The 115,343-nt window shown below is 41.0% G+C and carries 112 protein-coding genes, 2 tRNA genes, 4 pseudogenes and 1 riboswitch (2 of these 119 running past the window's edge); of the genes and pseudogenes, 24 read left to right on the top strand and 94 right to left on the bottom strand.

Annotated features, from left to right (window positions below; all coding sequences use genetic code 11):
• Both SSAL8618_RS07650 and SSAL8618_RS07655 read right to left on the bottom strand, forming a co-directional pair.
• Window positions 1-507, bottom strand: partial view of a hypothetical protein gene (locus SSAL8618_RS07650; RefSeq protein WP_038676561.1) — the 5' portion only. The gene continues 114 nt to the left of window position 1, outside the view; only the first 507 of its 621 coding nucleotides appear in the window; its start codon is at window positions 505-507; the stop codon falls past the left edge of the window.
• Window positions 508-577: 70 nt separating this feature from the next.
• Entirely contained in the window at window positions 578-1,513 is a 936-nt protein-coding gene (locus SSAL8618_RS07655; protein ID WP_038676562.1) for a CPBP family intramembrane glutamic endopeptidase, read from the bottom strand.
• Window positions 1,514-1,712: 199 nt separating this feature from the next.
• Here SSAL8618_RS07655 and SSAL8618_RS07660 point away from each other — a divergent pair, with 199 nt between their 5' ends.
• Together SSAL8618_RS07660 and SSAL8618_RS07665 are read left to right on the top strand one after the other, a co-directional pair.
• Entirely contained in the window at window positions 1,713-3,911 is a 2,199-nt protein-coding gene (locus SSAL8618_RS07660) for an ABC transporter substrate-binding protein/permease (protein ID WP_038676564.1), read from the top strand.
• Window positions 3,911-4,651: an amino acid ABC transporter ATP-binding protein gene (locus SSAL8618_RS07665; RefSeq protein ID WP_022496326.1), complete on the top strand. Its 741-nt coding sequence runs from the start codon at window positions 3,911-3,913 to the stop codon at window positions 4,649-4,651. The genes SSAL8618_RS07660 and SSAL8618_RS07665 overlap by 1 nt, the downstream gene beginning before the upstream one ends.
• Window positions 4,652-4,724: 73 nt before the next feature.
• Here SSAL8618_RS07665 and SSAL8618_RS07670 read toward each other — a convergent pair whose 3' ends face one another.
• The 7 genes from SSAL8618_RS07670 to SSAL8618_RS07695 all read right to left on the bottom strand — a co-directional run bounded on the left by SSAL8618_RS07670 (window position 4,725) and on the right by SSAL8618_RS07695 (window position 9,231).
• Window positions 4,725-4,922: a hypothetical protein gene (locus SSAL8618_RS07670; protein WP_002884415.1), complete on the bottom strand. Its 198-nt coding sequence runs from the start codon at window positions 4,920-4,922 to the stop codon at window positions 4,725-4,727.
• 128 nt (window positions 4,923-5,050) lie between these two features.
• Window positions 5,051-6,364, bottom strand: coding sequence for a GTPase ObgE (gene obgE / locus SSAL8618_RS07675; protein ID WP_038676566.1), 1,314 nt, complete (start codon window positions 6,362-6,364; stop codon window positions 5,051-5,053).
• Window positions 6,365-6,458: 94 nt separating this feature from the next.
• Window positions 6,459-6,587 (bottom strand): DUF4044 domain-containing protein, encoded by a 129-nt coding sequence (locus SSAL8618_RS10425; protein ID WP_002884629.1) that lies wholly within the window; start codon window positions 6,585-6,587, stop codon window positions 6,459-6,461.
• Window positions 6,588-6,668: 81 nt separating this feature from the next.
• On the bottom strand, window positions 6,669-7,400 hold the full coding sequence (locus SSAL8618_RS07680) for a pseudouridine synthase (RefSeq protein WP_022496324.1): 732 nt from the start codon (window positions 7,398-7,400) through the stop codon (window positions 6,669-6,671).
• Complete coding sequence (locus SSAL8618_RS07685) at window positions 7,401-8,375, bottom strand: GyrI-like domain-containing protein (protein WP_038676569.1); 975 nt, start codon at window positions 8,373-8,375, stop codon at window positions 7,401-7,403. It lies immediately after the preceding gene.
• A 13-nt stretch (window positions 8,376-8,388) separates the two neighbouring features.
• Complete coding sequence (locus SSAL8618_RS07690; RefSeq protein WP_021143776.1) at window positions 8,389-8,772, bottom strand: PaaI family thioesterase; 384 nt, start codon at window positions 8,770-8,772, stop codon at window positions 8,389-8,391.
• Window positions 8,773-8,865: 93 nt separating this feature from the next.
• Complete coding sequence (locus SSAL8618_RS07695) at window positions 8,866-9,231, bottom strand: OsmC family protein (protein WP_038676572.1); 366 nt, start codon at window positions 9,229-9,231, stop codon at window positions 8,866-8,868.
• Between the two features lie 247 nt (window positions 9,232-9,478).
• Here SSAL8618_RS07695 and SSAL8618_RS07700 point away from each other — a divergent pair, with 247 nt between their 5' ends.
• Window positions 9,479-9,844 (top strand): hypothetical protein, encoded by a 366-nt coding sequence (locus tag SSAL8618_RS07700; RefSeq protein ID WP_038676574.1) that lies wholly within the window; start codon window positions 9,479-9,481, stop codon window positions 9,842-9,844.
• A gap of 114 nt (window positions 9,845-9,958) precedes the next feature.
• Window positions 9,959-10,849 (top strand): DMT family transporter, encoded by an 891-nt coding sequence (locus SSAL8618_RS07705; RefSeq protein WP_038676576.1) that lies wholly within the window; start codon window positions 9,959-9,961, stop codon window positions 10,847-10,849.
• 37 nt (window positions 10,850-10,886) lie between these two features.
• On the opposite strand, the gene SSAL8618_RS07710 is transcribed toward SSAL8618_RS07705, so the two are convergent.
• The 14 genes and pseudogenes from SSAL8618_RS07710 to SSAL8618_RS07775 form a co-directional block, all read right to left on the bottom strand.
• Window positions 10,887-11,126: a hypothetical protein gene (locus SSAL8618_RS07710; protein WP_037602882.1), complete on the bottom strand. Its 240-nt coding sequence runs from the start codon at window positions 11,124-11,126 to the stop codon at window positions 10,887-10,889.
• A 223-nt stretch (window positions 11,127-11,349) separates the two neighbouring features.
• Window positions 11,350-11,997 (bottom strand): phosphoserine phosphatase SerB, encoded by a 648-nt coding sequence (serB, locus tag SSAL8618_RS07715; protein ID WP_038676578.1) that lies wholly within the window; start codon window positions 11,995-11,997, stop codon window positions 11,350-11,352.
• 111 nt (window positions 11,998-12,108) lie between these two features.
• Window positions 12,109-13,833 carry a septation ring formation regulator EzrA gene (gene ezrA, locus SSAL8618_RS07720; RefSeq protein ID WP_038676580.1) on the bottom strand — a complete coding sequence of 575 codons (1,725 nt, stop codon included), beginning with the start codon at window positions 13,831-13,833 and terminating at the stop codon, window positions 12,109-12,111.
• A gap of 96 nt (window positions 13,834-13,929) precedes the next feature.
• Window positions 13,930-15,882 carry a DNA topoisomerase (ATP-hydrolyzing) subunit B gene (gene gyrB / locus SSAL8618_RS07725; protein ID WP_037601635.1) on the bottom strand — a complete coding sequence of 651 codons (1,953 nt, stop codon included), beginning with the start codon at window positions 15,880-15,882 and terminating at the stop codon, window positions 13,930-13,932.
• Window positions 15,883-16,443: an HAD-IA family hydrolase gene (locus SSAL8618_RS07730; RefSeq protein WP_037611867.1), complete on the bottom strand. Its 561-nt coding sequence runs from the start codon at window positions 16,441-16,443 to the stop codon at window positions 15,883-15,885.
• 85 nt (window positions 16,444-16,528) lie between these two features.
• Window positions 16,529-17,224 carry an LrgB family protein gene (locus SSAL8618_RS07735; protein ID WP_002884772.1) on the bottom strand — a complete coding sequence of 232 codons (696 nt, stop codon included), beginning with the start codon at window positions 17,222-17,224 and terminating at the stop codon, window positions 16,529-16,531.
• Window positions 17,217-17,591, bottom strand: a complete 375-nt coding sequence (locus SSAL8618_RS07740) for a CidA/LrgA family protein (RefSeq protein WP_002884266.1) — start codon at window positions 17,589-17,591, stop codon at window positions 17,217-17,219. Before SSAL8618_RS07740 ends, SSAL8618_RS07735 begins: the two co-directional genes overlap by 8 nt.
• 152 nt (window positions 17,592-17,743) lie before the next feature.
• Window positions 17,744-17,814 (bottom strand) — tRNA-Thr (locus SSAL8618_RS07745).
• 57 nt (window positions 17,815-17,871) lie between these two features.
• Window positions 17,872-18,225, bottom strand: a complete 354-nt coding sequence (locus SSAL8618_RS10575; RefSeq protein WP_037611955.1) for an arsenate reductase family protein — start codon at window positions 18,223-18,225, stop codon at window positions 17,872-17,874.
• Window positions 18,226-18,267: 42 nt separating this feature from the next.
• Window positions 18,268-18,753 (bottom strand): annotated as a pseudogene (locus tag SSAL8618_RS10580) (methylated-DNA--[protein]-cysteine S-methyltransferase); the annotation flags it as partial.
• Between the two features lie 53 nt (window positions 18,754-18,806).
• Entirely contained in the window at window positions 18,807-19,988 is a 1,182-nt protein-coding gene (locus SSAL8618_RS07760) for a 3-phosphoglycerate dehydrogenase family protein (protein WP_037602873.1), read from the bottom strand.
• 18 nt (window positions 19,989-20,006) lie between these two features.
• On the bottom strand, window positions 20,007-20,564 hold the full coding sequence (locus SSAL8618_RS07765; protein ID WP_037602870.1) for a GNAT family N-acetyltransferase: 558 nt from the start codon (window positions 20,562-20,564) through the stop codon (window positions 20,007-20,009).
• Between the two features lie 12 nt (window positions 20,565-20,576).
• Window positions 20,577-21,671, bottom strand: a complete 1,095-nt coding sequence (gene serC, locus SSAL8618_RS07770; RefSeq protein ID WP_002884688.1) for a 3-phosphoserine/phosphohydroxythreonine transaminase — start codon at window positions 21,669-21,671, stop codon at window positions 20,577-20,579.
• Window positions 21,672-21,825: 154 nt separating this feature from the next.
• The gene (locus tag SSAL8618_RS07775) at window positions 21,826-22,719 is read right to left on the bottom strand and encodes an ROK family protein (protein WP_038676584.1); all 894 of its coding nucleotides are present in this window, start codon (window positions 22,717-22,719) and stop codon (window positions 21,826-21,828) included.
• 116 nt (window positions 22,720-22,835) lie between these two features.
• On the opposite strand from SSAL8618_RS07775, the gene gloA reads away from it, so the two are divergent.
• Window positions 22,836-23,231 carry a lactoylglutathione lyase gene (gene gloA, locus SSAL8618_RS07780; protein ID WP_002884456.1) on the top strand — a complete coding sequence of 132 codons (396 nt, stop codon included), beginning with the start codon at window positions 22,836-22,838 and terminating at the stop codon, window positions 23,229-23,231.
• Between the two features lie 43 nt (window positions 23,232-23,274).
• On the opposite strand, the gene SSAL8618_RS07785 is transcribed toward gloA, so the two are convergent.
• The 8 genes from SSAL8618_RS07785 to folB all read right to left on the bottom strand — a co-directional run bounded on the left by SSAL8618_RS07785 (window position 23,275) and on the right by folB (window position 30,237).
• Window positions 23,275-24,174, bottom strand: coding sequence for an SPFH domain-containing protein (locus tag SSAL8618_RS07785; RefSeq protein ID WP_004183097.1), 900 nt, complete (start codon window positions 24,172-24,174; stop codon window positions 23,275-23,277).
• 311 nt (window positions 24,175-24,485) lie between these two features.
• Complete coding sequence (locus tag SSAL8618_RS07790) at window positions 24,486-25,553, bottom strand: ABC transporter substrate-binding protein (protein WP_038676587.1); 1,068 nt, start codon at window positions 25,551-25,553, stop codon at window positions 24,486-24,488.
• On the bottom strand, window positions 25,546-26,322 hold the full coding sequence (locus SSAL8618_RS07795; protein WP_038676589.1) for an ABC transporter permease: 777 nt from the start codon (window positions 26,320-26,322) through the stop codon (window positions 25,546-25,548). Before SSAL8618_RS07795 ends, SSAL8618_RS07790 begins: the two co-directional genes overlap by 8 nt.
• Window positions 26,319-27,113 carry an ABC transporter permease gene (locus SSAL8618_RS07800; protein WP_002884253.1) on the bottom strand — a complete coding sequence of 265 codons (795 nt, stop codon included), beginning with the start codon at window positions 27,111-27,113 and terminating at the stop codon, window positions 26,319-26,321. The genes SSAL8618_RS07795 and SSAL8618_RS07800 overlap by 4 nt, the downstream gene beginning before the upstream one ends.
• Window positions 27,097-28,251 (bottom strand): ABC transporter ATP-binding protein, encoded by a 1,155-nt coding sequence (locus SSAL8618_RS07805; protein WP_038676592.1) that lies wholly within the window; start codon window positions 28,249-28,251, stop codon window positions 27,097-27,099. Before SSAL8618_RS07805 ends, SSAL8618_RS07800 begins: the two co-directional genes overlap by 17 nt.
• Window positions 28,252-28,297: 46 nt before the next feature.
• Complete coding sequence (gene murB, locus SSAL8618_RS07810; RefSeq protein ID WP_022496810.1) at window positions 28,298-29,200, bottom strand: UDP-N-acetylmuramate dehydrogenase; 903 nt, start codon at window positions 29,198-29,200, stop codon at window positions 28,298-28,300.
• Between the two features lie 189 nt (window positions 29,201-29,389).
• Window positions 29,390-29,881, bottom strand: a complete 492-nt coding sequence (folK, locus tag SSAL8618_RS07815) for a 2-amino-4-hydroxy-6-hydroxymethyldihydropteridine diphosphokinase (RefSeq protein WP_002884240.1) — start codon at window positions 29,879-29,881, stop codon at window positions 29,390-29,392.
• Window positions 29,878-30,237, bottom strand: coding sequence for a dihydroneopterin aldolase (gene folB / locus SSAL8618_RS07820; RefSeq protein ID WP_002884716.1), 360 nt, complete (start codon window positions 30,235-30,237; stop codon window positions 29,878-29,880). The genes folK and folB overlap by 4 nt, the downstream gene beginning before the upstream one ends.
• Window positions 30,238-30,456: 219 nt before the next feature.
• Between folB and SSAL8618_RS07825 the strand changes: the two genes are divergently transcribed.
• Window positions 30,457-31,908 (top strand): alpha-amylase, encoded by a 1,452-nt coding sequence (locus SSAL8618_RS07825; RefSeq protein ID WP_038676594.1) that lies wholly within the window; start codon window positions 30,457-30,459, stop codon window positions 31,906-31,908.
• Between the two features lie 32 nt (window positions 31,909-31,940).
• On the opposite strand, the gene folP is transcribed toward SSAL8618_RS07825, so the two are convergent.
• The 9 genes from folP to SSAL8618_RS07870 form a co-directional block, all read right to left on the bottom strand.
• A complete protein-coding gene (gene folP, locus SSAL8618_RS07830; protein WP_002884425.1) occupies window positions 31,941-32,741 on the bottom strand; it encodes a dihydropteroate synthase in 801 nt (266 codons plus the stop codon).
• An 8-nt stretch (window positions 32,742-32,749) separates the two neighbouring features.
• Window positions 32,750-33,313, bottom strand: coding sequence for a GTP cyclohydrolase I FolE (gene folE / locus SSAL8618_RS07835; RefSeq protein WP_002884345.1), 564 nt, complete (start codon window positions 33,311-33,313; stop codon window positions 32,750-32,752).
• 145 nt (window positions 33,314-33,458) lie between these two features.
• Complete coding sequence (gene kimA, locus SSAL8618_RS07840; RefSeq protein ID WP_038676596.1) at window positions 33,459-35,303, bottom strand: potassium transporter KimA; 1,845 nt, start codon at window positions 35,301-35,303, stop codon at window positions 33,459-33,461.
• 66 nt (window positions 35,304-35,369) lie between these two features.
• A complete protein-coding gene (locus tag SSAL8618_RS07845) occupies window positions 35,370-36,632 on the bottom strand; it encodes a bifunctional folylpolyglutamate synthase/dihydrofolate synthase (RefSeq protein WP_022496806.1) in 1,263 nt (420 codons plus the stop codon).
• Between the two features lie 161 nt (window positions 36,633-36,793).
• On the bottom strand, window positions 36,794-37,042 hold the full coding sequence (locus tag SSAL8618_RS07850; protein ID WP_002884680.1) for a KH domain-containing protein: 249 nt from the start codon (window positions 37,040-37,042) through the stop codon (window positions 36,794-36,796).
• Window positions 37,043-37,053: 11 nt separating this feature from the next.
• Window positions 37,054-37,326: a 30S ribosomal protein S16 gene (gene rpsP, locus SSAL8618_RS07855; protein WP_002884675.1), complete on the bottom strand. Its 273-nt coding sequence runs from the start codon at window positions 37,324-37,326 to the stop codon at window positions 37,054-37,056.
• A 162-nt stretch (window positions 37,327-37,488) separates the two neighbouring features.
• A complete protein-coding gene (locus SSAL8618_RS07860; RefSeq protein ID WP_022496805.1) occupies window positions 37,489-38,868 on the bottom strand; it encodes a hypothetical protein in 1,380 nt (459 codons plus the stop codon).
• A gap of 111 nt (window positions 38,869-38,979) precedes the next feature.
• Window positions 38,980-40,158 carry a sensor histidine kinase gene (locus tag SSAL8618_RS07865; protein ID WP_002884300.1) on the bottom strand — a complete coding sequence of 393 codons (1,179 nt, stop codon included), beginning with the start codon at window positions 40,156-40,158 and terminating at the stop codon, window positions 38,980-38,982.
• 310 nt (window positions 40,159-40,468) lie between these two features.
• Window positions 40,469-41,206 (bottom strand): LytR/AlgR family response regulator transcription factor, encoded by a 738-nt coding sequence (locus SSAL8618_RS07870; protein ID WP_022496803.1) that lies wholly within the window; start codon window positions 41,204-41,206, stop codon window positions 40,469-40,471.
• 213 nt (window positions 41,207-41,419) lie between these two features.
• Here SSAL8618_RS07870 and SSAL8618_RS07875 point away from each other — a divergent pair, with 213 nt between their 5' ends.
• Window positions 41,420-42,691 carry a matrixin family metalloprotease gene (locus tag SSAL8618_RS07875; protein ID WP_038676599.1) on the top strand — a complete coding sequence of 424 codons (1,272 nt, stop codon included), beginning with the start codon at window positions 41,420-41,422 and terminating at the stop codon, window positions 42,689-42,691.
• Window positions 42,692-43,471: 780 nt separating this feature from the next.
• Window positions 43,472-44,350 carry an SAM-dependent methyltransferase TehB gene (gene tehB / locus SSAL8618_RS07880; protein WP_022496801.1) on the top strand — a complete coding sequence of 293 codons (879 nt, stop codon included), beginning with the start codon at window positions 43,472-43,474 and terminating at the stop codon, window positions 44,348-44,350.
• An 83-nt stretch (window positions 44,351-44,433) separates the two neighbouring features.
• Here tehB and SSAL8618_RS07885 read toward each other — a convergent pair whose 3' ends face one another.
• A complete protein-coding gene (locus SSAL8618_RS07885; protein ID WP_022496800.1) occupies window positions 44,434-45,186 on the bottom strand; it encodes a DUF4767 domain-containing protein in 753 nt (250 codons plus the stop codon).
• A 95-nt stretch (window positions 45,187-45,281) separates the two neighbouring features.
• Entirely contained in the window at window positions 45,282-46,331 is a 1,050-nt protein-coding gene (locus SSAL8618_RS07890; RefSeq protein WP_022496799.1) for an LLM class flavin-dependent oxidoreductase, read from the bottom strand.
• Between the two features lie 548 nt (window positions 46,332-46,879).
• Between SSAL8618_RS07890 and SSAL8618_RS07900 the strand changes: the two genes are divergently transcribed.
• Both SSAL8618_RS07900 and SSAL8618_RS07905 read left to right on the top strand, forming a co-directional pair.
• Window positions 46,880-47,707 (top strand): exodeoxyribonuclease III, encoded by an 828-nt coding sequence (locus SSAL8618_RS07900; RefSeq protein WP_002884246.1) that lies wholly within the window; start codon window positions 46,880-46,882, stop codon window positions 47,705-47,707.
• Window positions 47,708-47,779: 72 nt separating this feature from the next.
• Complete coding sequence (locus SSAL8618_RS07905; protein ID WP_013991025.1) at window positions 47,780-48,259, top strand: QueT transporter family protein; 480 nt, start codon at window positions 47,780-47,782, stop codon at window positions 48,257-48,259.
• A 37-nt stretch (window positions 48,260-48,296) separates the two neighbouring features.
• Here the strand turns inward: SSAL8618_RS07905 and SSAL8618_RS07910 are convergent, their stop codons facing one another.
• The 14 genes and pseudogenes from SSAL8618_RS07910 to SSAL8618_RS07975 all read right to left on the bottom strand — a co-directional run bounded on the left by SSAL8618_RS07910 (window position 48,297) and on the right by SSAL8618_RS07975 (window position 64,770).
• On the bottom strand, window positions 48,297-49,925 hold the full coding sequence (locus tag SSAL8618_RS07910) for a hypothetical protein (protein ID WP_038676601.1): 1,629 nt from the start codon (window positions 49,923-49,925) through the stop codon (window positions 48,297-48,299).
• Window positions 49,926-50,031: 106 nt separating this feature from the next.
• On the bottom strand, window positions 50,032-51,021 hold the full coding sequence (locus SSAL8618_RS07915) for a helix-turn-helix transcriptional regulator (RefSeq protein WP_022496795.1): 990 nt from the start codon (window positions 51,019-51,021) through the stop codon (window positions 50,032-50,034).
• 78 nt (window positions 51,022-51,099) lie between these two features.
• Complete coding sequence (locus SSAL8618_RS07920; RefSeq protein ID WP_038676603.1) at window positions 51,100-52,125, bottom strand: energy-coupling factor transporter transmembrane component T family protein; 1,026 nt, start codon at window positions 52,123-52,125, stop codon at window positions 51,100-51,102.
• A 122-nt stretch (window positions 52,126-52,247) separates the two neighbouring features.
• Window positions 52,248-53,261 carry a diacylglycerol kinase gene (locus SSAL8618_RS07925; RefSeq protein WP_004183144.1) on the bottom strand — a complete coding sequence of 338 codons (1,014 nt, stop codon included), beginning with the start codon at window positions 53,259-53,261 and terminating at the stop codon, window positions 52,248-52,250.
• 9 nt (window positions 53,262-53,270) lie between these two features.
• Window positions 53,271-55,229, bottom strand: coding sequence for an NAD-dependent DNA ligase LigA (ligA, locus tag SSAL8618_RS07930; RefSeq protein ID WP_038676605.1), 1,959 nt, complete (start codon window positions 55,227-55,229; stop codon window positions 53,271-53,273).
• Between the two features lie 51 nt (window positions 55,230-55,280).
• Window positions 55,281-55,790 carry a QueT transporter family protein gene (locus SSAL8618_RS07935; protein ID WP_002891556.1) on the bottom strand — a complete coding sequence of 170 codons (510 nt, stop codon included), beginning with the start codon at window positions 55,788-55,790 and terminating at the stop codon, window positions 55,281-55,283.
• A 90-nt stretch (window positions 55,791-55,880) separates the two neighbouring features.
• Window positions 55,881-56,840 carry a YihY/virulence factor BrkB family protein gene (locus tag SSAL8618_RS07940; RefSeq protein ID WP_037611879.1) on the bottom strand — a complete coding sequence of 320 codons (960 nt, stop codon included), beginning with the start codon at window positions 56,838-56,840 and terminating at the stop codon, window positions 55,881-55,883.
• A gap of 1 nt (window position 56,841) precedes the next feature.
• A complete protein-coding gene (locus SSAL8618_RS07945) occupies window positions 56,842-57,702 on the bottom strand; it encodes a methionyl aminopeptidase (RefSeq protein ID WP_002884335.1) in 861 nt (286 codons plus the stop codon).
• 44 nt (window positions 57,703-57,746) lie between these two features.
• The gene (spxR, locus tag SSAL8618_RS07950) at window positions 57,747-59,027 is read right to left on the bottom strand and encodes a CBS-HotDog domain-containing transcription factor SpxR (RefSeq protein ID WP_002884454.1); all 1,281 of its coding nucleotides are present in this window, start codon (window positions 59,025-59,027) and stop codon (window positions 57,747-57,749) included.
• Window positions 59,020-59,565, bottom strand: coding sequence for a GNAT family N-acetyltransferase (locus tag SSAL8618_RS07955; RefSeq protein ID WP_013991031.1), 546 nt, complete (start codon window positions 59,563-59,565; stop codon window positions 59,020-59,022). Before SSAL8618_RS07955 ends, spxR begins: the two co-directional genes overlap by 8 nt.
• A 65-nt stretch (window positions 59,566-59,630) precedes the next feature.
• Window positions 59,631-60,893, bottom strand: coding sequence for a UDP-N-acetylglucosamine 1-carboxyvinyltransferase (gene murA, locus SSAL8618_RS07960; RefSeq protein WP_002884638.1), 1,263 nt, complete (start codon window positions 60,891-60,893; stop codon window positions 59,631-59,633).
• Window positions 60,894-60,978: 85 nt separating this feature from the next.
• Entirely contained in the window at window positions 60,979-63,219 is a 2,241-nt protein-coding gene (locus SSAL8618_RS07965; RefSeq protein ID WP_038676610.1) for a DNA internalization-related competence protein ComEC/Rec2, read from the bottom strand.
• The gene (locus SSAL8618_RS07970; protein ID WP_022496133.1) at window positions 63,209-63,904 is read right to left on the bottom strand and encodes a helix-hairpin-helix domain-containing protein; all 696 of its coding nucleotides are present in this window, start codon (window positions 63,902-63,904) and stop codon (window positions 63,209-63,211) included. Before SSAL8618_RS07970 ends, SSAL8618_RS07965 begins: the two co-directional genes overlap by 11 nt.
• A 108-nt stretch (window positions 63,905-64,012) precedes the next feature.
• A pseudogene (locus SSAL8618_RS07975) lies at window positions 64,013-64,770 on the bottom strand (lysophospholipid acyltransferase family protein).
• Window positions 64,771-64,899: 129 nt separating this feature from the next.
• On the opposite strand from SSAL8618_RS07975, the gene SSAL8618_RS07980 reads away from it, so the two are divergent.
• The 3 genes and pseudogenes from SSAL8618_RS07980 to SSAL8618_RS07990 all read left to right on the top strand — a co-directional run bounded on the left by SSAL8618_RS07980 (window position 64,900) and on the right by SSAL8618_RS07990 (window position 66,923).
• Window positions 64,900-65,835, top strand: coding sequence for a polysaccharide deacetylase family protein (locus SSAL8618_RS07980; RefSeq protein WP_052124418.1), 936 nt, complete (start codon window positions 64,900-64,902; stop codon window positions 65,833-65,835).
• 49 nt (window positions 65,836-65,884) lie between these two features.
• On the top strand, window positions 65,885-66,649 hold the full coding sequence (locus tag SSAL8618_RS07985) for a tRNA1(Val) (adenine(37)-N6)-methyltransferase (RefSeq protein ID WP_038676615.1): 765 nt from the start codon (window positions 65,885-65,887) through the stop codon (window positions 66,647-66,649).
• Between the two features lie 3 nt (window positions 66,650-66,652).
• A pseudogene (locus tag SSAL8618_RS07990) lies at window positions 66,653-66,923 on the top strand (GIY-YIG nuclease family protein).
• 127 nt (window positions 66,924-67,050) lie between these two features.
• Here the strand turns inward: SSAL8618_RS07990 and cshA are convergent.
• The 3 genes from cshA to SSAL8618_RS08005 all read right to left on the bottom strand — a co-directional run bounded on the left by cshA (window position 67,051) and on the right by SSAL8618_RS08005 (window position 70,130).
• Window positions 67,051-68,637, bottom strand: coding sequence for a degradosome RNA helicase CshA (gene cshA / locus SSAL8618_RS07995; RefSeq protein ID WP_004183188.1), 1,587 nt, complete (start codon window positions 68,635-68,637; stop codon window positions 67,051-67,053).
• 194 nt (window positions 68,638-68,831) lie between these two features.
• A complete protein-coding gene (locus tag SSAL8618_RS08000) occupies window positions 68,832-69,737 on the bottom strand; it encodes a magnesium transporter CorA family protein (protein WP_022496128.1) in 906 nt (301 codons plus the stop codon).
• Window positions 69,738-69,749: 12 nt separating this feature from the next.
• Complete coding sequence (locus SSAL8618_RS08005) at window positions 69,750-70,130, bottom strand: PH domain-containing protein (RefSeq protein WP_013991039.1); 381 nt, start codon at window positions 70,128-70,130, stop codon at window positions 69,750-69,752.
• Window positions 70,131-70,233: 103 nt separating this feature from the next.
• Window positions 70,234-70,353: riboswitch (TPP riboswitch) on the top strand.
• An 81-nt stretch (window positions 70,354-70,434) separates the two neighbouring features.
• Here SSAL8618_RS08005 and thiT point away from each other — a divergent pair.
• Window positions 70,435-71,010, top strand: coding sequence for an energy-coupled thiamine transporter ThiT (gene thiT, locus SSAL8618_RS08010; protein WP_002884661.1), 576 nt, complete (start codon window positions 70,435-70,437; stop codon window positions 71,008-71,010).
• A gap of 374 nt (window positions 71,011-71,384) precedes the next feature.
• On the opposite strand, the gene SSAL8618_RS08015 is transcribed toward thiT, so the two are convergent.
• The 3 genes from SSAL8618_RS08015 to SSAL8618_RS08025 all read right to left on the bottom strand — a co-directional run bounded on the left by SSAL8618_RS08015 (window position 71,385) and on the right by SSAL8618_RS08025 (window position 75,405).
• On the bottom strand, window positions 71,385-72,929 hold the full coding sequence (locus tag SSAL8618_RS08015) for a peptide chain release factor 3 (protein ID WP_002884210.1): 1,545 nt from the start codon (window positions 72,927-72,929) through the stop codon (window positions 71,385-71,387).
• A gap of 348 nt (window positions 72,930-73,277) precedes the next feature.
• Window positions 73,278-73,943 (bottom strand): YwaF family protein, encoded by a 666-nt coding sequence (locus tag SSAL8618_RS08020; RefSeq protein ID WP_014634906.1) that lies wholly within the window; start codon window positions 73,941-73,943, stop codon window positions 73,278-73,280.
• An 88-nt stretch (window positions 73,944-74,031) separates the two neighbouring features.
• A complete protein-coding gene (locus tag SSAL8618_RS08025; protein WP_022496127.1) occupies window positions 74,032-75,405 on the bottom strand; it encodes a UDP-N-acetylmuramoyl-tripeptide--D-alanyl-D-alanine ligase in 1,374 nt (457 codons plus the stop codon).
• 142 nt (window positions 75,406-75,547) lie between these two features.
• Between SSAL8618_RS08025 and SSAL8618_RS08030 the strand changes: the two genes are divergently transcribed.
• From SSAL8618_RS08030 to SSAL8618_RS08040, 3 genes are all read left to right on the top strand, one after another.
• Complete coding sequence (locus SSAL8618_RS08030; protein ID WP_014634908.1) at window positions 75,548-76,243, top strand: hypothetical protein; 696 nt, start codon at window positions 75,548-75,550, stop codon at window positions 76,241-76,243.
• Window positions 76,212-76,904, top strand: a complete 693-nt coding sequence (locus SSAL8618_RS08035) for a hypothetical protein (RefSeq protein ID WP_014634909.1) — start codon at window positions 76,212-76,214, stop codon at window positions 76,902-76,904. The genes SSAL8618_RS08030 and SSAL8618_RS08035 overlap by 32 nt, the downstream gene beginning before the upstream one ends.
• A 173-nt stretch (window positions 76,905-77,077) precedes the next feature.
• Window positions 77,078-77,593, top strand: coding sequence for a hypothetical protein (locus tag SSAL8618_RS08040; protein ID WP_371212473.1), 516 nt, complete (start codon window positions 77,078-77,080; stop codon window positions 77,591-77,593).
• A gap of 117 nt (window positions 77,594-77,710) precedes the next feature.
• On the opposite strand, the gene SSAL8618_RS08045 is transcribed toward SSAL8618_RS08040, so the two are convergent.
• The 20 genes from SSAL8618_RS08045 to SSAL8618_RS08140 form a co-directional block, all read right to left on the bottom strand.
• Entirely contained in the window at window positions 77,711-78,565 is an 855-nt protein-coding gene (locus tag SSAL8618_RS08045; protein ID WP_002884332.1) for a cysteine ABC transporter substrate-binding protein, read from the bottom strand.
• Window positions 78,566-78,607: 42 nt separating this feature from the next.
• Window positions 78,608-79,366, bottom strand: a complete 759-nt coding sequence (locus SSAL8618_RS08050; RefSeq protein ID WP_022496122.1) for an amino acid ABC transporter ATP-binding protein — start codon at window positions 79,364-79,366, stop codon at window positions 78,608-78,610.
• Between the two features lies 1 nt (window position 79,367).
• Window positions 79,368-80,045, bottom strand: coding sequence for an amino acid ABC transporter permease (locus tag SSAL8618_RS08055; RefSeq protein WP_022496121.1), 678 nt, complete (start codon window positions 80,043-80,045; stop codon window positions 79,368-79,370).
• Window positions 80,005-80,685, bottom strand: a complete 681-nt coding sequence (locus tag SSAL8618_RS08060) for an amino acid ABC transporter permease (protein WP_022496120.1) — start codon at window positions 80,683-80,685, stop codon at window positions 80,005-80,007. Before SSAL8618_RS08060 ends, SSAL8618_RS08055 begins: the two co-directional genes overlap by 41 nt.
• Window positions 80,686-81,125: 440 nt before the next feature.
• Entirely contained in the window at window positions 81,126-82,172 is a 1,047-nt protein-coding gene (locus tag SSAL8618_RS08065) for a D-alanine--D-alanine ligase (RefSeq protein WP_022496119.1), read from the bottom strand.
• 137 nt (window positions 82,173-82,309) lie between these two features.
• Complete coding sequence (copZ, locus tag SSAL8618_RS08070; protein ID WP_004183213.1) at window positions 82,310-82,513, bottom strand: copper chaperone CopZ; 204 nt, start codon at window positions 82,511-82,513, stop codon at window positions 82,310-82,312.
• Window positions 82,514-82,586: 73 nt separating this feature from the next.
• Complete coding sequence (locus SSAL8618_RS08075) at window positions 82,587-84,815, bottom strand: heavy metal translocating P-type ATPase (protein WP_038676618.1); 2,229 nt, start codon at window positions 84,813-84,815, stop codon at window positions 82,587-82,589.
• A 3-nt stretch (window positions 84,816-84,818) separates the two neighbouring features.
• Entirely contained in the window at window positions 84,819-85,250 is a 432-nt protein-coding gene (locus tag SSAL8618_RS08080; protein ID WP_038676620.1) for a CopY/TcrY family copper transport repressor, read from the bottom strand.
• Between the two features lie 167 nt (window positions 85,251-85,417).
• Window positions 85,418-86,590 carry an MFS transporter gene (locus tag SSAL8618_RS08085; protein WP_022496117.1) on the bottom strand — a complete coding sequence of 391 codons (1,173 nt, stop codon included), beginning with the start codon at window positions 86,588-86,590 and terminating at the stop codon, window positions 85,418-85,420.
• Window positions 86,591-87,305: 715 nt separating this feature from the next.
• A complete protein-coding gene (gene trpA, locus SSAL8618_RS08090; RefSeq protein WP_022496115.1) occupies window positions 87,306-88,088 on the bottom strand; it encodes a tryptophan synthase subunit alpha in 783 nt (260 codons plus the stop codon).
• 3 nt (window positions 88,089-88,091) lie between these two features.
• Complete coding sequence (gene trpB, locus SSAL8618_RS08095) at window positions 88,092-89,300, bottom strand: tryptophan synthase subunit beta (protein ID WP_022496114.1); 1,209 nt, start codon at window positions 89,298-89,300, stop codon at window positions 88,092-88,094.
• Window positions 89,297-89,878 (bottom strand): phosphoribosylanthranilate isomerase, encoded by a 582-nt coding sequence (locus SSAL8618_RS08100; RefSeq protein ID WP_037611884.1) that lies wholly within the window; start codon window positions 89,876-89,878, stop codon window positions 89,297-89,299. Before SSAL8618_RS08100 ends, trpB begins: the two co-directional genes overlap by 4 nt.
• Window positions 89,865-90,632: an indole-3-glycerol phosphate synthase TrpC gene (gene trpC, locus SSAL8618_RS08105; protein WP_022496113.1), complete on the bottom strand. Its 768-nt coding sequence runs from the start codon at window positions 90,630-90,632 to the stop codon at window positions 89,865-89,867. The genes SSAL8618_RS08100 and trpC overlap by 14 nt, the downstream gene beginning before the upstream one ends.
• On the bottom strand, window positions 90,629-91,633 hold the full coding sequence (gene trpD, locus SSAL8618_RS08110) for an anthranilate phosphoribosyltransferase (RefSeq protein WP_014634922.1): 1,005 nt from the start codon (window positions 91,631-91,633) through the stop codon (window positions 90,629-90,631). Before trpD ends, trpC begins: the two co-directional genes overlap by 4 nt.
• 90 nt (window positions 91,634-91,723) lie before the next feature.
• On the bottom strand, window positions 91,724-92,290 hold the full coding sequence (locus tag SSAL8618_RS08115; RefSeq protein ID WP_022496112.1) for an aminodeoxychorismate/anthranilate synthase component II: 567 nt from the start codon (window positions 92,288-92,290) through the stop codon (window positions 91,724-91,726).
• The gene (gene trpE / locus SSAL8618_RS08120; protein WP_038676622.1) at window positions 92,287-93,642 is read right to left on the bottom strand and encodes an anthranilate synthase component I; all 1,356 of its coding nucleotides are present in this window, start codon (window positions 93,640-93,642) and stop codon (window positions 92,287-92,289) included. Before trpE ends, SSAL8618_RS08115 begins: the two co-directional genes overlap by 4 nt.
• 78 nt (window positions 93,643-93,720) lie before the next feature.
• Window positions 93,721-93,999 (bottom strand): chorismate mutase, encoded by a 279-nt coding sequence (locus SSAL8618_RS08125; protein WP_038676624.1) that lies wholly within the window; start codon window positions 93,997-93,999, stop codon window positions 93,721-93,723.
• Window positions 94,000-94,593: 594 nt separating this feature from the next.
• Entirely contained in the window at window positions 94,594-94,944 is a 351-nt protein-coding gene (locus SSAL8618_RS08130) for a PBECR3 domain-containing polyvalent protein (protein ID WP_014634923.1), read from the bottom strand.
• Window positions 94,945-95,037: 93 nt separating this feature from the next.
• Window positions 95,038-97,386: a cation-translocating P-type ATPase gene (locus tag SSAL8618_RS08135; protein WP_038676626.1), complete on the bottom strand. Its 2,349-nt coding sequence runs from the start codon at window positions 97,384-97,386 to the stop codon at window positions 95,038-95,040.
• A 163-nt stretch (window positions 97,387-97,549) separates the two neighbouring features.
• Window positions 97,550-98,059 (bottom strand): hypothetical protein, encoded by a 510-nt coding sequence (locus SSAL8618_RS08140; RefSeq protein WP_037611888.1) that lies wholly within the window; start codon window positions 98,057-98,059, stop codon window positions 97,550-97,552.
• A 302-nt stretch (window positions 98,060-98,361) separates the two neighbouring features.
• Between SSAL8618_RS08140 and SSAL8618_RS08145 the strand changes: the two genes are divergently transcribed.
• Window positions 98,362-98,661: a YbaB/EbfC family nucleoid-associated protein gene (locus SSAL8618_RS08145; RefSeq protein ID WP_038676628.1), complete on the top strand. Its 300-nt coding sequence runs from the start codon at window positions 98,362-98,364 to the stop codon at window positions 98,659-98,661.
• A 119-nt stretch (window positions 98,662-98,780) separates the two neighbouring features.
• Here the strand turns inward: SSAL8618_RS08145 and SSAL8618_RS08150 are convergent, their stop codons facing one another.
• Window positions 98,781-99,398 carry a hypothetical protein gene (locus tag SSAL8618_RS08150; protein ID WP_038676630.1) on the bottom strand — a complete coding sequence of 206 codons (618 nt, stop codon included), beginning with the start codon at window positions 99,396-99,398 and terminating at the stop codon, window positions 98,781-98,783.
• 1,103 nt (window positions 99,399-100,501) lie between these two features.
• On the opposite strand from SSAL8618_RS08150, the gene SSAL8618_RS08155 reads away from it, so the two are divergent.
• Window positions 100,502-101,203 (top strand): ABC transporter ATP-binding protein, encoded by a 702-nt coding sequence (locus SSAL8618_RS08155; protein ID WP_038676632.1) that lies wholly within the window; start codon window positions 100,502-100,504, stop codon window positions 101,201-101,203.
• A gap of 14 nt (window positions 101,204-101,217) precedes the next feature.
• Window positions 101,218-103,836, top strand: a complete 2,619-nt coding sequence (locus SSAL8618_RS08160) for an FtsX-like permease family protein (protein ID WP_038676634.1) — start codon at window positions 101,218-101,220, stop codon at window positions 103,834-103,836.
• Between the two features lie 51 nt (window positions 103,837-103,887).
• Here SSAL8618_RS08160 and SSAL8618_RS08165 read toward each other — a convergent pair whose 3' ends face one another.
• The 3 genes from SSAL8618_RS08165 to SSAL8618_RS08175 form a co-directional block, all read right to left on the bottom strand.
• Complete coding sequence (locus SSAL8618_RS08165; RefSeq protein WP_038676637.1) at window positions 103,888-104,616, bottom strand: MerR family transcriptional regulator; 729 nt, start codon at window positions 104,614-104,616, stop codon at window positions 103,888-103,890.
• 174 nt (window positions 104,617-104,790) lie between these two features.
• The gene (locus SSAL8618_RS08170) at window positions 104,791-105,381 is read right to left on the bottom strand and encodes a 3'-5' exonuclease (RefSeq protein ID WP_002884242.1); all 591 of its coding nucleotides are present in this window, start codon (window positions 105,379-105,381) and stop codon (window positions 104,791-104,793) included.
• A 48-nt stretch (window positions 105,382-105,429) separates the two neighbouring features.
• Window positions 105,430-105,966, bottom strand: coding sequence for a DUF536 domain-containing protein (locus SSAL8618_RS08175; RefSeq protein ID WP_002884601.1), 537 nt, complete (start codon window positions 105,964-105,966; stop codon window positions 105,430-105,432).
• 513 nt (window positions 105,967-106,479) lie between these two features.
• On the opposite strand from SSAL8618_RS08175, the gene SSAL8618_RS08180 reads away from it, so the two are divergent.
• Window positions 106,480-106,839: a metal-sulfur cluster assembly factor gene (locus SSAL8618_RS08180; RefSeq protein WP_038676639.1), complete on the top strand. Its 360-nt coding sequence runs from the start codon at window positions 106,480-106,482 to the stop codon at window positions 106,837-106,839.
• A 158-nt stretch (window positions 106,840-106,997) separates the two neighbouring features.
• On the opposite strand, the gene ilvD is transcribed toward SSAL8618_RS08180, so the two are convergent.
• Complete coding sequence (ilvD, locus tag SSAL8618_RS08185; RefSeq protein WP_014632703.1) at window positions 106,998-108,716, bottom strand: dihydroxy-acid dehydratase; 1,719 nt, start codon at window positions 108,714-108,716, stop codon at window positions 106,998-107,000.
• 112 nt (window positions 108,717-108,828) lie between these two features.
• Here ilvD and aao point away from each other — a divergent pair, with 112 nt between their 5' ends.
• Window positions 108,829-110,010, top strand: coding sequence for an aminoacetone oxidase (gene aao / locus SSAL8618_RS08190; RefSeq protein ID WP_004183260.1), 1,182 nt, complete (start codon window positions 108,829-108,831; stop codon window positions 110,008-110,010).
• Window positions 110,011-110,174: 164 nt separating this feature from the next.
• On the opposite strand, the pseudogene tnpA reads toward aao, so the two are convergent.
• From tnpA to SSAL8618_RS08220, 6 genes and pseudogenes are all read right to left on the bottom strand, one after another.
• A pseudogene (gene tnpA, locus SSAL8618_RS08195) lies at window positions 110,175-110,648 on the bottom strand (IS200/IS605 family transposase).
• A gap of 179 nt (window positions 110,649-110,827) precedes the next feature.
• Window positions 110,828-110,914: transfer RNA gene (locus SSAL8618_RS08200), tRNA-Ser, on the bottom strand.
• A gap of 57 nt (window positions 110,915-110,971) precedes the next feature.
• The gene (trmB, locus tag SSAL8618_RS08205) at window positions 110,972-111,613 is read right to left on the bottom strand and encodes a tRNA (guanosine(46)-N7)-methyltransferase TrmB (RefSeq protein ID WP_038676644.1); all 642 of its coding nucleotides are present in this window, start codon (window positions 111,611-111,613) and stop codon (window positions 110,972-110,974) included.
• 9 nt (window positions 111,614-111,622) lie between these two features.
• The gene (ccrZ, locus tag SSAL8618_RS08210; RefSeq protein WP_002884270.1) at window positions 111,623-112,414 is read right to left on the bottom strand and encodes a cell cycle regulator CcrZ; all 792 of its coding nucleotides are present in this window, start codon (window positions 112,412-112,414) and stop codon (window positions 111,623-111,625) included.
• A gap of 57 nt (window positions 112,415-112,471) precedes the next feature.
• Window positions 112,472-113,506 carry an ABC transporter permease gene (locus SSAL8618_RS08215; RefSeq protein ID WP_371212501.1) on the bottom strand — a complete coding sequence of 345 codons (1,035 nt, stop codon included), beginning with the start codon at window positions 113,504-113,506 and terminating at the stop codon, window positions 112,472-112,474.
• Window positions 113,506-114,237, bottom strand: coding sequence for an ABC transporter ATP-binding protein (locus SSAL8618_RS08220; protein ID WP_038676648.1), 732 nt, complete (start codon window positions 114,235-114,237; stop codon window positions 113,506-113,508). Before SSAL8618_RS08220 ends, SSAL8618_RS08215 begins: the two co-directional genes overlap by 1 nt.
• Window positions 114,238-114,301: 64 nt before the next feature.
• On the opposite strand from SSAL8618_RS08220, the gene SSAL8618_RS08225 reads away from it, so the two are divergent.
• Both SSAL8618_RS08225 and SSAL8618_RS08230 read left to right on the top strand, forming a co-directional pair.
• Window positions 114,302-114,721: an HIT family protein gene (locus tag SSAL8618_RS08225; RefSeq protein ID WP_002891660.1), complete on the top strand. Its 420-nt coding sequence runs from the start codon at window positions 114,302-114,304 to the stop codon at window positions 114,719-114,721.
• Window positions 114,718-115,017 carry a hypothetical protein gene (locus tag SSAL8618_RS08230; RefSeq protein ID WP_002884229.1) on the top strand — a complete coding sequence of 100 codons (300 nt, stop codon included), beginning with the start codon at window positions 114,718-114,720 and terminating at the stop codon, window positions 115,015-115,017. The genes SSAL8618_RS08225 and SSAL8618_RS08230 overlap by 4 nt, the downstream gene beginning before the upstream one ends.
• Before the next feature lie 179 nt (window positions 115,018-115,196).
• Here the strand turns inward: SSAL8618_RS08230 and SSAL8618_RS10640 are convergent, their stop codons facing one another.
• Window positions 115,197-115,343 carry the 3' portion of a hypothetical protein gene (locus SSAL8618_RS10640; RefSeq protein WP_002884708.1) on the bottom strand. 21 nt of this gene lie beyond the right edge of the window, so only the last 147 of its 168 coding nucleotides appear in the window; the start codon falls outside the window, past its right edge; its stop codon occupies window positions 115,197-115,199.

A 115,343-nucleotide genomic window follows, 5' to 3' on the forward strand; every position in this document is an offset into this window, starting at 1 on the left:
CTTTTTTCGTGTCTGAAAACCAAGTTTTTTATCATATTTCAAAGCCGTTTTACTATCATTGAAAAAAATGTATAAAACTCTATATCTCTGCCTTTCCCAAGACCTTATATTTCCGAAATCATCGATACGTTTTAGAATATAGTATATAGTCGACGAGTGTTTGGCATCATCCATTGGCGTTGACCAATCCTTCATAACCAAGTCAATCTCAGACAGCGGAATCTCAAAGGTTACTCGTCCACATAACCTTCCATAATAAATAAAGGTATCATTGTTAATTTCCAAAATTTTTTTATGACCTTTAAGTCTCACAATACCGTCAACTAAATTAGTCAGACCATGAAGAAATATTAGTAAAATGAAGAAGGCAACACAGTTATCTACAAAGTTCCCAAAACGATAATCATCTATAAGAAACCAGCAGAATAGACCGGTGGAAGCGACAAGAAATATAAGTCCATAGACAATTTGTACACAAATCATACCTCGCTCAAGTCTAACTCTCATCTCTTCCCCTTTTCCAAACTTTCTTCTATTTTAACACAGAAGTAAAAAGACCGAGTCTTTGAACTCAGCCTTAAAAGTTTTCTTTTTTCAATTGTAGACGAAGGATGATGATACCTACCACTAGAACGAGGCAAGTGACGATATTACCTTCTAAGCCAAAGGCCCCACCTGACAACCAATCAGGGACGCCTGATCTGGCCTGAAAATGTAATAAGGTTCCACCGGCATTCTGTCCACTCACTGCCACACCAACTATATTCCCTTGCGTAAAGTTCCAAGCACCGTGAAGGGCAGCAACACCCCAGATATTATCTGTCTTGAGCATGTAAAGAGCCATAAGAACCCCTACTAGAACAATACTGATAAGAGACAAGGCGGTAACACCTTGATTTCCTAGGTGTAATATTGAAAAGAAAGAACTTGAAATAGCAATTCCCCAGGAAAGGTTCAATTTATTAGTCACCGTCTGAAGTAACCAACCACGTGTCACCAGTTCCTCGGTTCCACCTTGGATAAACCAGAAAGGTATTAGGAATAGTATATATAAGAAGGTTCTCTGAGAAAAGTCTACTTTAACAAATTCTAACCCTCCAAGTAAATAAGTCCCAAGGAAACTAACTAACAAGAGTAGAGTCCCAAGCCCCCAGCCCTTAAGCAAGTTCAACCAAATATGACCCTTGAAAAATCCAAGTGTACGAATGGGACGTTTTTCAACAACTTTAACCCAGAAAAAGATAGCTAAGGCAGTAAAGGCAAAGGCTCCCAACTGAAAATACAAGGTTGAAAATATTTTATAGGAAATCGTATTTATATCCTGGAACTGAATGTTACCATTTAATACTAAGAACGAAAGAACAATAGCCATTGGAATTCCCACAACAATCCCTGATAGAAATCCACTTATAAGGAAATAACCCAAGGCAATAAAACAGGACAGCATAATCATCAGCCAACTTGGAACTTTATCATATCGGCTAGTATATTTCTCAAGCATACGTTTCTTCATTTTTCAGCTCCTGTAACAAATCTTACATGTATTCGATTACAGTGTAACTAATTGACACAAGCTTGTCAACTTCTTCTCAGATAGCTCTCATAGCTAACGAATCTTGTTACATTTCCTAACATCGAACTTCAAGAAGTTTGATAACAAGACCTTTTTTTTGATAGAATAGGAAGGTATTTTATAAAGGAGACTTTTTATAATGAAGAAAAAACTTCTGACACTCTTCTTGAGTGCCATGTCAGTTTTCTTTGTTTTCGGAGTTAAGGTATCTGCTGAAACAATTTCAGTCGTTTCAGACACAGCCTATGCCCCATTTGAATTCAAAGATTCTGATCAGACCTACAAAGGTATCGACGTTGATATCATCAACGAAGTTGCCAAACGTAAAAATTGGGATGTTAACCAAACCTTCCCTGGTTTCGATGCAGCTGTTAACGCTGTTCAATCAGGCCAAGCAGACGCCCTAATGGCCGGTACGACTGTTACAGACGCACGTAAGAAGGTCTTCACTTTCTCAGACACTTATTACGACACCTCAATTGTTATCTATACACGTAGCAGCGACAAAGTCAGCGACTACAAACAATTGAAGGGTAAAACAGTCGGTGTTAAAAACGGTACCGCTGCTCAAACTTGGCTTGATAAAAACGCTAGCAAATATGGTTTTACAGTTAAAACTTTTGACACTAGCGACTTGATGAACAACAGCTTGGATTCTGGTTCTGTTGACGCAGCTATGGACGACACACCAGTTGTTAAATACGCTATTGGTCAAGGAAAAGACTACGCTATCAACATTAAGCCTGAATCTATCGGTAGCTTCGCTTTCGCTGTTAAAAAAGGCGGAAAACACGAGAAGCTTATCAAAGACTTCAACGAAGCTCTTAAAGAAATGAAGAAAGACGGCACCTACGACAAAATCATGAACAAATGGTTGGGTGACTCAGAAAAATCTTCTTCATCAAAACCTTCAGCAGATCTTAAATTGACTGGTGATGCTAACGCAAAAGCTACTCCTGCTAAGGAAACCTACACTATCTCAATGGACTCATCTTTTGCTCCATTCGAATACCAAAATGGTTCAGGTAAATATGTAGGTATCGATGTCGATATCATCAATGCCATTGCTAAAAATCAAGGTTTCAATGTCAAATTGACAAACCCTGGTTTCGATGCATCACTTAATGCTGTACAATCTAGCCAAGCTGATGCCGTATTGGCTGGTATGACCATCACTGATGCTCGTAAACAAATCTTTGACTTCTCAGATCCTTACTACACATCAAACATTCGTTTGGCTGTAGCTAAAGGAAGTAAGGTTAAATCTTACAAGGATCTTAAAGGTAAGACTGTAGGAGCTAAAAATGGTACGTCATCTTACTCATGGTTGGAAGACCATGCTGGTGAATATGGCTTTACTGTTCGTGCTTACGATGAAGCTTCTACTATGTACGATAGCTTGAACTCTGGTTCAATCGATGCTCTTATGGATGATGAAGCCGTTCTTCTATACGCTATCCAACAAGGGCGTAACTTCACAACACCAATCGAAGGTATTGCCACTGGTGAAGTCGGCTTTGCCGTTAAAAAAGGTGCTAATCCTGAGTTGATTGAGATGTTCAACAATGGTTTGGCTGCTATCGTTAAAGATGGTACTTACGATAAGATTATCAATAAATACCTCGATAGCAACAAATCAAAAGAAGGAAGCTCAAAAAAAGCTACCGATGAAACAACCATCGTAGGCTTGATTAAAAACAACTACAAACAACTTCTCCAAGGTCTTGGAATTACCCTTGGATTGACCCTTCTTTCATTTGCTATTGCCATGATTATCGGTGTTATCTTCGGTATGATGGCAGTTGCACCAAACAAGACACTCCGCGTGATTTCGCAAGTCTTTGTTGACGTGGTTCGTGGTATCCCATTGATGATCGTTGCAGCCTTCATCTACTGGGGTATTCCTAACTTGATTGAAAATATCACTGGTCACCAATCACCAATCAATGATTTTGTGGCAGCGACAATTGCCCTCTCACTTAACGGTGGTGCTTACATTGCCGAAATTGTACGTGGTGGTATCGAAGCTGTTCCTATTGGTCAGATGGAAGCTAGCCGAAGCTTGGGTGTCCCTTACAATACAACAATGCGTAAGGTTATCTTGCCACAAGCGGTTCGCTTGATGTTGCCAAACTTCATCAACCAATTTGTTATCTCATTGAAAGATACGACTATCGTATCAGCTATCGGTTTGGTTGAACTCTTCCAAACTGGTAAAATCATCATTGCTCGTAACTACCAATCATTCCGTATGTATGCGATCTTGGCCATCCTTTACTTGGTCATCATCACATGCTTGACGAAATTGGCTAAACGACTAGAAAAGAGACTTAAATAATGGCTGAATTGAAAATCGATGTGCAGGACTTGCACAAATCATACGGCGACAATGAAGTCCTTAAAGGCATTGACGCCAAATTCTACGAAGGTGACGTTGTATGTATCATCGGTCCTTCAGGTTCAGGTAAATCAACCTTCCTTCGTACGCTTAACCTACTTGAAACAGTGACATCTGGTAAAGTAGTCGTTGATGGCTATGAATTATCAGATTCTAAGACAAATCTTGACAAAGCCCGTGAAAATATCGGGATGGTCTTCCAACATTTCAACCTCTTCCCACATATGACAGTCCTTGAAAACGTGACATTTGCACCTGTTGAACTCGGACGTATGAACAAGGAAGAAGCTGATAAATTAGCTATGGATCTTCTTGATCGTGTTGGACTTGCTGACAAGGCCGATGCAACACCAGATAGCTTGTCAGGTGGACAAAAACAACGTGTGGCAATTGCACGTGGTTTGGCAATGAATCCTGATATCATGCTCTTTGACGAACCGACTTCTGCCCTTGACCCTGAAATGGTCGGAGACGTTCTTAACGTTATGAAAGAATTGGCAGAGCAAGGTATGACCATGATTATCGTTACTCACGAAATGGGATTTGCTCGTCAAGTTGCCAACCGAGTAATCTTTACTGCGGACGGTGAGTTCCTCGAAGATGGTACTCCAGATCAAATCTTTGATAACCCACAACACCCACGTTTGAAAGAATTCTTGGACAAGGTTCTAAACGCCTAATTATCAAAACAGTTACTCTTGCTAGAGTAGCTGTTTTTGATTACCATTTTGGATAAGAAAAACAGAGCAAGTGCTAGACTTGCTCTGTTTCTTCATTTAATTCAGGGTGTTTCGCTGCTTCTTCCCTTGCCAAACGCTCACGTTCAAGACGGAGTTTTCGGTTAGGATTTAAGCGTGTAAAGAGTTCTTCAAGTTTCTTTGGATTCCAAACATCGGCCGCAGAAACAAAGTTTCCATCTTTATCCCTGAAGGATATCGGTTTATCTCCCATTGTAAACCTCTTATTTCAATATTTTTATATTTCACTGACCTTACGCAGTTAGTGAGGTTGATAGCCAGATCGCCATAGCGACTGCCGTAGACTATCAAGTGCTTCAGCACTTAGAGAGTCTTTCAACGTCAATCCACAAACTCAAATTCGAAGTTACCGATACGAACGATATCGCCATCCTTAGCACCACGTTCACGAAGCGCTTCATCAACTCCCATACCACGCAATTGACGTGCAAATTTCATGATAGATTCGTCACGTTCCATATTAGTCATGACAAAGAGTTTTTCAAGTTTCTCACCAGAAAGTACCCATGAAGCATCGTCGTCACGACTAATTTCAAATGGACGTTCATCCTCGTTAAAGCCATAGTAAACTTCTTCTTGCTCCATATCGTCTTCGCTATAAAGCAAGAATTCGTCTGTCTCATCAAGCAATTCTGCAGTAGCTTCCAAGAGATTTTCCAAACCTTGGTGAGACAAACTTGAAATTGGAAAAATTTGTGGCAACTCATCAAATTCATCATAGTTAGCAGCCAATTTTTCCTTAAACTCTTTCAAGTTTTCCTCAGCCCCAGGCATGTCCATCTTATTAGCCACAATAATTTGTGGACGTTCCATCAAGCGAAGGTTGTAAGTTTCCAACTCTTTGTTAATTTGAAGATAGTCCTCGTAAGGATCACGCCCTTCACTCGCTGACATATCAATCACATGAAGGATAACACGTGTACGCTCAATATGGCGAAGGAACTGTGTTCCCAAACCAACACCCTGGCTAGCCCCCTCAATCAATCCTGGAAGGTCAGCCATGGCAAAGCTCTCACCTGACTTCGTACGAACCATCCCCAAGTTAGGAACAATTGTCGTAAAGTGATAGGCACCAATCTTTGGTTTTGCTGCTGTTACCACACTGAGAATCGTTGATTTACCAACGGATGGGAAACCAACCAAACCAACATCAGCCAAAATCTTCAATTCCAATTGAAGTTCACGTTCTTCTCCTGGTTCACCATTTTCAGCGATTTCAGGAGCAGGGTTACGAGGTGTCGCAAAACGGATATTTCCACGTCCACCACGTCCACCGTGAGCAACGACAAACTCTTGGCCATCCTCAACCATATCAGTAATAACCTTGCCTGTCTCAGCATCACGCACCGTTGTACCAGGCGGGATGCTAACGATGAGGTCTTCAGCACCTCGACCGTGCATTCCCTTGGTCATGCCTTTTTCGCCATTCTTAGCCTTGAATTTACGGTTATAACGGAAATCCATAAGGGTACGCAAGCCTTCGTCAACTTTGAAAATGACTGAGCCACCCTTACCACCGTCACCGCCCCAAGGACCGCCATTGGGTACATATTTCTCACGACGGAAGGCAACCATTCCGTCTCCACCACGACCAGCTTTGACACTAATCTTGGCTGTATCTAAAAACATACTCATCTATATTTCTCTCTTTCTGATTCGTATGCCATGTACAAATTCAATTACAAACGAAAGAATTTCCGACATACACAAAAAAACGCTTGATAGCGTCTTAAAGGACAGCTGCGACTGCTTGGAAAATCAATGCCCCAACTGTTACTAATAGCATAATCAAAACGACCAATACTGTTAGACGTTCAAAAAATGATTTCTTACGTGGTCCGTTATCTCCAAATGCCACTTGAATTTACCTCGTTTTTTCTTCTAATATTTCACAATAATAGTAACAAAAATCTGCCTATTTCGCAACTCTTAGACTAGCTTAAGCCAAAGGAATTCCAAAAACCGTTAAAGCTTCCAACTCCTCCTCGGTCAAACGTCGCCAAGCACCAAGGTCTAAATCATCTGGCAGGCTTAAAGGTCCCATGCTCAGACGTTGTAACTCTGTCACTTCCTTACCACAAACAGCTACCATACGCTTAACCTGATGGAATTTCCCCTCAGCAATGGTAATCTGAACCAGGCTAGTCCCAGTAGCCCTATCTACTGAAATAATTTCTAGTTTAGCCGGTTGGCAAGTATGATCTTTGAGTTCAATTCCTTTTTCAAAAGCCAGAATATCCTCCTGATTCATGATTCCATCAACCTTAGCCTGATAAATCTTATCAACATGTTTCTTTGGAGACAGCATAGCGTGAGCTAAATCGCCATTATTTGTCAAAAGCAGGAGACCGTGAGTATCAATATCCAAACGTCCAACAGGAAAGACCTGCTTATGTCGTGCTGTATCATCCAGTAAATCAAGTACTGTCTTGTGACGGGCATCCTCCGTCGCTGAAATGACTCCCTGAGGCTTATTTAAAAGATAGTAAACAAAGGTCTCGTGTGTTAATGCTTGACCTTGAAAAGCAATCTGGTCTTGATTCTCATCAATCTGAGTCTTGGGTGACGTCTCCACCTGACCATTTACGGTCACTTGCTTCTTTTTGAGAAAGGTCTTGACTTGACTGCGACTACCAACACCACAATCAACCAAAAACTTATCCAGACGCATCTATACTTCCTCCTTTATTGGAATCCAAACTTCCATCTCATAATCTTCAGCCTGACGATTCCCTGGTGGATAAACCTCTACAGTTGGCTGATTAATCATTTCAAAATGTTTCTTAGCATAATGAAAACTCTCCCAAACAGCTGCTGTTGCAGGCCCACTAAGTTTAAAAACCGCATAAGTAGCTGGTGCAAGAGCAATCATTTCCATACTATCATCCTCACCAGCCAAGGCCGTTACATAAGTCTTGCGACTGCCATCATTGATCCGAATACCATAGGTAGGAACAGCCAAATCATCTTGTTCTGCCAAAAAGGGTACCCAAAGAAAGTCTGTTGGCTTACCTAGTTCCTCGCCCTCAAAAACCATCCCTGAAAAACTCAAAAATCCCTTTCGAACAACCTTCACATCATAACGAACGGTTACTAAATCTAGCTTTTGAATCACCTTTTTCAGTTTTGTCAGTTCAACTGGAACCTCATCCGCTAGGACATAGGAAATCTTTTCTACAAATGCTTCTTTTTCAGCATTACCAGAACCTATAGGAACCAAAACCCAATCTTCTGCTGTAACACTTTGGTCTTCACAAAGGTAGGTAAAGTGCTTTCCTCCTTCGTTAAAAGACACATCAGCTAAACGAAAAAGGGGCTCAGGCAAATCGACAACCACCATTTCAAGCCCCTTTGCTTGAAACAAGAGCTCTTGATCCCTTAAACGCACTTTCATAGCCAAGCTATCACTATCAATAGAAAAGCTGTTAGCCGAGTCCATTACAGACTGAAAGAAGGCCTGGTGTAACCCTGAAAAAGTCCAGACAGCATGCCAACGACACATCATCTCGTAATCATCAATGGTCACAAGAAGAGAGAGCTCCTGCTGGTCTGACGCATAAGAATAGGCTTGAACGCTCAATTGGTCTGGTGTCAGGTAGTCATTAACAAAGACCGCAAAGTCATCCATGGTTTGAAAATCTGACATAAACGCTCCTTTTCTATTCCTCGACCGAGCCTGTCACATACATGGTAAACGTAGCCCTTGTAAGAATTTTCTCTTCCTGATTAGTAATAACAACTTCCACCACCTTAGTCGTCTTACCATTATGAACACATAGTCCTTCAATCTTGAGTTGGTCAGACAAATGCCCTGCCTTGAGGTAATTGATATTAGACTGAAGCGTCACCGCATAGTCGCCTGTTGAAATGGCCACAAGCCCTGCAACCTGATCACAAAGCGTAAACAAATACCCTCCGTGAGCATTACCAAAATAATTCAGGGACTTCTCAACCACCTTAGTTGTCACGATGACATGTCCCGTTTCAAATAGTTCTTCTTGAAAATTCTCAAACACACGGATTTCATGTAGTTTGTCTTGCATAGCAAGCCCTCCTATTGTTGCTCATTCCACACCTAGTGAAATGACACGTCTTTATCTACTAGTATAACACGAAGTTCATAAAGGATAGTAAGCTTATTTGGCTAAGCTAATATCAACCTGAATATCTTCACGAAAAAGCTTCTTCACTCGGCAAAAATTATCCACAAAAGCCAAGAGTTCTTGCTCATTTTTCAAAATCAGATCCTCAGGTAAATGAATGGCAAGGATGAAATGCCCTTCTTCATAGTTGGAATCAACTTGAATAGCAAGCTCCTCGATTCCCTGATACTTGGCAAAATAACTCTGTAGACACATGGTCACACAGGAAGCCAAGGCAATATTCACCAAGCTCATCGGTGTTTCCCCATCATCCGTGTAGCCAAAAAGTTCCACAGGTGCTCCATAACCCTCTGAAAGCGAATGGAAACGTTTGTCACCTTTAATTGTTGTTTGATACATCATGTCACCTCAATCTGTTTTTTATTATTATAACAAAGAGAGCCTTAAGGACCGAGCTGAACGCTTTGAAATATCTATCAAAAGAAGAAAAAGCGTAATAGCTTTTAGCTCTTATTTTTCAATAGATTAGCCTTGTACAACACTGGCATTACTAAGGGATTACAGTTGAGTAAAAGCGACTGGAAGCGCTTTTAAAATTATGGTAATTCATTTAAAATGAATTTACTAAGAAAAAAGGGAGACTATTATGAAAACATTTTCTAAATTAACTTTAGCCTCTGTCTCAGTTCTTGCCTTGTTGACCTTAGCAGCATGTGGCAACTCTAAAGACAAAACTGACTCGTCATCTTCAGCACCATCATCAAGTAAGGTGACCAAAGAATCTTCTTCAACTGATTCAAGTGCTTCAGTAAAAGTCAACAAAGACGGATCAACTGAGGTCAGCGATGGAAACGGTAACTCAGCAAAAACAAACGGTAATAATACTGTCGAAGCCAACGATAGCGAAGGTAACAGTGCAACAGTTGGTCAAGATGGCTCAGTCGACGTTAATAGCCAAGACGGTACAAATGTCAAAGTTGGATCAGACGGGACTGTCTCAATTGGTAACTAATAAGATAAGATAGGCTAGCTAATCTGCTAGTCTATTTTTTAGGTTCAGATTGATGTAAACGCTTCCTGAAAGTGCTATAATAGGCGTGGAAATGCAAATTCAGGAGGTGAGATAATGAAGAATAAAATCATCTTAGGATGCTTGGCTGCAGCGACCTGTGAAATTCTCTTTGGGCTCAGTTTTATCTTTACCAAATCTATTACAGCACAGGTCAGTGACCTGGCTTTAATCTCTTGGCGCTTTGTCACCGCCTTCCTTTTTATCAACCTTTATTTCCTATTCAGCCGACGTCGGCTAAACATTAACGGTAGAAATCTTAAACCTCTGACACGTATTGCCATTCTCAATCCGATTATCTATTTTATTTGCGAAACGATTGGCATTCGTATGACGACTGCTTCTGAAAGCGGAGCCTTCCTCGCCTGTATCCCAGTCGTTGCCCTTATCATGTCCAGCCTAATTTTAAAAGAATGGCCTAGCCGTTGGCAAGTGGTCGGTGTCATCACAACCCTTGTCGGTATTATCATGGCTGTCTTTGCTGCTGGCGGTTCTACTCACTTCTCCCTTGTTGGCTACTTGATTCTAGGGCTAGCAGTCATCTCCTACGCCCTGTATTGCGTTGATGTTGAAAGGGCAAGTCAATTCACCAGCCTTGAGATTACCTATTTTATGCTTGCCAGTGGTTGCCTGACATTTGGACTCTTTGCACTCAGCCAAGGCTTTCTAGCTGGCTACTTAAAAGAACTCTTACTTCTTCCTTTGACCAATCCAAAATTTACAATCACTATCCTTTATCAAGGCTTGGGATGTAGTGTTCTGGGCTATTTGCTATCAAATTTTGCCATCGCCAATATCGGGGTTAACCGAACAGCTTCCTTCATTGGGATTTCGACAATTATATCTATTCTAGCTGCTGTTATTGTCTTAGGAGAGCCCTTCTCACATCTACAAATTTTTGCAGGAATTTTAGTCGTCTTGGGCGTCTATGTGGCCAATAAAAACTAAAACTCTCGGTAATCGATCTTCCGAGAGTTTTTTAGTCTTAATCAAGCTCTGTTTGAATCAAAACGACGAGTTCTTCCTCATTAGGAATACTACTTACCGCAGTCGGCACAGGTAAATCCTTATCTCCATAGCCCTTTATAATATGTGATAAAAACACAGATGCTTTCGTCATGGCAAGAGGCAAAGAATCTGCCCTAATGCTACGACCAAAGTCAGGAAAACTAATTTGATAACCTTCCTCAATCGTGTGAAAAATCGCCGGATATTCGTATAACATGTCTCTTCCCCCATTTCAATACTAGACTCCTCTATGATAGGATGAGTTGGAAAAGAAGTCAACCAAAAATCGATATATTGGGAAGCGAAACCATTCGAAACAATACAGCAAAGTTAAAATAAGGCTTGGTCCGTATTCAACTTGAGAAAGTGGCACCGATTCGGTGCTTTTTTGGTATACAAATAGTCCTTTGGATGATTCCAAAGGACTATTTATATCTCTACTATTTCTTGACCTCATCCAAAATCTCGATTACCTTATACAAATCTGGTTCTGTGATTTGGTAGGGAGCTTGTTCACGGACAATTGGTTTGGCACAAAAGGCGATACCAATGCCAGCTGTCTTAATCATAGGCAAATCATTGGCACCGTCACCCATTGCAATGGTTTGCGAGAGTTCGAGACCATTTTCTGACGCCCAATCCTTGAGTTTGGCTACCTTGACATCTTTGGTGACAATCTCACCATAAACCTTACCAGTTAAGACACCATCAACAACCTCTAGGTGATTAGCCTTGACATAATCGATTCCTGCTTCAGCTGCTAGTCTATCCACAGTCTCATGGAAGCCTCCAGAAACCAAGCCTACCTTAAAGCCACGGGCGTGAAGTTCATCCACAAGTTTCTTGGCTCCTTTGTTGAAATGAATACGAGCATAGACCTTATCAAATATACTCTCTGGCAATCCCTTGAGGGTCGCTACACGCTCATTTAAGGCCTGTCTAAAATCCAATTCTCCACGCATGGCACGCTCTGTGATTTCAGCAACTTCTTGACCAACGCCTGCTTCTTCTCCCAATAAATCGATAACTTCTTCTTGGACTAGCGTTGAATCTACGTCCATAACTAATAAACCTTTAACTTCTGACATAATTACCTCGATTCTTTGATGCCTATCTAAACCTACACTGGATTTAATTTTAATATGAAATGAAAAACGGACCTTACAAAAAATTCTGGACCCTAGTCCAGAATCTTTCTCTTACATACGAATTTGTTCGCGTGTCTTCTCGTAAGATGATACAAAACGATCTGTCACACCTGGTTCAACTGTTTCCAAGGCGTAAGAGATTTCTTCCAAAGATGCATCATAATCATGATCAACTTCAAACAATTTAAGTGCATGCTCAAAGCTGCTTTGAACAGCAGGTTCGAATGAACGGTAGCGGTTTGAGTATTGCAAGAGTTGCTCAGTCAAGGTTGCATTTTGAACAACCAAGTAGGCAGTCTCTTCCAAATGATCAATGGCATTTTTAGATGTTTCTGTCAAACGCATTACCGCATCGATATTGATACGTCCACGGCTGAGTTCATCCATAAGGGCCTCAATTTGTGCACTTGTTGAGAAGAAGACACTCAAGAAGGATTGAGGAATACCTGGAAGGTTACGTTTTTCCATGTAACGCTTGATAACATGTAATTTATTAACATAAACATCAAGCTCTTCACGTGCCTTAGCTTCGTTTTTCTCAATAGCCTGAAGTTTTTCAAAGACCTCAACCTGACCATTTTCAACAGCAGACAAGGTATTGAGACTCTTTTCAAAAACCTTTTCAAGTTCTGAGAAAGGTTTCACCTGAGTTTCAAAATTTTCAAGGGTTGGAAGCACAGCTGTCTCCACACCTGAGATATCAGATGCAAAGCTACGTACATCTGCTGCATAGGTTTCATCGAAAATGTAAGTCAACATGAGACGCTCAAGCTCTTCTTGAAGTTTCTTGTTGTTTTCTTTAGCATGCTTGAGATAATCTGGCAAAATTTTCTTTTGACGCATAACAACCTTGTATGATGCAATTTCACGTTCGAAAATGCTATATAAGTTGTCAATTTTTTCTTGAATCTCAGCGTTTTCTTCTTCCGCACGGTCCAAATCAAGAGAAACCAACTCACTTGAGTTTGAACGGATAGCTTCGCGAATTTCTTGGAAGCGACGTTCGATATTTTTTTCAGGGAAGTGATAATTTTGCTCAATCAACTTGCGGTAGCCAGACTCCAAATCATCCAACTGATCTGGGAAATCATCTTCCAACTTAGCTACAATAGCAGGGATCTTCTCTGAAATTTGACCCAATGCAATAGTGTGCTCTTCTGCACGGTCCAAGATGCTTGATGCCTCAACAGGGTCACCTGATGAGTTAAGCGTCACGAATTCTGCAAACTCAGCTTCAATGTTTTTAAGCTGTTTATTGATTTCGGTCATGGTAGAACCGAAATTATCAGAGTTTTCCTCGATTGAGTTTTGCAACTCTTCGTACAAGTCTAGTGCATGCTTAACGCGAGCACTGTTCTTTTCTTCTTGTTCTTTCAAGGTTGAGAGTGCTTCGCGGATAGACTTGATGTCTTCTTCCACAAGATCCAACTGACTCTCAATGTTATTAATTTCACCACTAGCCTTGAAGAAATGGAAGGTATCATTCATATTTTCAGCTTCGAAAATATGATTTTCAATATCTGCGAATGAATTTGTCGAGATATCTATCCATTTCTGATTCCATTCACGGAAGGTTGTCTGACTTTGTCCAATCAAGTGAAGCTTTTTGACTTCTTCAATTTCTTCATTGACTGGCAAGTCAAATAATCTTTGCTTGCGTTCTTCAAGCTCGGCAATCCGCGAATCATTTCGTTTTCTAATAAGAATACCGACTAAGTAAGCGATAATTACGAGCATAACTACCACTACAATCAGTAAAACAATTCCGCTAGACATAGTTTCTCCTTAATCGTCTATTATGTTCATAAATGTAGAATAACATTACGATTATATCATAGTTATCCTAGCATTGCACCCTTTTCTAAAAGAATATTAGATATCTAGAGTACTGTAAACGGCATTTTCTTCGATAAATTCGCGGCGAGGTTCAACCTTGTCTCCCATCAGCATATCGAAAATCTTATCTGCTTCTGCAGCATCATCCACAGAAACACGCGCCATCAAACGATTTTCAGGGTCCATGGTTGTTTCCCAAAGTTGGTGGTCATCCATTTCACCCAAACCTTTATAACGTTGTACCGTAGGTTTTGAACGTCCCACACTATACTTTTCAAGAGCAGCACGCAATTTGTCTTCTTGATCTGCACCAGGTTGGATATATTCTTTAATCTCAGAACCAACCTTAACCCCATAAATTGGTGGTTGAGCGATGTAGACATAGCCTGCTTCCAAGACTGGACGCATAAAGCGGTAAATCAAAGTCAGAAGCAAGGTACGGATGTGAGCCCCATCGACATCGGCATCGGTCATGATGACCAACTTGTGATAACGTGCCTTACTGACATCAAATTCAGCTCCAAAACCTGTTCCCATTGCTGTGAAGAGAGAACGAATTTCTTCATTGGCTAGAATCTTATCCATGCTAGCCTTTTCAACGTTCAGAATCTTACCTCGAATTGGCAGAATGGCTTGGAATTCACGGTTACGCCCTGACTTAGCAGAACCACCGGCTGAGTCCCCTTCGACAATGAAAAGTTCATTCATTTCGGCATTATTTGATGAACAGTCTGCCAACTTCCCTGGAAGGTTAGAAATTTCAAGCCCTGACTTCTTACGTGTCACTTCGCGGGCACGCTTAGCGGCGATACGGGCCTTAGAAGCCAAAATCCCTTTTTCAACAATCTTCTTAGCAATGGCAGGATTTTCCAAGAGGAAGCGACTTAGAGCCTCACTAAAGAGACGATTGGTAATCTTAACCACTTCAGAGTTTCCAAGCTTGGTCTTGGTTTGACCTTCAAACTGTGGATTTGGATGCTTGACAGAGATGATAGCAGTCAACCCTTCACGAACATCATCCCCAGTCAAATTATCATCTTTTTCTTTGAGAATCTTATTCTGACGCGCATAGTCATTAATGACACGCGTTAAGGCTGTACGGAAACCTTGTTCGTGGGTACCACCTTCATGGGTGTGAATGTTGTTAGCAAAACTCATCACCGTTTCATGATAGCCAGTCGTGTATTGCATAGCAACTTCAACCGAAATACCATCCATCTCACCATCAGTGTAGATAGGTTCATCAAAGATAACATCCTTGTTTTCATTGATGTATTTCACATAAGATGTGATACCACCTTCGTAGTGATAATGTTTCTCTTGTTCGAGACCCTCACGCTTATCTGTGATAGAGATACGGAGCCCCTTGTTCAAAAAGGCTAGCTCTTGGATACGTTTAGCCAATTTTCCAAAATCAAACTCGGTTGTCTCTTGGAAAATCTCTGGGTCTGGCGTAAAGTGAACAGTCGTACCATGTTTCTCTGTTTCACCAATTACTGCTAGATCTGCCACCACGACCCCACGTTTATACTCTTGGAAGTGGATATGGCCATTTTTATAAACCTTAACATCAAGTTGTGTTGAGAGGGCATTAACGACCGAAGAACCAACCCCGTGCAATCCACCAGAGACCTTATAACCGCCTCCGCCGAATTTACCACCAGCGTGAAGTACCGTAAAGACAGTTTCAACTGCAGGACGGCCAGTTTTCTCTTGGATATCGACTGGAATACCACGACCATCATCGACAACCGTGATAGAATTGTCCGGCTCAATAAAGACCTGAATATGAGTGGCGAAACCAGCCAAGGCCTCATCAATTGAGTTATCGACAATCTCCCATACCAAATGATGCAACCCTTCTTTTGAGGTTGATCCAATATACATACCTGGGCGCATACGTACCGCTTCAAGCCCCTCTAGGACTTGAATCTGGCTGGCATCATATTCTTGCGCTTTTTCTTCAAGATTTTTTAATTCATCAGTCATTTATGTCACAATCTCCAATAATGATTTATGGCCATCAACAAGCAAGGTATCCAGACCTGCTGCTCGACCAGCCTCTATATCTATCTGGCGGTCACCTATGACCAAGCCATGTTTAATATCGTATTTGTTAATTAAATAAAGAAAACTATCTGGACTAGGCTTTCTAGCAAAACCATTTTCAGAAGTTACAACCTCCGTAAAATAAGGGGCAATCTCTGCCTTATCAAGGATGTCTAGCACCAAGTGATTACGGTGGCTAACCAAGAAATTACGCCCACCTTCTTCCACTATCTTAGCGAGGATAGCCTTAGCCCCCTCAAAAAGTACAGGCTCTTGCAAATGCTTAGCTTCCTCCTGTTTGTATAGGGTCCGAAAATCGGCTATATCGGGAGCAAATTTCGCGATAGCTGTGCTGGTTGATACCTTAAGGGCATCATAAATTTCTTGGTGCTCTGCCGTCCGACCAAATTGCTCTAAAGTTGCTAGAAAGGCTTGGGTTGATACCTGGTAATTATCCAACAAGGTACCACCCAAATCCCAGATATAATCTCCATAATTCATAACCTTAATTATACCATAAAAGGTCAGATTTTGCTTGTTTTTCACAGCTAAAAAGGCTTGGATAAGCTATCCAAACCTTAATTTTTTATTTCAGAATCAAACTTGCCACAATAGGACTAATAAAGACATATAATATCCCTGTTACAGCGATCGAAAGACCACCCATGGCACCTGCAACTTGACCATATCTGAAGGCAGTTCCTGTACCAACAGCGTGTCCGGTCCCTCCGAGTGAAAGTCCGATAGCAACTGGATCTTTAATGCCAATCATTTTTAAGAAGACAGGACCCAAGACAGAGGTTAAGATACCCGTAATAACAACGACGACCAAGGTTACTGTCGTAATCCCCTGCATTTTTTCCGAAATCCCTACAGCCATGGCAGTTGTTACAGACTTAGGAAAGAGAGAAATGGCTAAGAAATAATCCATCCCAAAAAGCTTAGCAATCAAGGCTGTATAGCTTGTATTTAGGACACAAGCAACAGTTGAACCAATGAGAATACTCTTATAGTGATGGCGCATAAGGTGTAGATTCTTGTAGAAAGGAACTGCTAGAGCGACCGTTGAAGGAATAATCAAACTATTAAGATAAGACCCACCTACATAGTAATCCTTGTAGGAAATCCCTGTATAGTGCAAAATGACGATAATCAAAGCAGTCGATACAAGAAGAGGCGTTGTCAAAGGGTTAGGGAAGCGACGATAGATCAAAAGCCCTATTGTGTAAGCTAGTACAGAAAGGGTCAGCCCAAACAAGGGTGTGTTAAAAAAATTAGCCACGTTTAACCTCCTCGTAATCACCTTCAAAATGTTTTTTGATGAAACCGACAACTACTGCAATCACCACAATATTAAGAACCAGAGCTCCCATAATAATCAAAATAATAGGAACAATATTCGCTGAAATAGCATTCCATCGTTCCATAATACCGACACCTGCTGGCAAAAAGAGGATAGTCATATTGGCAATTAAAAACTCTGCAACAGCATGAATGTGGCGTAGACGAATCCACTTAAGCTGAAGAGCAATAAGAAGCAAGAATAGGCCAATAATGCTTCCAGGAATAGGTAATTTGAAGAATGTTGAAATAGCTTCACCAATAACGGCAAACAAACAAATCAACATGAATTGAACGTAGTATTTCACGACTTGCCTCCTAGGTTTAATCACCTATTAGTCTACTCCTTTTTTTTTGAATTTCAAGAGTTTTCAGTAAATTCTTTTGAAAAATTGAGAGGCATAAATCAGCCTCTTTGAATATAAAAAAATCCAACCCTAAGGCTGGACTTTATCACAGATGCCACCACCGAGAATTGAACTCGGAACGGAGCATTACCATTGCTCTATTATACCATTTAACTATAGCGGCAACTGTTTTAATCTTACCATACTTCTATTTACTGTGGCAAGATTTTTTGCTCATTTTTTATAAATTTAAGTCTTGGTAAGGCGTACGGTAACCAACCTGTAAAACCTTACCATCTTTAATCAAGATAGGACGTTTAATCAACATACCATCTGAAGCCAAGAGTTCAACAGCTTCATCAAGAGATAGTGTCGGTAGCTTATCCTTTAAACCTAGAGAGCGGTAGGATTGACCACTCGTATTGAAGAATTTCTTAAGTTCTAAATCTGACCCTTCCAAAAGCTCTTTTAAAAATTGAGCTGAAGGTGGATTTTCCTTAATATTAATAGATTCAACATCTAAACCTAACTGGTTAAGTTCTGCTTTCGCCTTACGGCAAGTGCTACATTTGGGATATTCATAAAAAGTGTACATGTTTTTCTCCTTTTTTCTAGCATAAGCTATCTCTCTGGGACTGTCAAACCTGATGTCTTCTAAACGCAATAGAAAACACTTGGCTTCTTCTCCTGCTGCATAATTACCTATCTGTCCACTGCTAGGTAAGACACGATGACAAGGGACCAGAATCAACCAAGGATTTTTACCAACAGCGGTTCCCACAGCCTGTGCGGATTTGCAGGAGATTTGCTGGCTAATCTGTCCATAGCTAATAGTCCGTCCATAAGGTATCTCCCCTAAAACTGACCAGACTTTTTGTTGAAAATCTGTCCCCCTATCAGCTAGAGGGAGGATATCTGGACTTGGATTATCCCCCTTAAAATAAGCCTCTAACCAATTCTTGGTTATTTTCAAGATAGAATTTGAGGTGTCTACTAGCTCCTCTTCCTTGATCCCTGCCTGAAAATGTTTTTGCCCTTCCAACCAAACACCATAAAGCGCTTGGTCACTTGCCACCAAGCACAAGCGTCCAATAGGAGATAAATAATACTGACGATAAAGCATGTCTTTATTATAACAAAAAAGACAGGAATCTCTTGTTCCTGCCAGTTTAACTCTTATTTTTTGCCTTTAATCAAACGCACACGTACGATATTGTCGCTAGCCTCAAACTTAGCAACCAATTCATCAATCTTTTCCTTATCGGTTTCATCAAGGTCAAGAAGCGTGTAGGCGTAATCACCCTTAGAACGGTTGATGATATTATCAATATTGATATTAAAATCAGAAACCGCAGTAGAGATACGAGCCACAATATTAGGCACGTTTTTATTAATCAAGGTGATACGGTATGGAGCACTCAAGGCCTGTTGCACACGTGGGAAGTTAACAGAGTTAACAATTTCACCTGTTTCCATAAAGCGACGGATAGTTTGACCTGCCATAATCGCACAGTTAAGTTCTGCTTCACCTGTTGAACCACCAACGTGTGGGAAGACTGTTACATTAGGTTTGTTAAGTAGGTCTTCTGTACCAAAGTCAGTGATATAACGTTTAACCACACCTGTTTCCAAAGCATCAAAGAGAGCATCATTATCTACCAACTCTGCACGGGCAAAGTTAATGATAGTTGTGCCTTTTTGCATGAGATTGAAGGCATCCGCATTGAAAGTCCCCTTCGTATCAGGTGTCAATGGGACGTGAACAGTGATGTAGTCACAGTTTTCAAAAATCTCTTTAAGATCAGAAACACGTTTTACATGGTGAGAGATATTCCAGGCAGCTTCAATAGAAACATATGGGTCGTAACCATAGACCTTCATTCCCAAACGGTAAGCATAATTGGCAATACGTGCACCAATCGCACCAAGCCCGATAACACCCAATGTCTTACCAGTAATCTCGCTACCTGCAAACTGTTTCTTACCTGCTTCAATTTGTTTAGGAACATCATCACCACTAAGTGTGTTAACCCAAGCATTGGCCGCAATATAGTCACGTGCTGAGAGTAAGATAGAGGCCAAAACAGCTTCTTTAACAGCGTTAGCATTGGCACCTGGAGTATTGAAGACAACAATTCCTTTTTCAGTTGCTTCGTCAACTGGGATATTGTTAGTACCTGCACCAGCACGCGCAATAGCTTTCAAGTTGTCAGGAAAAACAGTGTCATGGAGATTTTGACTACGAATGATATAGGCATCCGGATTTTTCGCTAAATCACCATCAATTTGGAAATGATTTCCAAGTTCCTTCAAACCAATCTGGTTAATATTGTTATACGTTTTTACACTAAATACCATAATTTTATTCCTCTTAAATCAATGTATCCCGTGGTGAGCTGCTTCATCAAGTTCTTGATAAAAGGCCTTCTCTCGCTTAGTTTTGATTTTCTGATAAGCAAGACGTTCACCATCAATAGGAACCTTGCCACAATAGACATAGCCAAGCTTCTCCAAAATATGCTGCATGACAGTATTCTTTTCATGCGTATCGCAACGGAAATCATGAGCATCAGTCCCCTCAATAAGACCTTGAATGAAGGTTTGAGCAATACCCTGGCCCGAAAATTCACTTAAAACGGCGATTCTATGAAAAGTAATGTAGCGCTTATTGTGGTGTTTCCAGTCCCCGTCATAGATTTTGTCGTAAGCAGGGTCTCCATCAACAATCACCGCAGCATAAGAAACGATTTGACCATCAACAATTCCTACATAGGCCTGCCCATTAAGGACATCGTCAAAGATAGTTTCTTCAGTAGGGTAACCATCAGCTCCTTGCCATTGGGTACTCCCCGCTTCTGCTAAAGCAGTTCTAGCACTCTCAATCACAGTCATGATAGCCCCAATTTCATTTGGGAAGGCTTGTCTAATTTCCATCTCTTTACCTAATCATTTATTTTCGGCTTCAAATTTCTTCATAAAGTCAATCAAGTCAAGTACACCCTGACGTGGGAATGCATTATAAACACTAGCACGCATACCACCTACTGAACGGTGTCCTTTGATATTCTTGAAACCAAGAGCATCTGCTTCTGCTACAAATTTAGCATCCAACTCTTTACTTGGTGTTACAAATGGGATATTGCAGACAGAACGATTCTTGGCATCTTTGACAGGATTTGTGTAGAAATCAGATGATTCAATATAATCGTAGAGAAGACCTGATTTCTCACGTTGAATTTCAGCCATCTTGTCCACGCCACCAATTTCATTTTTAACCCAGTCAAAGACGAGTTTTGAAATATAGATGTTGAAACATGGTGGTGTATTGTAAAGTGATCCTGCTTCAGCTTGAATACGGTAATCCAACATGGCAGACAATTGTGGTTGGTCGTTAAGGAAGTCTTCACGAACGATAACCACTGTCACCCCAGCAGGTCCAATATTTTTCTGAGCACCAGCATAGATAAGGGCAAAGTCCTCAACATTGTAACGAGCAGCCAAAATATTTGAAGACATATCAGCTACAATTGGCACACCATTAGTATCAGGCAAATCGTAGATAGATGTTCCTTCAATGGTATTGTTCGTTGTCAAGTGAACATAAGCAGCTTCTGGATCAATTGTTGCTGGGTCAAAGCTTGGGATGTGATCGTAAACAGTTTCTTCTGAAGAGGCCAAAAGAATTGGTTCAAAAGGAATAGTTTTTGAAAGTTTAACAGCTTCTGTATAAGCTTTTTTACCCCATGAACCACCTACAAGGTAGTAAGCTTTCTTACCTTGAGCGAGGTTAAGTGGGACCATTGTAAATTGTGTCGAAGCGCCACCTTGCAAGAAAATAACCTTATAGTTATCAGGAATGGCCATAAGCTCACGAAGTGTCGCTTCCGCATCTTTAACGATTTTGTCAAATTCTGGAGAACGGTGGGACATTTCTAGCACGGACATACCGGAATCTTGATAGTTAAGCAATTCAGCTTGGGCTTTTTCAAGCACTGGTTTTGGTAATGTAGCAGGTCCTGCTGAGAAATTATAAATTGTCATAAAGACACCTCCAAAATTTTAATGGTCCTATTATAGCGAATTTTCTGAATATTGTAAAGTGTTAACAGTAAAAAACGAACGGGATTAACCGCTCGCCTCAAAAAAGTTAGGTATTTTATGTATATTTTCATCAGTAATTGATTTTAGTATCCGTTTATTTTTGCTTAAGAAAATAGGCTGCCCCAATTAGATTAGCTCCATTATGATGATGACAAGCAACAATCTCGGGACGTTTAATAATTTTACCGATAAAGTCAATCTCATGGTGAACCTTATCAAACTGGCGGTTGACCTCCTCGATAAGAATCGGCTGGGCTGAAATGCCACCTCCAATAACAAAGGTTTCCATATCAAAGATAGTTTGAAGATTCAAAATGGTAATGGCTAGGTTACGGCAATAGCTTTCAAAAAGCGGATAGACTGTTTTATCTCCTTCATTTATGGCCTTAAATGCGGCTAAACCATCCTTTAAATCTGAGTTACCTAGCACTTCATTTACCTTGGTAATTAAACCGACAGCCGACAAAGTCATGCCTCGCATCAATGAAGGATCAACTTTTTCCATTTGAACTGGTAACAGAAAGGTCAACTCACCCGCTTGAAAATGACTTCCTTGAAAAAGTTTACCATTAATAATAAATCCACCACCTAGACCTGAACCCAAAACAAGAGCTGCACCATTGGCCACTCCTTGCAAATGACCTGTAGCTAGCTCTGCCAAGGCCGCTGCTTTACCATCATTAAGAGCCATCACAGGCAGATGGTACTTGGCTTCGAGGACCTCTTTAATACGAAAGCCGTGGAAGAACCTCAATAAGCCACCATGATAAATCACACCTTCCTCAGTATCAACCGTCCCTGGAACACTAATTGCTATACCTGATAAGTCTACTTCAACTGAAGTAACTATCTGATCAATCACGTCAATAGCTTGTTCTAAGGTTTGTGGAGATGACTGCGTCGGCAGACTCTTTTCAATGGCAAACTGCTCTGAAACAAGTGCTGACTTCACCTGTGTTCCCCCAAAATCAATCGCTAAAATCGTCATAAGCATCCTCCACAGATTGTTATTCGTCATTATAACACAAAATAACAAAAACTAGAAAAAACGGTTCCAAAATGCTATCATAAACTTACAGAATTAGATAAAAGGAGTTATCTCACATGACTAAATTTCTACACACTTGTGTCCGTGTCAAGGACCTAGAAGCCTCACTTAAATTTTATAAAGAAGCTCTTGGTTTCAAAGAAGCTCGTCGCAATGATTTTCCAGAATATAAGTTCACCCTTGTCTACTTGCAACTCGAAGATGATCCTGATTACGAGTTGGAATTAACCTACAACTACGACCATGAAGCTTATGATCTTGGGGATGGATATGGTCATATCGCCGTTGGTGTTGATGACCTAGAAGCTACACACCAAGCTCACAAAGAAGCTGGCTATACTGTCACAGACCTCTCAGGTCTTCCTGGTAAACCAAAAATGTACTATTTTATCACTGATCCAGATGGCTATAAGATTGAAGTTATTCGTTTGACGCAATTCCTAGAAAAATAAAACAAAAAAAGTCAGATTGTATAGATCTGGCTTCTTTTTGTGCTTAATTTTTATTATCTGTCTTTAAGGCTGACAAAATTTGGGTACGAATATCATCCACACCGTTTGGATTATTTGGTAGGAATAAGGTTTGATTGCCTTTAGCCGCAAAAGTATTAAGGGTATCTAGATATTGGTTAGTCAAGAGAATAGACATAATCTGCTCTTCAGACATACCCACATTGGCCTCTTTAAGTTCTGCGATAGATTCAGCCAATCCATCAACGATTGCCTTACGTTGTTGGGCAATACCGACCCCGTGAAGACGATCTTTTTCAGCTTCGGCTTCAGCTGCTGTGACAATCTTGATCTTATCAGCTTCTGCCAATTCTTGAGCTGCGACACGCTTACGTTGGGCAGCATTGATTTCGTTCATAGACTGTTTAACTTCAGCATCTGGTTCAACTTTGGTAATCAAAGTCTTAACAATGATATACCCATAAGTTGTCATTTCTTCAGCCACTTGGTGTTGAACCTCAAGGGCAATTTCATCTTTCTTCTCAAAGAGTTCATCGAGCGTCAATTTAGGAACTGATGAACGGAGAGCATCCTCAATGTATGATTTAATTTGAGCTTCTGGACGCATGAGTTTATAGTAAGCATCTGTAACATTTTGCTCATTAACACGATATTGAGTAGCCACATTCATCATGACAAAGACATTGTCCTTTGTCTTAGTCTCAACCACAATCTCACTTTGAAGCAAACGTAGTTGAATACGAGCGGCAATTTTATCGATACCAAATGGTAAACGCATATGAATCCCACTCGTTGCAATTTTTTGATAACGCCCAAAACGTTCAACGATAGCCACTGACTGTTGACGTACAACGTAAAGCATACTGATGAGAATTCCCAAAATAATCAGGAATGAAAACAGTAAAAAGAGAAGTGCTGCTTGCATGTTAAGTCCTCCAAAATAAACATTAAAAATTTCTTTGCTTTATTATAGCACAGTGATACAATTTTTCAAGAAAAATAGCATAGCTCGTTCGAAATAGTGTAAAAGAGATACTTTCTTTATCGCTTATATGTCAGCACTCCTGAAAACTTGGAAACTCCTGTTAATCGAGAGAGAGTTGTACGCAACAGGCGAGACTTTTCGATATAAGAAAAAGGCTGAAACGATTGCGTTTCAGCCTCTTAGTATTTTCGAAAATAAAATCGTTTGAAGAATTATTCTAGATGGCATCTAAAACTCAAATCTCAAAAGACTTATTTACGATACATCTTAACTTGAAGGTAAATATCGTTATAGATTCCGAGCCATTTTTGACCTAAGTTGTTATAGACTTCAAGGTTTTTAATGGTTGATTCTGAGGGATAAAAGGCTTTATCATCAGTGATACTCTTTGGAAGCAAGGCTTTAGCTGCTTGGTTAGGTGTGGCGTAACCGATATATTCAGCATTTTGGGCTGCATTTTCTGGTTTAAGCATGAAGTTGATAAAGGTGTAAGCCTCTTTTTCATGCTTTACAGTCTTAGGAATCACCAGATTATCAAACCAAAGATTTGAGCCTTCAGATGGGACAACATAACGTAGGTCCTCATTTTTATCAAGCATCTCACTAGCTTCCCCTGAGAAGGTTACTCCAATGGCCGCATCACCTTGAACCATGTAGCCCTTCATCTCGTCACCAACAATAGCCTTGATATTTGGTGTCAGACTATTAAGTTTAGTTTCAGCCAAACGTAATTCGGTCATGTTCTTCGTATTCAAGCTATATCCCAGGCTATTGAGTGAGAAACCAAGAACTTCACGCGCGCCATCCACGAGCATAATCTGGTTTTTGTAATCTGGTGACCAAAGATCATCCCAGTGCTGTGGTGCTTTTTTCACCAATTTTGTATTATAAACAATGCCGACAGTTCCCCAGAAATAAGGGACGGAATAGTCATTGTGAGGGTCAAAACTAAGTCCTTTAAAGCTTGAGCCAATCTGGTCAAAACCTTTGATTTTAGATTTATCCAACTTCACCAAAAGGTCTTCCTTAACCATTTTATCAATAGTATAGTCTGACGGCACAGCGATATCGTAGGTTGTTCCGCCCTGCTTAATCTTGGTATACATGGCTTCATTGGAATCAAAGGTTTCGTACTGAACCTTGATGCCCGTTTCTTTTGTAAACTTGGTCAGGAGGTCTGGGTCAATATAATCACCCCAGTTATAGATAACTAATTTGTCCGACACATTTCCTGTACGACTCTGCATGTAGGCAGAGATGCCCCAAAGGAAGAAGATAATGGCTAAGATACCTGCCAGAAATTGATAGAGTCTACGCATCCTGCTCCTCCTTCTCCTTGGTAATCGCATAATAACCTATCACTAAAAGAATAGAGAATAGGAAAACAACGGTTGACAAGGCATTGATTTGCAGAGAAATCCCCTTACGTGCACGTGAGTAAATTTCCACAGCAAGTGTTGAAAAACCATTCCCCGTTACAAAGAAGGTTACTGCAAAGTCATCCAATGAATAGGTAAAGGCCATGAAATAACCAGCAATAATACCAGGTGTCAAGTATGGCAACATAACCTCACGTAACATCTGCCATTGTGTTGCACCTAGGTCATAAGCCGCATTTACCATATCTCGATTCATTTCCTTGAGACGTGGCAACACCATGAGAACCACAATTGGGATTGAAAAAGCAATGTGACTCAATAAGACAGATACAAAGCCTAATTGGAAACCAATCAAGGTGAAGAGAATCAAGAAACTAGCACCAATCATGACGTCCGGTGCAACCATGAGCACGTTATTTAGGGATAAAATCCCAGTCTGTTGCTTTTGTTTACTCTCATAGATAAAGATAGACCCAAAGGTACCAATAATCGTTGCTAGAAGAGCGCTAAGGAAAGCTAAAAAGAAGGTTTGAGCCAGAATTAACATAAGACGGCTATCTGAAAACATGCTCTGGTAGTTATCCAGAGTAAAACCTGTGAAACTATTCATATCGCCACCACTGTTGAAAGAGTAGGCGATTAAATAAAAGATTGGCAGGTAAAGGATAACAAAGACAAGAGCTAAATAGAGATTTGCAAATTTTTTCATTGACGTCTCTCCTTTGTTAACCACATTGTCGCAATCATAGCAACAATAAGAACAACACCAATGGTTGCCCCCATTCCCCAGTTTTGTGTCGTGAGGAAGTGCTGTTCGATAGCTGTCCCTAGGGTGATAACTCGGTTACCACCAATCAAGCGTGTCAGCATAAAAAGGCTGAGACTAGGAATAAAGACCGACTGGACACCAGAGCGTACCCCATTAAGCGATAAGGGAAAAATAACCTTGGTAAAGGTCTGCCAATCATTGGCTCCCAAATCTTTACTTGCATTCACAATATTTTCATCCAAATCATCCAGTGCATTGAAAATCGGTAGAATCATAAAAGGAATTTCAATGTAGCTAGCTACGAAAATAAAGGAGAAGTCCGTAAAGAGGATTTGCATGGGTGCAATCCCAAAGAAACCGAGAAAGGCATTGATACCACCTTGTTGGCCAAAAATCCCCATAAAAGCATAGGCTTTCAGAAGGAGATTGACCCAGGTTGGCAAAATGACCAACATTAACCAAAGTTGCTTATGCTTCAGTCTGGTTAAGAGATATGCCGTCGGATAAGAGATAAGGAGAGTTACTAGAGTAATGATGGCTGCATAAAGAACCGAGTTAAAACTCATCCTTAAGTAAGTCCAACTGGAAAAGAAGGTGCCATAATTATCCAATGTAAAGTTGCCACTGATATCAAAGAAAGACTGATAGAGTAGCATGAGCACTGGAGCAACCACGAAGAGTAGGAGCCAAAGGAGGTAAGGTACCGAGAAGAGGCTAGCTGTTTTCTTCATAGCGCTCCTCCTCAATGGCATTAATCAAGCCATCTTCATGTTCTTCCACTTCCACATATTCTTCAATACGTGCATCGAACTCTTCTTCTGTCTCATTAAGACGCATGATATGAATATCCTCAGGCGTAAAATCAAGACCGATAATCTCACCCTCAATCGCCTTACGGGTTGAATGAATCATCCATTCATTGCCAAGATTGTCATAGGCAATGATTTCATAGTGGACCCCACGGAAGAGCTGAGTTTCCACGCGAACTTGCAATTTACCTTCCTCAGGAAGTGTAATCTGCAAATCTTCAGGACGAATAACCACTTCGACAGGTTCGTTAGGACGCATTCCTCCATCGACAGATTCAAAACGTTTCCCATTGAACTCAACCAAATAGTCCTCAATCATAACACCTGGGAGGATGTTAGATTCTCCAATAAAGGTTGCAACAAAGTGATTAATAGGTTCGTCATAGATATCAACCGGAGTTCCTGATTGAACAATTTCACCATCGTTCATAACAAAAATCCAATCCGACATGGCCAAGGCTTCTTCTTGGTCGTGGGTAACAAAGACAAAGGTAATCCCTAGACGTTGCTGCAATTCGCGCAACTCGTATTGCATTTCAGTACGTAGTTTCAAATCCAGTGCTGACAAAGGCTCATCCAAAAGGACCACACGTGGTTGGTTAATAATTGCTCGGGCAATGGCCACACGTTGACGTTGACCACCTGATAATTTTTGAATTGAGCGTTTTTGATAATCATTGAGTTGAACCATCTTTAAGGCTTCTTCTACACGCTCTTCGATTTCCTTTTTAGGCACCTTTTTCAATTTAAGGGCAAAAGCCACATTGTCAAAGACATTCATATGTGGAAAGAGGGCATAAGATTGGAAAACGGTGTGGACATCCCTTTTATTGATAGGAATATCATTGATACGCTTTCCATCCAAAAGGACGTCACCACTGGTCGCATCTAAGAGACCTGCAATGATGTTCAAAATTGTTGATTTACCAGAACCAGAAGCCCCAAGTAGGGTATAAAACTTACCTTCTTCTAATTCAAAGTTGATGTCTTTTAAAACTTGTGTGCCACTGTCTTCAAACACTTTTGAGACGTTTCGAAAGGCAATAATCGGATTAGTCAATTGTCATAAATCCTCCATGGATAGCAAATATAGGGATAGGGTTTTATTAGTTTAATTTGTCGCCAATGATACGTACTTCAGGCTCTAGTGTAACACCTGAATTTTCCTTAACTTTGGCGATAACATCTGCAATAAGGTCTTCGTAATCTTTAGCTGTCCCGTGATCAACATTGACCATGAAACCAGCATGCTTAGTTGACACCTCAACGCCGCCGATACGATGTCCCTTGAGGTTAGCTTCCATAATCAGCTGACCTGCAAAGTGACCTGGTGGGCGTTTAAAGACCGAACCACATGAAGGGTATTCAAGAGGTTGTTTAAGCTCTCGCAAGTGATTAAGACGGTTCATCTCATTCTTGATTTGCTCGTAGTCTCCTGGTTTGAGGTTAAATTTAGCTGAAATAACCACTTCTCCTGTTTCTTGGAGCACTGAACGACGATAACCAAAGCGCATATCTCTTGCGTCAATCGTACGAATATCACCGTCTTTTGTAAGAACCTGAGCAGAAACCAAGATATGGGCAATCTCGCCACCATAGGCACCAGCATTCATAAAGACGGCACCACCAACACTACCTGGAATCCCCGCTGCAAATTCAAAACCTGTCAAACTTTGGAAACGGGCTACCTTGGTTGTCGCAATCAAGTTAGCTCCCGCTTCAGCTTCAATTTGATAACCATTAACTGCGATACCATTGAGCCTGTCAAACATAATCACAAAACCTCTGATACCACCGTCACGAACAATCAAGTTACTGGCATTACCAAGCACCATCCAAGGAATGTCATGCTTATTAGCAAATTTGACAATACGAGAGAGTTCATAGCGGTTACGTGGAAAGGCCAAATAATCAGCTGGACCACCAACCTTGGTATATGTATAACGTTTTAAGGGTTCGTCGAAACGAATATCAATCCCCACTAAATCTTCTTTAAGTTCATCTAACATGTTATTTTCCATACTTTTTCTATACATTGATTTCTTTATAGGTATCGTGATAGACTTCCCCATATTACTATCACTACCTATAAATGAGTTAGTATTTTTCCCTAAAAATTAAAAGAAAAATACAGCAAAAAGCCAAGTTTAATTATAGCAAAAATTCCCCATCTTGACGACAAGGAATTTCACGCAAAGCTAGTCCATAAGCTCCAATTTACGGACATCACTAGTGTTTAATTGACTCAAATAATTTTTGTAGGCTTGGCCAGTTTTAGGATCAACCAAATCATCTGCTATTTCTACTAAGGGCACCAGAACAAAAGCTCTCTGACTCATATATGGGTGAGGCACTTTAAGGTGCTCAGTCTCCCAGATTTCCTGCCCATATAGAAGAATATCTATATCTACCGTCCGAGGCCCCCAATGTTCATGACGAACGCGATCAAGGTCTTTTTCAATTTGCTGACATGACCTTAGTAAGGTCTCTGCTGGCAACTTCGTCTCTAAAGCCAAGGCAAGATTCAAAAAATCAGCCTGATCTGTCAGTCCCCAAGCAGCCGTTTCATAATAAGAGGATACCGCTTTAACCTCCGTCTCAGGTAAGTCATTCAAGGCCTTCACAGCTTTTTGAAGATAGCCTTGACGGTCTCCCATATTAGATCCCAAACTCAAATAAACTCTTGTCATCGGCTACGCTCCAATTCGATACCAACACTCTTATAATGCCCATTAATTGGTGGATTTTCCTTGGTAATTCGAACTTTAATAGATTGAATTGGTGGAAATTGTGCAAATAAATCCTCACAAATCACACCAGCCAAACGCTCAATCAAAATATACTTTTTATCTTCCACTTGTTTTTGCACGGCTTCAAAAACCAAACCATAGTGAACCGTATCTTCTAGATTGTCACTTTGTGATGCCTTGGTCAAATCGACAGCCAATTCCAAATCTACCACAAAAATTTGCCCTAGGGTCTGTTCCTCAGCAAAAGCCCCGTGATAGCCATAAAAACGGCAACCATTTAAAATAATTTTATCCATAATTTCTCCTTCAGACGACTAGACTCCTCTTTATTCTAGCACAAAACAGTTGAAAAGTTGGACTCTTATTAGTATGATATTTTAGACAGATCTGAAGTTATTGTGTTTACGCTTATGCAATCGGTTGCGTAATTCTTCTGATTTGGTAAAATATAGGCACAGGAGTTAAAAAGACTCCTGATTACAAGCAAGACTATCTCAACTAATAAGGAAAAAACTATGACAAATCAAACCGCAATGCAATACTTTGAGTGGTATCTCCCAAGTGACGGACAACACTGGAACAATTTGGCTGAAGATGCCCAACATTTAGCAGACCTGGGCATCAGCCACGTTTGGATGCCACCTGCTTTTAAGGCTACCAACAAAGATGATGTTGGTTACGGAGTCTATGACCTCTTTGACCTTGGAGAATTCGACCAAAAAGAAACTGTCCGCACCAAATACGGCCTTAAAGAAGAGTATCTCAATGCTATCAACCAACTCAAAGAAGTTGGTATTGTACCTATGGCCGACGTTGTGCTTAACCACAAGGCAGCAGCCGATAAACTCGAGACCTTCGAAGTGGTCGAAGTTGACCCAGAGGATCGTACCCAAGAAATCAGCGAACCATTTGAGATCGAAGGCTGGACACACTTCACCTTTGACGGACGCAATAAAGCCTACAACGATTTTGAATGGCACTGGTACCACTTTAACGGAACTGACTTCGATGCTAAACGTAATAAAAGTGGTATCTATCTTATCCAAGGTGACAACAAAGGTTGGGCAGACAACGACTTGGTTGACAATGAGAATGGTAACTTTGACTATCTTATGTATGCTAACCTAGACTATAAACACCCTGAAGTTATTGAAAACATTTACGAATGGGCGGATTGGTTCGTTGAAACAACAGGTGTTCAAGGATTCCGCATGGATGCAATCAAGCACATCGATTCATTCTTCATGCGTAACTTTATCCGTGATGTCAAAGAAAAACAAGGTCAAGACTTCTATGTCTTTGGTGAATTTTGGAATGGTAACGAAGAGGATAACAATACCTATCTTGAAAAGATTGAAAAACGTTTTGACCTCGTTGATGTTTCCCTTCACAACAATCTACACAACGCTAGCACAGCTGGAGCTGATTATGATTTAACAACAATTTTCGATCATTCTTTGGTCAAAAATCATCCTGAACATGCCGTGACCTTCGTAGACAACCACGACACTCAACGCGGACAAGCTCTAGAATCTACTGTTGAAGAATGGTTTAAACCAGCTGCTTATGCTCTCATTCTTCTCCGTGAAGACGGTCTTCCTTGCCTATTTTATGGTGACTACTATGGCATCGAAGGTGAATTTGCCCAAGAAAATTTCCAAGAAATCCTAGATACTTTGCTCTACGCTCGTAAAGACCTTGCTTACGGAGAGCAAACAGACTACTTTGATGATCCAAACTGTATTGGATGGACACGCTCTGGCAACGAAGATGGCGCTCCATTAGCTGTAACAATCTCTAATGATGCTGCTAACAGCAAGTCTATGGAAATTGGTAGTGATTGGGCTGGACAAACCTTCTATGACATTCTTGGAAACTGCTCTGATACTGTAACCATTGACGAAGACGGATGGGGAGACTTCCCAGTTTCTGAAAAATCTGTCAGCGTTTGGACAATTCAAGACTAAGAAAAAAAGCTCAATCGAGCTTTTTTTTAGTATCATAAAATCCCTAAAATGGTCTTAACAATATCACGATTGGCATCAACATTATGCACACGGACAATCTGACAGCCCTTGCTAACAGCATAGCCAGATAGAGCAGCCGTTCCCTGATCACGGTCCTTAGCTTGGGTATTTCCACCTAGTAGGTAGTCCACAACACGCTTACGAGAAATCCCAAAAAGAACAGGATAGCCCAAGGCAACGACCTTACCCAAACCTTTTAGCAGGTCAATATTGTGTTGGACATTTTTCGCAAAGCCAAAACCTGGATCAATCCAGATATTGTCCTTGGCCACTCCTGCTTCCAAGGCGGCCTGGGCTCGTTGACTGAGGAATGTACAGACATCTTCTGTGACATCATTGTATACTTCTTCTTTTTGATTATGCATGAGAATAATCGGCACATTCTTTTCAGCTGCTAAAGCTAGCATCTGACCATCATAGAGTCCAGCCCAGACGTCATTTAGAATATCTGCCCCTGCTTCAAGAGCAGCTCTGGCAGTAGCTGTCTTATAGGTATCAATACTGATGAGCACATCATATTTTGCCTTGATAGCCTGAATAACTGGCACGATACGAGCAATCTCTTCTTCCTCGGTCACAAATTCTGCTCCTGGTCTTGTAGATTCGCCACCTACATCGATAACGGCTGCTCCCTGGGCAATCATACGCTCAACCTGAGCCAACGCATCCTCTACAGTGTCAAAATCGCCACCATCTGAGAAAGAATCAGGGGTGACATTCAAGATTCCCATAATACAGGCCTTACCTGCAATCTCATGTTTGCCAATAAACATCTTAACTCCTAAAAATCACGCATCAATGAAAGAATTTCCTTGCGTTCTTCACGGTCTTCTTTATAAAGGCCCTTAGCGACAGTTGTGATTGTCTTACTTCCTGGTTTCTTAATTCCTCGCATGGTCATGCACATGTGCTCTGCTTCAACCATGACAAAAACTCCTCGAGGATTCAGAGCTTCTTCAAGTGCTGTAGCAACTTGATCTGTAAGGCGTTCTTGCAACTGCGGACGACGAGCAGCTACTTCAACGGCACGCGCTAATTTGGAAAGTCCTGTCACCTTGTCTCCACTTGGCAAATAAGCCACATGGGCCTTACCATAAAATGGAACCAAATGGTGCTCACACATAGAGTAAAAAGGAATATCCTTGACAAGGACAACTTCGTCATGGACTTCTGAAAAGACAGCTGTAAATTGATCCTTAGGGTCTTCATTTAGACCTGAAAACATTTCAGCATACATCTTAGCCACACGTTTTGGTGTGTCCAAAAGTCCCTCACGCTCAGGATTTTCACCTAGAGCTTCCAATAGTTGATAGACTGCTTGTTCTACTTTTTCTTGATTTGCCATAATTTCCTCTTGCAACGTTATAATACTATCTATTATACCTTATTTTGCTGGATTTTTCTTGCAAAAAATAAGATTTCCTAGCTACCTAAATCTCAAAAAAAGCGAAGACCACCTTTCATATAGAGGTTATCTTCGCTTATATTTTTTAGTCTTTCAAGTGGTAAGAATAGGATGAAACCACAATATTCTCACGCCATTTGAGATAATATTTCAATCGTAAACTCATTTGGTTGTGAAGCATGGTTTGCCATGATTTTTTAGGCACAAACTGAGGAATCATGACTGTCAGAGTCGCATTATCCTTCTCAGCTTGAGTGGCGACCTCGTCCACATACTGAATGGTTGACTGAGTGATTGAGCTGTACGGTGATTGGATATGAACCATCTCAATTTCAGGGAAATATTTTTTAAACTCTTGTTCAGTTTCCTTGTCCTTGTTCTCAGTATCCTTAGTAGATACATGCATGGCGATAACCTTGTCACCAATAGAACGCGCATAGGAAATAGCTCCGATATTAGCCTTGGTAACATTCCCAACGAGGATAAGAACAATATTTCCTTGATAATGGTGTTCTTCTACCGCTCCATCAATACGCAACTGTTGAGCAACACCATTATAGTGTTTTTTAATCTTAAGGAACATCCACATCAAGATTGCAATAATTGGGAAGAATGGCCAGATATCTCCTAAACGGAAAAGGAAGAGAATGAGAACAATAGCATAACAAATGAGAGCCCCCAAGATATTAGCTAAAGAATGTTTCCAGAATCCCTTACCATATTCACGAATCCAATGGATAACCATCCCCGTTTGAGAAAGAGCAAATGGAATGAATACACCGATGGTATAAAGCGGAATCAAACGTTCCGTATTTCCTCGGAAAATAAACAAAAGGGTAATGGCGCCAATTGCAAGTGTCAAGATCCCATTAGAGTATCCCATACGTGCCCCTTTTTCAAGGTACATGTGAGGCATGTATTTATTTTTCGCCATATTAAAGGACAACATCGGAAAGGCTGAAAAACCTGTGTTAGCCGCTACTGCAAGAATCATGGCAGTAGAGAATTGGAAAACGTAAAATAGAATACTACCAATCCATGACTGACCGAGAATTTCTCTAGCCATTTGTGACAAGATGGTTACTCCTGCATGAGGTGTAATACCTGTCCACCAGTTGAGGAAGGTGATTCCCGCAAACATAGCCCCCAAAATGCTAGACATAATAAAGAGGGTTGAAGCTGCATTTTTGGCCTTAGGTTTCTTAAAGAAAGGCACCGCGTTAGAGATAGCTTCTACCCCTGTCAATGAGGCAGAACCTGAAGTAAAGGCCCTTAAAATAAGAATCAAAGACACACCTGTAATTGGTTGTCCTAAATGTGCTGTGGCTGCGTTAGGCATATGACCCGTTAGAATTTGAAAGAAACCAAATCCCAATAGGAAGAGCGTCGAAACAATGAAGAGATAAACTGGTATCATCAAAGATTTTGCAGATTCACGCATTCCCCTAAGGTTCATAACCATCAAAACAAGCACCAAAATCATTGATATTTCAAGATTGAAAGGATGCAGGAAGGGAAGGGCTGAAGTAATGGCATCTGCACCTGAGGCCACTGAAACAGCAACCGTCAACATGTAATCGACCAAAAGACTACCACCAGCTATCAAGCCAAACTTAGGAGACAGATTTTCCGTCGTTACCATATAGGCGCCACCACCTTGAGGATAGGCTTTGATAACCTGTCTATAAGAAATGGTAAGACTGGCCAAAAGGACGAGAACCAAAAGTCCAATAGGGATTGACCACCAAATAGCCGCACTAGATACAGCTGTCAGAACCAAGACGACCTGCTCTGGACCATAGGCGATAGATGAAAGTGCATCACTCGACAACATGGCCAAGGCCTGAATCTTGGACAATAAGTGTCCATCACCACTATCATCATGAGTTAAAGGTTCACCGATTAAAATGTTTTTCAGACGTTGAAACATTGTGATCTCCTTACTTTTAAAACATACGAGGGCTATTATACGCCCCTAAATGTCATCTTTCAAGTCTTAACCATCACTTGCCTGCTCTAAAACCCATTTTCTGACCTGAGAAATGAAGTATAGAGATCCCGTTACCACATAAAGTTTCTTATTGTCAGTCGTCACATGTTCTTTAATCCATGTTTTGAAGTCTGGTACCTGCTTATAAGCCTCTGGGTATTTATCTAATTTAACACTGTTTGGATAGTCAAAACTCGTTACAGTCAAGTCACCAACCGATTTTAGTTGGGCAAGCATACCGTCAATAGGCTTGGTATCAATCGCTGCAAAGAGAAGTTCAATCTCCTTATTGGCATACTCTGATTGCAACAAGTCAATCAAAACTTTAACACTCTCATTATTATGAGCACCATCAATCATGAGATTAGGTCTTAAAAATTCTGTTCGACCTCGCCAATGGGCATGAGCCAGGGCATTCTTTATGAGTTCAAGAGTTACTTTAGGATAATCTTTTTGAAGCAATAAAGAAGCCATGATAGCCAAGCTAGCATTTGCCACTTGGTGTTGACCGGCCATAGCCAAGGCTATATCATCTAACCTTTGCTCTCCATAGGTAAAATCAAAGGAATGGCTTGACCCTTCAGCTGTGAAATCTCTCCCCAGCTCATAGGTCTTAGAACCTTCTTCACGCGCCTTCTTCTCGAAAACATCTCGAACATCAGTACGGTCAGTCGCATAAATAAAGGGAGCCCCATTCTTCAAAACACCAGCTTTTTCTGCTGCAATTTCAGCATGGGTATTTCCCAAAATAGCCTGATGATCTAAACCAATCGATGGACACAGGACTGCCAAGGGCTTAAAGAGATTAGTCGAATCATGAAGACCACCCATTCCCGCTTCAATGAATGCGATATCCACAGGATGGATCTGACCAAAATAGAGGAACATCAAGACTGTGATAATTTCAAACTCTGTCGCATTTTCATGCTCTGTCTCTTTTGGTAGACGTTCAACCACAGGCTTCACACGATTAACCAGGTCAAGTAAGTCCTCTTCTGAAATCATCTGACCATTAAGAGAGATTCGTTCCTTGAAGTCAATAATATAGGGTGAAGTAAAGGTTCCAACTTCATAACCTGCTTGGGTGAAAATGGTTTGGAGGGCATTGACTGTAGACCCTTTGCCGTTTGTTCCCACGATATGCACAGCCTTGAGATTATCTTGTGGATCTCCCAACTCTTTAAGCATCCAAGCCATACGCTCCAACCCAGGCTTGATGCCAAATTTTAATTGTCCATGAATCCAATCCAACGCTTCCTGATAAGTCATAATTACTCCTTTTTTAGGCTAATGCTTCAACTTAGTCATTAAACCGACCTCTAAACTAGATTTCTAGTTTTTCCTGAGCTTAATGCTTTGACGCTCTTATTATACCAAAGACTCCTAGGTATAACCAAAATATGCAAAAAAGGCAACCCTAGGGTCACCTCTTAAGCTTTCTCTTTTTCGTCAATAACAAGACGAACTTTTTTACCTTGAGTAGGTACCGAATAGACAATCGCTCTTATCGCCGTAATAGTACGTCCTTTTTTCCCGATAACACGCCCAATATCGGCTGGGGCAAGATCAAGATGGTACTCCAAAAACTCAGGACCGTCAATAATTTTGATGGTCAACTGATCTGGTGAAGCAATTAAAGGTTTAACGATAGCGATAATAAGATTTTCAATGGTATCCATAGGCTAAAAAATTATTTTGAGAATTTTGATTCGTGGAATTTCTTCATAACGCCTTCTTTTGAAAGGATGTTACGAACTGTATCTGAAGGTTGTGCACCTTTAGACAACCACTCAAGAACACGTTCTTCTTTAAGTGTTACTTGGTTTTCTTCAACGAGTGGGTTGTAAGTACCAACTGTTTCGATGAAACGTCCATCACGTGGAGCACGTGAATCTGCAACGTTAATACGGTAGAAAGGTTTTTTCTTAGAACCCATACGAGTCAAACGGATTTTTACTGCCATTTTTAATATCTCTTTTCTTTAGTTTTTTATTATGGTGGGGGCACTTATCGCCCCTCGACCTTAACTAGTATACCATATCATTTTTATGTGTCAAGAAAAAAACTTGACAGACTTAAAATTTCTACAAAAAAAGTTAGAGTCAAACTCTAACTTCCTTTTCGACTATTTCTTAGTTGTAGTCTTGTGATTTTTTTCATAAGCTACCTTTGCTTCAGCATATTCAGCTTCTAAACCCTTAGCAGCTGCCTTCGACACTTTCTCGTAAGTATCACGACTGGTCAACTTGCCATCCTCGTTGTAGGTAGAAACAACCAAGGTATCTTTATTTACAGTATAAGACTTGGTGCGTTTCCCTTTACGGTAGAGTCGATAGTTATCTACATTATCCGAAATATAGTAATCTACTAGATTCTTATCTGCATTTGGATAAAGTTGCGAGACAACTTTAGTCAACTCACGCTTAAATTCTGAAACTTCTTTAGTATAGGTAATCGATTTATTCCACTGATCAACAACTTGATATTCCTTCAAATAATCTGAAGCTGTAAAAGTAGGCTGATCCTCCTCACCTTTTTTATAAAAGTAAGAATGTGTTTGTAAATTATTAGACTGATCAACTTTAAGGAAAGAGACGTAAATTTCATCTTTATCTTCATGTTCTTTCAGAGCATTGGTTAACTTTCCAGAATTTTCGTCCAATACCTTAGACGATTTTAATTCCCAAGTCCCCTCAATGTTCCCCGAAGCATTACGCCAAAAACCGTATACACCACCAACAAGCAACATCAAAACAACAGCAACAAGACTAGAAATCAAGGCTCCTTTGCCCCAATTTTTGGCCTTTTGCGATTTTTGATTAGCGTTTTGAATCGTTTCTAGAAGACGAACCTGACTTTCCAATCTCTTTTCTAGTCTGGCAACTGTCTGTTCTTCCTTAGATTTAGCTTTAGCAGCTAATTTTTCAGCCTTTTTCTTATCACGAGTAGCTTGACGAGCAAGCTTCTTAGCTGCTTTTTCTTCCTTATGATCAAGTTTTGTCAAATCCTCAGACAATCCAAGATGCTGTGCTTGGTTACTGAAAACTGGAATAGATTGATTAGGCTCACTCGAGGTATTAACAGAATGATTTTCTGCATCTGGACGGGTTGGCGCATAACTTGCCAAACGCTCCTTAGCCTCTGCGACGCGTTTGCGTTGTTCCTCTTCTTTTTGAATATCCTCAGCCTGGCGGCCCGACTGAATGGTTCTTACTTGACCAACAGTCTCTTGAGATAGGGCCTTTCTCTTTTCTTGAGCCACATTTGCCATAGCCTCTTGCGCGTTGTCACGCTCTTTCTGAGACTGGGCTAGTGCTCTGGCAGTTGCGGTTCCTTCTTCAAACTGTTGGTCAGCTGAAGACTCTCCTTGATCAGCTACTTGGTGAGCCTCTGCACCTTCAGAGAGAACAAACTCTCCTCGTTCCAAGGCTTCTTTAAAGTCGATTGGTCTTGGTTTTCGGCCATTCACGGCCTCAAAGTACTCTAACCATTCGTCTTTCAACATAATAAATCCCCCTGAATTAAAAAACACATGATTAACTTCCCTATTTTACCATACTTTTCAACATAAAAATAGGGATTAACAAGAATTCTAAAAATTCTTATTAAATCCCCATTAATCTTCTTTTGGTGTAATAGACAATAATTGGACAAAACGGTGTTGTGCTGATTCCGTTTCAAGCGTGACATTATCGTATCTAAAGAGAATCTCTTCGATATTTGCCAAGCCCAATCCTCGACCTGTTCCTTTTGTTGAAAATCCTCTTTGTTTCAAAGGAGCTACATCAATAGAAGCTTCCTTAGTTGAATTCTCAACAACAATAACGGATTGATTTTCCATCTTAAAGATAGCGATAGATAATTTTGGTTCATCTGCTAATACAGTAGCTTCTATAGCATTATCACAAAGAATGGATATGATTGTAATCAAGTCGAGTGGACGCATATCTGTGAAGAAGACGCCCTCTTCAACCTCAACATGACATTGAATACCTTTATCAAAAGCTTCGGCTACTTTAGATGACAACAGACTCTTAAGCGGCATGTTGGTCACACGAGTTAATTTTGCCAAATCAAACTTTTGCTGCTTCAAATCTGATGCCGAATCTTTCAAGACACTATCATAAATCATCTTGATTTGGTCGATGTCTTTCATCTGAATGGCTTCATTAAGCGAAATCATAACATTAGTATAGTCGTGACGGAAACTGCGTAACGTTTCGTAAAGACTTTCGACTTGTTCAGAATACTTCTCTAGGTCATCCAAGTGACGACGATTTTCTTTTCTTCGCTCATTTTCAAAGTACTCATCTGCGTATCTATTGACACTGTAAACAGCATAAAGAATCGCTATATAGCCAATCAAGGTTATAATATGGCCAGCATAGTACAAATCAAAGAAACGCGAAGCCACAACTACGGAATAGTTCATAATCACATAACTAATCAAAACAAAGTTAGTGAAAAACATTATCCGACCAAATTTGCGATCTCGCTCCAAAACCCTCAAATATTTAAAATCAATATTAAGAAGTTTGGAAAGAGCGACAAATGTTGGAATAATTAAAAGGTCAAAGAAAATGAAATAAAGATAACTTTTGTTAAGGAAATCCGATGTGATACCAAATCCCGGCATCAAAAAGTAGGCATAACCATTAAAAATCAAAAGATAAAGAACAAGAGGATAGAAAGCATAAAATGCCAACATATTGGTGGTTCTTTCCTTGCCATAGAAATAAGCATAGAAAAGAAGGTAGAACGGTGTCATAAAGGACAAACCGACATTATATGACATCCCCAGTATCCCCCCTATACATTCAACTAAGAACGCAATAGGAAGAATCATACGTGGTATCTTGACCAAGCTGGTCTTTTCGTAAATCCACTGTATGACGATGAAATGCAAAAGATATTCTAATGCAATTTGCAAATTGAGCATCATTTAATGGTTAGCCACCTCCTTCTAGTAATCTTAAATAAGCAGTAAAAAGCCACATTACTATTTTATCACACTTCCTGCTATTATATGAGATAAAATTAAATAATTATCTCGAATTTCAGAAAACTTTCAATAATGATTAGAGAAGAAGGGGAAAATCTGAGCCTTAACGATTTTTCAATCGTTCCAAAAGTTCCTTTTTACGTGTCCGCGAGAGGAGGCATGACTCGTCTCCCTCAAAGAAGACCATATTAGCCGTACGATCCACACTTGTCACATTACTCACATTGACAACAAAAGAGCGATGCGTTTGGAAGAAAATATCATCCAATTTCGCTACTTCTGCAATTTTTCCATAGAATTCTACTAGATTTGACTTGGTGTGAGCAATCAACTTATGTGGCACAGGGGCTGTTTCAATGTATAAAATGTCATCATAAGGAATATTAACATCATTTTTATCCGTTTTTACCGTCAGACTCTGTGCCTTGGTTTCTTGCTCAACCTGCGAATACGCAAAATCTAAAAGTTCTACCAAGGCTCTCTTAAGATCTGCATCTTCCATGGATTTATCAACAAAGTCCAGAGCTTGAATCTTATAACGGAAGGTCAAGGGCATAAACTCAGAGTAGGCTGTAACAAAAGCGATTTGTGCTTTCAAGTCTTCCTTACGGATTTCAAGCCCAATATCTAGTCCCTGCTTCGTTTGATTTTTAAGGTCAATATCCAAAAGATAAACCATGGATTTACCCGAACCTCTATCAGCATCTAACAATTCCTGACCTTGCTCATAAAAGGTAATCCCATCAACAACGGCCTTCGACTCCTCAACTGCTTCGTCCAATAAACGACTAACACGATGACGCTGCAAGGCATCATCTTCAAGGACGATAATAGAAAGCATCTTATTTCCCTCTTTCTTTCTAATATACTTTAATATACCTATTTAACATTTTATCATAATTAATCGGATAATATTCCTTTTTGTACAGCATAAAGTCTTTTTAACTTACCTCATTTCATTTATAAAACAATTGTTATCTCCCTGTCACTTTATCTTCATTTTTAGATGTTATCATGAGAACTGTTTTTGTTTTATATTAAAAAGGAGAAAGTTATGTTACGTTCTTTTAAAACGCAAGGGACTAAGACAAAGACCATCTTAACCCTTGCAACTGTTGGTATCATTAGTGCTTTTCTTGTGGGAAGTCCTCAGCATGCCTCTGCGGATCAAACCTATGTTTCAGATCCTAACCAGGCTATGACATTTTCTGAACTTGAAACAACTACAAATACCAATACCATCACTCAAACAGGTGTATCTAGTGAAACACCTACTACTGTGACTACTGTGTCACATACCTCTGTAGATGATCTTCATACACATGAAAATGACTATGAACAAACGCCCACAAATACTCCGACTTTTGAGGAATTGAAACAAGATAGTCAAACAGCTAGCAGTACTGTCGACAGCCAGACTGGTAGCAAAACCTATGGGACTAGAATTCCGACAAATACAGATAGCAATCATAAGGCTGTAGAAAATCACTCTGAACCAAAGACCGAAACTGTCGCTCAAGCACAAACCTGGTCAAAAGATGGTGCTACATGGGTATCAACAGAAATTAATAATGGTAACGTTCATAAGATTCTATCTACTTATATTCCAAAACCATTAACACCTTCTACAAAGCCCACGACAACAGCTACAACAAAACCTAAACAATCAACTCCTGCTGTTAGTCAACCTAAAAAACCAACAACTGTTGTAAACAAGCCAGCGCCTTCTACAACGACACAACCTAAGAAGCCAACAACGACTGTCACTAAACCTACAGCTCCTAAAGCTACTCCTATCCAACCTGCTAAACCAGTGGACCGAATTGCTCAAGTATGGCAAAAGAATAACGAACTGGTAAAAGAGAATTACGACACTCCTCACTGGTCAACTAAGGAAGCAACAGTCTTCATCAATGCTAAAAATCCTGAAATCGTGAATGCCTACAAACAAGCTATCACTTCTTGGAATAACACTGGTGCCTTTAATTTCTTGCTCACTAACGATAAACAAAAAGCTAACATCATTGCTGATGAACGTTATGAAGGTAATGTAGCAGCTCCTCTTGGGGTTACCTACTCTACTTACTACCTCCCAACTAAGCAATATAGTAATGCTACTGTTTACTTGAACACCTTCCATGTTCAAAACAATTATTATCAAAAGAATGGTGGAAAACTCCTTAACACTGCGCAACACGAATTAGGCCACTCAATTGGACTTGAGCACAACAGTGCTGTTGCCTCTGTAATGGAACCTAAAGGTGGTAAGACAAGTATCCAACCAGTTGATATTAACAATGTTAAGAAGCTCTATAGCAAGATTTAAGTTCTTACACCATCACTATAATTTATAAGCAGACCTATCAGGTTCTGTTTTTTTTTATACAAGTGAGATGACCATTCAAGACCAGAAAATGACTGTTCATGATTTTTTCTTACATATTTTAAAGATATGTAAAGTTTTCTCCATTTTTTTTGGTAAAATAGAAAATGTAAAGAGAGACCGGATGAGTTAGAAAACTCAACTTTGTTAGTTTTTGCTCATTATTCTCATAAACAGAATAAAAATAGTCTAGGAACCCTTCTTAACATTTATACCTATCTTCCCCAAACACTTTTCCCCCATTCCTAGATTTCCAGATCTCTCCTAATAAAGAACGTCTAGCAACAGCAGCTAGGCGTTCTTTATTGTATCTAAAGCACATAGGCCTTGATATTAACCTAGTAGATTAGTAATCGTTCAAAATAATTCTCACAAAATTACCATTCAAGATCAGAAAATGACTGTTCATGATTTTTTCTTACATATTTTAAAAATATGTAAGTTTTCTCTGATTTTTTTTGGTACAATAGATAATGTAAAGAGAGACCTAATGAGTTATAGATAAATGTTTTATCATTTAAAACTTATTGTTCTCATAGACATTTTCTAAATAGTCTAGGAACCCTTCTTAACATTTATACCTATCTTCCCCAAACACTTTTCCCCATTCCTAGATTATCAGATTTCTCACAAGAAAAGCGTCTAGCTCACCCGGCTAGACCTTTTTTCTTTTTCCATACTTTTGCTATAATAGAGCCATACCGTTTGAAAGGAACTCATAAAATGACTATAGATCAGCAACTTCTTTGCTACAAACGTTTACCAAACTGGACAGCTACAACACTTCCGGAAATGGTGACGCAAAAACACAATACTAAGGTGGGAACTTGGGCTAAATTGACCATTCTATCGGGATCTCTTCACTTCTACGAATTAGACGAAGAGGGAGAGGTTACTGCAGAGCATCTCTTTACCCCCGAGACAGAGATTCCTTTTGTTGAACCACAAGCTTGGCATCGCATCGCTGCTGCTTCAGATGATTTGGAATGCTATCTTTCTTTTTACTGTAAACCCGAAGACTACATGGCTAAAAAGTATGATACTAAGGCCCACTCCGAGGTTCTTGAAGCAGTCCAATCTGGCCATATCAAACCTGGTCGTACCCTTGACCTAGGCTGTGGTCACGGTCGTAACGCTCTTTATTTGGCATCTCTTGGGCATGATGTTACAGCCGTTGATGTTAATAACGAAGCTACACAACGCATCCAAATGATTGCAGATGAGGAAAATTACAATGTTAGAGCTGGCTACTACGATATCAATGCTGCTGCTCTTCCTGAATCTGAGACCTTTGATTTCATCCTCTCAACAGTAGTCTTCATGTTCCTTGATCCCGATCAAATTCCGGATATTATCAAGAATATACAAGAGCGTACTGTCGTAGGTGGTTACAATCTGATTGTTTGTGCCATGGATACTGAGGAACACCCTTGTACCATGCCTTTCCCATTTACGTTTGATGAGGGAGAGTTGAAAAATTATTATAGTGACTGGGAGTTAGTCAAGTATAATGAAAATCTTGGTCACCTTCACCGTTTGGATGAATATGGCAATCCCATCGCTCTTCAATTTGCAACCATGTTAGCTAAGAAGGTTAAATAAGAGCGAATAACTGTAGACGAGCTGAGCACAGCTTGACTTGTCTTCAAAGTAAAAACTAGGAACCCAGTCGGATTCCTAGTTTTTTAATTGTTTACAATGTCTGCATATCCTGATTTAAGGTCTGCATTTTCTGTTTCTTTGACATAATACACACCACCATTAGTAGTTGGTGAATAAAGAACAAAGGGAGTCCCATCTTTTTTAATGGTGAAGAAATAACGGTGAACAGATACATTTTCCCATCTCTCGTAAACGGAAACAATAGTATACTCAGAACTGCTATTACCATTTGCAGCATAAGTAGCATCCACAGTCTGGTTATGGTCCGACATCCAACGGATAGGCAAAGAAGAGGCCTCATTGGTGATTTCTTTGTATCCAGGCTGATTCATCTGATTGCCCCAAGAAACCATCAAACTAGCAAGTCGACTAGCTTTGTCATTGGTCCAACGTGGATTTTCAGTATAGGCTTCCTTAGCATGGTTAGCATCAGGTGTGTCAATACTTGCACTGCTAGATTCACTTGTCTTCGGATTTCCGGCCGATGAAGTACTTGATGAGGCACTAGCCTTCTCCGTCGATGAGAAGATTGAGCTAGCCACTGTGGCAGATGACTTGGTCTGTTTGACATTCTTCAGTGAACTAGAGACTAGAGTCAAGCCAATACCAACTACGATCGCTACTAGTGCCCCCAGAAGAATATAGATATAATTATAATTTTTCGAGATTCCGATAAGGCCAGACTGATAAGCTAATTGTAGTTCATCTGGTTTCGGTTTACGCCCCTGAACTTGCTCAAAACGACTTATCCATTCTGCTTCTGACAGCTTTCGCATAATTTTCCTCTTCTCTTTATCAATTATCTTCCATCCTATCATAGAACAGTGATGATGACAATAGTAGAGAGAACTTGAGGTCTACCTTCAACCAATTACCCTTTATTTTCAAAATAACGACGAACAATCGGCGCCACTTCTTCACCATAAAGTTTAATAGCCTTTAGAACATCTTCATGTGGCATAGAACCAATTGGGAGATGAAGCATGAAGCGATCTAGCTGTAAATCCTCAATAATACGAATGATTTTTTGAGCAACGTGAGCAGGGTCCCCAACGAACATGGCTCCGTTTGGTCCAACACTAGCATAGTACTGCTCTTTAGTCATTTCAGACCAGTGCGGGCGATCCTTAGCAATGTTATCCACTGTTTGTTTTGTTGGATAAAAATAATTCTCTATCGCTTGGAAATTATTTTCTTCAATCCAACCCCAAGAATGGGCAGCCACCTTAAGTTGTTCATCCGAATAACCATTTCGAGCACCGATTTCCTTATAAACCTCAACTAATTTTGCAAAGGCCTTTGGATTTCCTCCAATTGTAGCATAGGCAATTGGCAGACCTTTTTCCGCAATTTGAATGGTCGACTCAATGTGACCACCTGTCGCTACCCATAATGGAAAATCATCTTGGACTGCTCGCGGATACACAGGGCGATTGTCAACAGATTGAGTATGCTTACCTTGCCAAGTTAAATTCGTTTGCTTTTTCACTTCCAGAAGCATGTCTAGTTTTTCATTGAAAAGTTCATCATAGTCTGAAAGATCATAGCCAAAAAGTGGAAAACTCTCAACAAAAGAACCTCTACTCGCCATGATTTCTGCACGACCATTTGACAGAGCATCAATGGTTGCATACTGCTGATAGACACGAACCGGGTCAATAGACGACAAAATGGTTACTGCACTAGATAAACGAATCTTCTTGGTATTCACAGCACCTGCTGCAAGAACAATTTGCGGTGCCGATACCGCAAAGTCTTCACGGTGATGCTCTCCAATCGCATAAATGTCTAGTCCAACTTGATCCGCCAATTCAATTTCTTCAACGAGGTCTCTAATACGTTGGTCATGAGAGATAGCTTTTCCAGTTGATTCTAGGAGGGTTGTCTCTCCAAAAGTTGAAATGCCAAGTTCAATCGTCATAAATCTTTCCTCCAGTAATTCTTTTATTTGTTATGAGAATAACATTATCGCTAACTAGTGATAAATACAAATAAAAAAGCCTAAGACTCTATTTTCCAAGAAAGGCTAATAGGGTTAGGCAGAAAAGGAGAACTAAAACACCCATGACCACTAGGAGACTAAGCTTATAGCCTAGGGGATTTCTAGGATTTAAACTAGTTCCAAGACCACTCCTACGAAGGACAAATAAGGGTTCCGAGGGAGATTGATTAAGGTTGTAATGCAAGAGATACCTTAAGCAAAATAGAAAGAAGAGACTCATCCCTGGAAAAATGGCAAGGGGAAGAATAATTCCCTGTGACAGACTAGCCATAATGGTAAGAATGATTTGTATCAACAAGAGCACCCAAAACAAGTAATAAATGTAGGATTGCTTTTTCATTAATATGTACCTCTCAATCTAAGATAAGTATACTCCTCCTAGCTTCCCTTATCAAACCCATAACTCGCCTGACACCTTATTTTCTGCTACAATAGATAGGAAAGATTCAAAAAAGGAAACTGTACACATGAAATTAATTTCTTGGAATATTGATTCCCTAAATGCCGCCCTTACTAGTGATTCTGCACGTGCTCAATTATCACGCGCTGTTATCGACACCTTGGTCGCTGAAAATGCAGACATCATTGCTATTCAAGAGACAAAACTGTCTGCTAAAGGTCCGACTAAAAAGCATTTGCAAATCTTGGAAGACTATTTCCCTGACTATGACAATACTTGGCGTTCATCTGTTGAACCTGCCCGTAAAGGTTATGCTGGAACCATGTTCTTGTATAAAAAAGAACTGAATCCAGTCATTACCTATCCTGAAATCGGAGCACCTTCAACCATGGACTGTGAAGGACGTATCATCACTCTCGAATTTGACAATTTCTTTGTGACACAGGTCTACACACCAAACGCTGGTGATGGCCTCAAACGTCTGCTTGAACGTCAAATCTGGGACGAAAAATATGCGGATTACCTAGCTGAATTGGACGCTCAGAAACCAGTTCTTGCGACTGGTGACTACAATGTTGCCCACAAGGAAATCGACTTGGCTAATCCTTCAAGTAATCGTCGTTCACCAGGATTTACAGATGAAGAACGTGCTGGTTTCACTAACCTCCTTGCAAAAGGTTTCACCGATACCTACCGTCACCTCAATGGCGACGTTACAGGAGCCTACACATGGTGGGCCCAACGTAGTAAAACATCTAAAATCAACAATACAGGCTGGAGAATCGACTACTGGTTGACTTCAAACCGTATTGCCGATAAGGTCACAAAATCAGACATGATTGACTCTGGTGATCGCCAAGACCACACACCTATTGTCTTAGAGATTGATTTATAAAATAACTCTAGACCTAAATCACAAAAAGAGTAGAACTGCTACTCTTTTACTATGCCCAATTAAGGAGAAATTATGAAAACCAAACTTAATACCACTCAAAAGCTCGTTCTGTCAGCTATTATGATGGCTCTTTACATCGCTATCCTCTTTGTGTCTCAAGCCATTTCCTTTGGTGCGGTTCAGATGCGTCTGGCCACCGCTTTATATGGATTAACCTACATCTTCCCATTTTTGGTATTCCCAATTAGTCTGGCTAATGCCATCGCAAACTCTTTTGGAGGTTTGGGATTGATTGACGTGGTTGGTGGTTTCTGTGCTAGCTTTTTAACAACTGGTAGCATCTACCTCATCCGTAAAGCCAAGTTATCTAGCTGGTTCATCATCCTTCCAATCCTACTCGTTCCTGCTTTAGTGGTACCAATCTGGCTTAGTGCCTTGCTCAAACTTCCTTATTTTGCTCTCGTTATTAATCTCCTCCTGGGACAATTAGTTCCTTCAATCTTGGGAGCTGTCCTTGTACGAGAGTTGGCTAAACGAGGATATAAAGACTGACAAACAAAAATATCTCTGCAATGTGCAGAGATATTTTTTAGTAATCAAAAGCTTTTTCGTAAGCTTCTTTTGGTGTCAATTTGTCACCAGAGATAAGCAAACGGTAGTCAACATTAGTAGGATCTTTTTGATACTCATCAACCCAATCTTGATTCATTTCGAGGTAAAGATTATAAGTTCCCAACTCAGTCGAAACAGTACCTACCTTGTAAAAATCTTTATAACGCTTTTGGTTATCCGTTTTTTTCAATTTTTCATATCGATAATAAGTTCTGGCAAAGTCAGTGAACTGGTATTCTTTCTTATCTTTTCCAGAGCCAGTTGTGACTTCAATGGTGCCCTTGTTATTTGTTAAATGCAAATCATAATCATAATCATTGTGGCTATTCACTTGGAAAACACCTGAAGTAATGTCACTATCATCAGAGAATGTCTGAATGTCAGCGAACTTAGCAGCCTGCCAAGAAGTAGGGACTCCTTCATATTCACCATCACTCTGGAGACCTAGAAGTGACCAATAGTGACCGAGATAGAAGGTATTAGACTTCTCACGATCTGTCACCAGTTCACCTACCATCTTAAGGTTTTCAGCACCCAGACGGTATGGGTTAGAAAGGTAACCAAAGACTGGGAAGAAATAAATGATGACTGTAAAGGTCAAGAGGGTCTTCATATTAATCTTGTTAATAGCCCAGAAGAAATAAGCAGCTGAGAACAAGAGAGCGTAAGCAGCACCGTAGCTGAACTTATGCGCATGGGCAATCAAAAGTAAAATGAAGAAAATAGGTTGGATCGGACGGACCTTGTGATAGATGATAGAGAAAACATCCTCCTTGTCTTCCTCAGATTTGAAAATCAAGGACAAGACAATGGTCAAGAGTACAAAGAAGGCGCCAAAACCGAAACCAACATCATTTGGACGGAAGAAATAAGCCAAGATGGACATATCCATCACCAAAAGCCAGACAGATGCAAATTTGATCATATTGTTACCAAATTTTGCAGCCGTTTGACTAGGTGCCTTTAAAGGTACCTCGAAGGCTTGTGCAAGTGCTCTTTCTTTGGCTTGGCGTTCAGCCTCTATTGCCGCTTTCATTTCCTTAGTACGGCGTTCCTTTTGGAACAAATGAGCAACCTTGGTCGGTTCATCTTCCCTTGACTTGGTAATACTCAAAAAGAGTAAATATTGCATGGCAAAGATGAGAGCTGTGTTCCCACCGTATTCTAGGAAGGAACCATTCCAAATACTAGAAACAACTGTAAAAACGATATAACCTCCAATTGAGATTAAAACCGTCAAGAGCAAATGAATCCAACGATAGCGGTAAGTGTATTTATCAGTTGTATCTCGCCTCAAAAACGTGTCACGTGGGTAAAGATACCAGATAACGAAGATAAGTTCAATGGCTTGAACTGCTGTTAGAAAACCAACGTAGTTGAAGCCAAAAACGGCTGCTACCACATTGATGAGATAGGAAATAATGGCCAAAACTCGCAGACTGGTGCGCTTAGACAAAAGTCCAATACTCATCAGGGTGATAGTTGAGAAGGCAGAAAAACCAGCGCCCATCTTATTATCAAAGATAAACACATTGACAAAAGCAAAAATCAAGATTCCTAAAAGACTTAAGACTTGTTTTTGCATTTCTTTTTTCTTTTCTTTCATATTTTCCCTCCTTATGGAAATGATAACGTTTCCGTACTCCTATTTTAACACAATTGTACTATTTTTGTCAGATTTAAAAAGGCATTCGGATAACCGAAGGCCTTTTTCATTTGTTATCTATTGCTTCAATCTTGAGGAACACAAAATCCCCATCAAAGCGTTGAATATACTTTTGAAAACCTAATAAACTAAAAGTTTCAATCTCATAGCGGACCTGATCAATACCATCACTAGTGCTTTCCTCAAGCAATTTTAGTTTTGGAATATCGGATTCCAAGACATCACGGTAAAGTCCTTTATACTCAAAGGTAATTCGAGCCCACTCGTTACCAGAAAGCATTGAGAAAGCCTGATAACGCACCTGCTCATCTGTAATAAGACAGTCTTTTTGTTCTGGACTGAGCGTGAAAGCCAAATCATTTTCGGATTTATGAATGGTCTGGAAACGATCCACACGGAAATAACGGATTTCAGAGAACTGATAATCACAAGTAAAGTTATCATCCAGTTTGTAAGAAATACAGTAGAAATAATGGTTGTCAAAAATGACTGAAATTGGAAAGACCTTATATTCCTCCACTTTTTCTCCTGGCTTACGGTAACTAAATGACAATGGACGTTGGTCCACAATGGCATCGAAAATGGCTGAAATAGCTGGTAAGAGTGACTTATCTTGTTCCTGATAAATCTTAAGTTCTTGATAACTATCCAGTTCTAGCTCAGTCAATCGCTTGATACGTCTGCGCTCCTTGTCGTCTACAGCCCTCTCAACAAAGATGTTGATTATCTCTGCTACTTCATCCTTTCGAAGAGCTCGACTCTCTAAAAGAATCTTAGATAGGATAACTGCCTGATTGTATTTAAGGTTACCATAGCCTTGTTCATACTGGGCATGGTAGGAACCGTATTTTCTGGAATACTTAACCTTCATATTTGGCCGGAGTTCAGTCAAATTCTCCTTGAGCTCACTCACATCCTCTTTAAGCGTACGCTCACTTATGCCAAAGCGAGCGAGGTAATCCGTTTTTGAAATGTCATTTCCCTTTTCCAATTCGGACATAAAGTACAAGAGACGTTTGGTTTTTGATGCTGTCATTATAAAATCCCCCTTTATAATCAAACCTCTTATTACTAAAAAATTGCTGTCTAGTTATTCATTATCATAGATGATCCATTACCAATGGCGACGAGCCACAGAATTATAGCTCAAATAATAGTCCTTTTTCTTTTCGTTGTACTCAAAAGAGAGTCTTAACAATTGTGCTTTCTCAATAGGACTATTCTGATCAGTGTAATTAAGATCAACTGACTTATGCATGATTCCTGATGAATGGACCTTTATACTTCTCCAGGCCCCTTTTGCCTGAGGATGTTCCCTCACTACCTCAGACAAGGATGTTATTGGTCCAAGATAAGCTTGGTCTTTGGTACGTAAGCTATTTATCTGCTCTTCAGTCCAATTACTGCTATAGTTATCAACTTCAGTGACGCCATCAAGTGGATAAGTCGCTGTTCCACCATCATAAACAAAGCGTCTCTTTTCGTCCTTCACAAAAGAGAGATCAATATACTCATTGCCATCTCCACGGTCATATCTCACCTTGAGACCACTGGATTCCATCTCGACATAATTGCCCTTACCATGACTTTCAATAATCCAACGTAAAGTATCAGCCTTAGGTTTCAGATTTTCAAAATCTTCTTCCGTCCAGTTATAAATCGCAGACTTATCTTCGTAGTCTTTTGGATCATCACTATCGGGTTTCTCCTCATCAAGTTCTGACTGGGATACTTGTTGGATCAGCCTGTATTTTTTCATAGCGCCTCGATAGACAGAACCACCTAAAGTTGCAAAGAAGGATAATCCAATCAGGGCAAGCACGATTGCGGCAAAGAGAAATCTACCTAGCTTCTGTCCCATTCTAAAGAGAATGATAGCAAGGACAAAACAAGCCACAATTACAGCTAGATACAGTATTATCGGCTTATACCTCCAAGATAAGAAGACCGACATCCAGCTCACACTTAAGAGTATCAATGGCAAAACAAAGGTCAAAAAGAAATGTCGCTTTTCAGCTTTTTCCTCCTGAAAAGCAGATTCAAACTCTGGCCCTTGATTACTAAAAGCCGACTCGAAAACCTGATCACCATTCTTTCGATGATCATCACTTAAATAACGTTTACTTTCTTTATTAAACATCTACTCCTCTAAATATTCTATATAACAATTTCCCAGTTTTATCTATTGTAACAAATGAAAGCGTCATTTTCTACAGATATACTTAAAAAGCAACCTGTCTTAGGTTGCTTAAAGGTTTAACATTAGTCATTCTCGATTTTTTCAGCTTCTGTACTGAATTTTTGTGCGATGGCTTCGAGGGCCAATTCGTCTGTATCTGGAAGAGTGATGGCATCATCTGAAATCTCATCAATATTAGCATAGAATTCAATGTGATTTTTAAGGTTTTGAAGCTGGATAGGTGCATCACCACCGTATTCACCATCTAGGTTAATCATCATACGATCTTTCCCCTGAGGCTCAATATACAGCGAACTCGTTTTGATATAGGAAATTCTCTTGTCGTAGATGTGTTTACCACCTTGGAGAACCTGACGAATAAGGTCTACCAATTCAAAGAGGTTTGCTGTCTTAACCATGATTAGTGTAAATTTACCATCATCCAGTTTAGCATCTGGGGCAATCGTTTCAAAGCCACCAACTGAATTGGTCAAGGCAACGAAAATCATGGAAAGGCCACCTTCAAAGACACCCTCATCATGCGTAATGCGGACAGGAACCTTCTTAACTTGTGGCAACAACTCTGCCCCCTTAACAAGGTAGGCCAAATAACCAAGGACTGTCTTTAAGCGACTAGGCACACTATAAGTTAGTTCCGTAAAGGAACCCGCAGCTGCAATATTGATGAAGTATTTATCAGCATAGGCACGACCAATATCCATTTGAAGGGTTTGATTTTTAGCAATAACCTTGGCTGCTTCAACAGGATTTCCTCTTGGAATCTTTAAAGCGCGTGCAAAGTCATTTGTTGTCCCCGTTGGAATAACCGCCATTTGTGGGCGATTTTTGAGTGGGGCAATCCCAGAAACAACCTCATTGATTGTTCCATCGCCACCTGCAGCAATGACTAAGTCAAAGCCTGCTTTAGCCGCACGAGTGGCCTCATTTTTTGCTGAGTTCTCATCTGGTGTTGTTTGAAAGGCTGACGCTTCAAAGCCAGCACCTTCCAGAATATCCAAGACCTCGGCAACATTTTTTTTCATAATTTCTTGTCCAGATGTTGGATTATAAATTAAGCGGGCACGTTTTTGTTTCATATTGAACTCCTATAAATCCAGCAACCAAGCCTCATCTTTTACGTCAATTCCTAGGCTTTGTGCTTTTTCCAACTTACTTCCGGCATCACTACCAGCAACTACTAAATCTGTTTTCTTAGAGACAGAACCTGTCACCTTAGCACCCAGAGCTTCAAGTTTTGCCTTTGCTTCACTACGTTTAAGACGCTCCAATTTTCCTGTCAAAACAACTGTCTTACCAGATAGGATGGCATCATCTGCTACCTTTTGCCCAAGGTAGGACAAATTAACCCCATAAGTCTCCAGTTCTTTCATGAGAACTTGAGCTTCTTCCTTGGCAAAATAGCGCTGGATGGATTTGGCAATAACCTCTCCTAAACCATCTACAGCAGCAATTGCCTCGACATCTGCACTTGCTAACTCTTGTATACTTCCAAATGCTTCTAGCAACTGCTTACTAACTTTGGCACCGACATGACGAATACCCAAACCATAGAGCAATTTCTCTGCAGAATTATCTTTTGAGGCTTGAATGGATGCATAAAGTTTTTCAGCAGACTTTTCCTTGAAACCTTCCAATTGGAGGAAATCTTGACTGTTCAAGCCATAGATATCAGCTACATCTTTAACCAATTCAGCTTTAAAGAGCTTTTCAACCACTGAAGGTCCCATACCTGCGATGTTCATGGCATCACGAGAGGCAAAATAGATGAGGCCTTCCTTAATCTGAGCAGGACAAGAAGGATTAATACAACGTAGGGCAACTTCATCTTCAAAATGTAAGAGGCCACTACCACAAGATGGACATTGCGTCGGTACTTCCATCGGTTCTTGCGTTGTACGCTTACTTTCTACTACTCGAAGTACTGCAGGGATAATATCACCAGCTTTGTAGACAATAACGGTATCCCCGATACGAATGTCTTTTTCAGCAATATAATCCACATTATGAAGGGTAGCACGACTAACCGTTGTCCCTGCTAATTGCACTGGAGTTAAATTAGCAGTCGGCGTTACTACACCCGTACGACCTACCTGCCAGTCCACTGAGAGAAGTTCTGCTTCCTTTTCCTCAGCAGGGAATTTATAAGCAATGGCCCAACGTGGTGCCTTAACTGTAAAACCTAGCTCTTCTTGCATAGCCAAACTATTGACTTTGATAACAACACCATCAATATCATAAGCCAAGTCATCGCGATCCTGTCCAACAGCTTGAATAAAGTCCCAAATCTCATCCATCGATGATGTGACAATACGTCGTGGATTAACAGAGAAACCTAGTTCTGCCACTTCATTCAGGACATCATTTTGTGTAAGACGCTCCGTTGGACTCGCTTCCTGATAAAGGAAAGTCGCCAAACGACGCTCGGCAACCACCTTGGTATCCAACTGACGAAGGGTTCCCGCTGCAGCATTACGTGGATTGGCAAATTCGGCTTCACCATTCTCCTGACGCTGGATATTGATGCGTTCAAACTCAGCCCGTGGCAGGTAACACTCTCCACGAACGGTAATATTAAGCGGTTGGTCCAACTTGAGAGGAATGTCAGAGATACGCTTGACATTTTCAGTGATATTTTCACCGACAGAACCATCACCACGTGTCGCACCTACCTGGAGAACACCATCCACATAGGTTAGCGAGATAGAGAGACCATCAATTTTGAGTTCAGCCATATAATCAGCATTAGGAAATTCAGCCTTCACTCTCTGATCAAAGGCATCTAGTTCTTCTCGTGAAAAAGCATCCTGCAAACTATAAAGCGGATACTCATGTTGATATTTTTCAAAACCATCAAGGACCAGACCTCCCACACGATGCGTAGGACTATCTGCTTGAACATATTCAGGGTACTCAGCCTCCAAAGCTACAAGCTCACGATAGAGCTTATCGTAGTCCGCGTCTGACACCGATGGATTATCTTCCGTATAATACTCTTTTGCATACTGGTTAAGTTTAGCAACCAGCTCTTTCATTCGTTTTTCCATAGGAACATTTTAACATAAAAGCAGAAAAAAAACGCCTTTACAGACGTTAATTTAGGAAACAAAATCAATGACTTTGGCCAATTTCTTAATAAGAATTGCACCAACCAAGAGTGATGCCAATTCTCCCATAGCAACAGTGAACCAAGTTGCCCAAAATGGTGCTTGAGTAACTAGAGTCAACTCAGCCGCAATCGTCACCATGAAGAATGAAAAGTAAAAGGCAAAGAAAACATGAGCCTTGTCAAAAAGGCCACCCAAAATGTCTTGGTTTTTAAAACGGTCAAAGAAATAAACACCTGAACCGACAAAGACCAATGTTGATAGGCTTCCAACAACCACATCAATCATGTTAAAGCTAAAGAAATTAGCAATCACACAGCCCAAAGTAACGGCAATGATATACTTGCGATTATAAAATCCTAAAAGATTGAACATTTCTGCAATTCGGAACTGGTAGGGACCGTAGGAAATTAAGTTAAAAGGTGGCACAACAGTCAAGACTACATAAAGGGCCGCCACAATAGCAATATGTGTTAAATCACGAACAGTTTGTTTTTTCATTTTTCCTCCATAATCAATGTTTTTTATTAGCTACGAAAAATCAATAATCCCGTCAAAAGAGCCTGGATCTCACCAAGCTCTTTTTATCATCTAGGAATCATCCTCATCTTTTTTATGTTTTTTGCTGTCACTACCATCTCCAGAAAAGCTCTGAATAATAGTAATCACATCTCCTCTTCTACTTTTTAGTTCACCTTGTCTAAGTTCTTGATAGGTCGCATTAAAGACGGCACCCAAAATCAAAATCCTGGCCAAAAAGATGAACCAAAGCATGAAGACGAAAATCATAATGGATCCAAATAACTTGATGTCAACCAATCGACTCAAGGTACGAATCACGTAGGTTCCAAACAAGTTACTTAAATAGCCAATCACTAAAGTCGTAAATATTGTTCCTGGCATAACATAGCGGATTTTTCGAATCTTCACATTTGGAAGCACGAAATAAAGCACCATCATTCCCAGGAAGACAACTGCAATACTTAGAGGCTGAATACTATTTAAAATAAGCTGGGTCATCTTGGAACCAATAGGATAGGTCTGATTGATAACTCGAAGGACCGACTGAATAATTGTGGACAGCATTAGTGCAAAGGTGAGCAGGAATAAGATTACCAGACTCATGAAACCACCGATAATGTGACTAATAAAGACATCACGGTGTTCTGAAGCACCATATACCTTGTTAATCGCCTTTTGAAGTGAAGACAAGGACTTAATCATTGTCCAGAATCCCGTCAAAGAGGCAACTCCTAGCAACTGTCCAGAAGGTGTCGAGAAGATATCCTGAACAACGTTGGCTGCAGGTGCATAAAACTGCTTAGGAAGGTGCTCATTCATAAACTTCAAGAGATCTGTCGTATCAATATTCAAATAGGGAAAGACATTGGCCGCAATGACAATGAGCGGAAAAATCGTCAAAATGAGATAGTAAGCCACTGCGATAGTTGAAATGTCTATCTCTGCACTACGATAATGCCTAAGATAAACCTGCAAAGGGCGCCACTGGAGTTTATCCAAGAGACGGGCCATTAAGCCTTGTCGTTTCATATTAGTAAGTTCTTTCTTCGCCTTGAGAAGTCAAAATTACTGGACCATCCTTAGTAATAACAAATTGGTGTTCATATTGACAAGAAAGTCCACCGTCAAGAGTTTTGTGAGCCCAACCCGTTTCAAGGTCCGTATCAATTTCCCAAGTACCAGTGTTAATCATTGGCTCGATAGTCAAAACCATTCCTTCTTTGAGACGGAGACCTCGTCCAGCCACCCCATAGTTTGGCACCATTGGTTCTTCGTGCATTGTTGGCCCAACTCCGTGTCCAACCAAATCACGAACAACACCGTAACCACGACTTTCAGCGTATTCTTGGATAGCTGCCCCGATATCACCGATACGGTTACCGACAACCGCTTGTTCAATACCAAGGTACATAGCCTCACGTGTTACTTCCATAAGTTTTTTCACTTCGTCAGATGGCGTTCCAATCGCATAAGCCCAACATGAGTCAGCCAAACCGCCAGAATATGATTCCGTGTATTTTTTAACCTGAGCAACATTGTCAAAGTTCAATTTTGACACATCAAGGACTGACTTATCGATAGGTTCTGACAAGACCATATCAACTTTCAAGAGGTCACCATCTTTCAAAATATAGTGACGTGGAAAGGCATGTGCCACTTCGTCATTAAGGCCACAGCATGTTGCATAAGGGTAATCCATAATGCTTCCCTCAACTCCAATCTGAAGGGGAAGAACATTTTCTTCTTTACAACGACGACGTACATACTCTTCTACTTCCCACATATCCACTCCTGGTTTCAAGAGGTCACGTAGACCAATGTGAATGCTAGCAAGAAAATCCCCTGCCCTATCCATTGCTTCAATTTCACGTGCTGATTTTAATGTAATCATTATTTTCTCCGTTTTCTTTATATCTTTTATTTTTTTATTCGTTACTAAGTTTTCTTAACCACAACAACTGATTTGCAGACGGTATGATTCCCGTGAGTAACCATAAGGTCCAGATGAGCTCTACGTCTGGTCTCAGCGATAATACTTGGTGTAATCGTCACCTTGTCATCAATCTGAGCCGCCTGAAGAAAGTAAAACATCATTTCTTCAATCACAAGACCATTTTGCTCCTGCTTTTCCATGATACGATAGACAACCTCTTTAACCATCTCTGCAAGAACACCCTGAGTGAGGTTTCCAGAATTGTCAATCATAGTGGGCTCTACCTCAAAGCTGAAAGCATGCTTGTCCTGGTTTAGGTTAGCTATCATTTGATCACTAAAGGTGTGCAAGTTGCCACGATTATTGTCCTGAAGTTCTTCCAAAACCTGACGACGGGTGATAACACCTAGATAGTGTTTTTCTTCATCCACAACAGGAATGATATCAAAGTCTTCAAAAATCATCTTTTGGGCAACAGTTGCCAGACTAGTCTCAAGTCGTGTCACCGTCGGCTTGGTCATGATTGCCTTAAGCATGGTCGTTGGTTGCTGATTAGACACATCCCGCATGGTCACAATACCAATCACTTTTTCAGACTCAGATAGAATTGGAAAACGTACCAAGTTGGTCCGTTTAACCAAATTCTGAAAATCTCTGACCGTCATTTCTGGAGTCATGTAATTGTAGTCTTCTCGTCTGGTATAGACTTGAGCTACAGTCTTGATATCTGTTTTGATACGGACATTCGAAAGCGCCTGGTTAATCATGGTTGCCACGGTAAAGGTATCGTAAGTTGTTACCATAACTGGAAATTGCTTCAAACGAGAAAGCTCTTTTACCCTATCGGAAACCTGAAAGCCCCCCGTCACTAGAATAGCATTATTGTGTTCTAGAGCAAGCAATTGAATATCCTCACGGTCCCCAACAATAAGAAGATCTCCCTTGGTTAGATAACGGGTGATATTCTCAATAGTCATGGCTCCAATATAGAACTTACTGAAGACACGTTCCAGACCTTCATGACCAGAGATAACCTCAGACTCTGTAATCTCTGCAATCTCCGCAAAGGTCAGCCTGTCAAGGCGAACTTGGACTTTCTTTTCAATTCGAACCGTTCCACTCCGAGGACGGGTCTCAACCAGCCCTCGATTTTCAGCTTCTTTAATCGCTCGGTAAGCAGTCCCATCAGAAACCTGCAAGTGGTTAGAAATACTACGCACACTAACACGCTTACCAATAGGCAAAGCCTCTAGATAATCCAGAATTTCTTGGTGTTTACTCACAGTTCTCCTCCTTCTCAAAGCGGAGATAATCACGCATGGTACGGGTGTAGCGGTCTGCTCCTTTAAAGCGAGATACAAGTTTAAAGCCAGACTTTTCTGCTACACGAATAGATGCCTTATTTTCCAAATGGGCAATAAGAATAATACGGTCCATTCCCATAGCTGTCAAAGCCAAATCTGACAGACAGGTAACCGCCTCAGTCATTAGACCTCTCCCCCAGTAAGAGGCATTCAGAAAATAGCCAAGCTCTGCAGTCCGTTTCTGGACATCAATCTTTTCAAAACGAACGACGCCAATCATCTTATCTAACTCTTTATCTACAATCGCCCATACACCTAGAGGCTCCTTCATGAAATAATGAACCAAAAGGCAATCCGTTTCATGCTGTGTTTGAGTGGCAGGAAAGAAAAATTGTAGATTCTGAGGATTTGATACAATTTCGTGTAAATCAAAACGATCCAAAAAGATGAGTGGTCTAAAAGAAAGGCGCTCCGACTCAAAAAAGGCAAAAGCACCCAGACTAGTCCAAATATCCATGATAGTATTATAACACAGTTTTAGAAATGGAAAAAGGCTCAACCACTAGGGGTTGAACCTTAGACTTAATCTTCAATCAAACGAATATCTGCACCAAGGTCAGAAAGTTTCTCAATGATATTTGAATACCCGCGAAGGATAAACTCAATATTGGTAATTTCAGTTTGACCTTCTGCCATAAGACCCGCTGTAACAAGCGCAGCACCTGCACGCAAATCACTGGCTTTTACTGGCGCACCTGAGAGTTGCGTTGGACCATTGTAAACAATTTGTCCACCGAGTACCTGAATATCAGCACCCATACGAGCCAATTCAGGAACGTGGTTCACACGCTTCTCATAAATCGTATCAATAATTTTTCCTCGACCACTTGCTTTCAGTAACAAAGGTGTCATCGGTTGTTGTAAATCCGTCGCAAAACCTGGATAAGGCGATGTCTTAATGTCAACAGGTTTTAAATCACCTTGCTCTTCAACAAAGATGGCATCTTCTTCAACTGTCATACGAACACCCATTGCTTCAAGTTTAGCAATAAAACTTTCAAGGTGTTCATAAAGAACATTTTTAACCTTAATTCCCTTACCGATAGCCGCGGCCATAGCAATATAGGAACCCGCTTCAATACGGTCTGGAATAACCTGGTGACGAGTGCCATGTAAGCTTTCTACACCGTCAATGGTGATCACTTCTGTACCAGCACCACGTACTCGCGCACCCATATTATTCAAAAGTGTTGCCACATCAATAATCTCAGGTTCACGCGCTGCATTTTCAATGACCGTACGACCGTCAGCCTTAGCCGCTGCCAACATGGTATTGATGGTCGCTCCAACACTGACCGTATCCATGTAAATATGAGCACCCTGAATGCGTTGACCAGCATCAGTCGCAATACGCATAGACTCTGCTTCATAGGAAATGCTTGCACCCATCGCTTCAAACGCCTTAAGGTGAAGGTCAATAGGACGTGGTCCCAAATCACAGCCACCAGGCAAACCTACTGTTGCTTGACCGTAACGTCCAAGCAAGCTACCGTAGAAATAGTAAGAAGCACGAAGGCTGTTAATCTTACCAAATGGCATTGGCATATCCTTAACGCCTCGTGGGTCGATTTCAAGTGTTTCGCCATCACGCTTAACAGAACCACCCATTACTTCTATAATTTCAATGAGGTTATCGACGTCGCTGATTGCTGGCACCCCATCAAGAGTAACCACTCCATCAGATAAAATGATGGCCGGAATCAATGCAACAACTGAATTTTTAGCCCCTGATACTGTAACTTCTCCCTGAAGTTTCTTACCACCATTGATGATAATTTTACGCATACTGTTCAATCTTTCTTATACTGGAATATTAGCCATTACATTCTACCATAGATTGAGGTGCATGACAAATTAAGAACTCTAACAATTATCGGACAGTTTCACTTGACCACTTAAACCACCCCTTAAAACGGATAGCACCGTTCTGGTCTGTTCGTAAAACCTTAATGTGACGTTCCTTGAAACGCTCCAAAGTTTCATCATTTGGATGTTTATAACGATTATTCTCACCAGCTGAAACAAGGGCAAGGGAGGGCTGCAACTGGTCCAAAAACGCTTCAGACGATGACCCTTTTGAACCGTGGTGTCCGGCTTTGAGGACACTAGCCTTTAAATTAGGATAGCTGACCATCAGTTCCTCCTCTCCTTCTTTTTCTAGATCACCCGTAAACAAAAAACTACTTCCTAATAGTTTTCCGTAAAGAACTATCGAATCGTTGTTACCACCATCACCAACTTTATTTGGATAAAGAACCTGTAGCTTACTTCCCATCATGGGTAAGTTGTCTCCAGCCTTTAGAGTGCGAACTGGGCGTTTTAAAGTTCGAAGTCGTTTCACAAAACTAGGCTTAGTCAAAGCTCCTTGACTGACACAGATTTCCTTAATCTTAAACCGCTTGGCTACTTCTTCCAAATCACCAATATGGTCTGTATCCGTATGAGTCAGGACCAGATGGTCAATTTGAGACACTCCCCTAGCCTGTAGGTAGGGAATCAAGGTTTTCTCCGCATTGCTCGTCTGGCTAGCCTCTTGCCATTTTTCCTTTGACCCGAAAGTCACCTTGCCACCCACATCAATTAGGATGGTATCGCCTTTCATACTCCTCAGAAAAATACTATCTCCCTGACCAACGTCAACCATAGTCACCTCATTGGTTAAAGGATGTTTGACCCAGACCATCAAAAGACCAAAAATCATCAAAAGGCAAATCCTAAACTGAGGCTTTTTCCAAAAATCAAAGAGCATAACCAAGACAGCTATCATCAAGCCAAACTGAAACAAACTAGGTTTCCCTAAAATCAAAGGCTGGCCTATCCAGGATTGTATCCAAGTCAAAAAGGCCTCCATCCATTCAAAAAGTGGGTTGATTTGAGAAAAGATTACCAGTCCTGAAAGAGCAAAGAAGACTGTCAATACAGGCAAGAGAAAGCTATCAAATACTATCGAAAACATCGCCGTCAGAATTAAACTCACCGGTTGAAAGGTCCCATAATAGAAAGTTAGAAAAGGCAAAATCCCAAGACTCAACACTAAGCTCGTACAGATTGACTTTTTAAGAGATGACATCTCCTCAAAATCAAACAAACACAACAAAAAGGCATAGGAACAACTTAAAACACCTCCCACTGTCAAAAGAAAATGAGGTAAAAAGAGAAACAATAGAAGCAAAGTTATCCCCATATTATCCAGTTTTTTAATACCAAACTCCGCTAACAAACTTTGAATCAGGGAACGTAGGACTGAAGCTGTCCAACCTGTCATTAAGCCATAACACAAGGAAAAAGGCAGCAAGATAATAAATAGATAATCTTTAGGAAGGCCCAAGCGTAGGAGTCCATAGCGAAACCATCCCAGAAAAAAGCCCACTTGCATCCCCGAAAGTGCGAATAGATGAATAATACCTAAGCTTGTGTAAAGCTGACTTTGCTCATCAAACTCCTTACCCAAATACCCAAAGAGCAGACCTGTCATATAGTGTCTCATAGGACTAGGAAAGTGCGTCTGGATATGAACCAATGCCCTCCTCCTCAGTTGATGGAAAAAAGCTAGGGGAGATAGAGATTTTTGAGGCACCACATGGTCCAAGCGTTCAATCTGAGCCATTCGATAAATGCCTTGACTGGCTAGATAAGACTGATAATTAAACCCTTGAAAATTACGTTGACCAATTGCTAGGGATAACTTTATTTTCCCTTTTAATACCAACGTTTGGCTAGTAGTCTTAAAAAAATGCTGCTCCTTCTCAGATTTGAGTCGGTAAAAGACCTGATAAGTTTGTCCCTTTGCCTTTCCAATAGCTGATAATTGCTCACCATTAACCGACAGCGTATCAGCAACCAGAGTCACCTGATTGATTTCAGTAGGAGCTTGTTTATCTTGTATGGTAGCTCTGTGGTGCAAGAATAAAAAGTAGACCAAAAAGAAACTACCTACAAGTCCCACCAACTTTAGGGCTACCTTATTCTTCCAATGATGCTTCAAAAAACATCCTAAAAGAAAAGACAAAACCCCAATAGCATAAACATTTGTGTTAAAAATCGTAAAATAAAGGGCAGCTATTAACAGAGCCAAGGAAAAAAGATTGATTGGAGCTTTTTTAAGCCACATAGAGGGACTCTCTGATTTTTTCTAAAGTTTTATCACCAATTCCTGAGACATTTTTCAAGTCATCTACGGATTGAAAACCTCCATGACTTTCACGATAGGCAATGATATCCTCAGCACGCTTAGCTCCAATCCCAGAAATAGTTTGCAACTCCTCTGAAGTCGCTGTGTTTAAGTTAATTTTGCCATCCTTAGCACTAGTTTGCCCTCCTTTGTCAGAAACCTGACCAGTTCCTGATTGACCAAGAACAGAAAGGTTTTCATCCTTAGTTGCCACATAGACAACCTCTTCGTCCGACAGGCTTGCAGCTAAGTTAACACTCTTAGCATCCGCATCCTCAGTCATTCCCCCAGCGGCTTTGATGGCATCAGTTACCCTAGCGCTTGCTTTTAAGGTATAAACACCCGGATTAGCCACAGCCCCCTTAACATCTACTGTTACTTTTGACTTATCCTTTTCACTTCCTTCAGTCTTTGACTGGGAAGACGCCTCAGAAAGAGACTGTGAGCTTTGTTTGGATGAGGAGGTTGACAAAGCTGTCACATCTGTATAAGACGTCTCCGCCTCCATACTGTTGCCCGCACCACAAGTCATCCATAGAAAGAAGCAAAAAATCACCATCAGTAAAGCGATGACACTCACAAACAGACGATTATCTTTGACATAGGCTATAATCTTTTCCTTCACGCTATTCTCCTTAATTGATATATTTTCTTTCTTATTCGTAAAAAATTTGAAAAATATATCAAAAAGTAAAAAAACTCCATCAGATTTATGTCTGACAGAGTTATTTGCTTATTTCTGCGTTTCTTTAGCACGGTGTTTTTCAGGGTTCCAAACAAAGCTAGCTACATATGAGAAAGCCATGGTAAAAAGCACTGCAATGATAGCTACAAGACCGAGAGGTACACGGTAAATATATGTCAATGGGTTTGGTTTTTTTTGCCTGTTTGATAGCTCAAAGCTTCTTCATCGAGACGATCAAATTCAGACTGGATACGACGAGCAACCTCTTGAATATTTTCATCATTCAAACGCTTCAAATCTGAAATATCAATAGGATTACCATAGTTCATATCCACACGTTCACCCGTCAAGAGCCCCTTGAGCTCACGAGGTCCTTGATAGACAACTGGCATAATCTTAACCTTGGCCATCTTAGCGATAACCGCAACCCCACCCTTAACATCAGAAGAATGACGACTACCACTTGGGAACATAATCAAACTACGATTACTCTTCTTAAGCATGTTAACAGGGTACTTGATAGCTTCTTGGCCAGGATTTTCACGGTCAATTGGGAAGGCGCCACACATGCGGATCCACCAACCAAAGATACGGCTCTTGAAGAGTTCTTTCTTAGCCATGAAAATAAACTGCTTAGGACGAGCTGAAAAAGCCATATAAACAGGGTCCCACCAAGTTCGGTGCGGAGCAACCAAGATATAATTTTCATCCTTATTCAATAATTTATCACGATTGTGGTAATGGGCATTACCATTGATAATCCAAAGAAGGAAGACAACAAGCCCACGTAAATAAGCGTAAAACACGTTTTTACCTCTTTTTCTACAAGTTTTTTACTATTATACCAAAAAAGGAGCTCTTTTTTCACCGAATTTCTTTGTAAAAGTCTTGAAAATGGTGTGGCACTTTCTAATAGTTTGAGCTATAATGTAACTATGAAAAAAAGTATTGAGATTATAGGGAAAAATCGAAAGGCACTTAATCTTTGCCTCATTATTGCAAACTTGGTTGTTCTGGCTATCCTAGGCTTTGTCCTATTCCAACGCCATAACACGAAATCTGAACAAGTAGCCAAGGCTGAAAAGACTGAACAAGTCTCTAATAGCACAAGCTCATCTTCAGAAAAAGCTAAAGAAGATGATGAAACACAACTCAAGAAAGGTAGTAACCACAGCATTGCAGCTTCTGACTATGCTTACGATGTTACTGCTGTGAATAACACTATTCGAGGCCAGTCTCAGGATATCGACGACAAGGTAGTCTTTTTAACATTTGACGATGGGATTGATCCAACACTGACCCCACAAGTTATGAGTATTTTGAAAGAATACGGTGTTCACGCCACATTCTTCCACATTGGTTACACCATTACACAAGAAAATGCGGACATCCTCAAACGCCAAATTACAGAAGGACATGCGATTGCCAACCATAGCCTCAGCCATAACTTTAATCTCCTTTATCCAGGACGTGTTCCTAATCAAAGTCAGATTGTTTCTGAGGTTAACCAAACCATGGCTAATTTCCAAGCCATCCTAGGTAAAGACTTCAAGACAAGAATCTTCCGTTATCCAGGTGGTCATATGTCATGGCAAGGTCTAGAAAGTACTGACCAAGCTCTCGCCAAGGAAGGTGTCCAGTGGATTGACTGGAATATGCTTTGTGGTGATGCAGAACCAGCCTCTGTTCGCCCAACAACATCTGAAACCATGATGGCCTACTTGGATGGTTCACAAAAGTATTTCCCTGAGAGTCATGTTAAGGTTGTCCTTATGCACGACACTGCTGGTAAGGAGCTCACAGTTCAGACCCTTCCACAAATCATCGAATACTTCAAAGATCAAGGCTACACCTTTGGTGTCCTAGAGTAATCACTCACAACAGTTCCTTTGGGAGCTGTTTTTTGTTACAATAAAAGCTATGACAAATCCAATTTTAAAAGATGGAGAACGCATTGACCAACTCTTCTCCACAGATGTAAAAATCATACAAAACAAGGAGGTCTTTAGCTATTCTATCGACAGTATCCTCCTCTCTCGATTCCCAAAAATTCCCAAGAAGGGGTTAATCGTCGACCTCTGTTCGGGAAATGGTGCCGTTGGCCTCTTTGCTAGTACACGTACTGAGGCACCAATTACCTTGGTTGAGCTACAAGAACGCCTGGCTGACATGGCCAAACGTTCCGTCACTCTCAACCAACTAGAGGATCAGGTGACTGTTGTTAATGACGACCTAAAAAATTTGCTTGACCATGCTCCAAGATCTCAGGTGGACCTTATTCTCTGTAACCCACCCTACTTTAAGGCGACAGAAACGTCCAAGAAGAATCTGTCAGAGCACTACCTCTTGGCCCGTCACGAAATCACAACCAATCTAGAGGAAATTTGCCAGGTCGCTCGTCATGCCCTCAAATCTAACGGACGTATTGCCATGGTGCATCGTCCTGACCGCTTTTTGGATATCATCGATACTATGCGCCAGTATAACCTAGCGCCTAAACGTATCCAGTTTATCTATCCTAAGATGGGACGCGAGGCAAATATGCTCCTGATTGAAGCCATTAAAGACGGTTCGACAGATGGCTTGAAAATCCTTCCACCTCTCTTTGTGCATAAGGAAAATGGTGATTATACTGACGAAATCTTTGAGATTTACTTTGGAAAAAAGGCTGAAGGTGAGTCCTAAACGATGACAGCAAAGTATAGCAAGGCCTATATGTATGTGGTTGAGTGTGCCGACGGCAGCCTCTATACAGGTTATACCACAGACGTCGAACGCCGCCTCAAAACCCATAACGCAGGCAAAGGCGCCAAGTACACCAGAGCTCGCCTACCGGTTAAACTCCTCTATTCAGAAGCTTTCGCCAGCAAACCAGAGGCCATGAGCGCCGAAGCACTCTTTAAGAAAAAAAAGTCGAGAGAAAAAACTAGCCTATATCAAAGAACACACGGAAAAATAACCGTGTGTTTTTTGATATATGAAAACGCTCTATTTTCATAGAGCGTTTTCAAAAAGTTTTCATAAGTAGTTTTCAAAGAAAAAATATGAAACAAAGTTCTTTCCACTACCGATTATCGTCTTAGTAGCTATTTATCACCCTTGTTACGGATAACAAAGCCGTTTTTCTTTTCGCTTGAGGTACGGTGTGGGCGTTTGTTGCCACGGTTTTCGAAGTCACGGCTATTCTTCTTAGACTTGCGTTTGAAGTCACGACGGCCACCGTCTCGGTCATCGCGGTTACGGTCGCCACGGTATCCACCACGACGGTTGTTATCGCGACCACGGTTGCCACGGCCACCTTTGCCGCCTTTACCACCAAAGCCACCACCTGATGGTTTGAATGGCAATGGTTTTTCACGGGCAATTTCCACTTCTGGCATTGTCTCTGGGTCTTGAACGGTCAAGCTCAAGATGTAAAGTGCCAATTCTTCAGGAGTGAATTCTTGAGCCAATTTAACCGCATCACCTTTGAACTTGTCAAAGTTAGAACGGATAGCTTCATCCGCAAAGTCGCGTTCGATCTTCTTAAGGGCAACTTTCTTCTTAGCTTGGAAGGCTTCTTGAGCTGTTGGTGGCTTAAGACCTTTCATGCGTTTCTTAGTCAAGTTTTCGATGATTCCCAAGTAACCCATTTCGTTTGGAGCTACGAAAGTAATAGATTGACCTGATTGGCCTGCACGTCCTGTACGTCCAATACGGTGAACGTAGCTTTCTGGATCTTGTGGAATATCATAGTTGTAGACGTGAGTGACACCTGAAATGTCAAGACCACGCGCTGCAACGTCTGTCGCAACCAAGATATCGATTTGGTCGTTCTTGAAGTCACGGATAACACGAAGACGTTTGTTTTGATCAAGGTCACCATGGATACCTTCTGCACGGAAACCACGAAGTTTCAAGCCACGTGTCAACTCATCCACACGACGTTTGGTACGACCAAAGACAATTGACAATTCTGGTTGGTCAACGTCCATAAGGCGAGTCATGGTATCAAACTTCTCTTGTTCCTTCACTCGGATAAAGTATTGGTCAACGTTAACATTGGTCAATTCTTTAGCCTTGATTTTCACATGCTCAGGATCTTTCATGAACTGCACACCAATACGTTTGATAGCATCAGGCATAGTTGCTGAGAAAAGGAGAGTTTGACGTTCTTCTGGTACTCGGCTAATGATAGCTTCAATATCTTCAAGGAAGCCCATGTTAAGCATTTCATCCGCTTCATCCAAAATCAAAGTCTCAATGTTATTGAGTTTAAGAGCCTTACGTTTGATAAGGTCAAGGAGACGACCTGGTGTCCCTACAACAATGTGGGCACCTGAACGGAGGGCCTTGATTTGTTTTTCAATGCTAGAACCACCGTAGACTGAGCGAACTTTAACGCCTTTGTCACGACCAAAACGGAAAAGCTCTTCTTGAGATTGCACTGCCAACTCACGTGTTGGAGCAATAACAAGAGCTTGGATTGTATTTTCTTCTGTACGAATTTTATCTAGGGTAGGCAAACCAAAGGCAGCTGTTTTACCAGTACCAGTTTGGGCCTGACCGATAACATCCTTACCTTCAAGAGCGAGTGGAATCGTCAACTCTTGGATAGGTGATGGTTTTTCAAAACCGGCAGCTACAACAGCTGATTGGATGTCTTCTGATAGGTTTAAATCTGTAAATTTCAAAGTATTCTTCTTTCTATTTGAAGGCGGTGCGAAGCCACCTTATGAGACTTGGTTGTGTAGTAGATTAACTACCTGTATTTAATAGTCGTTTATTTTAACAACTCATCTAGTCTATCATATTTAGAAATAAAAAGACAGAAAATAACGTTTTAAAACCGCCTTCAATTTGAGAAGACGGTTTCACTCACTAATTATTATTTATGGACCAACCAACGCAGGTAGCGGGCCAAGACCAAACAAAGAATCACACTACCGATAATGATGAAAATCCAGGCCGGACTGACAGTCATAAACGGTAAAGGAACATTCATCCCAAAGAAACCGGTAATGACGGCAAGTACTCCCAAGAGTACCTCAATAATGGTCAAATTACTCAAGTTGTTGTTCAGGTTGTTGTTTAGGATATTATTATAAGAACCTGATAAATGCTGTAAGACCTTAGAAATGAGGTCCGTCATGGCTACTAACTGTCTAGCTTCAATCATGGCATCATCAAACTGTTCTTTTTCAACCTCGTTGAGACGACGATAAATGGCGTGCCCCTTGATGTGCTCCAAAAGGAGGCGGTTTTGTGTAGCGGCAGCCACCAAATAGACCATGCCTGTTTCCAAATCTGAAAGGTCGTAAAGATTCTTACTTGTCGTAGTCTGCCTTAGACGTCGACTAACCTCATCTTTTTGCTGATCCAAACGTTCAATGACGGGATAGTAGGCATTTGAAATCATCTCAAGGCCTGCAAAGAGCAATTTATAAATGGACAAATCCTCATGGTTATCCACATAGTCTTGCATTTTGCTGATCACATAAGCATTATCCTCGTTACTAATGGTCACCAAACGCGTATCTTGTACAATAAAGGTCAGAGGAATGGTTTCATAGTATTCCTTGTCCTTCTCAAGAGCCAGAACATTATAAATAAAGGTAATTGTTCCATTCTCACGGTTGTAGTCCATGTGAGCTCGTTCATTTTTATCCAAGGCATACTCTATGGTTTCCTGGTCAATATCATACTTGGTATAAAGGTAGGATTGCTCAGAAATAATATCTGAGTCAATATTAATCCAGTGACGCTTATAACCCAGTTCTTTTTCAATAAACATTTTTCTTCCTCATTACTTTAGCACTGCTGCTGCCAAAGCTTGTTGAATTTCAAAGACGTTATTATCACTCTTAAATTGAAGGACCTCTGCGGGCTCCAATGCTGATGAAATCCAAATCTTAAGTTCAGCATCTAGGTCAAAGTGCCCTGAACTTTCTACAGTAAAACGAGAAATCGAGTGATAAGGGATAGACTTGTAGGAAGTCTTCTTCCCTGTAACACCTTGCTTATCGACTAAAATCAAGCGCTTCTCTGTAAAGACAATCAAGTCACGAACAAGGACATAGGCTAACTCCACCTGTTCACCTGGAATTAAGATGCCCTCCAATTGGCGCTCAACCTTATCATTATCTTTTTTAGATGCGTTGCCAAGCAGTCCTGAAAAAAGTCCCATAGTTGTTTCTCCTTTTTTATTGTAAAGATAATCCTTGCTTTAACTATACCACAATTTTAGGATTTCAGACACTTGCAGAAATGGGTTTCTAGTAGTACAATTAAAGAGTCACAAGAGGAGCAATTGCTGAGAATGGCTAGCTTGATTTTTTCTTCAAGACCTGCCTAAACTCTTACCACCTGATCAGGTTAGGACCTGCGTAGGGATGTGTCTCAAAATAGATTGAAATAGAGGAACTTCTATGACGTCGTTTTGATGTGGCAAAAAACAGCCAATCAAGACGATTGGTATAGGAGGTTTTTTTATGTCGAAAACAAATATTCGACCAATGATTGAGGTTGCCCTTTTTGCAACCATTGCTTATATTCTGGACTTAGTTACTCAGCCCATGTCACTAGGCCCTTGGATTTCCCTTTCCTTTAAGATGGTACCTATCTTTCTCCTCAGTTTTCGCTGGGGCTTAAAAGCTGGTGCTATGGGCGGTCTTATCTGGGGGCTACTTCAAGTGGTGACAGGACAGGCAGCCGGTGGTTGGCTGACCTTGACACAAGGGTTTCTGGAGTACTTTGTCGCCTTTAGTCTGATTGGTATCAGTGGTGTGGTCAAACCAGCCCTTGATAAAGCCATTAAACAAGGCAATAAAGTCAAGTCTCTGATGGTGATTACTGAGGGGATTCTTCTTGGTAGCTTCGCTCGTTACCTCATTCACTTTATAGCCGGTGTCATCTTTTGGGGAAGCTATGCCCCTAAAGGACAAAGCCCTTATCTCTATTCATTTATTGTCAATAGCTCATCCTTCCTTGGAGAAACATTGGCCAGCCTCATCGTTTTCTTCGCCCTACAACGATTCCTAGGCAGGTTACTAAATACGGAAAAATAAAAGAAACCATAGGACAGTCTTAATTGACAGTCCTATGGTTTTTCTTGTTTTCATAACATATTACGACACGAAGTCAGACGGCTAGCTAGCCACAAGATAGGGGCTAGCGTCAAAAGATGAACGATTTACTTAAACTATACATAGTATTACGACATGAGAAAACGGAAACGATATTTTCCGTTTTCGAGTTAGTAAGGGACTTAGCCACGGTCCCATAGAACACTTCATAAATAACATCATCAAGATATTACGACACGAAATCAGACGAATCGATATTATTCGGCTGACGTAGTTAGTGAGACGGCTAGCTAGCCACAAGATAGTGGCTAGCGTCAAAAGATGAACGATTTAAAATCGTCATCTTTTGTGCCGTATTACATCTTCTCTTCCAATGTTACATCTGGATATTTATCCGCAAACCAACGGAGGGCAAAGTCATTTTCAAAGAGGAAGACTGGTTGGTCAAAGCGGTCTTTAGCCAAGATATTTCGACTTGATGACATGCGTTCATCAAGGTCCTCAGGTTGGATCCAACGCACAGTCTTTTTACCCATTGGTGTCATAACGACTTCAGCATTGTATTCATTTTCCATACGGTGTTTGAAAACTTCAAACTGAAGTTGACCAACGGCACCAAGCATGTATTCACCTGTTTGGTAGTTGGTGTAAAGCTGGATGGCTCCTTCTTGCACCAATTGTTCAATTCCTTTGTGGAAGGACTTCTGTTTCATAACGTTTTTAGCAGAAACTTTCATGAACAACTCTGGCGTAAAGGTTGGTAGTGGCTCAAATTCAAATTTGTTTTTACCTACAGTAAGGGTATCACCAACCTGATAAGTTCCTGTGTCGTAAACCCCGATAATGTCTCCTGCCACGGCATTTTCAACATTTTCACGAGACTCGGCCATAAACTGAGTAACGTTAGAGAGCTTCGCTCCCTTACCTGTACGGGTTAGGTTAACACTCATACCACGCTCGAATTCACCAGACACGATACGAACAAAGGCAATACGGTCACGGTGACGTGGGTCCATGTTGGCTTGGATTTTGAAAACAAAACCAGAGAAATCCTTGTTAAGAGGATCAATCTCGTCGCCATCAACTGTCTTGTGGCCATGTGGTTCTGGCGCAAATTTGAGGAAGGTATCAAGGAAGGTTTGAACCCCAAAGTTAGTGAGGGCAGAACCGAAGAAGACCGGCGTCAATTCACCAGCTAAAATAGCTTCTTCAGAAAATTCATTACCCGCTTCTGTCAAGAGTTCGATATCTTCTTTAGCTTGCTCATAGAATGGGTTGTTGGCAAAAAGGGTATCACCATCTTCAATCTTGGCAAAGCGCTCGTCACCCTTGTAAAGCTCCAAGCGTTCGTTATAGAGGTCGTAAAGTCCTTCGAAGGCTTTACCCATACCGATAGGCCAGTTCATTGGGTAGCTGGCAATACCAAGCACTTCTTCCAACTCTTCCAAGAGGTCGAGTGGCTCACGTCCATCACGGTCCAATTTGTTCATGAAGGTGAAGACAGGAATACCACGGTGTTTAACAACTTCGAAAAGTTTTTTGGTTTGGGCCTCGATACCTTTGGCTGAGTCAACGACCATGACGGCAGCGTCGACCGCCATAAGGGTACGGTAGGTATCTTCTGAGAAGTCCTCGTGCCCTGGGGTATCAAGGATATTGACACGTTTGCCGGCATAGTCAAACTGCATCACAGATGAGGTTACTGAGATACCACGTTGTTTCTCGATATCCATCCAGTCTGATTTAGCAAAGTTTCCGGTTTTCTTACCTTTTACGGTACCAGCTTCACGGATTTCACCCCCAAAGTAAAGCAATTGTTCAGTGATTGTTGTTTTACCAGCATCGGGGTGAGAGATGATGGCAAAAGTACGGCGTTTTTTGATTTCGTCTTGGATACTCATAGTTTTCTTTCTTCTTTAAAAATAATCTTTTTGATACTTTTCCGTAGCGGTATCGGACTTCAGCAGCTTCCTTAGGAATAGTAAAACTTCCATGCTCAATAGGAACTGACAGTCATCGGTTTTTACCAGATCGAAAAGTAAGATAGTTGTAGCACTTCTTTCAGAAAATTTTTCTCTTTTTTGGTCTACATTTGTTGTCGAGGCTTGCGATAATTCTCGCAGGCACAGCTCCTTTATTATATCCAAATTACAGTGTGAAAGCAATTCTGAAAGCGTTTTGTGTTAGAATAAAACAAATAAATGAAAAAACACGCTATCAACTTTCTGATAGCGTGTTTCTTCATTTATTTAATATTTGTCTTCAAAATGCTCCAGACCTTTTTTCATGATTATCATGAGAATAATCAGAGCTCCTGAAACAGCAAGGTATTTGACAAATAAGGGAGTTCCCATAATAAATGGCGTGTGTTTAAGCATGCCATAGTTTCCACCGATAGTCTGATTAACGATTACCAAAGCTAAATTCAGTAATAAGGTGGCCACGACAATCAGCCGCTGGCTGATGGGATGAGTTTTATAACTATTAAAAATTACATTCAGGCTATTGACCAGTAGGGCATAGTGGCCAATTAGGAAAGAAAAGCCTGTGATATGAGGAAACTCATAGGGATCAAATACTGGATAAATCAATGCACAGTAGGTCCCAACAACTCCCATAATAGCGAAATAGCTCTTTATCCTGCTATTTTTCAAGAGGAGAACAGTAAACATGGCCATACGACAATGGTACAGGGGCAGACTAATATAAAGTGGGAAGCCCTGCCAGAGGTACCAAGTGTATAGGGCAAAGAGTTGAATGGCTTGGATAATGAGAAAGGTCCAACGCCATATCTTATTCTTATACCAACGCCAACTCAAGTAACTCAGAAGTACCATTGCCAAAAGCATAAGCAAATAATAGGGCAAAGGTATCTGGGGTGGATGAGTTTGGGTGGTTGTCAAAAATTCCTTCATTCTCTTCTCCTGCTGAAATTACTATGCCTGCTATTATATCAAATTTCAGGGTAAAGCAAAAACCTGCTTGGAGAGCAGGTTAGAGAACTTAATTCTTAGCTTGGAGTTCTTCTACAACCTTGGCTAGGTTCATAGAGTTAGAGCCTTTGAGCAAGATTTGATCGTGCTCGCCCAGGCTTTCTTTGATTTGCTTGACCATAGCGTCAAATTGGTCTTCGTTAGCTGTTTTCTTGAAATAATAAACATGACCAAGTGGGAACATTTGACTAGCAAGTTGTGACAATTCTGCAATGTCTTCACCGTAGAAAATCACCGTATCAATAGCATCTGGTGTCAGGCTGAGAATCATCTGTGTGTGAAGTTGAACAGACTGTTCACCGAGTTCTTTCATATCAGCTAGGACAGCGATCTTCTTGCCTCCTTCATTCTTAGGAATGGCTGAGAAGGTCTCCAAAATGAGCTTCATGGCTGTTGGATTGGCATTGTAAACGTCTGAAAGGATATCGGCACCGTTGGCTGCTTTTTTCCATTCGGTACGGTTTTTTGTAAGCTGCAAGTTGGCAAGAGCTGAGAGGATATTTTCCTCAGTTACACCCAAGTGTTTAGCCACATAGGCAGCAACCATGGCATTTGTGGCATTGTATTTTCCAGTGACTGGCAAGGTAACTTGTCCGTCTAGGAAGTTTGTTGAAAAGGTGAGATGGTCCTTGAATTCTGTCAACTCAGAGACTGTAAGCTCCGCACCATCCCCAAAGCGTACCACTTCAAGATTGCTTGGCAAGAAAGGATCTACGATAGGATCACTTGGCACAAGCAAGAGGCTACCATCAGGCATACCGTCTTGCATTTGCATTTTACCTTGGGCAATCTTGTCACGGCTACCGAAGAATTCCAAATGAGCCTCTCCGATTAAGGTAACAACGGCTGTTTTTGGCTTAGCCAGGGTTGACAAGAGGTGAATGTCTCCCATGTGGTCTTGCCCCATCTCAAGGACGATTTTCTCAGTATCATCAGGCATGTGGAGGGCTGTATAAGGAAGACCAATCTCATTGTTGTAATTGCCTTGGGTTTTGTAAGTACGATAGGTTGTTGCCAAGATATCATGAATCATGTCCTTGGTTGTTGTCTTACCATTAGAACCAGTCACAGCAATAACATCAACCTCAGTCTTTTCAAGATAGTAGGCAGCTAGTTTTTGAAAGGCTTCAAGAGCGTCATCAACTAGGATGTGGACTTGATCAGCTGGTAATTCTTTTTCTGTGAATGTCGCTAGGGCACCATTGTCAAAGGCTGTTTGGATAAAATCATGCCCATCACGCGCACCTTTTAGTGGTAAAAAGAGGTCACCCGCTGTAATCTTACGGCTATCAAACTCAATCTGGTTAATGGCAACATCTTCATAGGCTGTGACATCATTTTTAGCGCCAACAACCTTGGCAATTTCATGGAGTGTCAGTTTCATCTTAAAATCCTCTGTTTTATTTTTACAAGTCTGGCAAGAAATAAGATTTCCTTGTCTACAATCACTCCCAATTATATCACAAATCAGGCTAGCTTTTGCTTGGGAGATGAATTTGTTACAATGGTTGATGAAAGGATTAGGCATGACAAAGAAAAAATTAGTCAACCTCTCTAAGGGAGAGGAAACCATAAAAAGCGACTGTCAAAGTATCGAAGAACCTAAAGGATGGCGTTTTAATTGGAGAAAGTTCATCCTACTAGAGCCAACAGCTGAATTGATTATCTTAGTGCTACTGGCACTGCTGTATGGTGGTTTTTATTATTATGATCATTATACAGTCAATGAAGATAACATATATGGTCTCTGGCAGTCTGATCATCATAAGTTAGCGATTTCCTATAAGCATATTCGGAAACGAGGAAATATCGACTGGCAAGTCGTACAGGATGGTAAGTATATTATCTATGCTGCTAGAACTCGCCCGGTCAAACGGCTTAATGACGGAACTCTTCACATGGAGCTCTACACTGTGGAAGGCTACCTGACAGACCTACCCACCAAGGACGGCTTCAGCTATATGGATTTCTATCTTCGCAAAAACAATTATCTTACCTATGACGGTGAGTCCTACAAGCGTATCAATTCTGGAAACAAGTCCATCACTTGGAAAGATGGTTCCACCAGCCCTTATGGTGAACGGAAAACCAAGCTCTCTACAATTGTTCAAACTATCTATCGTGGAATTCTGGGACTGGGCTTCTTTATTGTTATTTTAGAGGCTCGGCAAAAGAGGAGAGAAAAACTAAGTGAGACACCAATCAAAAAGAAAATACGCTGACCGAAAGAAACTCAATCGAAAGTATCATTCACAAAAAGCATATCGAAAAGAACAAAAACGCAAAACCGGATGGCGAGCACGCTTGGATAAATTTACAGACCGTCTAGTCAATGTGTTTATGATATGTTTCTTACTCACGATACCGATTTTCATCGTCTATATGATTTTCTTTGATCATAATGTTTATAAAGACAGTATCTATGGTCTGTGGAAATCTGAAAATCATCAGCTTGCCATATCCTACGAAAGAGGGCGCAAAGGAAGTAAGCGTGATTGGGATATTGTTCAAGATGGAAATGTCCTCATTAAAAATGCACGCATCGATGATATTAAACGCTTCGAGGATGGTACCCTCTACATTGAAGTTTACGCTGAGGAACGCCTGCTTTCAGACCTCCCCGCTAAAAACGGCCTTAACTATTTGAATATGTACGTTCGTAAAGACAATTACCTGACCTATAATGGTGAATCTTACAAACTGATTGATGATGAAAACAAGAGCATTACCTGGAAAGATGGTTCAAAATCCCCTTACGGTCAACGAATAACCTTGTTTGATCGTCTGGAACCTTATATCGTATTTGGAATGTTTGGAAGCTTGCTTTTATATGTCCTTTTCGTTGAATGGAAAATCAAAAGAAAATATAAAAAGGAAAAATAGGTTAAATGAGGCATCAAATAAAGAAAAAATATAGTGATCAACAGGAAATTGATAGAAAAGATCATTCACAAAATGAATATCGAAGAACACAAAAGTACAAAACTGGATGGCGAGCACGTTGGGGTAAATTCAAAGACCGTTTAGTCAAGATTTTGAGGATTTGTTTTCTATTCATGGTACCTATAGTCACCATCTATCTTAGATGCTTTTATGATGGTATCAGTGAAAATAGTATCTACGGGCTATGGCAGTCTGAAAATCACAAGCTTGCTATTTCCTATAACGAAGGAGGAAAAAGTCGTAAGTACGATTGGGAAATTATACAAGATGGAAAACTCCTTATCAAAAATGCTCGAACTCAGAAAATTAAAGGTCTTAAAGATGGAACCATCTACATTGAAGTTTACGCCAAGGAAAGTCTGTTCTCAGACCTTCCCACAAAGAACGGCCATAACTATTTGAATATGTATGTACGGAAGGATCATTATTTGACTTATAATGGTGAGTCCTACAAAAGGATTGATGATAGGGACAAAACCATTACTTGGAAAGATGGCTCTACCTCGGTCTATGGTGAACGCAAAACTTTTTTTGATTATATTGAACCATTTCTTTTTTGGGGAATGATGGGAGCCCTTTTCTTGTCATGTATTGTCATTTGTTGGAGAAACATAAAAAGCAAAAAGTGAGAAAAAAATCACCCTAAAACAAGAAAAACCATCCCTGCTTCTAGCTAAGCTAAATAGCCACGGGGTGGGTTTTTATTCTTATTAAGCAAGACTCGCCTCTTACGAAGGCTGTCAGTCTTATTTCACTTCGCCACCTTCAACCACGAGGTCATCAGCTTTAGCTGCATCACCGTAAGTTGGACGAAGTGTTTTTTCATAATCTTTGTGGAAGAAATTCTCTTTACCAAGTTTCTTAATGTCTTTATTGATAAAGTCAAGGAGTTCTTTGTTACCTTTTTGAACGGCTGGGGCAATGGTATCTGGGTTACCAAGTGATGTGATTCCTACTTCATAACCTTTATTTTCTAGAGCCCAAGCAAGAACTTCTGTATTATCAGTTGAGAAGGCATCGCCACGACCATCAAGGAGGGCTTGGTAAGCATCGCTATATTGGTCATACTTTTGCAATTTGATATTTGGGTAGTTCTTTTCAAAGTAAGTTTCAGCAGTTGTTCCCTTAGTAACAATCAAAGTCTTACCTTCAAGCTCTTTAACGTCCTTAATGACCTTGTCTTTAGGTGACACCACACCGATTGAGACTTTCATGTAAGGAAGGGCGAAGTCCACTTGTTTCTTACGTTCATCAGTTACTGTAAAGTTGGCAAGGGTAATATCTACCTTATTTGAAATCAAGAATTCTGCACGGTTGGCCGCATCTACTGAGACGTATTTAGGTTTAACACCCAAATCTTTGGCCAAACGGTTCCCAAGTTCAATATCGTAACCTTGGTAAGCACCCTTGTTATCTACATAACCGAAAGGTTTCTTGTCCGCAAAGACGGCGATACGGAGTTCACCACTCTTCTTAATTTCTTCGATGGTACGTGCTTTGGCTGTTGATTTACCAGAGCTACTGTTACTTGAGCAAGCAGTCACTGCCACCAAGGCAAAGACGAGGGCTAATAGGGCAAAAATTTTCTTTGTTAATTTCATAAATATCTCCTAAAATATTATATTTTCACTAAAAACAATGGGTTACAAATAGGCACCAAACTTACTGAAGTCAAAGACATTGAGGAACTCTTGAGCTCGCTGTGTCTTTGGATGATTGAAGAATTCTTCAGCAGTACCTTCCTCAGCGATGACTCCCTTATCCATAAAGATAATACGGTCAGCGATAGCACGCGCAAACTGAAGCTCATGGGTCACGATCAACATGGTCCGTCCTTCTTGAGCGAGGTCGTTAATCAATTCCAGAACCTCACGAACCATCTCAGGGTCAAGCGAAGCCGTCACCTCGTCAAAGAGGATAACTTCAGGATGCATGAGCAGGGAACGAACAATGGCCACACGCTGCTTTTGACCACCTGACAGTTGTCGTGCGAAGCTATGCTTCTTGTCCAGAAGTCCCACACGATTCAAAAGTTTCTCAGCCTCCGCAATGACTTCTTCCTTATTACGCCCTTGAGCTTTGACCGGCCCCAAAATCAGATTTTGCAGGATGTCCAAGTGTGGAAAGAGGTCATAACTTTGAAAGACCATTCCGATTTTCTGGCGAATCAAGTGGAAATCCTTCTTACTGCCAGTGATAGACTTGCCATCAAGGAGAATGTCGCCTCCTTGAATCGTCTCCAAGCCATTGATGCAACGTAGCAAGGTCGATTTCCCACAACCTGAGGAACCCAGGATAACAACGACTTCACCTTGTTTAACATCCAAGGAGATGCCTTTGAGAATCTCATTGTCCCCAAAGGACTTTTTCAAATCCTTGATTTGTAAAATGCTTTCTGTCATCTTAATTCCTCCAACGATTTTCAAGATAAGTAGACAGCTTAGATACTGGGTAACAAATGGCAAAATAAAGAATCAAAATCGTGCCATAAATCCAGAAAGAAGCTGTTGGAATAGTCAGGCGGTTACTGTCGATAATCTGCTGACCAACCTTGGTCACCTCAACCACGCCAATCAAAACCACCAAGGACGTCGTCTTAATCATCCGTGTCACCAGGTTAATAGCCTGAGGCAACAAGCGACGCAAGACTTGTGGAATAATCACATAGGTATAGAGTTGCCCATTGGTCAAGCCAAGGGCCCTTCCGCTCTCAAACTGGTGTCTAGGTAGCGACGTGATTGACCCACGCACCAAATCACCCATCTCAGCCGTTCCCCAAAGGGTAAAGACGATAATAGCCGATAGCTCGCCTGAGATATTGATGTTAAAGTTCCTAGCCAGACCAAAATAAACAATAAAGAGCAAGACCAACTGGGGCATGATACGAATAAATTCCAGATAAATACGTGACAAGAAACGAATAATCTTAGACTTCGAAGTCATGACAATCCCAAAAAGTGTTCCTAGTAAAAGGGACAGAAGAACCGAGACGATGGAAATTCCAATAGTTACGCCTAAACCTTGTAAGATACGTAGGAAATTATTCCCCTGAAGAAGAACCTGAAAGCCCGAATCCTGCATAGCGTAACCTCCTTTCAATCCAACTAAAGACTAGAGAAATCGGCAGCAACATCAAGAGATAAGCCACCACCAACATACCTAGAGCTACATCGGTTTCGTAGTAAAGACCAATCAAATCCTTGGCCACATACATCAAATCCGCCAAGGCTACCGCTGAGAATACTGACGTTTCCTTGATAAGGAAGATGACGTTAGCACTAAATGACGGAAGCGCCACAGCCACTGCCTGAGGAAGGACCACATAGCGAAAGACTTGGAATGGCGTCAAACCAATAGACAACCCCACTTCATGCTGGGTCTCACTAACAGCCTCTAGGCCACTTCGGAAGGACTCCGCCATATAGGAACCACCCAAGAAAATCAAACCTACCACAGCACAAGCCTCTGACGATAGAACCAAACCTATACGAGGCAAGCCAAAGTAGAGAAAGAAAAGCTGAATCAAGAGCGGCGTATTACGAGATAACTCAATATAAGCCGTCGAAAGCTGACTCAAAATCGGCACTCGGTAATGACGAATAACACTCACCACCAAGCCCAAAAGGAAGGAACCAAGAATCCCCAGAACGGCAATATGTAAAGTTAAAAAGAATGCCTTCTGATAAAAGGGCAAATACTGTTGAACAATGGACCAGTCCAAAACTTACCTCCTCATTTAAGATACAAAAGGCGTGTAAAATTCCGTAAAACAAATAGGAAACTGACGACGTGTGCTGGCACACTAGGAAGTCTATCTTTTGTTCTAGGAATTTAGCCTATGTTCAATTCTACAAGATACAAAGGGCGTGTAAAATTTCGTCAACACTTGCTGACTGCCATCTACTTCTAGCCCTTTGACCTTCACTCGCCTCTGATAATCATCGCGATACGCAAATCTTCATCAAACACGAACGAATTGCTTTATTTCATTTGAAACGTTAGATTTATTCTACCACCTGTTAGATTATTTGGATAATATGTATTTTTTATCGAGGTGATAAAGAAAAGATATAAATAAAATCTAGATTTCTGTAAAGAAAAAACACCTCAGTCTCAGAAATTTCTCCGAGACTAAGATGTCTGTGTTCTAAATCATATTTCTTAAATCAAATGGCTTTCACGTTTATCAAACATTTCTTGTCCCAAGGTTACCAATTCCTTGATAAGGTCTGAGTAAGAAAGTCCCATATTTTCCCAAAGAAGTGGATACATAGACCATTGAGTGAAACCTGGCATAGTGTTGAGCTCGTTAAGGTAGATGGCTCCATCCTCTGTCAGGAAGAAATCACAGCGGGCAAGACCACAACCACCGAGGGCACGGAAGGCCTTAGCCGCATAGGAACGCATTTGCGTCATGACTTCTGCAGGCACGTGAGCTGGGATGTCCATGGTAATCTTATTGTCAATGTACTTGGCTTGATAGTCATAGAAAGCCACATCTTTGACTACTTCACCTGGATCAGTCGTTTTGACATTTGTATTGCCAAGGATACCAACCTCGATTTCTCGGGCAACCACACCTTGCTCAATCAAGATACGACTATCATATTTGAGAGCCAGATCAATCGCTGCACGAAGCTCTGCTTCATTTTCAGCTTTAGAAATCCCAACAGATGACCCCATGTTAGCAGGTTTGACAAACACTGGGAAGGTTAATTTTTCAAGCGTCTCTGCTACTGCTGCTTCCAAATCTTCACCCTCGATGAAGACTGTGTAGGCAACCTGAGGCACACCAGCAACTTCAAGAATATGCTTGGTCATAATCTTGTCCATAGCCACACTTGATGAAAGAACATTGGTACCCACATATGGCAATTTGAGGGTTTCGAGGAAACCTTGGATAGAACCATCCTCACCCATAGGACCATGAAGAACTGGGAATATCACAGCGCCTTCTTCATAAATATCGCTTGGTTTGATAGCCTGACTAGCCACAACTGTGTCATTAGTCATGAGCTTCTCGTCATCACCTGGTGTTTCTGTAAATTCTTGTGTTTTGATAAAATCACCAGACTGAGTGATAAAGTAGGTTTTAACCTCAAATGCGCTGTAATCCACCGCACGCATAACACTCTCAGCTGAGAGCACAGACACTTCACGTTCTGCTGAACGTCCACCGTAGAGAAGGATAAGGGTTTGTTTAGACATAGGTATACCGTTTTCTTTTCTTGATTTTCTAGTCTCAATTTTGAGAACATAATTACTTTAATCATATCACAAAAGGAAGGGATTTTCAAAAAGATTATGGGTAGAAAAAAACAGCCTGATAGCTGTTTTTTCTTGTCTTAAATTTCGTCACCAAGTTCGAACTTAGTGCCTTTGAGGGCACGCTTGAGAGACCACTTCCATGGTTTACCTTCGATAGTGACTTGTTTGTTTTCGAGGTCAACTTTAACATTCTCAACGCCTTTGACAGCAGAGAGTTTTTCGGTAACGGTGTTGACACAACCTTGGCATTTCATTCCTGTAATATTATATGTTTTTGTCATTTTTCTTTCTTCCTTTTCTTTAATTGTTTTTTGATATACGTCTTAAGTGATGGGGGGCAAAAGCAATCGACACTTAGACTTTGCGACGTTTGAGGCGCAGAGCATTGAGGACAACTGAGACAGAGCTAAAGCTCATGGCCAGTCCTGCTATCATTGGGTCAAGCAGGGGACCTCCAAAGAGGTGGAGGACACCCATGGCCACTGGGATAGACAAGATATTGTAGATAAAGGCCCAAAAGAGGTTCTCTTTAATCGTTGTGATTGTCGCCTGACTAATTTTCAGAGCCTTAACGACATCCATGAGGCTTGGTTTCATAAGGACCATATCGGCACTTTCCATGGCAATATCTGTCCCTGAACCCATGGCAATACCGATATCAGCAGTCGCAAGGGCTGGGGCATCATTGATACCATCACCAACCATGATGACTGATTTTCCTTCTGCTTGAAGGTCGCTAATCACCCTAGATTTTTCTTGCGGAAGCACTTGACTGATAACACGCTTGATACCAACCTTTTGAGCGATGGCTTGGGCTGTTTGGTCATTATCACCAGTCAACATGATCACTTCCTTGCCCATTTGATGAAGGGCCGCCACCATATCGGCGCTATCCGCTTTAACCTGATCAGCTACACCAAAGAGTCCGATTAACTTACCATCTTCAGACAAGAAAATCGGTGTCTGACCATCAGCTGTCAAGTTTTGGAAATCAGCTTGTGCTGAAGTCAAGTCGACTTTTTCCTCTGCCATAAGGGTTTGATTCCCAGCTAGATAAGTTTTTCCTGCATAGCTAGCAGTTAGTCCTCGTCCAGTCAAACTTGAGAAATTATCCATTTCTAACAAGTCCAAGTTAGCATTCTCTGCCGCCACAAGGATAGCTTGACCCAAAGGGTGTTCAGACTTGGCTTCCAAGGATGCCAAAAGTTGCAAGGCTGCTCCGCTATTGCCATAAGTATAGCTAGAAACTAGCTGAGGTTTGCCCTGAGTAATGGTTCCTGTCTTGTCAAAGACGAGGACATCAGCCTTGTGAGCTAACTCGAGCACATCCCCACGCTTGTAGAGAATACCGTGTTCTGCACCAAGCCCTGTACCAACCATGATAGCCGTCGGTGTCGCAAGTCCCAATGCACATGGACAAGCAATAACCAAGACGCTAACTGCTACTGTCATAGCGAAGGTAAAGGTTTGTCCCATGACAAAGTACCAGAAGAGACCTGAAACAAGGGCGATAGCCATGACAACAGGAACAAAGACCGCTGACAACTGATCGGCTATCTTGGCAATAGGAGCCTTGGTTTGTTGGGCATCCTCAACCAATTTGATGATTTGGGAAAGCAAGGTGTCCTTACCAATCTTTTCCGCCTCATAAATCAGACTACCTTGACCATTAATAGAACCTGCAAATACTGGTTTACCAGCTGATTTTTCAATAGGAAGCGACTCACCTGTAAGCATACTCTCATCAATGGCAGAGCTACCAGAAATCACTCGCCCATCCACGGCTATCTTTTCCCCAGGTTTGACCACAATATGGTCACCAAGAACAACCTTATCCACAGGAAGCTTGACTTCCTTACCATCACGAAGGACAGTTGCTTCCTTGGCTGACAAGTGCATGAGTTTCTTGATAGCTTCTGAAGTTCGACCCTTAGAGAGGGTTTCAAAGTACTTACCTAGAGTAATCAGGGTCAAGATAACAGCCACTGACTCAAAATAAAGTTGGTGGGCGTGATGTGCATGCCCCAATGAAATGTGGTAAGTACCATAGAGACTATAAAGAAAGGCTGCCGACGTTGCCAAGGCTACCAAGGCATCCATGTTTGGGTGACCTTTGAGCAAGGTACGAAAACCATTACTATAGAAAGAACGGCCCAACCACATGACGGGCACTGTCAAAACTAGTAGCACCAAGGCATAAGTCAAAGCTGCATGATGAGGAGACAAGAAGTTTGGCACAGGTAGACCGACCATTGGCCCCATAGCTAGATAAAAGAGAGGAATGGTGAAGACTGATGACCAAATGAGACGCTCACGCACCTTGTGAATCTTGTCTTCTTCACGTTCTTCCTGACTTTTGGCTGTATCTGGATTGTAGACTTCGGCTTCATAACCAGCGTCAGCCACAGCCTTTTCAATAGCTTCTGGACTGACCTTATCCCCAGCATAATCCACAGACATTTTTTCGGTGGTTAGGTTAACCACAGCCTTGTCCACACCATCCAACTTATTAACAGCATTTTCAACGTTGGCTACACAGGATGCACAGGTCATCCCATTAACCACAAAGGTTTCTTTTGCCATTTCCTATATCACCTCCATATGATGCCCACAAGCACATTGGCCAGGCACACAGTCACACACCACCTGATCCACAGGTTCTTTTGCTACAAGCAAGGCCTGCAGCTTATCCACATCAGCTTGAGTCATCGGCGTCTTCTCGATGAGTTGACCCAACAAGTCGCTGTGTTTGGTCAGGCAAATCTTATCAAAAACAGCCTCTAAAGCTTGAAAATTCGCTTCATCTTCCCCCAAGCTAGCTTGATAGATAAAGCCTCGTCCTTGACGCTGACTAGTTAGGTAACCCTTGTCCGCCAAACGTCCAAGCAAGGTCTTAACTGTCGAAGCCGACCAGTCTAGCTTCTTAGCTAGAATCGCTATAATCTCTGAAGAAGTCGCCTGCCCCTTAGCCCAGAGCACTCGCATGACTTCCCATTCCGCAGATGAAATTGTCAGCATGATAGCTCCTTTCTGAATGTTGTTGTTCGTTTACGTTTGTAGATTTATTTTAACGCTATCATGAAAACGTGTCAAGGGTTTTGTTTACATTTGTAGATTTATTTTATTTAAAAATTCCAAGATCACTTCAAGGACCTTGGAAGACTTTCATTATCTTAGGCAAAAAATTATGCCTTTGGATTTTTCTGATACAGTTTAGTCATAAGCATTATTCCCAAAACGAGTATAATGACTGGAAGACTGTATCCTAAATAAATCGTAGTGACCTGCAGACCTCTCTTGATAAGCATACCACTAACAAATACAACAATCCCTGTCAAAACCTGATTCAAGACTTCGATTTTCAAATAAAGATTGTTGAGCTGTAGAGGATTCAACTTCTCCTGCAGGTAAACATTTTGCGAGATTCCAGATATCGTTTGGCCAACTGCTAAAAAGATATAGCTAAGCAAAACAGTCGGTAGATTAGGTACGAATGGAAAGACGACAACATAACCCAAATAGACAAGAGAGCCTAACAAGTAAACGGTCATAGGGGAGTATTTAGTGAGACTTTTGAAAGATAGAATTGAACTCGTTGCTAGAAAGGCAATGGCCAAGAAGGACAGAGAGAAAGAATAGGCCTGACTAGAAATACCGACATCTTTGGTCAGGAAGATAACTTCATAAGCATCATATAAGACACCCACTGACTGTAAGAGTATAGTCATCATAACCATCTTAAGGACGACACTCTGCCTTCCAAAAATAGAAATACCTTGACTGGAAGAAACCTCCTCTTCTGATTCATTCTCACGGTCAAAAATGATTGGTCCCAGTTTAAACAATAAGAGGGTTGCAAGTAGAGTTAGCACACTATAGACCAAAAATAAGCTTCCTAAATCAAGGCTACCCCAGAAACCAACTATCATAGGTGCTAAGAAATAGGAAGCTGACCCAATCATGGTATAGGTACTGTTAAATTTTTGTAAGTTGGCTTTTTTAACAAGCACAGGCACCGCTGAAGACAACAAACTGTTAAAGTAAGTCGTCAGCACTTCAGTCAAAACCACCAAAGCAAACACAAAAACACTCCCCATGGCAAGATAGATCAAAGCCAGACAGACTGCCTTAAGCAATTCAATACCAATCAAAACATATTTTTTATTTGTGATTTTTCCTACAAATTGATGTCCCACATTGGCAAGAATCCCTCCTAAGAATTTGGCAATCCATAGCCCTAAGACATAGTCCACCGAAATTTTAGAGAAGATAATACTCAGAGCTATCGCATAGCCGTACTCGATAATCAGCGACAAAAACCTATTAAGGAAAATAATTCTGGAATTGTTGGTAAACATTAACGATTTCTAAACCTTTTCTTTTTCATTGCCATTATTGTAACACTGAGCATACTAGCCTTCAATAGTTCAACGCATTAGAAAAACACCTCCTAAGAGGTGCTAAACTTTACTAAGATAAGATTGAGTTGACGAGGCTACGTCCAAAATCCCTGCCTTCACCATACAAAAATGTAAACATGCCAGGATAAATAACAGCCAAGCAAATTATCATAAAGAGTATTGCTAGAGCTTTTTTATTTGATACAAAGAATGAAAAAATATAATCAATCATCTTTAGTGATACCTTCTCTTCTTTTTTTAGCTATAAAATCAGTCTATAGCTTTCGAAAAGAAAAAAATAGTGACATTCATGTCACTAAAAAGGCTTATTCATTCGATACGAGATATACAAAAGTTGATTACGAGATTTAACCCTCAGCTCAAGCCCTTGTAGAGATAGAGGGCACCAACTAAAAGGAAAATCAGTGCATAGTGATTTTCTCCTCGATAGAAAAATAGTAAGGCTCCTATTAAGAAACAGATTCCTAGTATTACCCTCAATGATACTTTCATTTGTCTACCTTCTTTCTATAAGTAAGATGAAAATAAAAACAAGAGATAAATTTAATTCGCTACAATCCACCCATATTATAAGCTTGATAACTAGGAAAATCAAATGTCCCAAAGAATGATTTGATAAAAAATACTCCCCATTTCTGGAGAATATCATCTGCTATTTTTCAAAGTGTGAACCGAATGTAACAAATTCAGCGACTTCTTCTTCCTTACCGTCGTGGAGGTCACGGACAATTTTTGATCCCACGATAACACCGTCTGACACAACGTTAAAACGTTTGATGTCTTCCTCTGTTGACACACCGAAACCTGTGAGAACTGGAATGTCAGCATGCGCAGTCAAGTTAGCCAAGTGTTTATCAAGGTCATCACGGTAATTACCAGTCTTACCAGTAACGCCATTGATGGCAACGGCGTAGATAAAGCCTTCTGCACCATCAATCAACTGTTTCTGACGGTCAATACCTGTAGTCAAGCTTACCAAAGGCACGAGAGCAATATCACTGTCTTTCAAATATGGGGTAATAAAGTCAGCATGCTCGTCTGGCAAATCAGGAATAATGAGCCCCTTGACAGATGTCTCTGCAAGATCCTTAACAAAGGCTTCGATACCATATTGATAAACTGGGTTGATGTAGGTCATGATAACCAAGGGTACCTGTGTTTTTTGTTCTTGAAGCTTCTTGATAATAGCTGTCAAAGTCACATCTTTAGCCAAACTACGTTGTCCTGCTAGTTCAATAACGGGACCATCGGCCACAGGGTCTGACCATGGAATACCCACCTCAATAGCTGAGACACCACTATTTTCTAAGAGAGCGATAGTCTCAAAGAGCCCGTCTAGACCTTTAGCGTGGTCACCAGCCATGATATAAGGTACGAAAATACCGCGTTTACTGTCTTTGATAGCTTGTAGGTGTTTTGTTAGTGTTTTTGTCATGGTTTATTTCCCTTCTGCTTCAGCTTCGAAACGTTCTTTAACCTGCATAACGTCCTTGTCCCCACGACCTGAGAGGCAGACAATGAGGCTTTGGTCTGGCGACATCTTAGCTGCCACTTTTTGCGCAAGCGCAATGGCATGGCTAGACTCAAGGGCAGGGATAATACCTTCTAAACGTGACAGAAGTTTGAAGCCTTCGAGAGCTTCTTCATCTGTGATAGAGTCGTAAGTCGCACGTCCAATTTCGTTGAAATAAGAGTGCTCAGGACCAACCCCTGGGTAGTCCAGACCAGCTGAGATAGAGAAGGCTTCCATGATTTGACCATGAGCATCTTGGAGAACATCCATAAGCGCTCCGTGAAGAATACCTGGACGGCCTTTGGCAAAGGTTGCGGCATGTTTTTCAGTATCAAGCCCCAAACCAGAAGCCTCAGCACCATACATGGCTACTGATTTATCATTAACAAATGGGTAGAACATACCGATAGCATTTGAACCACCACCGATACAAGCCATTACAGCATCAGGCAATTTACCGCCAGAAATCTCTGCATATTGGCGCTTGGCCTCACGACCGATGACAGATTGGAAGTCACGAACAATTTCTGGGAATGGTGCAGGACCAAGGGCTGATCCCATGATGTAGTGCGTATCCTCGATACCTGCAACCCAAGCACGAAGAGCAGCATTTACAGCGTCCTTAAGCACGCGCGAACCATCTGTCACACTAAATACCTTGGCACCAAGCAATTCCATACGGAAAACGTTAAGCGCCTGACGTTTAACATCTTCCTCACCCATATAGATTGTACAATCCATGTCGAAAAGGGCTGCGGCTGTCGCTGTTGCAACACCGTGTTGACCTGCACCCGTTTCAGCGATGATTTTCTTCTTGCCCATACGTTTGGCAAGCAAAACTTGACCAAGGGCATTATTAATCTTGTGGGCACCTGTGTGGTTAAGGTCCTCACGTTTAAGATAAATTTGCGCTCCACCAATATAATCGGTCAAACGTTTGGCGTGGTAAAGAGGTGTTTCACGTCCCACATAGTTTTTGAGGAGGTCATCCAATTCCGCTTGGAAACTTGGATCTTCCTTGGCTTCACGATAGGCCTTGTCCAATTCAATAACGGCTGTCATCAGCGTTTCTGGAACGAACTGACCACCGAATTTTCCGTAAAATCCTTTTGCATCAGGTTGTTGATATGTCATGCTTTCACTCTTTCTATAAATGCTTTAATCTTGTCTAAATCTTTGTGACCATCTGTCTCGACACCTGAGGACACATCTAAGGCATAGGGGTGGAAAGTCTCCTTGGCCTCTGCCACATTGTCCACAGTTAAGCCACCAGCGATGAAATAATCCTGCTCAATCTGCTTATCAGCCAAAAGCTGCCAGTCAAAAGTCTGACCGCTACCAGCAATGGGAGCATCAAAGAGAAGATAATCCGCCTGGCTCTTGACTTGAGAATCACTATCTGAAATCTGAATAGCTCGAATAACTGGTACTGAAATCTTTGGAATCAGGTCTTCATCAAAAGTTCCATGAATCTGAACGATATCTAAGGGAACCTGACCAATTGCTTCTTCCAGTTCCTCAAGACTTGGTGAAACAAAGACACCAACGATTTTTGTCTGACCAGTCACCCCTTTAGCCAGCTCGCGAGCTTGTTCAAGACTCACTTGACGCTTGCTCTTGGCGAACACAAAGCCAATGTAGTCAGCACCTGCTTCAACTGCAGTTGCCACTGCTTCTGGTGTCGATAGTCCACAAATTTTAACCTTTGTCAATTTGCAACTCCTTGACCTTTTCAGCCACATTTTCAGCTGTCATAAGGGCAGTTCCTACTAGAATCCCATTAAAATATGGGGCAATTAAGGCAGCATCCTGACCTGTAAAAATAGCCGACTCAGAAATATAAACAGGCTTGTCCTTGAAATGCGTTGATAACTCAAGACTGGTGTTGATATCTGTCTCAAAAGTGACCAAATTACGGTTGTTAACGCCGATAATCTCAGCACCAATACGATGAGCAACTTCCAATTCTGGCAGATTATGCGTTTCAACCAAGACTTCCAAGCCAAGGCTTGTCGCAAAATCGTAGAGCTCCTTGAGGCGAGCCTCTGGCAAGGCGGCTACAATCAAGAGAATGACTGTCGCACCCGCATTACGACTACGCACAATCTGTTTCTCATCAATAATGAAGTCCTTAGCCAAGGTTGGAATAGCCACCTGTGACGAAATTTCTTTCAAATAGGAAATATCACCCTTGAAGAAAACCTCATCTGTCAAAACAGAAATCATGGCTGCACCATTTTCTTCATAGGTCTTGGCCTGAGCCACAATATCCACATCTAGGTTAATATCACCCATACTTGGACTAGCTTTTTTCACTTCAGAAATAATTTGCAGCTTGTTTTGATTTGACTTGAGAAAATCATAAAGACGATAGGTCTGACGTAAGGGCTGCAAGTCTTCCATGACCAACTGGGCCACTTCTTTTTCTTTTTGTTCTAAGATTGTTGGGAGAAAGGCTTTACTCATACTTGTACCTCTTGGAGTTGGCGAAGTTTCTCTAGGGCTGAGCCGTCCGCAATCAATTGACGAGCAAGCTCAACACCTTCCTTAATAGTCTCAACCTTACCATTGGCAAAGAAGCCTAGACCTGCATTAAGCACTGTTGTTTCAAGATAAGGACTAGCTTCATTTTTCAAGACACTAAGGAGAATCTCTGCATTTTCCTTGGCATCGCCACCTGTGATGTCAGACAACTCAACCTTTTCCATACCCAAATCTTCATAAGTGAAAGTGTGCTGGCTGATGTGACCATCTTCCAAAAGGGTGTAGGTGTTAGTGCCATAGAGGGCAGCTTCGTCCATATTGTCAGGACCTGTGATAATAACCGCACGTTTACGTCCCAACTGTTGAATAGCATTAGCAACAATCTCCTGCAATTCCACACGATAGAGCCCCATGAGTTGTGTCTCAAGGTCAAGTGGATTAGCCAGTGGCCCAACCAAGTTCATAATCGTTGGAATCCCAAGAGCTTGGCGAGCTGGACCGATAAAACGCATAGCTGGGTGCATGGTTTGGGCAAAGATAAAGGCCAAACCAACCTCGTCAAGTGCTTTAGATAGGGTTTCTGGTGATGCCGCAACGTTGATTCCAAGGGCTTCAAGGACGTCTGCCGAACCAGATTTAGAGGAAATCGAACGGTTACCAGCCTTGGCCATACGGATACCACCCGCTGCTAGGACAAAGCAAACAGTAGTCGAAATGTTAAAGCTATAAGACTGGTCCCCACCAGTTCCACAGTTACACATAGCATCTGTGAAGGTCTCAGGCAAGACAGTCGCATGTGATTTGAGGGCACGCACAATACCTGTGATTTCGTCTGCTGTTTCCCCCTTAGTCTTAAGCCCCATAAGGAAGGCAGCAATTTGGCTTTCTGAGACTTCATTTTTGAGAATGCGGTCAAAGACTGCTTGGACTTGGTCTTGAGACAAGTCTTGGCGGTTTGAGATTTGTAGAAATATTTCTTTCATATCTGTTTTCCTTTTAAAAACTGTTCAATATTTTCTGATGCACGATGAGAGTTTTTGAGCGTAGACAAATCTAGTCCAAAGACTGTCCAACTAGCCTGCAACGATTTTTACGAAATTTTCAACCATCTTAAGCCCATCTGGACTTCCAATGCTTTCTGGGTGATATTGCAAACCGTAAATAGGTAGCTCCTTATGTTGAATGGCCATGATTTCTTGATCATCAGTTGTGATAGCTGTCACATCAAAGCCCTCTGGCATTTGGTCAACAACGATGGAATGGTAACGCATGATTGGGACATCATTGTCGATATCCTTGAAAATAGGTGATGGCGTTTCAAAAGTGATGTTACTTTGTTTCCCATGCATGACATTCTTAGCCAAGCCGAGTTGACCACCAAAAGTTTCTGCAATAGCCTGATGCCCCAAGCAAATTCCCATCATCGGTTTTTTACCAGCGAAATCCTTAATCAAGGCTTCCATTTTACCCGCATCAGCTGGCCAACCCGGACCCGGTGAAAAGACAAGCCCGTCAGCTTTTTCCGCCTCTTCATAGAGGTTCTCATCATCGTTACGCAAGACCTTTACCTCTGTAAATGTCCCTAGGTATTGTGCCAAATTATAGGTAAAAGAGTCATAGTTATCAACTAATAAAATCATTGGGCATCTCCTATTCTTGTCATAGCTTTCGCCTTGTTAATCGTTTCGTAAAATTCATTTTCAGGAACACTATCGTAAACAACACCTGCACCTGCTTGAACATAGGCTTTTTGATTTTTGAGAATCATGGTACGGATAGCAATGGCAAAGTCCATATCTCCTGTCGCAGACAGATAACCAATAGCTCCCGCATAAATACCACGTTTTTCCTGCTCAAGCTCATAGATACGACGCATGGCACGAATCTTAGGTGCTCCTGACACGGTTCCAGCTGGAAGGGTTGATTTTAGCGCATCCAGTGCTGTCAATTCCGGCAAGAGTTGTCCCTTAACCACACTGGTAAGGTGCATCACATAGCGGAAATACTCAACTTCCATATACTTGGTCACCTTGACCGTACCATTTTTAGCAATCTTACCAATATCATTACGTCCCAAGTCAACCAACATACGGTGTTCCGCAGTTTCTTTGACATCATGTGAGAGTTCATCTGCCAAAGCAGCGTCTTCCGCCTCATTGGTACCACGAGGGCGAGTTCCAGCAATCGGATTGGTTACCACCTCTCCATTTTTCACTGAAACCAAGCTCTCTGGGCTAGCACCAATCACCTGATAATCTCCAAAATCGTAGAAATAAAGGTAGTTTGATGGGTTGGTCACACGCAAGTTACGGTAGTAATCCAAAGGATCTCCCTCAAAGTCCGCTGAAAAGCGTTGGCTAAGCACACATTGGAACATATCTCCCTCACGAATAAGTTTCTTGGCCTTAGCCACCATATCCATGAAGACTTCTTTTTCGATATGATTTGAAAATTGCAAGGCTTGCAAGGCTTGAGGTGTAAACTCGTTTGGCGCCTGAGTCTGGAGATTGGTTACCACCTGACCAAGAGCTTGACGCACCGCATCGTTGTCACGACCAGAGTAGATATTGTCCTCAACCACATAGACCTTTTCCTTCTTGTGGTCAAAAATCAAATAAGACTCATAGATGAAGAAATGCATATCAGGTGTACCAATCGTATCTTCAGGAATCTCACCGATATTTTCATAGAGACTAATCATGTCATAGCCTGCAAACCCGATAGCACCACCTGCGAAAGGTAGGTCAGACTTGATGCCCTTTACTGTTACTTGGTCCAAGTATTCGAAAGGATCTTGATCAATAGCCTTACCATTTTCATAAAGAACACCATCCTTGAAGGTTACTTCAAAGACCGGATTGTAGGCAACAATAGAAAAACGTGCATTTTCCTTCTCACGAGGAATAGATTCAAGGATAACCTTGTGTTCCCCCTGAACACGCATATAAGCCAAGATTGGTGTTAAGGTATCGGCTGGTAAAATTTTTCTCATAATATTTCCTTTCAAACTGGTTTATCGAGAGTAATAAGACTGATGCAAGGCTCCTTTATAGGATGTATTGGCACCATATTATTCTTTGTTCACTTTCTCTTCCAAAGCAATAAATGCTTTAATCATGCTTCTCCAAACACATTCAGCCACATCTGGCGATAAGCCAAGCTCTAGTGCCTCCTTGCGACGGTTAGCTATGACTTGAGCAACACGATCATTCGCCCAGACTGCGGAATTATCTCCTTTTGGCTTCAGCCGCCCTGCCTTTTCCACAAGTATTTGACGTTGGGCCAGGAGTCGAATTAACTGACTATCAATATTATCAATATCACTTCGAATATCGTTTAATGCATCCATAATACCCAACCTTTCATTGAATAATGAAATAATACTTCCTTAAGGTAAATAGACCTTTAAAGATAAAAGTAAACAAAAAACCTCACAGAGAAAAACTCTGTGAGGGCATTAAATCTAGTTTAACACGGTACCACCTCAGTTAATGGTCTCCAAAAAAACGACCATCATCTCTATCTCCTCTAACAAGGAGTTGCACGGTAAGGGGTGCCAACCGAGAAGAATATGTATTACCTTCTCATTATCATCCAATCAGCCCAATGTTCGCTCATCTCGATTACCTACTCACAATCACCGCAGGCTCCCTGAAAATCTAAGACCAGTTACTTTCTGATTTACTAACTATTGTACTCCTTTTTAGAGGGATGTCAAGAATTTTCTGTTAATTTTGACAATTCCTCCCTTATAAGATTCGTCTATACCTAATTCAGAGAGTGAGATAGTCTTGTCACCACACTTTACAAAATAAAAAAGACCCCAAAAGGGACTTCTTGGTTTGATAAACAACGGCAGGGTGACAGTCCTGCATCTCTTTCAGACCCGAAGGTGCGGCGGCTGCCTCTTCCGCCCTCGTTGTTATTTCTTACCTATATTATATCACATTTTCTTAGCTCTACCAGCATTTAGATAATTTTTCAGCTTAGAATCTTTAATCACAAACATGGTACGGACATTAAGTTTATCACATAATCTGACCGCTACCAGAACATTACCATCAATACGTTTTATATATTCCAAGGACTGGCCATTAGGATGGCGACCGATATAGTCCGGATGAGCAATAATCTCTGGAATACGTTCATAGGTGGCATCAAAATCACTGAATTCCTGGCGATGTTTTTCCATATGCTTCTTACGTTGTGCAGACAGCGTGATTTCTTCACCAGGCTTGTAGTCCAAATCAAAAGCTTTAATGACTTTTGGCGTCAAGTGCCCTACTGTTTTCATGCCTCTATTGTACCATACCTCATACACATCAAGGCCTTTCCTACTGTTGAGGTATCAAAAAACTCAAGCCTGTTACCAAGCTCGAGTTTTGACTTATGCTTTTTGGAAAGCTCCTTGTTTGTAGCTAATCCAGAAGAAAAGCGGTGTACAGATAGCCATTGCTACCAGATAGATTGGTAAGGTGTAGCTATTAAGTGTCGAAATTTCAATCACATCTCGAAGATAGTAAGAGCTGATTAAGAAACCAAAGACTGAGTAAATAATCAAGGCCACACGTCCCTTATTCAACGGGATACAAGCACGAATAACGGCAAGGACACCCGTTGATCCCATCATATAGTAAGACAGCGTCAGCATGTCCGTATTGCTCATGCCAAGATAGACCTGAGATAGATGGAAAATAAGAACACTGATAACCAGCATCAAGGCATTAGGAATAGATAACTGGAGCGAACGTCTGAGGAAATGTTTCTCAACAGGTCGAATATTACGTTCGAAGGTCAAAATAAATGGTGGAAGACCCTCGATAAATTGCCCCGCTAAAGTCATCTGAACCTGAATGAATGGGAAGACCAAGAGGTACTCTGCCTTTCCAAAAACAATACTGGCAATACAGATAAGTCCCAAAAGGAAGGAATAAACCGTTTTGATGAGGAAAATAGGTGCAATGTGGGCAATATTATTAACCACACGACGTCCCTCAAATAGAATTTCAGGAATATCCTTAAACTCCGAATCCATAAGCACCAAGTTGGCAATCTGACGAGTAGCGGGATCCCCTTCAGCCATAACAATCGAACAGTCCGCTTCACGTAGTGCCAAGATATCGTTGACACCGTCACCAGTCATAGCTGTGGTATGCCCATTGGCATTAAGCGTTTGGATTAACAACTTCTTCTGATGTGGAGATACGCGGCCAAAGATTGCCGTATCTTCAGCCAAAGCCTCCAACTCCTCATCACTGACCTTAGAACAGTCAATATAGCTTTGATAATCCGCAAAACCAGCCTGGTGTGCAATATGAGAAACCGTCACCGGATTGTCACCAGAAATAATCTTCAGCGTCACATCTTCTGAACGTAGATATTCTAAAGTTTCTGCAGCATCCTCACGAATAGGATCGGCAATTTCAAGTAAAGTCAAGGCTTCAACGTCATTAGGCAAACTCATGGTCTCTGTATCAACCGCTGACTGACTCCATGCCAAAATCAAAACACGAGAACCACGAGCCTGAGCCTGATCGACTGCTTTTGGATTTTCCTTAAGAAGCATCTCGGGTGCTCCCAAAAAGAGAGTTCCAAGCCCATCAACGCTCACAGCACCCCATTTACGATCACTTGAAAATGGAATAACGTCGCCCACCTGATAATGATGTTCCAGACCTTCATAGGCATTTCGAATCGCCTGGGCTGTTGCGTTTTTATCCTTGCTATGCTGCATATAAGCCGCAAGCAAGCGCTCCAACTCCTCTTTCGTAAAACGCTCTGATAGTAGTTCCAGACCCTTAACGGTCATCTTTCCTTGTGTAATCGTCCCTGTCTTATCTAAACAAAGCACATCGACACGTGCCAAGGTTTCGACAGAGTACATCTCTTGCACCAGGATATGCTTCATTCCAAGCTTAATAACAGCCGTTAAAAGAGAGGTAATTGTCAGAAGGGCAATCCCTTTAGGCAACATTCCCAAAAGAGCTGTCGAACTAGTAACTACCGACTCTTGAAGAGAGAGCTGTTTAATCAAGTAAGCCTCAAAAAAGAGCGCAAGCCCAAACGGTATCACAATCTTGCCCGTAAACTTAGCAATCTTATCCATATTATAGAGGATACGTGACACGATTGGCTTATGCGTCTTGGCCTCTAGCATGAGTTTATTGGCGTAATTGTCCTCGGCTATGTTAATAACCTTAGCATAAACTTGACCACTTACAAGGTAAGAACCCGAGAGCAACTCCTTCCCATCCTTCTTGAGAATAAGGTCACTCTCACCCGTCAGCATAGCCTCGTTGAGCTCAGCCATCCCATCAACAACCACGGCATCACTAGGCACCTGTTCACCCGCAGACAAGAGCATGATATCATCCAGGACAATATCCTGAGGATTAATAGAAGTCACCTCACCATCACGCACCACACGGATCTGATCCTTATTCATGAGATTGAGCTTATCAATCATGCGACGGGCACGCAACTCTGTCATCATCCCCGTAAAGGCATTAAGCACAATGATTCCGAAGAAAAAGAGATTCGACCAAGCCTGAACAGCAATCAAGGCCACAAAAATAGCAAAATTGAGCATATTAAAGGAGTTAAAGACATTACGCCTAAAAATCTCCCAGTTGCTGGAGCCAGTTTTTGCTTTAAAATGATTTGTTTTACCGGCATCTATCCGCCGCTTGACCTCCACCTGCGTCAAGCCTTGTAACTGTTTTTTCATAACTTTCATAGTAGCATAAAAATGAGGTGTTTTCAAAGGTTAGCCGTCATGGATAGCCAGGAAATAGACCTATTATATCGAACCGCTCTCCCGACTATTTCACTCAACCTAAACTACTTTCAAATAGCAAAGGCAGGAGTCCCTACAAAACACTTCTATGCTATCCTTTTCTCTAGTTAAACCTACTTTGGTAAATTAAATTAAACAACCACTGAAGATTGATTAATGGTTTTGCTTGAGCATCAATCACTGGTTGGACGGTCTCTCTAATTTCTTTTAGGACTTTTCGTTGATTATATTTAATAGTATGATAACGTTTGTCAAAAGCATGTTGGATAGAAAAATGACGATTAAGAAGATACTTATCATCTGATTCCGAATGAAAAAATAGAACGCCATTTGTAAAACTTAATATAGATGTTTTCGTTCCTTTTTCTCTAGTTATTGCGTACGATCCGTCATCATCATAGCTAATACCATCTATTTCCGGTGTATAGGCCCAACCCATATTTTCCATCAGCATAATGATGTCCGGCTCTGTCCCCTCCTTATGAGGAATATGCTGAGCATAATAAACAGAGTTAAATTTTATATTAATAAAAGTAAATAGGCTCATTCCTAAGACTGTATACAGCCCTATAATTAGTCCTACAAAAATCGCTAAAATATTTCTTTTTTGCATCCTTATCTTCTCTTTCTTTTTTATCTCCAATCGAATTTTGACTGGATTAACAATAAACCATTGTACAGTATTTATCACAAGTCTTACAATTTAATGATTTGTACTTGCTCAAACATTTGTTATGAATATGAAAAAATCAAGTCTTTATAAATTTCTCCAATGCCTCTCCCCACTTTGTCAATCAAGCTAAACATGGTATAATAGTTAAGATTTTTATACTACTTATTTCTGGTCAGAAGTGGGCAGTAAAATTTAAGAAACAGGGGCTAATCCCTTGATATGAAAGGAATCTAGAATCTATTATGATGAACATGCAGAACATGATGAAGCAAGCTCAAAAGCTTCAGAAACAAATGGAAAAAAGCCAAGCTGAATTGGCTGCTACAACCTTCACTGGAAAATCAGCACAAGACTTAGTTGTTGCTGAATTAACTGGTGACAAAAAAGTGGTTAACATCACTTTCTCTGATGCTGTCGTGGATCCTGATGATGTGGAAACACTTCAAGATATGACTGTTCAAGCACTTAACAATGCTCTTGGACAAATTGATGAAGCGACTAAAAAATCAATGGGTGCCTTTGCAGGTAAATTGCCATTCTAAAAAATAAAAAGGAATCTCGCGGTTCCTTTTTTCTATACACTCATTAAGCAATTCAGTCATAACATACAAAAGACTTGGACAAGAAATCCAAGTCTTTTTGTGATAGTCATATAAAAATTTTATTCTTCAACCAAAGCAAGACCTGACTGTGCGTCTTCTTCATTGGCCAATTTATAGCGATTCTTTTGACCTAAGTAGATGCTCGCTGAATTTAATGAACTTTCTAAAGTAGGGTAATTCACATCTTCGTTCGCTGTTTGGGTAGGTACAGGTCCTGAAATTAATAGCTCATCATCATTCTTGACATAAATCTGGTATTCTCCAACTTCGCTAGTTTGAGCTAAAATCTCATTCAACAAGTCTGGGTCGAGCGTTTGAGCGACGCCATCAACCACTTGATTGGAGTCCTGCTTATGCTCCGACGAATCCACTACTTCAGTGATAACGATGTAATCAGGAGTTTCCTCATCTGAAGTCTTAGATCCTTCAGTTTCTGGCTGTTTTTGTCCAGATGTATCTTGTTTCTTCGTATCTTGAGCTTGCCCATCATGAGTCTTCAATTCCTCATCACTAACGGTTTGAACCTTAGTTTGATTGGCATCTAAATCAAGTTTTGGCGCTTCTTTAACGTCAGCTGAAGCTCCACTGGTACCCATGAATAGAGCTAGAGTCCCCAAAGTAGTAATCAAGCTGATTATTGATTTGCCGATAAAACCATTATTTTTTTTCTTATTCATAAATCCCTCACTATTTGTTTGGTTAGCTCTAACTGGCTAACAACCGAGTCCAATTTGCTGCTGTAGAAGGTAAAAGGTTGATTGAGCTGTTTGACCAACCCTTCACCCAGATAACAATCTTAGCATGCAAAATCCTTGATTTCAAGTATTTCTTTAATTTTTAAGCATTTTAAATAAATGACAACTTCATGTCTTAAAATTGATGACAATCTATTATCAGATTAGCTTTTTTAAGCTATGCAAATGGTAATTTCTTTAAGTAGTACTTAGGGAAACAATACTTGTTTTTTAGACAGATTCTTCAAAAACCACTTTTGCTGACTCATCTCCCCCAAAATTTTATCGGATAGCAAAATTCTGTCCAAACACTTTAAATGTAACTATAAAATAGAATTCTTGAGTAAGAATGTCGAACTCTCAATACCCTAAAATAAGATTAGAAACTAAAGTCCCTCAATTAGTTCAAAGAAAGTTACAACAAAAGGATTTATAAACAACTTTATAAACCACCTCCCAATAAACAACTCATTCTAAAAATGTACATCCCTCATTTAGATATCACATTTTAAGGTAATCACAACTTCTTTAAAAATAACTAACACAAAAAAACGATTACCAAAAGGCCCCTATTTCCCAATGAATAAATTAACCCTTATAGAAAATGTATCCTCCAAATTCAAAAAAATGGCGGTATTCTGGATAGATCCGTGCTCGAAACTATGAAAAACTCTTTATTCATCATCGACTCTGACGCAAAAGCAGATTCCCTATGACAACCCTATTATGAAACATTTACCGACCTAAACTCTCCGACAATGATGTAAATTTGGAAAAACAGTAAATCTACTCAGTAAAAGACTAAAAATAACCTAACTTTATAACTATTTCACCAAATTTTCACCTCACTCAAAGCTCATCTAGAATAGTTTTTTCTCATGTGTAAACGCTTCGCTCAAATTTCTGTCACATGTAAGAAAATCTTATCGTCTTTTAAACCTTTTTTTTGCTTCAAAACCTAGATATTCCAAGGAAAATCCGTTACAATAGAGTACGGAAAGATAGGTAATTATCAGCATCATTATTTTCGTATGAAAGGGAAATTCATGGCTTATATTCAAATGAAGCATAGCTATAAACGCTATAAAACCGGTGATCTGGAAATTATCGCAAACAACGACGTAAGCTTTGATATTGAAAAAGGGGAGCTTGTCGTCATTCTCGGTGCCTCTGGTGCCGGGAAATCAACCGTTCTTAACATCTTGGGTGGTATGGACACCAATGACGAAGGCCGCGTCATTATTGATGGTAAGGATATCTCTGAATACACAGCTAAAGAACTGACAACATATCGTCGTGAGGACGTTGGCTTTGTGTTCCAATTTTACAACTTAGTTTCAAACCTTACGGCCAGGGAAAACGTCGAACTAGCATCTGAAATCGTTCCAAACGCTAAAGATGCTACTCAAACACTCGTCGAAGTCGGTTTGGGAGGCCGCTTAGACAATTTCCCATCACAACTATCTGGTGGGGAGCAACAACGTGTCGCTATTGCACGCGCCGTTGCCAAAAATCCAAAGATTCTTCTTTGTGATGAGCCAACAGGGGCTCTGGATTATCAAACTGGGAAACAAATCCTGACCCTCCTTCAAGAAATGGCTCGCAAACAGGGAACAACTGTTATTATCGTGACCCATAATGCTTCTCTAGCTCCAATTGCCGATCGTATCATTCGAATGCACGATGCCAAGATTAAGAGTGTGGAACTTAATCCTAATCCACAAAAAATCGAGGACTTGGAATACTAGAAAGGAGCACCGTCATGAAAAAAACAACTTATTGGAAAGATGTTTGGCGAACCTTTGTAGCTTCTAAAGGGCGTATGCTCTCTATTGCCTTACTTATGGCACTGGGATCCTTTGCCTTGATTGGTCTTAAAGTAACTTCTCCTAATATGAAAAAAACTGGGGAACACTTCTTCAAGACGCATCAAACAGCTGACTTGAGCTTAATCAGCACTTACAGTATCAACCAAACCGATCAGGACCTTCTCAATTCGATTAAGAAAAAGAATGTAGACATCGAGTATGGTTATTTCAAAGATGCTGTCATCAAGGGGACGAATACGGCATTTCGTATTTTCTCTAAACCTAAGAAAATCTCTACTTACGACCTTATTGAGGGGAAACTTCCTACTAAGGACGGGGAAATCGCTCTTTCTTCAACCTATAAAGAAGAATATAGCGTCGGAGATAAGATTAACTTTTCTGAGCCAGTAGATAGCTCAGGGCAAAAACAATTAAAGGAACAAACATATACCATTACTGGTTTTGTTAATTCCTCTGAACTTCTCTCTAGGAACCGCCTTGGTAATGCCAGTGCTGGTACGGGGAAACTGGATGGCTATGCCATTGTTCCAGAGACGGACTTCACCTCTAATGATTACATGATTGCCCGCATCCGCTACAAGGATTTAGAAAATGTTAGTCCTTTTAGTGAGGAATACGCAAATAAGATTTCTGAACGAAAGGCTGAACTCAAGGAACTCTTTAAAGACGAACCTGAGAAACGCCTCGCTGAAATCAAGTCACAGTCTCAAGCTCAAATTACTCAAGCTAAACAAGAGCTTGAAACAGCACTCGCACAGACCCAGCAAATGGCTACAAGCAACCCAGCCGAAGCCGCTAACGTCAAAGAAGCTACTACCAAAATTGAAGCCAAGCAAAAAGAACTCGAAGAAAGTCAAGCAATGGTTGATAATTTACCAGCGCCTAGCTATCAATTCTACTCTCGTCGAGAGATTCCGGGTTCTGAGGGATATGTTGCTTATGAAAGTAATATTAACATCATTCACGATGTGAGTAACATCTTCCCTGTCGCTCTCTACTTTATGGCTGCTTTGGTTACCTTTGTAACCATGGGACGCTTTGTTGAAGAGGAACGTGGTAAGGCTGGTATCTTCAACGCCCTAGGCTACAGTAATTCGCGAATTATCCATAAATTCGTCATTTATGGTTTGATAACGAGTATTACTGGTACAACTGCAGGTGTTATTACCGGTCATACACTACTTCCGATTCTAATCCACAATACTTATAAGAGCGATTTGCTGCTTCCTGCTTTCGAGTTGCACTTCTACCTAGGACTTACCCTTGTGGCCTTCCTTTTAGGTCTCTTATCTGCTGTGCTACCTGCCTTTGCGGTTGCCAAGAAAGAGCTCTGGGAAAAACCTTCCCAACTCCTCCTTCCAAAACCACCTCGTGCAGGAGCTAAGATTGTCCTAGAGCGTATCACACCTCTTTGGAAACGTCTCAGCTTTACGGAAAAAGTTACCATGCGTAATATTTTCCGCTATAAGCAACGGATGTTTATGACCCTCTTTGGTGTCGCAGGTTTAGGAATTCGATCTTCTGTATCTAACCTTAACCAGCAACAGTTTGAAGACATCATTCACTATGATATGATTGTTGCCAAGCAACCAAATACGTCAAGTGCTTTGGATGAGGAACTCACTAAACTCCTCGATAGCAAGGACGTTAAAGAATACTTGAATGTCCATTTTGAAACCTTGCAAAAAATTGCCGGTAGCAACAAGGACACCCAAGAAATCTCAACCCTTGTCTTTAACGACCGTGACGATAAACTCGTTGATAGTTACGTTAGCTTGCATGACCGAGACCGTAATAAGACTCTCAAGCTATCTAATGACGGAGCTATTATCTCTGAAAAAATGGCAAAACTCCTAAACCTAAAGGTTGGAGATACCATTACTGTGCAAAACAGTCAGGATGAATCTGTCAAGATTAAAATAGCTGGTATCACTGAAATGTACATGGGGCATTTCCTCTTTATGAATGCTAGCTACTACCAAAAAGCTTTTGGGACACCTTCAGTGAATAATGCCAACCTTGTTACTCTCGCTGAACCAACTAAGCAAAATGTTGAAAATATGGCAGCCAAATTCATCAACTTACCTAATGTTTATGGTGTTGTTCAAAACAACAACCTAAAACTGCAAATCAGTACTATGGTCAATTCATTGACACAGGTTATTGGTATCTTGATTACGGTTTCCATTCTCCTTGCTGTGGTTGTTCTCCATAACCTCACTAACATCAACGTTTCAGAACGTATCCACGAACTTTCAACCGTTAAGGTTCTTGGTTTCTACAATAACGAAGTATCCCTCTATATCTATCGTGAAACCATTTACCTTTCAATCATCGGTATCTTCGTAGGGTTCGGTCTTGGACAGGCACTTCACCATTATATGGTAAGCATCATTCCGCCAGATCGTATCATGTTTGATCCATCTCTCGGATTGGCTACCTACCTTTTACCAGCTGTTCTTATCGGCATAATCCTTATTATCCTTGGCTTCGTCGTCAACAAACGTCTTGCCAAACTTAATATGCTTGAAGCCCTAAGCTCAGTTGAATAAGCTAAAAACGCCTGAGAAGTAATTCTCAAGCGTTTTTTTGTGTTCGATAAATTATTTGGTTTTAGTCTTAGCCAACTCTAGACAGTAGGACTTCACATGACAATGAGGACAAGTCAGCTTACGAGTCCTTGGTGTATGACCTGCAAGAGCAAACTCTTTAGAACTAGGATCAAAGGTCCTATGACAATTAGGACAGAGGTATTCAAACTGCTTTCTATAGTGAAACACCACTAAATTTATGGCTATGATAAATGCGGGGCAGACAACAAACAAACCTCTGGGATCCTTAAAATAATAAATGACAACCAGTAGACCCATCAGATAAAGAAGGGAGGTTAGAATGACACTCCCATACATTCTTAACTGCAAATGACGCCATGATTTTTGATTTTCCATAAGACGTGAAATGTCTGACAAATCTTCCAGCGAAAGTTGATGTCGTTTAGCAGTTGCTTTTTGCAAGTGACGGGCACGTTTTAGTTTGACCTCTATTTCCTCAGAAGACTTTTCCAAGCTTTCAATTTGGTCTGTCAACAACAGCTCTAAAACCTGTTCCCTATTCTCCTCTTGCAAGAGTTTTTGGATTTGTTTGATTGAGAAATCCAAATCTCTTAAGAAACAAATGACTTGCAGTCGTTCCAAGTCTGATTCGTGATAGATTCTCCGACCACCCTCTGTGACTTCAGATGGCGTCAAGATCCCTCGTTGATCATAGTACTGGACAGTCCTAACAGACACTTCTGCTGCTTTAGCCAACTCTCCTGTTGAAAACTGCGACATCTCAGTCACCTCCTTTTAAGATTTTCTATCAAAGAAGGTCTTTCACCACCTTTGATACCTAGATTCTACCTTATAACGCAAGGTAATATGCAAGCTATAACCCTAGAGGATTTTCTTTTCTTACAGAAAAAGTTAGCTATCACTCTTTACAGCCTTTACAGCTCTTGTAAAGCTTTAGTCGAAAAGACCGCCCAAACCTAAGGCAGCAAAAGGATTGTTACTGACTTCTTCCTGTTGTTCCAGAAGCTTGGCATTCTCATCTAATTCGAGAAACTTCTCGTAAATCTGCGCGGTCATACGAGCATCCTCCAAGCTGTTGTGACCATGTCCTTTAATTCCAAAGAATTCTGCCACACTAGTCAACTTGAGGTTGACAATACCATTCAAATCAGAAGCACGTCGGTCAAAGGCTTCATCGAAAATATCTAAGGCATATTGATCTTCCAAGTCTAAACCATTTTCCGACAAAATAGGCAAGTCTGACTTAAGGGCATTGTAGCCGATAAGGGGTGTATCGCCAACAAAAGACTTGAAATCTGCTAGAACGGACTCTAACTTTGGTGCCTTGGCAATCTTATCCGCTGTAATTCCCGTCAAACCATTAATAAAGGACTGCAAAGGAACATCCGAATAGACAAAAGAATCAAACTGATCCACCTCCTCATGCTGCTCCATCTTAACGGCCGATACTTGGATAATATGGCTAAACCCATCCACTGTGTTGAACTCCAAATCAAAGGCAATATAAGTTTCTAAATTTTCCATTTTATCTCCTATAATAGTTAAAGCTGAGACTGAGTCCCAGCTTCTTTTTTATTTTCCAAATAGACGTCCAAAGAAACCTTTTTTAGAAGCTTCTTCTTGTTTGGTCTGGATTTCTTCCACTTGAGCCTTGGCTTCGTCAACCTCAACCTTAGCCTCATCGAGTTCTAGTTTAAGCTCTTCCTTGTCCTTCATAGCAGTCAAGGTCAATTGTTGCTGTTGATCGATTTGCTTGTCCTTTTCAGCGATTTGAACGTCTTTGACACGCAATTGATCATCCATGTTAGACAACTGCTCATCCTTAGCCTTCAACTGAGCATAAAGACGGGCAATCTCAGAGTTTTTCTCGTCTACAAGAATCTCTAACAACTCACGTTGCTTTGTTTCTTCATCGATTGGCTCATCGTCAAAGATGGTTTTCTTGTAGATTTCCTCCAACTTAATCAAGCCACTGCGTTTAACGACAGTAACCCCTTTAGCATTTTTTTCTAGATCTTCTTCTGGAAGTTGTTTGACACGATTATTGACTGCTTGACGACTAACGCCAAGGATTTCAGCAATCTCGCTGACTGTCTTTTCAATACTCATAATAGCCTCATTTTCTCTTGAAATGTCTTACTATGAGAATATCACAATCACTCCTTTCTGTCAATTTGACAAGTCATTTAGCCCCTCCTAAAGACCTCCTTCCTCGTCCATTTTTCCTTTCACTCTTCAAACAATTTACTTGATAGGAAGCAGAGCTTTTGGTAAACTATGAGTGGGTATAAATGTATATAGAAGGAAAGTCTTAGACTTAAACAATCAGTACTTCCAAATTGGATTTGGATGGTACCGGATCTGTCATCTTTAGGAATGGTGGGAACAATTCCACAAGGTTTGGGATTTTCATTCTTGCTCCAATTATTGATAACATTTGAGCAACTTTCATTGCTTAACTGCTTGATATTGAAGCATAAATCACATTATCTTCAGCGGTCTTACTGTTGGAGTTTTTTTGTGTCTATTATACTTCTTTAATCCCGCTATTGCTATCCAAGATTGAAAAAAGCCCCAATTTATGCCATAATAAACAAAAGCAAAATAGAAAGAATGAGTCCTATGAAAAATTTTCGTGATGATATTAAGGTCAATGACTTGGCCCAGCCTTTCTTAGAGCCAATCGTTGAACAAATGACGACTGTATTTGACCCTGAGATTGAGCTAGACATCTACAACCTTGGTTTGATTTATAAAATCAACGTCGATGAAAATGGTCACTGCTATTTCCTCATGACCTTCACCGATACTGGTTGTGGTTGTGAGGAGACCATGCCTTATGAAATTGCTGAAAAGCTAAAATCAATTGACGGCATTAACTCTGTCAAGGTAGAAACCACTTATTCACCTGTCTGGAAGATGACACGTATCAGTCGTTATGGACGTATTGCTCTTGGTATCTCACCTCGAGGCGGAAAATAAAAGGAAAACCGATTGGACATTTCCAACCGGTTTTTTATATTGAGCTAACAGCAGATAGACGATCACTTGTCATAATGCTGCCATCAACCGTCTCAGGACTTAACATCAAAAAATCACATCGCACTTATGTCCGGTGTGATTTCTTTTATGTTAGCAAATTAGGCTTTACCTGATTTATCCATGTTCCAGAAGTCGGTAACGGCACCACGAGATGCTGAAGAAACGATGTGAGCATACTTACCGAGGACACCACGGCTATAAAGTGGTGGCAACTCAGTTTCAGCTTTACGTTTCGCCAACTCTTCGTCTGAAACGTGCATAGTAATTTCTTTAGTATCTTGGTCAACTGTAACCATATCACCTGTACGGAGGTAGGCAATAGGTCCACCAACCTGAGCTTCAGGAGCAATGTGACCAACAACGAGTCCGTAAGTACCACCTGAGAAACGTCCATCTGTCAAGAGGGCAACCTTATCCCCTTGACCTTTACCAACGATCATTGATGACAATGACAACATTTCTGGCATACCAGGACCACCCTTAGGACCTACAAAACGTACAACAACTACGTCGCCATCAACGATTTCATCAGAAAGAACGGCTTCGATGGCATCTTCTTCTGAGTCAAATACTTTAGCAGGACCAGTAATGTTACGAACTTTAACCCCTGATACTTTGGCAACCGCACCTTCTGGAGCCAAGTTACCTTTCAAGATAATCAATGGACCATCAGCACGTTTAGGATTTTCAAGCGGCATGATGACTTTTTGACCTGGTGTCAAATCATCGAAGGCCTCCAAGTTTTCTGCAACAGTTTTACCAGTACATGTGATACGATCACCGTGAAGGAAACCATTCTTAAGAAGGTATTTCATAACGGCTGGCACACCACCGACGTTGTAAAGGTCTTGGAAGACATATTGACCTGATGGTTTCAAGTCAGCCAAGTGAGGCACACGCTCTTGAAAATCGTTGAAATCTTCAAGTGTCAAATCAACATTAGCTGCGTGAGCAATAGCGAGCAAGTGAAGTGTCGCATTTGTTGAACCACCAAGTGCCATTGTGACGGTGATGGCATCTTCAAAGGCTTCACGTGTCAAGATATCTGATGGTTTAAGACCTAGTTCAAGCATCTTAACAACCGCACGACCTGCTTCTTCGATATCTGCTTTTTTCTCAGCTGATTCGGCAGGGTGAGATGATGATCCAGGAAGGCTCATCCCCATTACTTCAATAGCTGTTGCCATTGTGTTAGCAGTATACATACCACCACAACCACCAGGGCCAGGGCAGGCATTACATTCAAGCTCTTTAACCTCTTCGGCAGTCATATCACCGTGGTTCCATTTCCCGATACCTTCGAAAACAGAAACCAAGTCAATGTCCTTACCGTTAAGGTTACCCGGTGCAATGGTACCACCATAAGCAAAAATCGCTGGAATATCCATGTTAGCAATGGCAATCATAGAACCAGGCATGTTCTTATCACAACCACCGATAGCAACAAAGGCATCAACGTTGTGACCACCCATAGCTGCTTCGATTGAGTCGGCAATGATATCACGAGATGTCAATGAGAAACGCATCCCTGGTGTCCCCATGGCAATACCATCTGCAACAGTAATCGTACCAAATTGAACTGGCCAAGCACCCGCGTCTTTAACACCTTCTTTGGCAATTTGACCAAAACCGTGCAAGTGGATATTACATGGTGTGTTCTCAGCCCAAGTTGAGATAACCCCAACAATAGGCTTTTCAAAACTATCATCCGTCATCCCAGTCGCACGAAGCATGGCACGGTTAGGTGATTTAACCATGCTATCGTAGACAGATGAACGGTGTTTCATGTTATTTTCAGACACGATATTTTCCTCCATAGTTAATAACTATTCTAATTTAAACTTCTACCCCTATTCTAACATAAATTGTCTAAAAAAACTGACCATTTACCAACTATTCTCCCTTTTTAAATTATGCTAAAATAAAGGCATGAAACATTTTGATACTATCGTTATTGGTGGAGGGCCTGCTGGCATGATGGCAACCATTGCCTCAGCCTTCTATGGCCAACAAACCCTCCTAATTGAAAAAAACAAACGTCTCGGAAAGAAGCTGGCTGGTACTGGTGGTGGACGTTGTAATGTTACTAACAACGGGACTTTAGACGACCTTCTAGCAGGCATTCCTGGTAATGGACGTTTCCTCTATAGCGTCTTTTCACAATTTGATAACCACGATATCATTGCTTTTTTCGAGGACAATGGTGTCAAACTCAAGGTTGAGGATCACGGACGTGTCTTCCCTAAGACAGATAAATCACGGACCATCATCCAAGCTCTGGAAAATAAAATTCAAGAACTGGGTGCTAGTATCCTTACCAATACAGAAGTTGTCTCCGTCAAAAAAGTTGATGAGCAATTCCAAGTTAAGTCTTCAGACCAGACTTTTACCAGTGATAAACTCATCGTCACAACTGGAGGAAAATCTTACCCATCGACTGGTTCAACTGGTTTTGGACACGATATTGCCCGCCATTTTAAGCTCCATGTCACTGATCTTGAAGCTGCGGAAAGTCCACTCTTAACCGACTTTCCCCACAAGGCTTTACAGGGGATTTCTCTTGACGATGTCACTCTGTCCTATGGCAAACACAAAATTACCCATGATCTTCTCTTCACCCATTTTGGCCTATCTGGACCAGCTGCCCTACGTCTTTCCAGCTTTGTTAAGGGTGGTGAGATCGCTCATCTGGACTTTCTTCCTAACCAAAGCCAAGAAAATCTCAAGACTTACTTTGAGGAAAACCGTGAGAAATCTGTCAAAAACACCCTCAAAGCGCTTGTGCCTGAGCGTGTCGCTGAATTCCTAGCAGAAGACAAGGCTGACAGCAAGGTTAAACAACTGCACCCCAAAGACTTGGAAAGCATTATTAGTCAGCTTAAGGACATGGAAATTCCAATCACAGGTAAAATGTCACTTGCCAAATCCTTTGTGACTAAAGGTGGCGTTGACCTTAAGGAAATTAATCCCAAGACCCTAGAAAGTAAAAAAGTCCCTCACCTACACTTTGCAGGAGAGGTCCTTGACATCAATGCCCATACCGGCGGTTTTAATATCACTAGCGCCCTCTGTACTGGTTGGGTAGCAGGTATTCAAAGCCCTTGGGATTAGAAAGATTTTTCAATTAAGGACAACAGTCAAAACCACCCGTGAGAACGGGTGGCTTGCTCTTCGGCTGAAAGCCTCTGCTACCGGCCGAGGCCTAAAGGCCTACCGAATGCTTCCCCTTCAGCACCACCTTTGCTAGCTGACCCGTCTAGCGGGTCTCTTTAAGATTATTTTCTTTTATTCTTCTCACCTGTAAACGGATCATACTCCTCAAACAGACTAAGCTGATCTGCTACCACGTCTTCTTGTAATTAATTACGAATATATTCTTCAATTCGCTTCTGGTTTCGTCCAACCGTATCAACATAAAACCCTCGACACCAAAATTTACGATTCCCATATTTATACTTTAAATTTGCGTGTCGATCAAATATCATTAAGCTACTTTTGCCCTTTAAATATCCCATAAATGAGGAAATACTTAGCTTCGGTGGTATACTCACTAACATGTGAATATGATCTGGGCAAGCTTCTGCTTCATGAATTTCAACACCTTTTCTTTCACATAATAATCGTAAGATTTGACCAATACTTGCTTTGTATTTCCCATAGATTATCTGACGTCGATATTTGGGTGCGAACACAACATGATACTTACAATTCCATGTAGTATGTGCTAAACTATTATTATCCTGTCTCATCAGGGGGCCTCCTTTTGTATATTAGTTAGTGGTCGGGAAACCTTATCTAATATAACACTTTAGGGGGACTTTTTTGATACATCGCTAAAAGCTTTTCGGAACCACTAGCACAGCTAGTGGTTTTCGTAAGACAAAAAGTTCCCTTCTGTCATAGAAGGGATTTTTTGTCTATTTCTCAAAGGAGAGGAGGGGATTCGAACCCCCGAGCCCCGTTAAGGACTACACGCTTTCCAAGCGTGCGCACTCGGCCTCTATGCGACCTCTCCACATCAAACGATTAGCCTATTAATGGCTAATCATTATTTCAATCAAGTTTTCAAGAGTTAATCTTTAAACTGGGCCTCTACTCGATAGATGACCTGACCTTTTTCTGAGAACTTACGCTCGTATTCAGTCATGACGTTGCCTTCATAATCACTGGCATGAAGGTCCAACCAAACTTTGTTGAGAACCATTCCATACTGTGAAAAGCTCGCCAAACTGTATTCAAAAAGTCCACGGTTGTCTGTCTTAAAGTGAATCCCTCCATTTTCAGGCAAAATTTGCTTATAAGTATCTAGGAAAGTCTTGTAAGTCAAACGACGCTTCTCGTGGCGACTCTTAGGCCATGGATCTGAGAAATTCAAATACATCATATCTACTTCGCCATCTTCAAAATAATTGGTCAAGGCTGAACCATCCACGCGCAAGAGTTTGACATTTTCAGCACCCGAAGCCAAAACCTTATCCAAGGCATAGCTCAATACAGACAGCTGAATATCAATACCAATGTAGTTGATGTCAGGGTTTTGTTGGGCCATTCCAGTAATGAAGGCCCCTTTACCAGATCCTACCTCGATATGGATAGGATTGTCATTACCAAAAAGCTCATGCCACTTACCTTTAGCAGCCTCCGGCTCAAGGATAACGTACTGAGGATGGTTAGCTAGGTGTTCCTCTGCACCTTTACGTTTTCTAACTCGCATGTCTACTTTCTAATATCTGTGCAAGGTCTCTCTGAATTTACGAAGTTCATAAATTTCTCGGTTGGCATGTTCCATATCACGACTATCAAAGAATTTTGAAATCTGTGTCAAATATGAAAACTGCCCATACCAGTAAATCTTATCCATCACAAGGTCGTTGTTCTTATAGCCATAGTATGACAACCACTGTGGCCAATGTGCCAATGGGATATAATGGCTGAGGATCTGCGCCACATCATACATACGATCTGTTAGACGTACAGAATCCCAATCAACCAAATAAATCAATCCTGAGGTTGTGATGACAAAATTACTATGACGAGCATCTCCGTGAACAATTGTTGCAATTTCCGCACGAAACTCTGGAAGATGACGTTTCAAATCTCTAACAACGTCTTGAAGGAAACCATTCTCACGCAATTGGTAAGCGGCATTCTCCTCCCACTCGTGTAGAAGATCAAAAGGATTTTCAATATGATAATCCAACTGCAAGAGTTGATTAACCAAGTGTTTAGAGCGGTGCAAATTACCAAGAATTTGGATAATCTGTTTACTATTCATGTCATGTTTGGTCAAAATACGACCATCAAGCCACTCCTGTGCACTCATCATGTCACCATTTCCCAGACGCTTAGCCCACAAGAGCTGTGGTGCAATCTGTTCCTTGGCAAGAGCTGCCAAGATTGGTGTTGTATTCATCTTCACAAAGACGCGATCTCCGTTTGGGTAGGTTCCCATATAGGCCTTACCACTATTTCCTTTGAGAGGAGTCAGGCTCAAATCTTTATCTGTTGATGTCACCTAGGCATCTCCTTTTTCTTTAGTCATTCGTTTCTATTTTAACTTATTTAATAGGTGTTAGTCAATCATCTTCTTAAGCTTGGATGGTAGGTAAACAAGGCTCAGAACTAGCATCATTCCAACCAAAATCAGACTAAACTTAAGGTCGAAGAGACAAACAGCCTGTACCAGAGTCATCCCAAGTACAATCTGGCTAATCAAGCGCTTAAGATTGCTTACCTGCATGTCTTTTCCAACTGGCATAAGATTAGCCATTCTCTGATAAGCAAAGTGCGATTTAAGTGCCGTGAGCTGGAAGAGCAAGAGGTAGTCAAAAACAACCACAAGCACCATAGCCAGCCATTTTTCAGGAACCAAAAAGAGAACCAGAAGTGTTAGGGCAAACAGGCGTAGGCTAAGGGCAAAGTAATCTCCAGAACGCAAGAAGGCTCTTAGATAAAGATTGTACCAGGTATGTTCCTTGTCTTTCTTTGTACGTTTGAGAATAGCATCCAAATAAGAACGGCGTTTAACACTCGACGTAATTCCCTTAACATTGGTAAAAAGTGAAAAGAACTTCAGAATCGATTGTTGACGCTTATTTTCCGCTGCAATAGCCTCAGCCCAATTCAGGCCAGACTGCTTATAAAAAGGTTGGGCCTTTTTCTGGAAAATAAAGTACTTAAGAATAGCCATAGCCACAGCTACAAGAATAACTCCCCAAACTGGAAGTCCCAAGGCTAAAAAGAGGGGAATAACCAAAATAAAAATCAGGCTTTGTACGATTACCCAAAATCTAAAAGCACGCCCTGTTGCCTTCTTAACATGGCCTAGCACCTCTTCTTCCTTCACCAAGAGGTAGTGCTTGTCCGCAGGTTCTAAATAAGTCGCAATATTCCCCCAAAAAGGCAATAACAGACAAAGCATAAGCAAGCCAAGAATGATTGCCCATGGATTCTTGGGAAAATGTTTCAGCAATTGGCTATACTGCACCAAGACGAAACCTAAAAGAAAGAGGAGAACCAAGATAAAGTGATCATTAAAGACGTAGCGACTATACTTAGCACAGCGGGCATTGAATCGCTTGCTACGCTCCTTAAAAAGCTCAGCTATCATGACAATTCTCCCTTAGTTAACTGCATGTAGATATCGTTAAGACTAGCACTGTTATCACCGAAAGTCTGACGAAGTTCTTCAAGAGTTCCCTGTGCTAGGACCTGTCCATGGTGCAAAATCACAAAACGGTCACACATCTTCTCAGCCGAATCCAAAACGTGAGTAGACATGAGAATTGCTTTGCCCTTAGCTTTTTCCTCAGCCAAAAGCTCAATCAAGTCCGAAATAGCCAAGGGATCCAAGCCCAAGAAGGGCTCATCAACGATGAATAGACTTGGATTCACAATAAAGGCACAGATAATCATGACCTTCTGCTTCATTCCCTTTGAAAACTGAGTCGGGAACCAATCTAACTTTTCATCTAAGCGAAAGAGTTTGAGGTACTTGTCCGCACGTGCCATCCCCTCAGTCACATCAAGACCATAGGCCATCAACACCGTTTCCAAATGTTCACGAAGCGTCAACTCTTCATAGAGACTTGGCGTTTCAGGAATATAGCCAATCTTCTGACGATAGCTAGCTGAATCTTGTTGAATAGCTAACCCATCAATGGCAATCTGTCCCCCATAAGGTGTTAAGAGACCAATAATCTCGTTAATTGTTGTTGATTTCCCAGCACCATTAAGACCAATGAGACCAACCAATTCACCATCAGCCACCTCAAAAGTCACATCTTTTAGGACGGGAATATTAGCGTAACCACCCGTCACCTTTTCTAATTTAAGCATTATCTTTTCTCTCTTTGGTATGATATAATCTATTATAACAAAAACTCATGGAAAGGTCGTTATTATGGATAATTGTATTTTCTGTAAAATTATATCTGGAGAAATTCCTTCATCAAAAGTCTACGAGGACGACAAGGTTCTAGCCTTCCTCGATATTTCACAAGCTACAAAAGGACATACCTTGGTTATTCCTAAAGAGCACGTTCGTAACATCTTAGAAATGTCTGCTGAGACCGCTGAGACTGTCTTTAGCCGTGTTCCAAAAATTGCTCGTGCGGTGCAAAAAGCAACTGGAGCAATCGGCATGAATATCCTTAATAACAACGAAGAAGTTGCAGGACAAACCGTCTTCCACGCTCATATCCATCTCGTTCCTCGTTACGGTGCAGACGATGGTATCCACATGGGATTTGACGAACACGAACCAGACTTCGCTGCCCTGGCCGACCTTGCTGACAGCATCGCTAAAGAGGTAACAGAATGAAAATCGGACGCTTTCTAGCTCTTGGAACTCTTGCCTACGGTGCCTACTACGCCTATAAACGACGTGAAGACATCAAAGAGGAAATCCTAGACCTCAACCAATCACGAGAAAATATCTCTCACGATCTGGACAATATCAAACGCAACCTCGACATCATCAAGGAACAAAACCTTGTTCTCGCTGACATCAAACAAGACCTCAACTATAAAAAACGCGTCTTCAAAAAAGACCTCGAACCCCGACTCAACATCATCCAAGAACGCTTGCAAAAGTATCAAGGTGATGATAAAGAATAAAGGTAAGTAGTTTGTGCTACTTACCTTTTTTATCAATGATGAAAACTTATAAAAAGTTTATGGATAGTGTAATAGTCACTCAATGTTCCTTTTTTCACAACAGAAAGTACCATTCAATAATAAAAGGCACCACTAATCAGATTAAAGAGAACACTACTAAATCTATTTTCATATAATTACTATTTCTTTTTTAAAGCATTAATAATAGAACGTGTTGCTGATTTCGTTAAGCCTTGATTTTTAGGATGTGTCCTTAAATAGGAATAGACTTTGGTACCAGTATCTGAACGTGTGCAACCATTTGTATTAACAATCTTATTACTTAA

The organism is Streptococcus salivarius (genome assembly GCF_000785515.1).
Lineage (GTDB): Bacteria > Bacillota > Bacilli > Lactobacillales > Streptococcaceae > Streptococcus > Streptococcus salivarius.

Bases quoted from the DNA above. Each gene is read 5' to 3' on its own strand.
- SSAL8618_RS07905 (WP_013991025.1), top strand. From the start codon at position 47,780: ATGAAAACCAAACTTAATACCACTCAAAAGCTCGTTCTGTCAGCTATT.
- SSAL8618_RS07935 (WP_002891556.1), bottom strand. From the start codon at position 55,790: ATGAAAAAACAAACTGTTCGTGATTTAACACATATTGCTATTGTGGCG.
- SSAL8618_RS07965 (WP_038676610.1), bottom strand. From the start codon at position 63,219: ATGTGGCTTAAAAAAGCTCCAATCAATCTTTTTTCCTTGGCTCTGTTA.
- SSAL8618_RS07670 (WP_002884415.1), bottom strand. From the start codon at position 4,922: ATGGGAGATAAACCGATATCCTTCAGGGATAAAGATGGAAACTTTGTT.
- SSAL8618_RS07660 (WP_038676564.1), top strand. From the start codon at position 1,713: ATGAAGAAAAAACTTCTGACACTCTTCTTGAGTGCCATGTCAGTTTTC.
- SSAL8618_RS07900 (WP_002884246.1), top strand. From the start codon at position 46,880: ATGAAATTAATTTCTTGGAATATTGATTCCCTAAATGCCGCCCTTACT.
- gloA (WP_002884456.1), top strand. From the start codon at position 22,836: ATGACTAAATTTCTACACACTTGTGTCCGTGTCAAGGACCTAGAAGCC.
- SSAL8618_RS08220 (WP_038676648.1), bottom strand. From the start codon at position 114,237: ATGCTTAAATTAGAAAAGGTGACGGGTGGTTACGCTAATATTCCCGTC.
- trpC (WP_022496113.1), bottom strand. From the start codon at position 90,632: ATGAGTAAAGCCTTTCTCCCAACAATCTTAGAACAAAAAGAAAAAGAA.
- trpE (WP_038676622.1), bottom strand. From the start codon at position 93,642: ATGAGAAAAATTTTACCAGCCGATACCTTAACACCAATCTTGGCTTAT.
- folB (WP_002884716.1), bottom strand. From the start codon at position 30,237: ATGGATAAAATTATTTTAAATGGTTGCCGTTTTTATGGCTATCACGGG.
- SSAL8618_RS07665 (WP_022496326.1), top strand. From the start codon at position 3,911: ATGGCTGAATTGAAAATCGATGTGCAGGACTTGCACAAATCATACGGC.
- thiT (WP_002884661.1), top strand. From the start codon at position 70,435: ATGTCGAAAACAAATATTCGACCAATGATTGAGGTTGCCCTTTTTGCA.
- SSAL8618_RS08225 (WP_002891660.1), top strand. From the start codon at position 114,302: ATGGATAATTGTATTTTCTGTAAAATTATATCTGGAGAAATTCCTTCA.
- rpsP (WP_002884675.1), bottom strand. From the start codon at position 37,326: ATGGCAGTAAAAATCCGTTTGACTCGTATGGGTTCTAAGAAAAAACCT.
- SSAL8618_RS08080 (WP_038676620.1), bottom strand. From the start codon at position 85,250: ATGCTGACAATTTCATCTGCGGAATGGGAAGTCATGCGAGTGCTCTGG.
- SSAL8618_RS08015 (WP_002884210.1), bottom strand. From the start codon at position 72,929: ATGAGTATCCAAGACGAAATCAAAAAACGCCGTACTTTTGCCATCATC.
- tehB (WP_022496801.1), top strand. From the start codon at position 43,472: ATGACTATAGATCAGCAACTTCTTTGCTACAAACGTTTACCAAACTGG.
- SSAL8618_RS07925 (WP_004183144.1), bottom strand. From the start codon at position 53,261: ATGAAACAAAAACGTGCCCGCTTAATTTATAATCCAACATCTGGACAA.
- SSAL8618_RS07695 (WP_038676572.1), bottom strand. From the start codon at position 9,231: ATGTATCAAACAACAATTAAAGGTGACAAACGTTTCCATTCGCTTTCA.
- SSAL8618_RS08005 (WP_013991039.1), bottom strand. From the start codon at position 70,130: ATGGGACTTTTTTCAGGACTGCTTGGCAACGCATCTAAAAAAGATAAT.
- SSAL8618_RS07940 (WP_037611879.1), bottom strand. From the start codon at position 56,840: ATGAAACGACAAGGCTTAATGGCCCGTCTCTTGGATAAACTCCAGTGG.
- SSAL8618_RS07765 (WP_037602870.1), bottom strand. From the start codon at position 20,564: ATGGAAATTAGACAAGCCTTCCCAAATGAAATTGGGGCTATCATGACT.
- SSAL8618_RS07730 (WP_037611867.1), bottom strand. From the start codon at position 16,443: ATGAATTATGGAGATTATATCTGGGATTTGGGTGGTACCTTGTTGGAT.
- SSAL8618_RS07685 (WP_038676569.1), bottom strand. From the start codon at position 8,375: ATGTCAGATTTTCAAACCATGGATGACTTTGCGGTCTTTGTTAATGAC.
- SSAL8618_RS07800 (WP_002884253.1), bottom strand. From the start codon at position 27,113: ATGAAGAAAACAGCTAGCCTCTTCTCGGTACCTTACCTCCTTTGGCTC.
- SSAL8618_RS08230 (WP_002884229.1), top strand. From the start codon at position 114,718: ATGAAAATCGGACGCTTTCTAGCTCTTGGAACTCTTGCCTACGGTGCC.
- kimA (WP_038676596.1), bottom strand. From the start codon at position 35,303: ATGTTTCAACGTCTGAAAAACATTTTAATCGGTGAACCTTTAACTCAT.
- SSAL8618_RS07910 (WP_038676601.1), bottom strand. From the start codon at position 49,925: ATGAAAGAAAAGAAAAAAGAAATGCAAAAACAAGTCTTAAGTCTTTTA.
- SSAL8618_RS08130 (WP_014634923.1), bottom strand. From the start codon at position 94,944: ATGAAAACAGTAGGGCACTTGACGCCAAAAGTCATTAAAGCTTTTGAT.
- obgE (WP_038676566.1), bottom strand. From the start codon at position 6,364: ATGAGTATGTTTTTAGATACAGCCAAGATTAGTGTCAAAGCTGGTCGT.
- SSAL8618_RS08160 (WP_038676634.1), top strand. From the start codon at position 101,218: ATGAAAAAAACAACTTATTGGAAAGATGTTTGGCGAACCTTTGTAGCT.
- SSAL8618_RS08020 (WP_014634906.1), bottom strand. From the start codon at position 73,943: ATGAAGGAATTTTTGACAACCACCCAAACTCATCCACCCCAGATACCT.
- gyrB (WP_037601635.1), bottom strand. From the start codon at position 15,882: ATGACTGATGAATTAAAAAATCTTGAAGAAAAAGCGCAAGAATATGAT.
- SSAL8618_RS07775 (WP_038676584.1), bottom strand. From the start codon at position 22,719: ATGACGATTTTAGCGATTGATTTTGGGGGAACACAGGTGAAGTCAGCA.
- SSAL8618_RS07980 (WP_052124418.1), top strand. From the start codon at position 64,900: ATGAAAAAAAGTATTGAGATTATAGGGAAAAATCGAAAGGCACTTAAT.
- SSAL8618_RS08165 (WP_038676637.1), bottom strand. From the start codon at position 104,616: ATGTCGCAGTTTTCAACAGGAGAGTTGGCTAAAGCAGCAGAAGTGTCT.
- SSAL8618_RS08115 (WP_022496112.1), bottom strand. From the start codon at position 92,290: ATGATTTTATTAGTTGATAACTATGACTCTTTTACCTATAATTTGGCA.
- SSAL8618_RS07915 (WP_022496795.1), bottom strand. From the start codon at position 51,021: ATGACAGCATCAAAAACCAAACGTCTCTTGTACTTTATGTCCGAATTG.
- SSAL8618_RS08125 (WP_038676624.1), bottom strand. From the start codon at position 93,999: ATGGATGCATTAAACGATATTCGAAGTGATATTGATAATATTGATAGT.
- SSAL8618_RS07870 (WP_022496803.1), bottom strand. From the start codon at position 41,206: ATGCTTTCTATTATCGTCCTTGAAGATGATGCCTTGCAGCGTCATCGT.
- SSAL8618_RS07655 (WP_038676562.1), bottom strand. From the start codon at position 1,513: ATGAAGAAACGTATGCTTGAGAAATATACTAGCCGATATGATAAAGTT.
- SSAL8618_RS08040 (WP_371212473.1), top strand. From the start codon at position 77,078: ATGGTACCTATAGTCACCATCTATCTTAGATGCTTTTATGATGGTATC.
- aao (WP_004183260.1), top strand. From the start codon at position 108,829: ATGAAACATTTTGATACTATCGTTATTGGTGGAGGGCCTGCTGGCATG.
- SSAL8618_RS07955 (WP_013991031.1), bottom strand. From the start codon at position 59,565: ATGGATATTTGGACTAGTCTGGGTGCTTTTGCCTTTTTTGAGTCGGAG.
- SSAL8618_RS08025 (WP_022496127.1), bottom strand. From the start codon at position 75,405: ATGAAACTGACACTCCATGAAATTGCCAAGGTTGTTGGCGCTAAAAAT.
- ligA (WP_038676605.1), bottom strand. From the start codon at position 55,229: ATGGAAAAACGAATGAAAGAGCTGGTTGCTAAACTTAACCAGTATGCA.
- SSAL8618_RS08050 (WP_022496122.1), bottom strand. From the start codon at position 79,366: ATGACAGAAAGCATTTTACAAATCAAGGATTTGAAAAAGTCCTTTGGG.
- SSAL8618_RS08140 (WP_037611888.1), bottom strand. From the start codon at position 98,059: ATGCAAAAAAGAAATATTTTAGCGATTTTTGTAGGACTAATTATAGGG.
- SSAL8618_RS07825 (WP_038676594.1), top strand. From the start codon at position 30,457: ATGACAAATCAAACCGCAATGCAATACTTTGAGTGGTATCTCCCAAGT.
- folK (WP_002884240.1), bottom strand. From the start codon at position 29,881: ATGACAAGAGTTTATTTGAGTTTGGGATCTAATATGGGAGACCGTCAA.
- SSAL8618_RS07945 (WP_002884335.1), bottom strand. From the start codon at position 57,702: ATGATTACATTAAAATCAGCACGTGAAATTGAAGCAATGGATAGGGCA.
- SSAL8618_RS08000 (WP_022496128.1), bottom strand. From the start codon at position 69,737: ATGTTTATTGAAAAAGAACTGGGTTATAAGCGTCACTGGATTAATATT.
- SSAL8618_RS08045 (WP_002884332.1), bottom strand. From the start codon at position 78,565: ATGAAATTAACAAAGAAAATTTTTGCCCTATTAGCCCTCGTCTTTGCC.
- SSAL8618_RS07845 (WP_022496806.1), bottom strand. From the start codon at position 36,632: ATGACTTATCAGGAAGCGTTGGATTGGATTCATGGACAATTAAAATTT.
- SSAL8618_RS07985 (WP_038676615.1), top strand. From the start codon at position 65,885: ATGACAAATCCAATTTTAAAAGATGGAGAACGCATTGACCAACTCTTC.
- SSAL8618_RS07890 (WP_022496799.1), bottom strand. From the start codon at position 46,331: ATGACGATTGAACTTGGCATTTCAACTTTTGGAGAGACAACCCTCCTA.
- SSAL8618_RS08175 (WP_002884601.1), bottom strand. From the start codon at position 105,966: ATGAGTATTGAAAAGACAGTCAGCGAGATTGCTGAAATCCTTGGCGTT.
- SSAL8618_RS08055 (WP_022496121.1), bottom strand. From the start codon at position 80,045: ATGCAGGATTCGGGCTTTCAGGTTCTTCTTCAGGGGAATAATTTCCTA.
- ilvD (WP_014632703.1), bottom strand. From the start codon at position 108,716: ATGGAGGAAAATATCGTGTCTGAAAATAACATGAAACACCGTTCATCT.
- murB (WP_022496810.1), bottom strand. From the start codon at position 29,200: ATGTTAGATGAACTTAAAGAAGATTTAGTGGGGATTGATATTCGTTTC.
- SSAL8618_RS07885 (WP_022496800.1), bottom strand. From the start codon at position 45,186: ATGCGAAAGCTGTCAGAAGCAGAATGGATAAGTCGTTTTGAGCAAGTT.
- SSAL8618_RS08065 (WP_022496119.1), bottom strand. From the start codon at position 82,172: ATGTCTAAACAAACCCTTATCCTTCTCTACGGTGGACGTTCAGCAGAA.
- copZ (WP_004183213.1), bottom strand. From the start codon at position 82,513: ATGACAAAAACATATAATATTACAGGAATGAAATGCCAAGGTTGTGTC.
- SSAL8618_RS08170 (WP_002884242.1), bottom strand. From the start codon at position 105,381: ATGGAAAATTTAGAAACTTATATTGCCTTTGATTTGGAGTTCAACACA.
- SSAL8618_RS10575 (WP_037611955.1), bottom strand. From the start codon at position 18,225: ATGTACACTTTTTATGAATATCCCAAATGTAGCACTTGCCGTAAGGCG.
- SSAL8618_RS08085 (WP_022496117.1), bottom strand. From the start codon at position 86,590: ATGTTTACCAACAATTCCAGAATTATTTTCCTTAATAGGTTTTTGTCG.
- SSAL8618_RS08030 (WP_014634908.1), top strand. From the start codon at position 75,548: ATGACAAAGAAAAAATTAGTCAACCTCTCTAAGGGAGAGGAAACCATA.
- SSAL8618_RS07760 (WP_037602873.1), bottom strand. From the start codon at position 19,988: ATGGTATTTAGTGTAAAAACGTATAACAATATTAACCAGATTGGTTTG.
- SSAL8618_RS07795 (WP_038676589.1), bottom strand. From the start codon at position 26,322: ATGAAAAAATTTGCAAATCTCTATTTAGCTCTTGTCTTTGTTATCCTT.
- murA (WP_002884638.1), bottom strand. From the start codon at position 60,893: ATGCGTAAAATTATCATCAATGGTGGTAAGAAACTTCAGGGAGAAGTT.
- serB (WP_038676578.1), bottom strand. From the start codon at position 11,997: ATGTCAGAAGTTAAAGGTTTATTAGTTATGGACGTAGATTCAACGCTA.
- SSAL8618_RS07785 (WP_004183097.1), bottom strand. From the start codon at position 24,174: ATGCAAGCAGCACTTCTCTTTTTACTGTTTTCATTCCTGATTATTTTG.
- SSAL8618_RS08145 (WP_038676628.1), top strand. From the start codon at position 98,362: ATGATGAACATGCAGAACATGATGAAGCAAGCTCAAAAGCTTCAGAAA.
- SSAL8618_RS07865 (WP_002884300.1), bottom strand. From the start codon at position 40,158: ATGTCATATAATGTCGGTTTGTCCTTTATGACACCGTTCTACCTTCTT.
- SSAL8618_RS07690 (WP_021143776.1), bottom strand. From the start codon at position 8,772: ATGCAAGACAAACTACATGAAATCCGTGTGTTTGAGAATTTTCAAGAA.
- ezrA (WP_038676580.1), bottom strand. From the start codon at position 13,833: ATGTCTAGCGGAATTGTTTTACTGATTGTAGTGGTAGTTATGCTCGTA.
- folP (WP_002884425.1), bottom strand. From the start codon at position 32,741: ATGTTTATTGGCAAACATGAGATTGCAGGTAAGGCCTGTATTATGGGA.
- SSAL8618_RS08150 (WP_038676630.1), bottom strand. From the start codon at position 99,398: ATGAATAAGAAAAAAAATAATGGTTTTATCGGCAAATCAATAATCAGC.
- SSAL8618_RS07920 (WP_038676603.1), bottom strand. From the start codon at position 52,125: ATGTTTAATAAAGAAAGTAAACGTTATTTAAGTGATGATCATCGAAAG.
- trpA (WP_022496115.1), bottom strand. From the start codon at position 88,088: ATGACAAAAACACTAACAAAACACCTACAAGCTATCAAAGACAGTAAA.
- SSAL8618_RS07705 (WP_038676576.1), top strand. From the start codon at position 9,959: ATGAAGAATAAAATCATCTTAGGATGCTTGGCTGCAGCGACCTGTGAA.
- SSAL8618_RS07790 (WP_038676587.1), bottom strand. From the start codon at position 25,553: ATGCGTAGACTCTATCAATTTCTGGCAGGTATCTTAGCCATTATCTTC.
- SSAL8618_RS07875 (WP_038676599.1), top strand. From the start codon at position 41,420: ATGTTACGTTCTTTTAAAACGCAAGGGACTAAGACAAAGACCATCTTA.
- trpB (WP_022496114.1), bottom strand. From the start codon at position 89,300: ATGACATATCAACAACCTGATGCAAAAGGATTTTACGGAAAATTCGGT.
- SSAL8618_RS07710 (WP_037602882.1), bottom strand. From the start codon at position 11,126: ATGTTATACGAATATCCGGCGATTTTTCACACGATTGAGGAAGGTTAT.
- trmB (WP_038676644.1), bottom strand. From the start codon at position 111,613: ATGCGAGTTAGAAAACGTAAAGGTGCAGAGGAACACCTAGCTAACCAT.
- serC (WP_002884688.1), bottom strand. From the start codon at position 21,671: ATGACAATTTATAATTTCTCAGCAGGACCTGCTACATTACCAAAACCA.
- SSAL8618_RS07680 (WP_022496324.1), bottom strand. From the start codon at position 7,400: ATGCGTCTGGATAAGTTTTTGGTTGATTGTGGTGTTGGTAGTCGCAGT.
- SSAL8618_RS07860 (WP_022496805.1), bottom strand. From the start codon at position 38,868: ATGTTGAAAGACGAATGGTTAGAGTACTTTGAGGCCGTGAATGGCCGA.
- folE (WP_002884345.1), bottom strand. From the start codon at position 33,313: ATGGCAAATCAAGAAAAAGTAGAACAAGCAGTCTATCAACTATTGGAA.
- SSAL8618_RS08180 (WP_038676639.1), top strand. From the start codon at position 106,480: ATGAAAAATTTTCGTGATGATATTAAGGTCAATGACTTGGCCCAGCCT.
- SSAL8618_RS08075 (WP_038676618.1), bottom strand. From the start codon at position 84,815: ATGGCAAAAGAAACCTTTGTGGTTAATGGGATGACCTGTGCATCCTGT.
- SSAL8618_RS08135 (WP_038676626.1), bottom strand. From the start codon at position 97,386: ATGAAAGTTATGAAAAAACAGTTACAAGGCTTGACGCAGGTGGAGGTC.
- trpD (WP_014634922.1), bottom strand. From the start codon at position 91,633: ATGAAAGAAATATTTCTACAAATCTCAAACCGCCAAGACTTGTCTCAA.
- SSAL8618_RS07700 (WP_038676574.1), top strand. From the start codon at position 9,479: ATGAAAACATTTTCTAAATTAACTTTAGCCTCTGTCTCAGTTCTTGCC.
- SSAL8618_RS08155 (WP_038676632.1), top strand. From the start codon at position 100,502: ATGGCTTATATTCAAATGAAGCATAGCTATAAACGCTATAAAACCGGT.
- SSAL8618_RS07850 (WP_002884680.1), bottom strand. From the start codon at position 37,042: ATGGATACCATTGAAAATCTTATTATCGCTATCGTTAAACCTTTAATT.